General features: G+C 42.3%; 100 protein-coding genes, 1 tRNA gene and 3 pseudogenes (1 of these 104 running past the window's edge). 79 read left to right on the forward strand and 25 right to left on the reverse strand.

What is annotated here, in order from left to right:
• The first annotated feature begins 46 nt into the window (after positions 1 to 46).
• The 43 genes from I2I13_RS07135 (at position 47) to I2I13_RS07345 (ending at position 43,023) form a co-directional block, all read left to right on the forward strand.
• Entirely contained in the window at positions 47 to 295 is a 249-nt protein-coding gene (locus tag I2I13_RS07135; protein WP_007478433.1) for a hypothetical protein, read from the forward strand.
• A 122-nt stretch (positions 296 to 417) separates the two neighbouring features.
• Complete coding sequence (locus I2I13_RS07140; protein ID WP_007478432.1) at positions 418 to 696, forward strand: hypothetical protein; 279 nt, start codon at positions 418 to 420, stop codon at positions 694 to 696.
• Positions 697 to 714: 18 nt separating this feature from the next.
• Entirely contained in the window at positions 715 to 972 is a 258-nt protein-coding gene (locus tag I2I13_RS07145; protein ID WP_004303404.1) for a hypothetical protein, read from the forward strand.
• A 17-nt stretch (positions 973 to 989) separates the two neighbouring features.
• Positions 990 to 1,256, forward strand: coding sequence for a hypothetical protein (locus I2I13_RS07150; protein ID WP_007478431.1), 267 nt, complete (start codon positions 990 to 992; stop codon positions 1,254 to 1,256).
• 198 nt (positions 1,257 to 1,454) lie between these two features.
• Positions 1,455 to 1,637 carry a hypothetical protein gene (locus tag I2I13_RS07155; protein WP_007478430.1) on the forward strand — a complete coding sequence of 61 codons (183 nt, stop codon included), beginning with the start codon at positions 1,455 to 1,457 and terminating at the stop codon, positions 1,635 to 1,637.
• Between the two features lie 22 nt (positions 1,638 to 1,659).
• On the forward strand, positions 1,660 to 4,563 hold the full coding sequence (locus tag I2I13_RS07160) for a hypothetical protein (RefSeq protein WP_055172937.1): 2,904 nt from the start codon (positions 1,660 to 1,662) through the stop codon (positions 4,561 to 4,563).
• Entirely contained in the window at positions 4,560 to 4,874 is a 315-nt protein-coding gene (locus tag I2I13_RS07165) for a hypothetical protein (protein WP_022042330.1), read from the forward strand. Before I2I13_RS07160 ends, I2I13_RS07165 begins: the two co-directional genes overlap by 4 nt.
• A 594-nt stretch (positions 4,875 to 5,468) precedes the next feature.
• Positions 5,469 to 5,957, forward strand: coding sequence for a hypothetical protein (locus I2I13_RS07170; RefSeq protein WP_007478427.1), 489 nt, complete (start codon positions 5,469 to 5,471; stop codon positions 5,955 to 5,957).
• Between the two features lie 87 nt (positions 5,958 to 6,044).
• On the forward strand, positions 6,045 to 6,479 hold the full coding sequence (locus I2I13_RS07175; RefSeq protein WP_195649242.1) for a hypothetical protein: 435 nt from the start codon (positions 6,045 to 6,047) through the stop codon (positions 6,477 to 6,479).
• 61 nt (positions 6,480 to 6,540) lie between these two features.
• The gene (locus I2I13_RS24705; RefSeq protein ID WP_007478425.1) at positions 6,541 to 7,407 is read left to right on the forward strand and encodes a S49 family peptidase; all 867 of its coding nucleotides are present in this window, start codon (positions 6,541 to 6,543) and stop codon (positions 7,405 to 7,407) included.
• 24 nt (positions 7,408 to 7,431) lie between these two features.
• On the forward strand, positions 7,432 to 9,639 hold the full coding sequence (locus I2I13_RS07185; protein ID WP_195392731.1) for a hypothetical protein: 2,208 nt from the start codon (positions 7,432 to 7,434) through the stop codon (positions 9,637 to 9,639).
• A gap of 59 nt (positions 9,640 to 9,698) precedes the next feature.
• The gene (locus I2I13_RS07190; protein ID WP_007478423.1) at positions 9,699 to 10,505 is read left to right on the forward strand and encodes a hypothetical protein; all 807 of its coding nucleotides are present in this window, start codon (positions 9,699 to 9,701) and stop codon (positions 10,503 to 10,505) included.
• Positions 10,506 to 10,620: 115 nt separating this feature from the next.
• Positions 10,621 to 11,568, forward strand: a complete 948-nt coding sequence (locus tag I2I13_RS07195) for a hypothetical protein (protein ID WP_007478422.1) — start codon at positions 10,621 to 10,623, stop codon at positions 11,566 to 11,568.
• Positions 11,569 to 11,724: 156 nt separating this feature from the next.
• Positions 11,725 to 12,399: a site-specific DNA-methyltransferase gene (locus tag I2I13_RS07200; RefSeq protein WP_007478421.1), complete on the forward strand. Its 675-nt coding sequence runs from the start codon at positions 11,725 to 11,727 to the stop codon at positions 12,397 to 12,399.
• Positions 12,374 to 12,718, forward strand: coding sequence for a hypothetical protein (locus I2I13_RS07205; RefSeq protein ID WP_007478420.1), 345 nt, complete (start codon positions 12,374 to 12,376; stop codon positions 12,716 to 12,718). The genes I2I13_RS07200 and I2I13_RS07205 overlap by 26 nt, the downstream gene beginning before the upstream one ends.
• The gene (locus tag I2I13_RS07210; protein ID WP_118418906.1) at positions 12,699 to 13,379 is read left to right on the forward strand and encodes a hypothetical protein; all 681 of its coding nucleotides are present in this window, start codon (positions 12,699 to 12,701) and stop codon (positions 13,377 to 13,379) included. The genes I2I13_RS07205 and I2I13_RS07210 overlap by 20 nt, the downstream gene beginning before the upstream one ends.
• Complete coding sequence (locus I2I13_RS07215; RefSeq protein ID WP_055172940.1) at positions 13,339 to 15,060, forward strand: hypothetical protein; 1,722 nt, start codon at positions 13,339 to 13,341, stop codon at positions 15,058 to 15,060. Before I2I13_RS07210 ends, I2I13_RS07215 begins: the two co-directional genes overlap by 41 nt.
• A 445-nt stretch (positions 15,061 to 15,505) precedes the next feature.
• Complete coding sequence (locus tag I2I13_RS07220; RefSeq protein ID WP_008640077.1) at positions 15,506 to 16,024, forward strand: hypothetical protein; 519 nt, start codon at positions 15,506 to 15,508, stop codon at positions 16,022 to 16,024.
• A gap of 364 nt (positions 16,025 to 16,388) precedes the next feature.
• Positions 16,389 to 16,640, forward strand: a complete 252-nt coding sequence (locus I2I13_RS07225; RefSeq protein ID WP_195588097.1) for a hypothetical protein — start codon at positions 16,389 to 16,391, stop codon at positions 16,638 to 16,640.
• Positions 16,637 to 16,987, forward strand: a complete 351-nt coding sequence (locus tag I2I13_RS07230) for a hypothetical protein (RefSeq protein WP_044657408.1) — start codon at positions 16,637 to 16,639, stop codon at positions 16,985 to 16,987. Before I2I13_RS07225 ends, I2I13_RS07230 begins: the two co-directional genes overlap by 4 nt.
• Positions 16,984 to 17,340: a hypothetical protein gene (locus I2I13_RS07235; protein ID WP_195588092.1), complete on the forward strand. Its 357-nt coding sequence runs from the start codon at positions 16,984 to 16,986 to the stop codon at positions 17,338 to 17,340. Before I2I13_RS07230 ends, I2I13_RS07235 begins: the two co-directional genes overlap by 4 nt.
• Positions 17,337 to 17,711 (forward strand): hypothetical protein, encoded by a 375-nt coding sequence (locus tag I2I13_RS07240; protein WP_007478412.1) that lies wholly within the window; start codon positions 17,337 to 17,339, stop codon positions 17,709 to 17,711. The genes I2I13_RS07235 and I2I13_RS07240 overlap by 4 nt, the downstream gene beginning before the upstream one ends.
• 13 nt (positions 17,712 to 17,724) lie before the next feature.
• Entirely contained in the window at positions 17,725 to 17,958 is a 234-nt protein-coding gene (locus I2I13_RS07245; RefSeq protein WP_004303384.1) for a hypothetical protein, read from the forward strand.
• Positions 17,959 to 18,114: 156 nt separating this feature from the next.
• A complete protein-coding gene (locus tag I2I13_RS07250; protein ID WP_007478411.1) occupies positions 18,115 to 18,342 on the forward strand; it encodes a hypothetical protein in 228 nt (75 codons plus the stop codon).
• A 19-nt stretch (positions 18,343 to 18,361) separates the two neighbouring features.
• Positions 18,362 to 18,730 carry a hypothetical protein gene (locus tag I2I13_RS07255; protein WP_007478410.1) on the forward strand — a complete coding sequence of 123 codons (369 nt, stop codon included), beginning with the start codon at positions 18,362 to 18,364 and terminating at the stop codon, positions 18,728 to 18,730.
• Between the two features lie 13 nt (positions 18,731 to 18,743).
• The gene (locus tag I2I13_RS07260) at positions 18,744 to 19,265 is read left to right on the forward strand and encodes a hypothetical protein (RefSeq protein ID WP_195588088.1); all 522 of its coding nucleotides are present in this window, start codon (positions 18,744 to 18,746) and stop codon (positions 19,263 to 19,265) included.
• The gene (locus tag I2I13_RS07265) at positions 19,253 to 19,531 is read left to right on the forward strand and encodes a hypothetical protein (protein WP_004318191.1); all 279 of its coding nucleotides are present in this window, start codon (positions 19,253 to 19,255) and stop codon (positions 19,529 to 19,531) included. Before I2I13_RS07260 ends, I2I13_RS07265 begins: the two co-directional genes overlap by 13 nt.
• Before the next feature lie 4 nt (positions 19,532 to 19,535).
• Positions 19,536 to 20,900: a hypothetical protein gene (locus I2I13_RS07270; protein ID WP_007478408.1), complete on the forward strand. Its 1,365-nt coding sequence runs from the start codon at positions 19,536 to 19,538 to the stop codon at positions 20,898 to 20,900.
• Entirely contained in the window at positions 20,893 to 21,594 is a 702-nt protein-coding gene (locus I2I13_RS07275; protein WP_007478407.1) for a hypothetical protein, read from the forward strand. Before I2I13_RS07270 ends, I2I13_RS07275 begins: the two co-directional genes overlap by 8 nt.
• The gene (locus I2I13_RS07280; RefSeq protein WP_007478406.1) at positions 21,578 to 22,528 is read left to right on the forward strand and encodes a DUF6712 family protein; all 951 of its coding nucleotides are present in this window, start codon (positions 21,578 to 21,580) and stop codon (positions 22,526 to 22,528) included. Before I2I13_RS07275 ends, I2I13_RS07280 begins: the two co-directional genes overlap by 17 nt.
• A 9-nt stretch (positions 22,529 to 22,537) precedes the next feature.
• The gene (locus I2I13_RS07285) at positions 22,538 to 23,350 is read left to right on the forward strand and encodes a hypothetical protein (protein ID WP_195588082.1); all 813 of its coding nucleotides are present in this window, start codon (positions 22,538 to 22,540) and stop codon (positions 23,348 to 23,350) included.
• A complete protein-coding gene (locus I2I13_RS07290) occupies positions 23,347 to 23,781 on the forward strand; it encodes a lysozyme (RefSeq protein ID WP_007478404.1) in 435 nt (144 codons plus the stop codon). Before I2I13_RS07285 ends, I2I13_RS07290 begins: the two co-directional genes overlap by 4 nt.
• On the forward strand, positions 23,778 to 24,224 hold the full coding sequence (locus tag I2I13_RS07295) for a hypothetical protein (protein ID WP_007478403.1): 447 nt from the start codon (positions 23,778 to 23,780) through the stop codon (positions 24,222 to 24,224). The genes I2I13_RS07290 and I2I13_RS07295 overlap by 4 nt, the downstream gene beginning before the upstream one ends.
• 180 nt (positions 24,225 to 24,404) lie before the next feature.
• Positions 24,405 to 24,815, forward strand: coding sequence for a hypothetical protein (locus tag I2I13_RS07300; RefSeq protein WP_007478401.1), 411 nt, complete (start codon positions 24,405 to 24,407; stop codon positions 24,813 to 24,815).
• 140 nt (positions 24,816 to 24,955) lie between these two features.
• Complete coding sequence (locus I2I13_RS07305; RefSeq protein WP_007478400.1) at positions 24,956 to 25,138, forward strand: type II toxin-antitoxin system HicA family toxin; 183 nt, start codon at positions 24,956 to 24,958, stop codon at positions 25,136 to 25,138.
• A gap of 87 nt (positions 25,139 to 25,225) precedes the next feature.
• Complete coding sequence (locus I2I13_RS07310) at positions 25,226 to 25,621, forward strand: hypothetical protein (protein ID WP_007478399.1); 396 nt, start codon at positions 25,226 to 25,228, stop codon at positions 25,619 to 25,621.
• A gap of 504 nt (positions 25,622 to 26,125) precedes the next feature.
• On the forward strand, positions 26,126 to 30,427 hold the full coding sequence (locus I2I13_RS07315) for a phage tail tape measure protein (protein WP_195588080.1): 4,302 nt from the start codon (positions 26,126 to 26,128) through the stop codon (positions 30,425 to 30,427).
• Between the two features lie 9 nt (positions 30,428 to 30,436).
• Complete coding sequence (locus I2I13_RS07320) at positions 30,437 to 32,590, forward strand: hypothetical protein (RefSeq protein WP_008640107.1); 2,154 nt, start codon at positions 30,437 to 30,439, stop codon at positions 32,588 to 32,590.
• A gap of 43 nt (positions 32,591 to 32,633) precedes the next feature.
• Positions 32,634 to 32,846 carry a hypothetical protein gene (locus I2I13_RS07325; RefSeq protein WP_055172961.1) on the forward strand — a complete coding sequence of 71 codons (213 nt, stop codon included), beginning with the start codon at positions 32,634 to 32,636 and terminating at the stop codon, positions 32,844 to 32,846.
• Positions 32,843 to 34,000: a hypothetical protein gene (locus tag I2I13_RS07330; protein WP_055172963.1), complete on the forward strand. Its 1,158-nt coding sequence runs from the start codon at positions 32,843 to 32,845 to the stop codon at positions 33,998 to 34,000. Before I2I13_RS07325 ends, I2I13_RS07330 begins: the two co-directional genes overlap by 4 nt.
• 9 nt (positions 34,001 to 34,009) lie before the next feature.
• Complete coding sequence (locus I2I13_RS07335; protein ID WP_195649192.1) at positions 34,010 to 40,798, forward strand: CotH kinase family protein; 6,789 nt, start codon at positions 34,010 to 34,012, stop codon at positions 40,796 to 40,798.
• 433 nt (positions 40,799 to 41,231) lie between these two features.
• Positions 41,232 to 42,527 (forward strand): reverse transcriptase domain-containing protein, encoded by a 1,296-nt coding sequence (locus tag I2I13_RS07340; protein WP_055172996.1) that lies wholly within the window; start codon positions 41,232 to 41,234, stop codon positions 42,525 to 42,527.
• 1 nt (position 42,528) lies between these two features.
• Positions 42,529 to 43,023, forward strand: a complete 495-nt coding sequence (locus I2I13_RS07345) for a hypothetical protein (RefSeq protein ID WP_004325876.1) — start codon at positions 42,529 to 42,531, stop codon at positions 43,021 to 43,023.
• A 40-nt stretch (positions 43,024 to 43,063) separates the two neighbouring features.
• Here I2I13_RS07345 and I2I13_RS07350 read toward each other — a convergent pair whose 3' ends face one another.
• From I2I13_RS07350 to I2I13_RS07365, 4 genes are all read right to left on the reverse strand, one after another.
• The gene (locus tag I2I13_RS07350; RefSeq protein WP_007478391.1) at positions 43,064 to 44,230 is read right to left on the reverse strand and encodes a site-specific integrase; all 1,167 of its coding nucleotides are present in this window, start codon (positions 44,228 to 44,230) and stop codon (positions 43,064 to 43,066) included.
• Positions 44,231 to 44,360: 130 nt separating this feature from the next.
• Positions 44,361 to 44,433: transfer RNA gene (locus I2I13_RS07355), tRNA-Trp, on the reverse strand.
• Positions 44,434 to 44,498: 65 nt separating this feature from the next.
• Positions 44,499 to 44,852, reverse strand: coding sequence for an arsenate reductase family protein (locus I2I13_RS07360; protein ID WP_195649193.1), 354 nt, complete (start codon positions 44,850 to 44,852; stop codon positions 44,499 to 44,501).
• A 48-nt stretch (positions 44,853 to 44,900) separates the two neighbouring features.
• Positions 44,901 to 45,479, reverse strand: coding sequence for a uracil-DNA glycosylase family protein (locus I2I13_RS07365; RefSeq protein ID WP_117932454.1), 579 nt, complete (start codon positions 45,477 to 45,479; stop codon positions 44,901 to 44,903).
• Between the two features lie 108 nt (positions 45,480 to 45,587).
• On the opposite strand from I2I13_RS07365, the gene I2I13_RS07370 reads away from it, so the two are divergent.
• The 4 genes from I2I13_RS07370 to I2I13_RS07385 all read left to right on the forward strand — a co-directional run bounded on the left by I2I13_RS07370 (position 45,588) and on the right by I2I13_RS07385 (position 52,495).
• Positions 45,588 to 48,716 carry a TonB-dependent receptor gene (locus tag I2I13_RS07370; RefSeq protein WP_195649194.1) on the forward strand — a complete coding sequence of 1,043 codons (3,129 nt, stop codon included), beginning with the start codon at positions 45,588 to 45,590 and terminating at the stop codon, positions 48,714 to 48,716.
• A gap of 15 nt (positions 48,717 to 48,731) precedes the next feature.
• Positions 48,732 to 50,327, forward strand: a complete 1,596-nt coding sequence (locus I2I13_RS07375; RefSeq protein ID WP_195649195.1) for a SusD/RagB family nutrient-binding outer membrane lipoprotein — start codon at positions 48,732 to 48,734, stop codon at positions 50,325 to 50,327.
• A 73-nt stretch (positions 50,328 to 50,400) separates the two neighbouring features.
• On the forward strand, positions 50,401 to 51,108 hold the full coding sequence (locus I2I13_RS07380; RefSeq protein ID WP_148364467.1) for a DUF5020 family protein: 708 nt from the start codon (positions 50,401 to 50,403) through the stop codon (positions 51,106 to 51,108).
• 73 nt (positions 51,109 to 51,181) lie between these two features.
• The gene (locus I2I13_RS07385) at positions 51,182 to 52,495 is read left to right on the forward strand and encodes a nucleobase:cation symporter-2 family protein (protein ID WP_148364468.1); all 1,314 of its coding nucleotides are present in this window, start codon (positions 51,182 to 51,184) and stop codon (positions 52,493 to 52,495) included.
• A 92-nt stretch (positions 52,496 to 52,587) separates the two neighbouring features.
• Here the strand turns inward: I2I13_RS07385 and I2I13_RS07390 are convergent, their stop codons facing one another.
• From I2I13_RS07390 to I2I13_RS07405, 4 genes are all read right to left on the reverse strand, one after another.
• Positions 52,588 to 54,723, reverse strand: a complete 2,136-nt coding sequence (locus I2I13_RS07390; RefSeq protein WP_195649196.1) for a KamA family radical SAM protein — start codon at positions 54,721 to 54,723, stop codon at positions 52,588 to 52,590.
• Positions 54,724 to 54,969: 246 nt separating this feature from the next.
• On the reverse strand, positions 54,970 to 55,599 hold the full coding sequence (locus I2I13_RS07395) for a hypothetical protein (protein WP_148364470.1): 630 nt from the start codon (positions 55,597 to 55,599) through the stop codon (positions 54,970 to 54,972).
• Positions 55,600 to 55,710: 111 nt separating this feature from the next.
• Positions 55,711 to 57,099 (reverse strand): sodium:alanine symporter family protein, encoded by a 1,389-nt coding sequence (locus tag I2I13_RS07400; RefSeq protein ID WP_195649197.1) that lies wholly within the window; start codon positions 57,097 to 57,099, stop codon positions 55,711 to 55,713.
• Positions 57,100 to 57,138: 39 nt separating this feature from the next.
• The gene (locus tag I2I13_RS07405; protein WP_195649198.1) at positions 57,139 to 57,786 is read right to left on the reverse strand and encodes a helix-turn-helix domain-containing protein; all 648 of its coding nucleotides are present in this window, start codon (positions 57,784 to 57,786) and stop codon (positions 57,139 to 57,141) included.
• A gap of 147 nt (positions 57,787 to 57,933) precedes the next feature.
• Between I2I13_RS07405 and I2I13_RS07410 the strand changes: the two genes are divergently transcribed.
• The 3 genes from I2I13_RS07410 to I2I13_RS07420 all read left to right on the forward strand — a co-directional run bounded on the left by I2I13_RS07410 (position 57,934) and on the right by I2I13_RS07420 (position 60,583).
• The gene (locus tag I2I13_RS07410) at positions 57,934 to 58,110 is read left to right on the forward strand and encodes a histone H1 (protein WP_004301965.1); all 177 of its coding nucleotides are present in this window, start codon (positions 57,934 to 57,936) and stop codon (positions 58,108 to 58,110) included.
• A 270-nt stretch (positions 58,111 to 58,380) separates the two neighbouring features.
• Complete coding sequence (locus tag I2I13_RS07415) at positions 58,381 to 59,649, forward strand: putative DNA modification/repair radical SAM protein (protein ID WP_004304808.1); 1,269 nt, start codon at positions 58,381 to 58,383, stop codon at positions 59,647 to 59,649.
• Between the two features lie 157 nt (positions 59,650 to 59,806).
• Entirely contained in the window at positions 59,807 to 60,583 is a 777-nt protein-coding gene (locus tag I2I13_RS07420; RefSeq protein ID WP_148364579.1) for a TIGR03915 family putative DNA repair protein, read from the forward strand.
• A gap of 32 nt (positions 60,584 to 60,615) precedes the next feature.
• On the opposite strand, the gene I2I13_RS07425 is transcribed toward I2I13_RS07420, so the two are convergent.
• The gene (locus I2I13_RS07425) at positions 60,616 to 61,284 is read right to left on the reverse strand and encodes an MgtC/SapB family protein (protein WP_195649199.1); all 669 of its coding nucleotides are present in this window, start codon (positions 61,282 to 61,284) and stop codon (positions 60,616 to 60,618) included.
• A gap of 174 nt (positions 61,285 to 61,458) precedes the next feature.
• Between I2I13_RS07425 and I2I13_RS07430 the strand changes: the two genes are divergently transcribed.
• Positions 61,459 to 61,827, forward strand: a complete 369-nt coding sequence (locus I2I13_RS07430) for a DUF2809 domain-containing protein (protein WP_074637904.1) — start codon at positions 61,459 to 61,461, stop codon at positions 61,825 to 61,827.
• 5 nt (positions 61,828 to 61,832) lie between these two features.
• Here I2I13_RS07430 and I2I13_RS07435 read toward each other — a convergent pair whose 3' ends face one another.
• On the reverse strand, positions 61,833 to 62,702 hold the full coding sequence (locus I2I13_RS07435; protein ID WP_074557882.1) for an ion transporter: 870 nt from the start codon (positions 62,700 to 62,702) through the stop codon (positions 61,833 to 61,835).
• Between the two features lie 38 nt (positions 62,703 to 62,740).
• On the reverse strand, positions 62,741 to 63,721 hold the full coding sequence (locus tag I2I13_RS07440) for a lytic transglycosylase domain-containing protein (protein ID WP_195649200.1): 981 nt from the start codon (positions 63,719 to 63,721) through the stop codon (positions 62,741 to 62,743).
• A 130-nt stretch (positions 63,722 to 63,851) separates the two neighbouring features.
• Between I2I13_RS07440 and I2I13_RS07445 the strand changes: the two genes are divergently transcribed.
• The 4 genes from I2I13_RS07445 (at position 63,852) to I2I13_RS07460 (ending at position 66,063) form a co-directional block, all read left to right on the forward strand.
• Positions 63,852 to 65,165, forward strand: a complete 1,314-nt coding sequence (locus I2I13_RS07445; RefSeq protein WP_195649201.1) for a TIGR01777 family oxidoreductase — start codon at positions 63,852 to 63,854, stop codon at positions 65,163 to 65,165.
• A gap of 82 nt (positions 65,166 to 65,247) precedes the next feature.
• Positions 65,248 to 65,514: a GNAT family N-acetyltransferase gene (locus I2I13_RS07450; protein ID WP_004301973.1), complete on the forward strand. Its 267-nt coding sequence runs from the start codon at positions 65,248 to 65,250 to the stop codon at positions 65,512 to 65,514.
• Between the two features lie 58 nt (positions 65,515 to 65,572).
• Positions 65,573 to 65,791 (forward strand): hypothetical protein, encoded by a 219-nt coding sequence (locus tag I2I13_RS07455; RefSeq protein WP_004301974.1) that lies wholly within the window; start codon positions 65,573 to 65,575, stop codon positions 65,789 to 65,791.
• Positions 65,779 to 66,063, forward strand: coding sequence for a virulence protein (locus I2I13_RS07460; RefSeq protein WP_004301975.1), 285 nt, complete (start codon positions 65,779 to 65,781; stop codon positions 66,061 to 66,063). Before I2I13_RS07455 ends, I2I13_RS07460 begins: the two co-directional genes overlap by 13 nt.
• A 56-nt stretch (positions 66,064 to 66,119) precedes the next feature.
• On the opposite strand, the gene I2I13_RS07465 is transcribed toward I2I13_RS07460, so the two are convergent.
• The 3 genes from I2I13_RS07465 to I2I13_RS07475 are packed head-to-tail and all read right to left on the reverse strand — an operon-like array spanning position 66,120 to position 67,455.
• Entirely contained in the window at positions 66,120 to 66,389 is a 270-nt protein-coding gene (locus I2I13_RS07465; RefSeq protein WP_074557890.1) for a zinc ribbon domain-containing protein, read from the reverse strand.
• Positions 66,390 to 66,409: 20 nt separating this feature from the next.
• Entirely contained in the window at positions 66,410 to 67,135 is a 726-nt protein-coding gene (locus tag I2I13_RS07470) for an SDR family NAD(P)-dependent oxidoreductase (protein ID WP_074557892.1), read from the reverse strand.
• 20 nt (positions 67,136 to 67,155) lie between these two features.
• Complete coding sequence (locus I2I13_RS07475) at positions 67,156 to 67,455, reverse strand: nitrous oxide-stimulated promoter family protein (protein WP_074557894.1); 300 nt, start codon at positions 67,453 to 67,455, stop codon at positions 67,156 to 67,158.
• Between the two features lie 249 nt (positions 67,456 to 67,704).
• Between I2I13_RS07475 and I2I13_RS07480 the strand changes: the two genes are divergently transcribed.
• The 3 genes from I2I13_RS07480 (at position 67,705) to I2I13_RS07490 (ending at position 70,979) form a co-directional block, all read left to right on the forward strand.
• Positions 67,705 to 69,210 (forward strand): TrkH family potassium uptake protein, encoded by a 1,506-nt coding sequence (locus I2I13_RS07480; RefSeq protein WP_195649202.1) that lies wholly within the window; start codon positions 67,705 to 67,707, stop codon positions 69,208 to 69,210.
• Positions 69,211 to 69,288: 78 nt separating this feature from the next.
• Positions 69,289 to 69,495, forward strand: a complete 207-nt coding sequence (locus I2I13_RS07485) for a hypothetical protein (RefSeq protein ID WP_148364480.1) — start codon at positions 69,289 to 69,291, stop codon at positions 69,493 to 69,495.
• Between the two features lie 122 nt (positions 69,496 to 69,617).
• Positions 69,618 to 70,979: an MATE family efflux transporter gene (locus tag I2I13_RS07490; RefSeq protein ID WP_148364481.1), complete on the forward strand. Its 1,362-nt coding sequence runs from the start codon at positions 69,618 to 69,620 to the stop codon at positions 70,977 to 70,979.
• Here I2I13_RS07490 and I2I13_RS07495 read toward each other — a convergent pair.
• Positions 70,976 to 72,679: an RluA family pseudouridine synthase gene (locus I2I13_RS07495; protein WP_195649203.1), complete on the reverse strand. Its 1,704-nt coding sequence runs from the start codon at positions 72,677 to 72,679 to the stop codon at positions 70,976 to 70,978. The two genes, I2I13_RS07490 and I2I13_RS07495, sit on opposite strands and share 4 nt — an antisense overlap.
• A gap of 75 nt (positions 72,680 to 72,754) precedes the next feature.
• Here I2I13_RS07495 and I2I13_RS07500 point away from each other — a divergent pair, with 75 nt between their 5' ends.
• Complete coding sequence (locus I2I13_RS07500; protein ID WP_195649204.1) at positions 72,755 to 73,282, forward strand: GDSL-type esterase/lipase family protein; 528 nt, start codon at positions 72,755 to 72,757, stop codon at positions 73,280 to 73,282.
• Positions 73,283 to 73,402: 120 nt separating this feature from the next.
• Positions 73,403 to 73,867 carry a MaoC family dehydratase gene (locus tag I2I13_RS07505; protein WP_004301986.1) on the forward strand — a complete coding sequence of 155 codons (465 nt, stop codon included), beginning with the start codon at positions 73,403 to 73,405 and terminating at the stop codon, positions 73,865 to 73,867.
• A 115-nt stretch (positions 73,868 to 73,982) separates the two neighbouring features.
• Here I2I13_RS07505 and I2I13_RS07510 read toward each other — a convergent pair whose 3' ends face one another.
• On the reverse strand, positions 73,983 to 74,963 hold the full coding sequence (locus tag I2I13_RS07510; protein WP_004304821.1) for a linear amide C-N hydrolase: 981 nt from the start codon (positions 74,961 to 74,963) through the stop codon (positions 73,983 to 73,985).
• Positions 74,964 to 75,121: 158 nt separating this feature from the next.
• Between I2I13_RS07510 and I2I13_RS07515 the strand changes: the two genes are divergently transcribed.
• Complete coding sequence (locus I2I13_RS07515) at positions 75,122 to 75,796, forward strand: MarC family protein (RefSeq protein WP_148364485.1); 675 nt, start codon at positions 75,122 to 75,124, stop codon at positions 75,794 to 75,796.
• A 32-nt stretch (positions 75,797 to 75,828) separates the two neighbouring features.
• On the opposite strand, the gene I2I13_RS07520 is transcribed toward I2I13_RS07515, so the two are convergent.
• From I2I13_RS07520 to bla, 3 genes are all read right to left on the reverse strand, one after another.
• Complete coding sequence (locus I2I13_RS07520) at positions 75,829 to 76,353, reverse strand: hypothetical protein (RefSeq protein ID WP_148364486.1); 525 nt, start codon at positions 76,351 to 76,353, stop codon at positions 75,829 to 75,831.
• Between the two features lie 22 nt (positions 76,354 to 76,375).
• Positions 76,376 to 77,806 (reverse strand): GNAT family N-acetyltransferase, encoded by a 1,431-nt coding sequence (locus I2I13_RS07525; protein WP_195649205.1) that lies wholly within the window; start codon positions 77,804 to 77,806, stop codon positions 76,376 to 76,378.
• Between the two features lie 71 nt (positions 77,807 to 77,877).
• Positions 77,878 to 78,759: a class A beta-lactamase, subclass A2 gene (gene bla / locus I2I13_RS07530; RefSeq protein WP_195649206.1), complete on the reverse strand. Its 882-nt coding sequence runs from the start codon at positions 78,757 to 78,759 to the stop codon at positions 77,878 to 77,880.
• A gap of 285 nt (positions 78,760 to 79,044) precedes the next feature.
• Here bla and I2I13_RS07535 point away from each other — a divergent pair, with 285 nt between their 5' ends.
• From I2I13_RS07535 to I2I13_RS07560, 6 genes and pseudogenes are all read left to right on the forward strand, one after another.
• On the forward strand, positions 79,045 to 80,241 hold the full coding sequence (locus I2I13_RS07535) for a hypothetical protein (protein ID WP_004314780.1): 1,197 nt from the start codon (positions 79,045 to 79,047) through the stop codon (positions 80,239 to 80,241).
• A gap of 29 nt (positions 80,242 to 80,270) precedes the next feature.
• Entirely contained in the window at positions 80,271 to 80,822 is a 552-nt protein-coding gene (locus I2I13_RS07540; protein ID WP_004308256.1) for a hypothetical protein, read from the forward strand.
• Entirely contained in the window at positions 80,806 to 84,471 is a 3,666-nt protein-coding gene (locus I2I13_RS07545; protein ID WP_195649207.1) for an ATP-binding protein, read from the forward strand. Before I2I13_RS07540 ends, I2I13_RS07545 begins: the two co-directional genes overlap by 17 nt.
• Complete coding sequence (locus tag I2I13_RS07550; protein ID WP_195649208.1) at positions 84,468 to 85,328, forward strand: hypothetical protein; 861 nt, start codon at positions 84,468 to 84,470, stop codon at positions 85,326 to 85,328. The genes I2I13_RS07545 and I2I13_RS07550 overlap by 4 nt, the downstream gene beginning before the upstream one ends.
• A 9-nt stretch (positions 85,329 to 85,337) precedes the next feature.
• A pseudogene (locus tag I2I13_RS07555) lies at positions 85,338 to 86,160 on the forward strand (SWIM zinc finger domain-containing protein); the annotation flags it as partial.
• Between the two features lie 340 nt (positions 86,161 to 86,500).
• Positions 86,501 to 87,611 (forward strand): annotated as a pseudogene (locus tag I2I13_RS07560) (transposase).
• An 82-nt stretch (positions 87,612 to 87,693) separates the two neighbouring features.
• On the opposite strand, the gene I2I13_RS07565 reads toward I2I13_RS07560, so the two are convergent.
• Entirely contained in the window at positions 87,694 to 90,759 is a 3,066-nt protein-coding gene (locus I2I13_RS07565) for an ATP-binding protein (RefSeq protein WP_195649209.1), read from the reverse strand.
• A 385-nt stretch (positions 90,760 to 91,144) separates the two neighbouring features.
• On the opposite strand from I2I13_RS07565, the gene I2I13_RS07570 reads away from it, so the two are divergent.
• From I2I13_RS07570 to I2I13_RS07615, 10 genes are all read left to right on the forward strand, one after another.
• Entirely contained in the window at positions 91,145 to 93,481 is a 2,337-nt protein-coding gene (locus tag I2I13_RS07570) for an AAA family ATPase (protein WP_195649210.1), read from the forward strand.
• Entirely contained in the window at positions 93,478 to 94,524 is a 1,047-nt protein-coding gene (gene mcrC / locus I2I13_RS07575; protein ID WP_195649211.1) for a 5-methylcytosine-specific restriction endonuclease system specificity protein McrC, read from the forward strand. The genes I2I13_RS07570 and mcrC overlap by 4 nt, the downstream gene beginning before the upstream one ends.
• 162 nt (positions 94,525 to 94,686) lie before the next feature.
• Positions 94,687 to 95,229: an RNA polymerase sigma-70 factor gene (locus I2I13_RS07580; protein ID WP_195649212.1), complete on the forward strand. Its 543-nt coding sequence runs from the start codon at positions 94,687 to 94,689 to the stop codon at positions 95,227 to 95,229.
• Positions 95,230 to 95,287: 58 nt separating this feature from the next.
• Positions 95,288 to 96,283 carry a FecR family protein gene (locus I2I13_RS07585; protein WP_195649213.1) on the forward strand — a complete coding sequence of 332 codons (996 nt, stop codon included), beginning with the start codon at positions 95,288 to 95,290 and terminating at the stop codon, positions 96,281 to 96,283.
• Between the two features lie 127 nt (positions 96,284 to 96,410).
• A complete protein-coding gene (locus I2I13_RS07590) occupies positions 96,411 to 97,358 on the forward strand; it encodes a glycosyl hydrolase family 18 protein (protein ID WP_195649214.1) in 948 nt (315 codons plus the stop codon).
• Positions 97,359 to 97,622: 264 nt separating this feature from the next.
• The gene (locus I2I13_RS07595) at positions 97,623 to 100,964 is read left to right on the forward strand and encodes a TonB-dependent receptor (RefSeq protein WP_195649215.1); all 3,342 of its coding nucleotides are present in this window, start codon (positions 97,623 to 97,625) and stop codon (positions 100,962 to 100,964) included.
• Positions 100,965 to 100,983: 19 nt separating this feature from the next.
• The gene (locus I2I13_RS07600; RefSeq protein ID WP_195649216.1) at positions 100,984 to 102,591 is read left to right on the forward strand and encodes a RagB/SusD family nutrient uptake outer membrane protein; all 1,608 of its coding nucleotides are present in this window, start codon (positions 100,984 to 100,986) and stop codon (positions 102,589 to 102,591) included.
• A 43-nt stretch (positions 102,592 to 102,634) separates the two neighbouring features.
• Positions 102,635 to 103,585, forward strand: a complete 951-nt coding sequence (locus I2I13_RS07605) for a glycoside hydrolase family 18 (RefSeq protein ID WP_195649217.1) — start codon at positions 102,635 to 102,637, stop codon at positions 103,583 to 103,585.
• Between the two features lie 11 nt (positions 103,586 to 103,596).
• A complete protein-coding gene (locus tag I2I13_RS07610) occupies positions 103,597 to 105,258 on the forward strand; it encodes a BT_3987 domain-containing protein (RefSeq protein WP_195649218.1) in 1,662 nt (553 codons plus the stop codon).
• A gap of 31 nt (positions 105,259 to 105,289) precedes the next feature.
• Entirely contained in the window at positions 105,290 to 106,540 is a 1,251-nt protein-coding gene (locus I2I13_RS07615; RefSeq protein ID WP_195649219.1) for a DUF1735 and LamG domain-containing protein, read from the forward strand.
• A 755-nt stretch (positions 106,541 to 107,295) separates the two neighbouring features.
• On the opposite strand, the pseudogene I2I13_RS07620 reads toward I2I13_RS07615, so the two are convergent.
• The 3 genes and pseudogenes from I2I13_RS07620 to I2I13_RS07630 form a co-directional block, all read right to left on the reverse strand.
• Positions 107,296 to 107,523, reverse strand: a pseudogene (locus tag I2I13_RS07620) (type I restriction enzyme endonuclease domain-containing protein); the annotation flags it as partial.
• A 1-nt stretch (position 107,524) separates the two neighbouring features.
• Positions 107,525 to 108,565 (reverse strand): YhcG family protein, encoded by a 1,041-nt coding sequence (locus I2I13_RS07625; RefSeq protein WP_195649220.1) that lies wholly within the window; start codon positions 108,563 to 108,565, stop codon positions 107,525 to 107,527.
• A 467-nt stretch (positions 108,566 to 109,032) separates the two neighbouring features.
• Positions 109,033 to 111,810 (reverse strand): AAA domain-containing protein, encoded by a 2,778-nt coding sequence (locus tag I2I13_RS07630; RefSeq protein WP_195649221.1) that lies wholly within the window; start codon positions 111,808 to 111,810, stop codon positions 109,033 to 109,035.
• 249 nt (positions 111,811 to 112,059) lie between these two features.
• Between I2I13_RS07630 and I2I13_RS07635 the strand changes: the two genes are divergently transcribed.
• On the forward strand, positions 112,060 to 113,100 hold the full coding sequence (locus I2I13_RS07635) for an alcohol dehydrogenase (RefSeq protein WP_229128591.1): 1,041 nt from the start codon (positions 112,060 to 112,062) through the stop codon (positions 113,098 to 113,100).
• Between the two features lie 15 nt (positions 113,101 to 113,115).
• Positions 113,116 to 113,592 carry a low molecular weight phosphatase family protein gene (locus I2I13_RS07640; protein ID WP_004302014.1) on the forward strand — a complete coding sequence of 159 codons (477 nt, stop codon included), beginning with the start codon at positions 113,116 to 113,118 and terminating at the stop codon, positions 113,590 to 113,592.
• A 14-nt stretch (positions 113,593 to 113,606) separates the two neighbouring features.
• Here I2I13_RS07640 and I2I13_RS07645 read toward each other — a convergent pair whose 3' ends face one another.
• Positions 113,607 to 114,449, reverse strand: a complete 843-nt coding sequence (locus I2I13_RS07645; protein ID WP_148364508.1) for an RNA methyltransferase — start codon at positions 114,447 to 114,449, stop codon at positions 113,607 to 113,609.
• A gap of 54 nt (positions 114,450 to 114,503) precedes the next feature.
• On the reverse strand, positions 114,504 to 115,343 hold the 3' portion of the coding sequence (gene mnmE / locus I2I13_RS07650) for a tRNA uridine-5-carboxymethylaminomethyl(34) synthesis GTPase MnmE (protein ID WP_195649223.1). The gene runs 558 nt beyond the window's last position; only the last 840 of its 1,398 coding nucleotides appear in the window; the start codon falls outside the window, past its right edge; it ends in the stop codon at positions 114,504 to 114,506.

Below are 115,343 nucleotides of genomic sequence, written 5' to 3' on the forward strand. Positions count from 1 at the left end.
TTTGTGGTATAAATATAGAAATAAATAATAGATTTAATGTGATGCTATGGCAAAAAAAACTTTAAAAAGAAATCAAGACGGTGAGAAACTAAGAATGTATCTTTTGACTTTACCACTGAAAGATTCTTCTAAAATGGTGGTAAAATTGGCGGAAGCATGTAAGGTTCCACTACATACCGTTCATAATTGGCGGGGTGGATTGTGTCGTATTCCTGAACTTGCAAAGGATAAGATCGAGGAAGTAACAGGTGTAAAAATCTTCCATAGTGAAAATCTTCCTCCAAAAAGTGAATAAATACCCGGGGCGGCTTTTGCCGCTCCATATAATAAACGCCGGAGTGTGGAGATAACCCCGAAGGGCGAAAGCGGGTGTTATTGGTAGTTCGATGCTATCCTCCGGCACAGCTATAAACAACAATGAGCAAAATTTACATAGTAACTAAAAGGGAATCCGGAATATACGAAGAAGACGGCGTTTGGTTTTCTATCCTTGCCGCATTTGATACGAGAAATAAAGCAGAAGAATATTTAAAGAAATATGTAAAAACGGCTCCTAAAGAAGCTTACTACACTTTCTATCGAATAGAATCTGTTCCGTTGTTTCTTTCTTCTCATAAAGTGAAAATAAACAGACCGAAACATACGACCTATCCTATTGGTGAATTGGTAAAATTAAAAATAAGTGGTGAAAAATAATTCAAATCAAGAACAGAAATGAGCAAAAAAATCTCCATAAAAGTAACTGAAGCACAACCGCTTCCTTGCCCTTATTGCAATGGTTTTTACGGTTATCAGTATAGTGATCTGTTTAGAATGAGTTACACGAGTGTGCATAATTCTGACGGCACATATTCCGGTGGGGAATATTCCGATGGAGTTTCCTTAAACAAGAGTAAAACAGCTTATTGTGTGAATTGTGGTACCAAACTACCTTTTACCCTAATACGTGAAGGTGAGGAACAAGTCGAATAATTAAAAATAAATAAGAAATGAAATCAACAATTACCACCCCTGATGAATTAACCACGCTACGAATAGAAGGCAGTAGTGGAACCTATAAAATATTCAGTAGCTTCCGCCCCATGGAATCCCCTGCGTTCGTGGATGCGGTAGACAGGAAGTATAATCTGGCGGAGATTAAGAATCTTTCCGGCGGAAAAGGTTATTTCCTGGTACACTTGAACAGAGAGCAGCAGGAAACCATACAGGAGGATTTAAACGCTATCCTTTGCGATAGTGTGCCATGTCTTCTATAAACTAAGACGATCTTAACGAAATGCCATGAAAGAAGACAGACGCCTAAGAAACCTACGTTATCAGATGCGGAAGAAAGGTTATCAGTTCGATACAAAGAACCTGGTGGCCATTATGCCTTCACATGACAAACGTTCCCTTCTCCAGGAAAGGAGATTAAGCAAATTCGGTTTTTCAATTCAATATAACATGTTTGAACAATGAAAGATAAAAATTTAAAATACATCGCCCACGCTATTATCGTGGTTGCCTTTATGGGACTGATTGCCTTTGTCATTTATTATACGGGTAAAACCGCTTTTCTTTGGCTGTTATTATTCGTTTTCCTGTATCAACCTTGGGGAGACTTGAAAACAAAACAGGAGAAAAACAACGAAGAATAAGTAACTATGTAACTTTATAACGATGATAAAGGCAGAAGACATCTACAAAGTAACCAACAACGGGCTGGATATAATTCTACATTATTATCCGCAAGCCCGGGATTGTGTCGGAACCAACCGCCATTTCAAACGCCGGCCGTCAGAAGACGATGCGTCGGCCTGTATCAAATTGTTCGGTAAGGAAGGTTCCCAGCAGGTTTATAAGGTAACGGATTTCGGCGATACCGGAACGGCTCAAAGCCCTGTCGATATCTGCATGTATGAGGAAGGCCTCCGGTTTAACGAGGCTATCCTTAAACTTGCATCCATGTACAACGTAACCGATGAACTCAACCGTAACGTAAACAAACCGGATATCCGTAAGGTTCCGGCCTCCCAAGATCAGAAAGACGGTACTAAAATTTTCGAGCTTGCCGATCATCTCACCCCGGATCAGTTACGCATACTCGGCCCCCGTGTCACCCAAGAGAACGCCGAGGCCCTGCACTGGTATTCAGCCAAATATATAGGGTATGTAAAAAATCGCGAGGTAACCTATAAATACGCGACTGCGACATACCCTATCTTTATGCGCGAATGTCTGGTAAAACCGGCCGAAGGCGACACGCCCGAAGTGAAGTTCTATAAAATATACGAGCCCCTGAATCCGGACAAGCAGTGGCGTTTTTCCTACACCCCGGAAGGTGTCAAGCCGAAGGATTATATAAACGGTCTTTCCGAACTGAAAGCCTTATACCGGGAGTTTAATTCCAGGGAAGAAGCCGCCTTTAAAAAGAATCCGGCCAATGCGGAAAAGCCCTATAAGGAACAGAAGCTGCAGGAGGCGTTTATATGTTCCGGAGAGCGCGACGCCCTGTGCGTTAAATCGCTGGGCTTTTCCCCGATCTGGTTTAATTCGGAAACATATAAACTTTCCGAACAGGACTACAAGGAGATCATGAAATACGTTGAAGTCCTGTATAACATACCCGATATCGACACGACGGGCAGGGTGAAGGGTACGGAACTTGCACTGCGTTTTATCGATATCCACACGATCTGGCTACCGGCCTGGCTTACCACTTACCGGGACCAGCGGGGCAAACCGCGTAAGGACTTCCGGGACTTCATGGAATTACGAAGCAAGAACGAAGATTTCCGTAACCTTATGACGCTTGCCATGCCGGCCAAATTCTGGTATTCCAAGTTTAACGAGAAATCCCGGCAATGGGATCACAATATAGACGCGGACTGCCTTCACTACTTTTTACGTCTTAACGGTTTCTATTCGCTTCATGATGAAAATTCCAGTTCAACGAAATACATCCGTATTACCGGCAATATCGTAAAACTGATAAAGGCAAAGGATATCCGGAAGTTTATCCGCGGTTGGGCCCAGGATAGTTTTTTATCCCGCGATATAAGAAACCTTATTCTGAACAGCCCCAAACTGTCAGATACTGCCCTGGACAATTTGCAAGAAATAGAACTGGACTTTACCAATTATACCCATAATACGCAAATGTTTTTCTTTCCCGGTTGCAGCATGGAGGTAAGCGGTACCGGTATAAAGGAACATCCGGCCAACGGCAGCACATTGTCCCACTACGTTTGGGAAGAAAACGTACTGAAACACAAAGTTCGTCTTATGGAAGACATGTTTACCATTTCCCGTAAAAAAGACATAGAGGGCAACGATGTGTTTGATATCCGGATAAATGCCGTACCGTCTAACTTTTTCGGCTATGTAATCAATTCGAGCCGCGTTTACTGGCGTAAGGAACTAGAATACAATTTCGACGACAAGAGCGTGGGGGAAGCGGAAGCCTACCGGGAAAAACATAAATTCGATATCGAGGGGGAAGGACTTACGGCGGAAGAAGTCGCCGAACAGAAAAGAAATCTTATCAATAAGATATTTACTATCGGTTATATGCTGCATCGTTATAAATCCCCTTCGCGTGCCTGGGCACCACAGGCCATGGATAACAAGATCGGTGAAGACGGTGAATGTAACGGACGTTCGGGTAAATCATTCATGTTCAAGGCCCTTTCCTACTTTATGAAGACCGTCAAGCTTTCCGGCCGTAATCCCAAGTTAATGGATAACCCGCATGTGTTCGACCAGGTAAACCAGCATACTGACTTTATCCTGGTGGATGATTGCGACCGATATCTTAATACGGGCCTGTTTTACGATATCATCACGTCAGATATGACCGTGAACCCGAAAAATAACCAGTCATTTACTATACCTTTCGAGGAATCGGCCAAGCTGGGATTTACAACTAATTACGTACCTATTGATTTTGATCCGTCTACGGAAGCCCGTTTGCTGTATCTGGTATTCTCCGACTACTACCACCAACGTACGGAAGATAACGACTACCGGGAAACGCGTTCTATCCGGGACGATTTCGGTAAGGATTTGTTTTCCAAGACGTATTCCGAGAACGAGTGGAACGCCGATATAAATTTCTTCTTGCAGTGCTGCCGTTTTTACCTTTCCCTTTGCGAGGAATCTATAAAATTGCTTCCGCCCATGGAAAACATTATCAGGCGTAAATACAAGGCTGATATGGGCAATAATTTTGAGGATTGGGCGAACTCTTATTTCTCTCCGGACAGCGAACACCTGGATAGCTTTATCGTCCGTGAAAAGGCTTTTGCTGATTACAAAAGCTTTTCCGGTGTGAATAAAATCACGATGCAGCGTTTTACAAAGGCCCTCAAAGGCTTTGTGGCTCTTTGCCCTTACATTGACGAACTCAACCCGAAGGACCTTTGTAACTCCCAGGGGCGTATTGTACGTAAGGATAACGACGGAAAGGCCGCCGATATGATCTATCTACGTTCATACGGTACGGCGGAAACGGCTGCCGGTGGTGGAACGGAACCGGCCGATCCGACACTCATGTTTGTACCTGATGAACGACCGGGGGAATGAATAATGCACATTTGATATTAAACAACATGTCCGAGTTTACCGCGCTCTGGAACAGCGGCGAGAGGTTCCGGAAATTCGCCGGACAGGTATACCGCTATTTGGAGCGTATGAAACCCGGTACTGTCCTGATGCTGGAACGCTATTCGGGCGAGCAACTCGAATGGATCATCAAAACGGCCTGTGTTTTTATCCTGGAAGGCGACAACTCCCTGGAGTATGAATTTAATGAGGACTATACGGCCGTCGTGCACCGCTATGTACCCCCGGACGTAAAGAAATGGATTTTAAGCAGGTGCAAACATCGCGTATAAGACGGATCGGAGCCGGTATAAAATACGAAAAGAGGGATCAGATACGAAAGTGTCGGTCCCTCTTTTCGTATGGAAACAGATGCGTCCTGCCTGGCTTCCCTCCCCATACCCCACCTCTATTTCATACAAAATTTTAGTAACCTTGTAACCTTTGTTTGCTTGAAAGAAAAAAGTCTGAAAATCAAATAAATAAATAGGAAATAAAGGTTACGAAGTTGCAGTTACAAAACGGTTACGAATTTTTCCGGTTTGTAACACCGGCCTTTTTATCTTCTACCGGTAAGCCCGGTTACAAACTGTTTTCCTGCCATTTTTTTGTAACGGAAATTAGTAACGTTGCTAAGTTGCTAAGATACAGGATTTTATCTTTATCGGTTGCCCGGTTACGAAATTACAGAAATTTAGTACCGGATTATATCAGCACAGCCTGGCGGAGAAAATACCGGCCGTGTGGCAGCAGGAAAAAGTGCATTATAATTATTCTCCCGGAGTATATTTATCAAAATGGCGGTCGAAAGCCTACATTTTCCCGTAAATGGCAGAACAACAGCCGATAAAGGAATATCTTTGCCCTTAAAAAGGAATATTATTGCTATGATTACCACCCGAATACAAATCGAATCCTACCTGGCCGAGTATGTCCGGGGCAAATATTACGACGAAACGATCGGTACCGTCCGTTTTCCTTCTTCGTCCGATATCTATGTGACTATTTACGATCTCATGGAGAAACGGCCGGTTAATTGTCCGGCTGACCGCGGCAACCTGGAGTTTATGCTGCCTGACCGCCGGGAGGCCAATTTTGCCGGCGGCAAGTCTCCGGAACAGTTCAATTATATTTCCGTACGTGGTACCGCTATTCTTGAAAAGCGTTTGCGTGCCCTGATGTGGGCCGAGCTTCACGAACTCATGGACGAAAACAAGCATCTGCACGGTATCGAATTTAAGGAAACCGTTTTTACCTTCCTGAAAAAGTATAATATCTCTTCCATTCAGGAAGACGGGTTGCTGAAAAACTACCAGCGGTGGCGGGACAGTTTCAGGCGTAAGAAGAAAAGGGCCTATAATCGAAAAAAAGTGTAAAAAAGCAAGTTATTTTTTACCTACCAACTGTATCTGTTTGTCCTTTTTTGTCCGGTTTTTGGCTGAAAAACGTCCGAAAAATGCTGAATATTTGATTATCAATACTTTATATCTGTAATTATGTCAAGAAAGTTAATATCCGCCGCCCATAGTCTGCAACTGGTTCCCGTTTACAACATTATTCATTTTGGCATCGTGCATTCGAAAGTCGTTATCCACTCTATCGGAAAACCTGATATTCTTATGATCGTACCGGGAACCTTAAAACCGGGTGACAGCAAAAATGAAGACGTCTATACTAAAAAACATACCTTCAAGCTTGCCGACGTGTCGCAAAATAAGACGCTTTACCTGGAAAACCTGAAAGTGACGCCCTTTGTCGCCCTCTATACTGACGAAACGGGTAACACCCGTGTTTCCGGTTCTCCTGATTACCCGCTTACCTTTTCTTTTGAGATTGGTGGGGGCCTGTATAACTGCACCCTGTCCGGTACGGGTCCGGGCGTTGATGCGTTCCTGTAGGTTCCTTTCAGTCCTTCTCTACCTATGATATAGGCGTTTTCTTTGTCGTAAAAAAGAGAACGTGGACAAAATACAGGAGATTTTTACAGCACCTTGGGCAATCGCTGATAATGATTATTACCGGTTGCTTTCTTTACTTGTGCCGTGTGTTGCAGCCGGCAACCTGGATGCGATCGAAAAACGGCTCGACAATAATAAAATAACCGCCTACGCTACTACGCCTTACCTTGCCAACCGGTGGGAACTGGACGATGACACCCTGCCGGCTGACAGTGTGGCCGTCATTATCCTGGAAGGTACTTTGTATTCCTGGGAGACTTACCGCCTGGAAAAGCAGCTCCGGGATGTTTTCGATAATCCTAAGATTTGCGGCGCGGTCCTGTGGATCAATGGTCCGGGCGGCATGGTTGCGCATGTGGACCTGGCGGCTAAAATGATCGCCGAATCTTCCAAACCTATAGCTACCTACGTGGCCGGTACCATGGGAAGTGCCCATTTTTGGCTGGGAACCGCCGCCGGCAGAACCTTTATCGCTTCCCCTATGTGTGAAGTCGGTTCCGTCGGTATTATGCTTACTTACCAATCCTTTAAGAACTATTTCAAGAAACAGGGCATTGATTACCGGGAAATCTATCCGGATAGTGCCGATCTGAAAAACTATGAAACCCGCGCGATTGAAGATGACAACAACGAAGAGCCTATAAAGCAACGTCTGGCCGTCATGCACCGCATTTTCTGCGATGCGATCAGTCGGAATCTGGGTATTGCCTACGATCCGGAACTTCCCCTTTTCCGGGGACAGATATTCACCGGCGACGTAGCCGTGGCAAACGGCTATATCGATCAGTTCGGTACGTTGGAAGACGCGGTAAAATGGGTACTGGCACAGGCTACCGTCAGAAAAGTAAACGAGATGTATAACATATAGTATTAACTTTAAAATTTTGTATATATGAAATTGGATTTTAAGAGTTTATCCGCTGTCATTCTGGGCGTGTTGGGCCTGTCGGAATGGAGCAAGGTAGAGGATAAGAACTCTATCACGGCCGAGGAAATGACAAAACTGAAAAATTACGGTTTTTCTGATAAGTTCCTCACGGCGTTTAAAGCGTCCCTCGAGAACGACTTCCAGGACGAAGCCGGAACCGGGAATGAGGGAGAGGGAAACGAAGAACCTACCACTACCGCTTTTCTTCGCGGTTTGTTGGGTGATACTGCGGCCCGTCTGGCACAGGCACAGGAACAGCTTGAAGCTTTGCAGACGCAACAGCGTGACGAAAACCGGAACAACACCTCGCTGATTGCCAAGAAGGATGCCGAGATAACGAAGCTATCCGGTATTATCGCCCAACTTTCAGCCGCTGCGGAAGATGATCCGGGCAAAGGGAAGCAGCACAACGCCCAGGCGGACGGTAAAGGGGCTTTCAATCTCCGGGATGAAAAACAGCTGGGGGGCTTGCAGGGTGAAATGTTCTCACTGGACCGCCCGTATAACCTTCGCGCCAAAGCTGCGTTAATGGAGGCTGCCGGTTTTGAAATGATCGCTCTTCCGAAAGCCAGTTCCCTTGACTACAGCCGTTTGAAGGAAGACCTCGGAGCTTTTTACCGTATTCCCTGGCAACAGCGTTTGCAGTCTTTTTTAATGGAACTTCCTTCCATTGAAAGTATTTTCCCGCTTGAATCCGGTTATCAGGATTTGGCTACGCTGGTTAATATCTGGCTGGGTGAGTTCTCACAGGCCGGCAATGAGGAATCCGACTTCGATAAGGTGACTAAAGGTTCCTACGAGTTCGACGATGAAACCTTGCGCATGTTCAACGTGATGTTTGCACACCGTTTCAAAAATTTAAAAGCCCTGGAGAAAACCTGGATCGGCACTTTGAACAAGGAAGGTTCAAACCCTATCAAATGGTCTTTTATTGAGTACATCCTGGCCGAAACCGCCAAGAAGTTGCATAACGAGCGCGAACAACGCCGTATTAACGGAATCCGTAAGGACCCGAATCTGAACGAACCGGGCAAAGCACTTGCTGCAGCTGACGGTCTGTATGAGTTCCTGAACAAGAAGGTGAACGGACATACCGATATCAATAACGGAAAGTTCGTTTACCAGATCAAGCCGTTCGAGCTGGGAGAACTTACCGAAGCAAACATCGGTGAAAAGGTGTACAAGGGTACTTCCATGATCCCGGCGGTTCTTCGTGACAGCGGTAATCTGGCCCTTTATATGCCTTCGCACTTTATTGTATTGTATCATAAATACAATGAACTGCATTACGGACAGAACCAGGATTACAAGGCTAATATTATGTATGTAAAGGAATATCCGGCGGTGAAAATTATCCCGGTTCCTAATGCTGACAACCACCACCGTATCTTCTGGACGTTTGAAGGCAACATTAAAACCTACGAGGACAAGCCGGGTGAAATGACGGCTTTCAACCTGGAGCAGGAAGACTGGAGCCTGAAAGTATGGAGTAACTGGCGTGAAAGTATCTGGGCTATTGCCGTGGGCTTCAAGTACACCAAGAAAGAAGATATGGACTATAACCGTCAGATGATCTTCTGTAATGAGTATGACCGCCCGGCGTCTTACTTTGTGGACGCTGACAAGGACAAGAACCCGTCGGCCAAGCTTCATACCTCCATTGTTACCATAGCCAATACAGCCGAATTTGCTATTACCGATATTGAAGATGCGCCGGTAGGTACGGTTATTTCCCTAAAATGCGGAAGCGTGGATAAAGGCGTTAAGATTGAGAAAAGCGGAAACTTTGAACTTATTTCCGAGGCCTGGCATCCCGACAAGGGGGATGTTATTAAACTGATGAAACGTGCCGACGGTAAATTTATCGAGATCGGCCGCGAAAATGCTTCTTCCGATGCGTTGCAGTTTGCGCCGGATGAAACAGCACCTTCCTTGCTTGACGGTGAAGTATTCGTTACCGGCGAGAATACAAAGGCAACGGCAATCACTAACTTTACCGATGCGGAAGCCGGTGTCGTTTACACGATCTACGGAAGCGGTTCTGAATATGCTTCCACCATTGCGACCGGTGGAAACTTTGTCTTAACCGAAGCTATGACACTTTCCGAAGGTAAGTTTATCAAGCTGGCAAAAGCCGCCGACGGTAAATTCTACGAAGTGGCAAGAGGCTAATTTTTAACGGAAGGGGTACTTTATCCCTTCCTTTTTATAACCTTATAAATCATTAAGTTATGACATACGTAAAAGCAAGCGTAAGAAGGCCGGCCGGTAATCCCGGTAACGGTATTCAGCCCAAGGATCAGCTCGTAATTTACGACGTTGACGATATTCTTTCCTTTCCGCCGAGAAACGATGCCGGCGTGGTTATCGAAGAGGATATCGTAATGAAGGCGGGACGTTATGCGATCGGTATTTATCTGACACCCGGTACCGCTGAAATCAGTTCCAACAGTGACGGAGAAACGGACGCCGAAGGCTATACGCCTTCCATTAAGTTCAATCATCCCGGTAACGAACAGGAAATTCGCGAGTTTAAGACAAACTGGCTGTCTAAGAAATGTATCGTTGTGCTCCGTTATTGTAGCGGAAAGCCTGCCGATCTGATCGGAACGCCCTGTAACCCGTGTAAGTTATCCGTATCTTATACCGGTTCCAATGAATCGAATACGAACGAGCTTACTTTCACCCAGATCAGCAAAGGGGATGATATCGCCATTTACCGGGGTACCGATACCCTGGAAGAGCCGGTGGCCGTAGTGGAAGCCGGGGCTACAGATATAGATTACCAGACAGACGGGCAGTACCAGCTTTCTGCAGGTGCGGCCAAAATAGCCGGTGTTACCGGTGGAAGTCATGGATCGGTAATTACCCTTATGGGGTGTTCGGGCGTTGCGCCAACAGTGGAAAAAGGCGGTAATTTCCTTCTGAAAGGCGGTAAGACGTTTACCGCTTCCGAAGGTTCCCAACTGACATTGCGGGCGTTTAACGACGGTTCGGAGGCTATGAAATGGATTGAACAAAGCCGTTATGAGGCGTAAGTAAACGGTTTTCATGTAATTCAAAGGGTGACCGGCAGCACATGCCCGGCCACCCTTTGTCCTTTTTGGGGTAATTGCCCCCTTTTTTCTTTGTATCATCAAATTTTTATATAGTATGAAACAGGAAATTATTACCTATCTGGCCGGTCCGCGTAATTTTATCCAGGGCGTGGAACTATACGAGAAATACGGTATCAACCGTATGTTAAAGAAGTCATTTCGCCGGCAGGGAGAAACGGAAACGATGAAGGCCATTCTTTTAGAGGAACTACGGAAGCTGGCCGGGCTTTCCGAACGTGAATTTAAGACAATCCGGCGCAACTCCAAACAGCCGACCGCGGTAAAAATGGAACCCGCCAGGGATGAAACATCTAAAACGTCGGTAAAATACAGCGATGATTTGCTGCTGGAACTTGCCGAATCTTTCGGTGTCAGCGTGGAAGAACTCGTTTCGTCTGATTTCCGGGATAAGGTTCTTTCCATGGATGAAAATGCCGACCGTGTGGAAGAACTGGAAGAGGAACTGGATCAGGCGGAGAAACGATACAAGGCAGCTCCGGAAACCGTAACCAAAATGATACGTTTCCGCGAGAAATTTACCTTCCTGAACTCTCCGGATTGTCCCGACATTCTGAAAATACTTGTTTCCGACATGTTTACCGCATACGGGAAGTATAAGGAAGCTTTCGCCCGCCTGGAAGCTACGCCGGATGATGTCAGTTCACTTTCTACAGCACAGGAAGCGCAGGCGGTCGTGGAAAACTTCATCGCTAACCGCGATATGTGGGACGAACTGGAATATTACCGGGAAAACGGAAAGATTCTGGGTAAATGTGAGAAGGTAAAAAGTTTGTCCGTCCGTAAGGGCGTCGAGAACCTTTCGGATATCGACATACAAAAGGCCCTGAATAACGCCCGCGCCAACCTTTCAAAAAATAAGGCGAAACTGGAACAGGCCGGGGATGATGAGAAGAAGAAAGCGAGTGCCCTTGCATTGATCCAGAAGTGGGAGACTACCCAGAAAGCCATAGAGGAAGAAATCGAGGCACGAAAAAAAAAGTAATTGAACTTATTGCCAGTCTGACAGGGAAACGGCAACGGATCACAAAGAACCTGGGTCGTTTCTCTCATCCTTGCGACCGCTCGGAGCTGGGGCACCAGCTCAAAACATTAACCCTCCGGATAGAAAAAGAAGAAAGCCGGCTTAAACAACTTTTCAATGATTACAAACCAAATATATAACGAGGATTGCCTGGAGGCGTTGAAACGTGTTCCGGACAATTCCGTAGATTGTATAATAACCGATCCGCCTTATTTCCTGGGAATGACACACAACGGGCAGAAAGGCAGCTTTAAAGATTTGTCTATCTGTAAACCCTTTTACCGGGATTTGTTCCTGGAGTTTAACCGGGTGAAGAAACCCAGTGCTTGCGTGTATTTTTTTACGGACTGGCGCGGGTATGCTTTTTATTATCCGTTGTTTGACTTGTATTTAGGCGCGTCAAACATGATCGTTTGGAACAAACAGTCGGGGCCGGGTAATCATTACGCTTTTATACATGAGCTTATTTTGTTTCATTGTGGAAATGGTGTTTCTATCGGTGCCACAAACGTAATAGATAATATCCGATCTTTTTCGTCCGGTGCCAAAAAGATAGAAGGTGAAAAGGTTCATCCCACACAAAAACCGGTGGCGTTGATCCGTAAACTGATTGAAGACAGTACAAAGCCCGGCGATCTGATACTGGACACTTTCGGCGGTTCTGGTACTACAGCCGTGGCAGCCATTGAAAGCGGCCGGAACTTTGTATTAATGGAACAGGACGAAATTTATTATTTCACGGCACAGAAACGAATAAAAGATGCGTATGAACGATTTAACGGTGGTGGATAGTATTTACCTGGATGCGCAGCAAAAGGAGGATGTACGGCGTTTGTCTTCTTTAGGATATTCCCCGAAAGATATAACTGTTTCCCTGGGGCTTTCTCTGGAGGATGCCGGGCTTTTTGTCCGGGATGCGGAAACGGTAGGAACTTCCGTTAACTTCCTGATCCGGGAAGGGATTCTGGTAGCACGTGCCGCCCCTGAAATAAAACTCCATGAAGCGGCGGAAGGTGGAAACGTGGAAGCTATAAAACAGCTGGAGGCCGTACGGAAAAGACATACTTTCGAACGTTTAATCGAACAAATGGATGACGACGAATTTAATTAAGCCCTCACGAATAGACTTTGACAAGGTGGATATCAACCAGATTCAAAGGATTCTTTCTACCGGTACGCTGGAAGCCCTCGCGCCCGATGAAAGGGAATATTACAGCCTTATGGAAATGGTACGGGGACTTCGTGCCCGTATGCGTATAAATGGTAAGTTGGTGACAAAGGCCGGCATCATCCGCCTTTTGAAGTCGGAACCTTACGGGCTTTCGGACTGGATGGCCCGCCAGGTGTACGCTGACAGTCTCAATTTCTTTTATACGCAGGATAACGTACGCCCGCAGGCTTTCGCTAATCTGTATGCTGAAAAGGCCGAAAACTGGGCGAATACCGTCTTTCTTATGGGAAATGTGAAGGAGGCTAAGAACCTGCTGAAATTGGCGGCGGAACTTCGCGGATGTTACAAGGATCAACAGGCCGAAATACCGGAGGAACTGCTTGCACAGAAAAGTACGGTTATTTATACTACCAGCCGTAAGGATCTGGGTGTTCCTGAAATCGACCGTAAAGAACTGGAAGAGTTTATCGATGCGATTCCGGAAATTCCTGTTATTGTACGTGATAATATAAAAGAGGATGCGCGTATTAAAGCTTTTGACCTGAAAAAACGTATGTTGTATGATATCAAAGAGTTCGGGGAAGACAACGAAGGTGAGTAACGCCGATGATGTGGAGATAAAATACGGCCATATAATCCAGGTTCTGACAGACTGGATCGATACTACTATCCTTGTATCTGTTGACGGGCGCGGTATGGCCAAATCCACCGTTATACAAGCCAGACGTTCCGCCCGTTGTGTGGAAGAAATGCCCGGCGGTGCGTTCGCTTTTGTTGCCAATACCTACAGTAACCTGGAAGATAATATAATGCCGGCCGTTCAGAAGGGCTGGCAGCTCATGGGCCTGATCGAAGGGGTACACTATGTAAAAGATACCCGCCCGCCTGAATCCTGGCGGCGTAAATGTTCGGTTATCGTGGATGATTACAAGCATGTTTATAGCTTCTGGAATGGATGTGTTATTTTCATGGGATCACTGGATAACCCTTCGCTGCTTGCCGGAAAGTCTGTAATACATCTGTTTTATGATGAAGCGAAGTACGACAAGGAAATGAAAGTAAACCGCGCTATGCCTATTCTTCGCGGTGATGCGATCACTTATGGACATTCCCATTTGTTCCTTGGGATAACCATTACTACCGACATGCCGGATATCGATGAAAACGAGTACGACTGGTTTTTCCGGTATGTCAAGCAAATGGACCCGGAACGGATCATTAAAATAGTACAGGCGGCAAGCGTACGTAATGACTTGATAATTTCCCTTTTACGGGAACAAAGAAAGAACAAACCTTCCCCCTTGAAACTGAAACGTTTGAAACGGGATATTGAATATTACGACCGGGCTTTGTTGAAGTTGAGAAAAGGACAAACGTTCTTTCTTAACGCTTCTTCATTCGCTAATGTTGAGATACTTACGATTGATTATTTAAAGCGGTTGTATAATGGTACGCTGGAGCTTCACGAATTTAAAAAGTCGGTGGTGGGTATGCGTCCCGGTCTTCGCAGGGATTTACGTTTCTATGTGTTGTTTGGTGAAGGACATAAGTATTATAACGGTACCGCGTCTGGGGAAGCCGCTTACAGCTCGCGGGAACTCCGGTACCTGCACCATGATAAAACGATTGAAGGCGGTATGGACTTCGGTAATATGCTTTCTTTGGTGATCGGTCAGGCGGACGGTGCTTATTACCGGGTACATAAGAACTTTTTTGAGATACCGCCGGGCTGGTTCCGGGAGATCGCCGACCAGTTCCTCACCTTCTTCCAGAACCACGAATACAAAGAACTGGATTTGTACTATGACCGTGCAGGTAATAACTTTGAGAAACAGAAGGAGGATTACGCGGGTAAGATCAAAGACGCCATAGAAAAAGACGGCAGCGGGAACCGTACCGGCTGGATCGTAAACCTAAAGAGCCGTAAACAGGCAGTTATCCGGCAGGATGCGGAATACGACTTCATGCAGGAGATTATGGGCGGTACCAACAATAACCTGCCTATCCTGTTGGTTGATGCGGTGAACTGTAAAGAAATGGTTAGTTCCGTAGAAAAGGCAAAGGCTGAAATCAAATACCGGGGTAACTCTAAAGTAGTGTTCAAAGTGAAGAAGTCCGAAAAGCTGGCACCGAAAAAACTACCGATGTTATCCACCAATTTCTCCGACGCTTTCAAATACTTACTGATGCGCCCCGGCTGGATAGCTTTAGTACGAGGTAAGCGGACGCTGCAGGCCGACTCGTTTGTGGATCAATGGATAGAGAACAGGCATAAAAGGTAATTGCCTTGTAACGCTGGAAAATCGGTTTTCCGGCGTTTTTTTGTGTTACCAGGTTACGGGTACCCCTCCCCAGAGGTCATATTTCACCTTTTAGGGGGAGGGCAACTGCTTTCCGACTTCTGAGCGGCTCGGTCTTCGGAAGGTGTCATTTTTTTAGTTTTTGAAATTTTCTCCGGTTTTTGACTGTTTTTCAGTCGTTTATCTGCATTTAGACCAAAATTTTACGCGAAAAAGCATGTTTTTTATGCGTTTTTACTTCATTTTTTGGGGCGTTTTTCATGAATTACCGTGTATTTTGGGGCGGTTGCCTTTCATTTTTGGGGATGATATTCTTTATAATTGTACATATTAAGTATTTTTGCAGCCGTCAAAATTACATTGCATATAACCGTCAGAACTTACGGGTGGTACAGACGAAAGTATACACTAATTTTAAGTTACTGATATGAAGAAATTATTATTAATTACCGTGTTGGCTATTTTAGTAGTAGCAGCTACAGCACAAGAAACTCGAAAAACGTTTTGTGAAATTGTTGGTACAGGGAAAGTCTTAAGTTCTAAAGTCAAAATACAAATAGACTTCGGGCAAAAAACATCTTATTTCGGAAAATACAAAACGTTTATGGTAGATGAATCCGGGAAGAAAATTGAATTTAATTCTATGGTAGACGCCATGAATTATTTAGCAAAATTTCGGTGGAAATTTGAGCAGGCGTATGTTGTTACAAATGAGAGCACGAATCAAAATGTATATCATTGGTTATTAAGTAAAGATATAGTTTCTGATGATGAAATACGAGAAGGAATTATAACACAAAAAGATTTTGAAGACATGGAGAAAGCGGCCATGGAAGATAAAGAGAATAAAAATGAAGAGGTTGAAAAGAAAGTTCCTTTATTTATGCGAAATATGAAAAAGGAAAGTGATGAAGAGGGTGAAACTCAAAAGAGATATGAACCATGAGAATAGATTAACGCTCGCCAATTCTGGCGGGCGTTTTTGTTACGAAGTAACGAATTATAGAGTCGATAAATTTTCTTTTTCCGATAAACTTTTATTAACGTTTTTTTTTTTTTGTTCAGATTTTAATACCGACATTTGCCCCTGTCAAAATTACACCGCTGGTGCGGTCCGGTGAGTCTCGGTTATTGGCTCGAATAAACAACGGGCATTTTTTATGCTCGGTATTTATCTATTTTGGATATATAAGGCGGTTGCCTTTCCCTAACTTATAACCCGATCTTCGGACGGTTTGCGGTGTAATTTTGACGAATTAGGGGAAATGGTAACCGCCTTTCCCATGTAAAATAGTCAAAATTACACCGTTATGAAAAAAGAACTTCAATCCGGCACAAGCTACGTGCCTTCGTTCCGTATTGGTAGCACGGACGTAAACACGATCCAACATCGTTATTTTCAGGAATTGGAAAAAGATTGTTCCGTAAACTCGGCTTCCGATGCTTATTATTTATCTGCTATTGCCTGGTTCTGTCTAACCTTTATCTTTCCGCCGGCTGTTATCGGTGCAGTTGTTTGTGTGTACCGGGCAAAGAAGGTACAGAAAGGAGGCCGAAAATGACATCTTATTTTATAGAGCTTAACGAATATAAGCCACAGAATCGAAAATGTGCTGAAATGGCAGAGTTTGCAAACCAGTTTGGTAATACGCTTTGCCCTGATAAAATTTCCTTCGATGCTTTTAAAACTGAACTGGAAGCAAAGGTAAAGGAGCTGAACGAGAAATACCCTAAAACAATGCCGCTGAAGATATCTTCCGGTAGCGGGTTTATTCATATAGACCAGGACACTAAAACACATAATAACGGCTGTGACAAGCCGGTAGCCTATTTTTTTATTTACCGGGTTAAAAGAATATATAGGTTTTCAGAGCGTCCCCAGATAGAAAAGAAAGGAGGTGCCGAATGATATATACTGAATATCAGCAAGTGTTACTTACCCAATTACAAAACAATGATAAAAGAATTGAGGAAATAAAGAAGGAACAGGAAGAAATACAGGGGATGTTTCTACAAGAAAGTAAATTTAAATCGGGTGATCTGGTACAGGTTGATTATAAAATAAGTAATGCTACTTTTAAAGTTCGTGGCTGGATTTTCCGGATTACATTCTGGAGGAATCGCCCGTATTATCACCTGAATTTACCCAAGAAAGACGGTTCCCGCGGATTAAGGGTTAAAAGTATATGCGACGGGGTACTGGAAAGTATAACAAGTATTTCACATATTAAATTAGAAGACTTAAAAGGAGGTACCAAATGAATACAAATAATCCTGATATCTTATTTTTCGTTAGACGTGAATACGGTGCGCCTTCCATTGAATTAAGAGCATACAAGGTGGGGAAGGTTAACAATGAGTTTGCTTTTCTCGAACTTGAACGTTTACGGTTGGTTGTTTACTCCGGTGATTTTCAGTCTGTATTACTTCATCACGAGTACGGCAAAAACAACTGTATGTATAATAGTGCTAATAATATACCGGATTTGATGAAAGACATGAAGAAGTGGCAGTTATCGCCCATTGACAGACGTAATTATGAACGGTTTAGAAAAGTCGCCCTCGGGATATACCGGCAGGCCGGAATAATTGATTTCACTACCTTAGAGACTACACCGATTAAAAACGTTTAAAGAAAGATTTGTTATGAAAGACATAGAAGTAAACGGCGCACATATAACAGATGAAAGTGCCGAAATATTGAAGCAGTGGCAAGTTAAGACGGAGCCGGTTTCCGCTTGTTACATACGAGTAATAGAGGAAACGATCGACGATTTGACCGATGAAGGGGGCGAACCTCTTTCCGCTGAAAAAATAGTAGAAAGAATCAGAACTTTACGTATGATGAAAAAAGACATCGAAAAGCTGTCTAATCCTTAATATTAATAATTTAGCATACCGGCTGAAAAGGCAGCCGTTGGGTTTAAGTCCCAGGTTAGGGTTTGTTTGTGCCGGGGTGGTTCCCGGCACTCTTTTTTATGTCCTTTTTGTCCGTGTCCGTTCTTCCCACCTTTGCAGTAACCAATCATTCAAATTATGAAAATAGGAACGGACAAATGGAAGCATTTCGGGATTAATTACGCTATATGTGCCCTGTTGGGTGATTATGGTGTTCCCTTTGCCCTGGGTGCTTCATTGGGTAAGGAATACGGGGATAAAATGTCACCCGGTAATAAATGGGACTGGAAGGATATTCTGGCAGACCTGGCCGGGATCGTGGCGGGCTATTTGACGCATGTATGTACCGTCTGGACCATAATGTAAAATTTTCAACTCTATCAATATGACGGAAACGATAATTACAGCGATTATTACGGCTCTTTGCACGGGTGGACTGACCTGGTTATTCACTCTCCGATATACCCGTAAACAGGCGGAAGCTGATGCCATGAAGTCAGTACAAGAGGTTTACCAGGAACTAATCGAGGATATGAAGAATGACCGTAAGGAGCTAAAGAACGCGTACCAGGAACAGAAAAAACGGTTTGACGAAGTGGACAACAAGTACAAGGAAGTCCTGCAGAAATGTAACGAAATGGAAAAGGCAATCAAGCAGAACGCCCGTGTAATGGACACTATGAAGCCGTTTCTTTGCGGTGTGAAGAATTGCCCGAACCGTAAATCTATCACTTTTGACACTAATAATAATTAACGACTTAATAAACATGAGACATGGAATCGTACACCTACTTATTTTTATTTGTTTTGCAGCTTGTTTTTACGGTTGTCGTTCTTCTCGCTCTGTTACACGAAAAACGGTTACAGAAGCAACTGGAGAAGAAAAACAAACAACTACTGACGGAGTTATTGAACTTGCGCGGAGAGATTCAAGCAATGAGGAGCACGTACTTGACGTTTACCGGGAAGATAGTACGCATATCCGTATCAACTACGACAGCCTCGGAAGAATTAAAGAAATTGATTTCAGCAACCGAAAAACTGAAAAAAGAACTGGAAAGAATCAAAGCAGTTCCTTCCAGGATCATAAGGAAACTACCAGTCAAGCGGAAACAGTTGTTACCCGTAAATCCGACGTTAAGCAACAAAGCCAGGAAAAAGAAAAGGTTACAAACGGGTGTAGCTTATGGACGTTCCTAAAATTCATGTTTTTCTTTCTATCCTTTTGCCTGGTCCATGATAACTGGGGCAGGATTAATAGTTTTATCCGCCGGCTATGGAAAAAATAAACCTTTATGTAGCGGTAGAACAGATGAAACGGATTACCATTTCCGGGGGAACCTTTTCTATCAAGTTCCGGAAATGGAACCGGCAGACACGGGACGGCGGCGACATGGTGATACTCACGGCCGCCCGTTTGAGGAAAAAGGCGACGGATGAAAGCATCGAAAATTCAAGCTATAAACTATTCCTGACGGACACCACAACGGGCCGGCCGCTGAATTGCTGGGAATGTTTGGTAATGGAGTTCAACGGGAAAAGAATAACGATTTAAGATTATGGAAATAAGACGAAGTGGTAACTTTGGAATTATAGATACCGGCAGTGACAAGGGCTTGATCTCTTTTTCTATCGGTGGCCGCGGTAAAGGTTGGGAACCTTCCAGCATCCAGTTAAACCGGCGGGGGGCTTTCTTTTCGCGGAAGATCAGCGTAAACGGTACTTTTATCGTTCCCATGGGTGATAATAACGACATGCCGGGCGAGGTCATGCGTTTACTGGATAAATTCTACGCCGGTGAAGGTATTATGGGTAAAATAGCCGGTTTACAGTGGGGAGAAGGCCCGCGGCTGTATGAGGATGCAATCGACGAAGACAATAACCGTTTTTACCGGCGTTGGAAACTCGATCCGGAAATAACTACCGACCTGGAGTCGTGGGATTACACGACGGTTCTTCATCGCTCACTCGTAGACTTAACACACATGCAGGGCTTTTTTATAAAGTTTGTCCGGAACCGTGCGCCGCGTGTGGGCAATCCCGGGCGTTTGGTACGGCTGGAACATATTCCCTATCAGAAGGCCCGCCTGGTATATCCCCCCGACGGCGAGGATGAACCGCAGGAAGTACTTGTGGGCGACTTTCCTTATCCTGATCCGGCTTATACTTACCGTTACCCGGTCTTTGATCCGGCCCACCCGTTCAAATATCCGGTTTCTGTGAAATACTATAATATCTATTCCTTTTGCAAGGATTTCATGAGTACGCCGCGTTTTCTGGGTGCGCTTGACTGGCTGGAGCTTGCCGGCGGTCTGGCCGCTATCCTAATCGCTTATAACGAAAACGCTTCGGCTATTTCCCTACATATCGAATCGCCGCAGTCTTACTGGGACCGCGCGGAAGCACGTATAAAACAAGTTTGCGAACGTACGGGCGAAAAATACACGGCCCAAATGCTGGAAGATTTTAAGGACGAAGCTATGGAGAAATTCGCCTCCAACATTACCGGAAGGCAGAACGCCGGGAAATACATGCACACGACTAAATTCTGGAATCCGGAAGCGAATAACTTTGAGGGCTGGACGGTGGAGCCGCTGGATAAGAAGATAAAGGATTATGTGGACGCCCAAATTAAGATATCAAATAAGGCGGACGCTGCCGCTACTTCCGGCTTCGGTCTTGATCCGGTACTTTCAAATCTGATTATAGAAAACAAGCTCTCTTCTGGATCGGAGAAATTATATAGTCTGAAAGTGTATAACGCTTCCGAAACGGCTATTCCGGACATGATCCTTTGTAAACCGTTACAGCAGTATATTAATGCCAATTTTCCGGGTACCACTACGAAAGTAGGGCTTTATCGTACCATAGTAGAAGCGGAACAGAACGTTTCACCCTCTAACCGTATGAAAGAAAATGCGTAGTCTGTTTTTCACACCAAAACCGGAAGATGTGCCGGAAGAACCGGTAAACGACCGGCAACCGGAAGAGAACCGGGCCAATGATAGCCCGGACAAGCATATAAAGGCCCGCCGGACGAAAAACGTTCATTTTGACCGGCGAGTAAAATCGGAGCTGCACCTGGAAGAGTGTTTGCCCTGGCATTTTGAGAAAGGGGCAGCTTATCACTGTATCAGTCATGGGGACGTTGACAGCCTTACTTATCTTCGTGTGATCGTGAAGCAACAACCGGTAGAATATGTTCTAATTTCTACCTGGTGTATGGCAATTACCGATGTTAAGGAGGTGGAGAAATGGCTGGAGAGAAAAGACATAGGGCACGCGGATTTTTATGTAGGTGAAATCTTTCAAGGTTCCTATGCGGATGTTTATTTATACTTAAAGAAGGTGGCGGAACGTTTTGGATCACGTGTCTGTATCTTCCGTAACCATGCTAAAGTAATGGCCGGTTTTGGTAATGCTTTTGATTTTGTAATAGAAAGCTCGGCCAATATAAACACCAATCCGCGCACGGAGCAGACCTGTATAACGATAGATACCGGGCTGGCCCGCTTTTATAAGGAGTTCTACGATGAAATAAATAATTTCACGAAAGATTTTGATAATTGGAAACCATATACACTAAAAAGAGATCGAGCAAATGACGAGGTTATTTAATAAAGGCGGTGACGGGGCCGGTGAAATAGTCCGTGTTCTGGGATTAATCGATAATGATCTTGATTTTACCAAGTGGGAACCTATCTTACCGCTGGGGATTCGGGATTTACAGGCTATCATCGGAACGGAACCCATAGACGCGGTAGATAAGTATTACCGTGAAGATCATGCGGATGTTAGGGAAACGGACAGCATGGCGGAAACTTTGCGGCTGATGCAGCAGGCGGTGGCGATGTTTACCTGGTTAAAGGTCATTCCCACTTTGGACGCACAACACGGAACGGCCGGACGTGGAAAACATCTTGGAGAGAATGAAACGGGTATGACTGCCTTACAGGAGTTCAAGGATGAAGAGAATATCCGGAACCTGGCTTATGAAGCCGTAGACGCGTTGGTGGAGCTACTGGATCGCGAAAAGTTTGATTTCTGGATAAACGGCATTAAGAAAAAGGCTATAAACCGGCTTCTTATTCAGAATAAGGAAACGTTCGATGAATATTATAATATCGGAAGTCATCGGCTTTTCCTGGTGCTTATTCCTATGATCCGGGAAGTCCAGGACGGGCAGATAATACCTGTTATCACCCGGAGCCGTTATAACAAACTGATTGAAGGCGATACCGTTTTAATGGAGAAATTGCTGGAGTATGTACGCCGCCCGCTTGCACTTCTCACCATAAAAAAGGCCGTTGAACGTTTACCGGTGGAAGTTCTGCCTAATGGAATCGTACAGGTACAGCAGAGCACAACCGTACGGGATAAATTGCGGGCGGAAAAAGAGGCCCGGCAATCGGTTGCTAACAGTCTGGAGCAGGACGCGGCGGCTTACCTGGATGTATTGCAGGATATCATTAGGGAACTGGATGCGCAGTCGGAAACGGTGGATTATTATATACCGGGTGTTACCGTACAATCCAGGGGAATAACTTTTTAATGTCCGGACATGGAGAAGTTTACATATAATAGTAAGACGGTGGAGGTCCCTTCCTGTCTGGATGAAGTCAGCGGTGAGCAGTACCGACAGTTTCTTATATTGGCGGTACTGATGAACCGCGGTACGATCAGCCCCGGACAGTTCCGCGTAAAATGGCTTTCTTACCTTCTGGGTATGAAAGCAGATTACACCATGTACCGGCGTGAGATCATCCGGGAGCTGGACGGGCAACTGGAAAAGCTGGACGGCTTTTTCTCTTATACAACCGGTAAGGAGGGCGAGCGGATCGTTACGCCCATTCTGAAAACCGGTCGTAATCTGATGCAGGATTTCGGGGGCTGGCATGGTGTCGGTGACATGCTGAACGGTCTTACTTTCGGTAACTTTTGTGATTGCCTGGATTTGTTGCAGCAAAGCAAGCAGGCAGCGGCAGAAAAGGACGAATCGACTATAAATGAAATCTTCCAGGATATCACGTTAAAGCTTTACCGGTATAAGGACCCGGAGAAGATACCGGCCGTTCCTTCCTTGCTTGCCATTCATGCGGTAAACTTCTTTTCCGCTGTTTGGGAAATGGTTCTTTCCGGACCGGTTTATATCGGTGGTGAAGCTATCGACTTTCGGATATTGTTTCAGAAGCTGGCATCCGAGGACCGGAAGGCGGACGATAAAACCGGCTGGACCGGGATAGTCTTTGAGGTGGCGGCTTCCGGTGTATTCGGTAATAAAAAGGAGGTGGACGATACGCCCTTCTGGGATGTATTGCTTTATCTGTATAAATGTAAATTTGAGTATTTGTACCAAAAACGTAACAAGAAATGAGAACGACAACAAGAACAAAAAACAAGATCAAGAAATTTGAAGGGTTACGCCTGAAAGCGTATGTATGTGCCGCGGGAGTATGTACGATCGGTTACGGTCATACGGCCGGTGTAAAACCGGGTGATGTTATCACCGAGGCCCAGGCCGATGCTTTCTTTGAATCGGATATCAGGGCGGTAGAAAACCAGGTAAACGCGCTTCCCCTTGATTTGGGACAGTACCAGTTTGACGCGGTAGTAAGCTTTTGCTTTAATGTAGGTATCGGAAAATTAAAGAAATCAACGCTTTATAAGAAGATCAGAGCAGATGCGTATGATTCATCCATACCGGCAGAGTTTAAAAAGTGGATATACGGAGGCGGTAAGATTCTTCCGGGGCTTGTTACCCGCCGTGAATGGGAGGCAAAACGTTATCAGGGATTGACAATATGATAGATATAAAGGTTTACCGTGAATACTGGGAAGGCGTGCAAAAACGTATTCCTGAAATAAAGAAGGTGCTACCCGTTACCATTGACGAGGAAATGAGTAAGACGATACAGGGGCTATCAAAAGAAGAATGTCCGGTGCTCTTTATTCTGATCCCGTCGGGAACGGGTGCCAGCCTTTCGGCTGATAATGTGAGGGAAAATAATTTATGCGTTATTTTCCTTATGAGCAAGTACGATCCCCAACGTAAAGGGGCTTATGAGACTATCGAAGAGGTGCAGCCGGTTATGGAGCGTATCAAACAAATGCTGATAGAAGATTCTGCCACTGGTTGCCCTGTCACTAAGGAACTGGATTTAACCAGCCTTTCCACTCTTCCGGAATCCGGCTTTTACAGGACGTTTGCAGGGTGGAGCCTGGCTTTCTCATTTAAAACAAGATGCTAATGGATGCTTTTGCGTGGTTCTGGTTAGCTGTTATAATATGTATTATTACAATAGGTGTAAATGGTACATTATGTACCTATTGGAGATATAAATATACCTCTAACAAGAAAAATGAAACTGTTAAGGACGAACCCGGGGAAAGGCACATTATTACCGGATTTTCAAAAAATGAATAACTGAATGGCCGAGAATTTTAAAACGGATTTCTTTACCGACCGGATCGGGCGTGGAATACAGGACATATTTCAAGCCCAACTGGATATCGCTACCAAACGGATTTACCAGAAAGGCCGTGAGCGTAGGAAAGTACAGGGAACCGGGGAGATCATACAAGGGCGATCCGGTGCATTAATGGCCGCACTACAGAACCCGAATTATTCGGTCATTCCGGACGGCGAAGGAGTAATCGCACATTCTAACCTTCCATTATATACCCGCTTCCTGGATATGAAGAAACACGGTAATTACCAGATTTATAACCGGCAGATATACGGGATTCTATATCATGACACACTCGGGAAGATTAAATATGAATATCAGGATTATGTAAGGGAAAGGGTAAAGGAAATGTTTGTCAGTTCGCTAAAGTAAGTGTGTTGTTATCTTCCAAAGTTCATTCTTTATATTACGATGTTAAAATATAGCAAATTCGCAATAAATGTATTTGTATTATTTGCATGGTTATTGCAAATTTGCTATATTTGCACTGTATTTAAAAGTTCTTTTATTTTATGAAGTACAATCAACTTTACGCCGAATTAAAGGCGGCAGGTTGTTACGTTGTGAGACATGGCGGAGAACACGATGTTTGGTTCAGTCCCAAGACTGGCAAAAAGTTTTCGATACCCCGTCACGGGTCTAAAGAGGTTTCTCTTCACATAGAACGTAACGCAAGAAAAGTGCTGGGGATTTAATCCCCGCACTTCTTTACTTCATAATTTAAGACTTTTAGGTGCGATAGTGGCAGGTAATATTGCCTGCCACATTTAAAAATAAATAGTATGAAAGTGAATGTTTTGTTTGAACGTGCGAAAGACGGTTATTATTCCTGTTTTATGGAAGAAGAGTTACCGGATTTTGGATTGGCCGGCTACGGAGATACAGCGGAAGCGGCTAAGGCTGATTTTCTGAAATCATACGAGGAAATAAAAGAGATGTTAGCGGAAGAAGGCAAGGAGGTTCCAGTATTGGAATTTTCTTATAAATATGATCTACAATCATTCTTTAATTATTTTTCATTTCTCAATATTTCAAAGATAGCAGAGGTTGCTGGTATAAATCCGTCTCTTATGCGTCAGTATGCGTCCGGAGTGGCGAATGTCGGTGAAAAACAGTATGATAAAATAAGGATAGCAATAAAGAAAATAGGAAATGAATTAGTTTCCGCTCAATTTTGATAATACAACCTGTTATAAGGTTTCTATTATACTTCATAAAAAAGAACTTAATACACCCGATGTATTATTTCGTGAGAAATGATATATCAATTAAGCCCGGCCCAATTCGGGCGGGCTTATTTCCAATTATTTATTACTTGTATCTTATAGTAATTATATGACATATGAAGATATTTTATTTCTGATCGGCTTTTTCCTGGTAATAGCTTTTTTCGTAGGATGTAAGCATAAACCGGCTACTTTATCCGGGTGGCTTGCTTTTGCCTTTCTTTCCTTTATCGTGACGCCTCTTATATCAGTACCTTTAACTTGGTACGTTTGCCGGATGTTTGATCAGGCAACAATTAAGGATAAAGGATATTTTGATCCTTCGGATTTTACATTTAAGAGATAAAATACTTTCTTCTTAGTATAATAAGCCTGTAGAATGGTTCTACGGGCTTTTTTTATGTCCTTTTCCGCCACTTTACACCAGGATAATTTTGCCTTATAAAATTTACTCTTATGGCAAAATTAAAACCTGACTATATCGAATGGGTGTTAACCCTGAACGCCTCCGATGCGCAGAAGGAAATACATAATCTTTCAGAAAAGAACAAGGAGCTCCGGGATAGCAATAAGGAGATAAAAAAGGCTATGACCGATTTAATTGCCACCGGGAAAGCTGGCGGTAAACAATGGAAAAGGCTTGATGAGCAACTGAAAGAAAATAATAAGACGATCGGCGAGAATAACAAGAAGATTGCCGAATGTGAGAAACGGCTGGATAAAACCACCATGAGTGCCAACCAGCTGGCAAGGAAGGCAAACGCCTTGCGGAAAGAGCTTCGCGATACGGTGAAATCCTTGCAGCCGGAAAAATATGCCGCCCTGGAGAAGGAACTGAAAGAAGTTGAGAAAGCATACGGGCAGGCCACGAAAAAGGCGGAAGGTTTCGGCGGTTCCCTTCTTTCCCTGAATAAGATAAAAACGGTTCTGGCCGGTGTGTTTGTCACTATCGGCGCAATGATAACCGGACAGATTGTCGGCGGGCTAAGGGATGCGATCAGTACTATTATAGAGTTCGAGAAGAAAAACAGTACTTTGGCCGCTATTCTGGGAACCACGAAAAAGAGTATCAAGGATTTAACAGATGAAGCGCGCCGGCTGGGTGCTACTACTTCTTATACGGCCGCACAGGTAACGGAACTTCAGATAGAGCTTGCCAAGCTGGGATTTTTTAAAGAGGATATTAAAGCGATGACGCCTTCCGTGCTGAAATTCGCTAAGGCTGTGGACACTGATCTTGCCTCGGCTGCTACGCTTGCCGGTGCAACATTGCGTATTTTCAACCTTGATGCGGAAGATACGGAACGGGCACTTTCTACCATGGCAATAGGTACAACGTCTTCGGCCCTGAATTTTGAATACCTGAATAGTGCAATGTCTACCGTCGGCCCGGTTGCTAATTCTTTCGGATTCACAATCGAGGAAACGACCGCCCTTTTGGGAGCTTTGGCAAACAGCGGTTTCGACGCTTCATCGGCAGCGACGGCAACACGTAATATTTTGCTTAACCTGGCTGACAGTAGCGGCAAACTCGCGCTTGCTCTTGGCGGTCCGGTTAACAACCTGGATGATTTGGTAAAGGGACTTAAAAAACTAAACAGCGAAGGAATAGACTTGAACAAGGCCCTTGAACTGACCGATAAACGTTCCGTTGCAGCGTTTAACACTTTCCTTAACGGTACCGATACCGTGCTGGCACTTTGCGATGCGGTAACAGGTGCGGAAGACGCCTTTAATGCTATGTCCGAAGAAATGGGTGATAACGTTCAGGGTGCATTAAACCGGCTAAGTTCAACTATTGAAGGGGTAGTTTTACGTTTCTATGAATCAAAGGGTATTCTCCGGGATTTAATAGACCTTGTTACGCTTATGGTGGAAGGTGTGGGTGGTATGATCGACATGTTTAATAAATGGGGTGTTGTCACTTATACCGTTACCGCTTATTTGGTTTCTTACTATGGAGGACTGAAAATCGCTACCATATGGCACGCCCGTTTTAAAACGGCGACCTTTGCTTCGGTCGTTGCAGAGAAAGCGCACGCCGTACAGCTTTATATCAGCCGGGCGGCTACTCTGGCTTATGCGGCGGCCCAGGCATTGCTGCACCTGAATATTAAAAGATGTACCGCCGCCCTTCGGTTAATGAGGATCGAACTTTTGAAGAATCCATATACGGCCCTGCTCGCGTTACTCGTGGCAGCCGGTGTTGCTATCTACCAGCTTGCAAAGAAGACGGAACAGGCTTCGGCGGCGATGAAGGCCCACCAGGAAGTCGTAAAGAAAGTAAATGAAGAATATTCCAGCCAGGAAGCAAAAATAAAAACTCTTGTGGCTGCTATCAATGATGAGAACCTTTCCAACTACACCCGTAAACAAAGGCTCGCAGAATTAAAAGAACTGATACCGGATTATAATGCGGAATTGAATGAAGAAGGCAGGCTCATAAACAACAACAAGGAGGCCATAGATCAATATTTAGTTTCCTTGGAAAAACAAATCAAGTTGAAAGCTTACCAGGAGGAACTGGAAGAATTGTACAAGAAAAAAAGGAATCTTGAAAGCCAGGAATCAGAGCAAAGCGACGCTTACTGGGACACCCGCCAGCAAAATACATTGTCAGGATATAACCGGAACAGTCTTACCGCTAAAATAAGCCGTTTATTTGGTACGGAAAAAGAGGCTAACCAGTTGAAAACCCTACAGACAACACAGAAGGATTTGGCCAGTATAGAATCAGCAATCGCCCAGATCAATAATGATATTTTAAAAACAGAGGCGACAGCCACTTCATTAACCGGAACCAATAAAGAAAATATAAATACTGAAACATCCCTCATAAAGAAACTGGAGGCAGAAAAGAAAAAGGTTCAAGAACAGTGGGCAGAAGACAGCGAAGCGAATATCGCCAAGAAAAACAAGGAAATAGAACGTATCGACACCGAAATAAAACGTTTAAACGAACTGGGGAAGGTCAAAAAGAAGGCGGAAGCCGGGGAGTATAAAAATACGGAAACGGACGCCACGTTAAAACCTCTGGAGATCGAGCACGAAAAACGTATGCTTCTAATCAAACAGAACCGGGAGAAGGAAAATAAGACGGAAGCCCAGTATATTCTCGAAGGAACGGCGGAAAACCTTCGCTATTACCGGGAACGTATCGACGCACTCCAGAAGCTGGAAGCAAAGACACCGGCCCAGAAGAAGAAGTTACTCGATGAAATCCACAAGCTCGAAACAGAAGCACAGACGGCCATTTTTACGGAAACCGGCAAGCAGGAGGACGCCCGTATAAAACTGGTACAGGAGAAACGGGATGAACGGTTAAAGATTGAAACCGCCTATTACAATGTCCAGAAGGACACCATGGAAAAAGCGGTATTAAACCAAAGTATCACGCAGGAAGCCGCCGACGCCTATATGCTGGAAGTTGAAGCGGAGCACGCCGCAGAACTCCTGGAGATAAACCGTACTTATCTGGATGATGTAAACGCCTTGGAGATCACCAGTAAACAAAAACGTATAGATACCGTTACGGAAGCGGCCGACGCCGTGCGTGAAACCGAAATGCAGCTACTACGTGACCAGGCGGCCATTGCTCAAAAAGTACGTGAAATAACTTCCGTTCCGGTAGGAATAACCGGTATGCAGGAGGCACACCGGAAGCAGGTTCAGGATGTAGAAACGACTTATAATGCCATAATTGAGATAGCAAGACAGGCGGGGATTTCTACCGTTGGTTTGGAGAAGCAGAAACAACAGGAAATTAGCCAGCTTGAATTTGACTACCAGAATAGTTTATACCAGATTCAATCCCAGATCGGCGTATCATGGGCACAGGAATACCAGAATGAACTGGCCCTGTTAAAGAATCTGCACGATCAGGAATTAATAGATGAAAAGACATACCAGCGTAAAAAGCTGCAAATGCAGATGAATAACGCTAAAAAATACTTTGATTATTATTCTGGTCTTTCCTCTTCCATGGTGGAAGCCATTCAACAAGCCGAAATCGACCAGGTGGAAGCAAAATACGATGTTCTCATACAGGAAGCCGAGAACAACGGTGAAGATACTGCCGCCCTGGAAGAAGAGAAGGAAAATAAGAAACTGGAGATTCAAAAGAAGTACGCGGATGTAAACTTTGCTATCAAGTGTTCCCAGATCATAGCAGATACGGCCGTTTCGATTATGAAGGCGTACGCGGACCTCGGACCGATCGCCGGAACCGTTGCTGCAGTAATGCTTGCGGCTACCGGTGTGGCCCAGCTTGCATCGGCCAAAGCAGAACGGGACAGGATTAAAAACATGTCCTTGAAAAACACCACCGGCAGCAAGACTGCCACGGCTGAACGTGTTGTTTCCGGTTCTTCCGGTGGTGGATATTCGGAAGGCGGTTACACCGGTCCCGGCGGACGCTATGAAGTGGCCGGCGTAGTTCATAAGGGAGAATATGTGGTACCACAGCCGGAAATGAATAATCCTAAAGTAATTGACGCTGTTAGCACTATCGAAGCGATCAGGCGGCAGCGTACCAATGCGAACCCGTTGCCACAGAATCCGGGTGAATATGCGGAAGGCGGTTACGTTACCTCTTATGCAGGGGATTCTTCCTACTGGGAGTTCCTGGAAGCGGCAAAGGAGCTGCGCGCCTCCTGTGAGGCTATCAAATTGATAAAGGCCTATATCGTTTATCAGGATTTGGAGAAGGCCAAAGAAACTATAGATAACGCCCGCGACACCTTTACACGCGGAAAATAAGTAATCATTATGCTAAAGATAAAGACGAACAAAGGTTATCTGGATTTAGGGGGAGACTTTACCGTACAGATTGATGAAAAATCCCCTGTCATGAACGACCGGGGATCGCAAACCGTACCGGTTACGGTTCCATGTACCGGCAACAATGCTAAAATAACCGGTTTTGCTCACCGTCTCGACATGGGTATAAAGCCGATGAATGAAGATCAGGCATGTACGGTATTGGACGGAGCATATAAACGTACCGGGAAGATAAATATTGTTTCCGCCGGTAAAAAAGAAGGTATTACCCTTAACATCGGCTTTGACAATTCGGAAGCCTACAGCGCATGGAAAGCAAAAAAATTAAATGCTATTACATTACCAGTGAAGGAGTATAGCAGCGTTAATTCTCTTTGCGCACATTTGCAACAAGTTTTAGGAGGTTATCAGACTGATTATGCCGTATTTCAGATTATGACCGGTAACGATTCGAAAGATAATCAGTTTTACCCTAAATACTTGAACTATATCACACCTGTATCAGAAGGAAGCAAAGTTTATCGGTTACGTTATCAAGCAAGAACAGAAACTTTTTTAGTAAATGGAACTCCGACTGCAGTAACACTTCCGGAAGGTTACGGCGTGACAGCCTTTTTATATGTATGGCGTGTACTGGAACTTGTTTTTTCCGAATTTGGATATACAATAATGGAAAATCCTTTTAAAACAGATAAACAACTTTATAACTTGGTAATATTGAATAATGCGGCCGACTGTTGTGTTAAAGGAAAACTTTCTTACGCGGATTTGATGCCGGATTGTACGGTCGAGGACTTTTTAAACGCCCTTTATGTGCGTTTCGGACTGGTTTATAATGTTTCTTCCGATACGAAAACGGCCACTTTAAGACTGATCCGGGATATTGTGGATGATGTTCCGGACATTGATTTATCCCGTAGCCTGACAGACGAACCTTTAATAACTTATGAAACGGCCCGGCAAATGAAGTTATCGGCCAAAACTTCCTTTACCGGTGCGGCCCCCTCTGTTGAAAGACTTGAAGATTACTTGAAAGATCAGAAAGTCGCAAGGTTAACTAAAGTTGATGTATCTAAAAGGGTGATACATCTAAATTATGAGGAAACAACAGGACGGTGGTTTAAATGGGATGAAGATAATAACCGCCTTACTTATTCTTCATCGAGTTTCTTTTCCTGGGATCGGAAAACCGACAATATCGAAGATAACGAATTAACCAGCGACGACGAATGCGTTCCCATGGATTTTGCCCCGAATGATATTCTTTCCCCTCAATATCTTGCTGATTACGTGCACCGTTACACGTATCTTAAAACTTCCTCTAATAATAACGATGAAGACTCGGAGAAGGTGGAAACACCGTTATCCTTCGTGTTTGCGTTTACGTCTTCCCAAAATAGTAAATATCCTTTCGGTTCTGTGTTACCTTACACCTCTGACGCCGAAGAGGTTATATTAAGAGACGGAAGCAAGCATACAATGTCGCTATTTTTTCAATATGATAATGGCCTGTTTTTTAACTTCTGGAGGAAATACGACGCTATATTAAGACATTCATTCAATAAGATAGAGGCAAACGTTTTGTTACCGGTTCACCGGCTTACGGGTATGGATATCTTAACACCGGTAATACTTCGAGGACAATATTTACTTTTTGACGGGCTTTCTTATTCTCTTCCGGCAAATAAGATTGTACCCGTTGATCTGACATTAAGAACACTCCGGTTGATTGGTCCGTACGATTTGGATAAGGAACAGGAAACACCCGTTTTTGGTTCCAGGCTTTTTACGTGGGAATTTATAAGTTCAAATATAGAAACAGCCAAAGAAAATGAAAGGAACAGGATTTTACAACAGGCGAGGGATGAATGGAACAAAAGGCCGACCGCTGTGAACGAAATGAAATCAATAACTTACTCGCTTGACGGATATACAACTCGTAATGATGATAAATACTTGGTTGAAAACTATCCCCAGGAAGCGGGAATTACATTACAAAGGAACTATAAATGTAAAGCGACAGCAATAATAAGTATTTACTACGAGCCTGGAAGTTTTACTCCCGGTACATATCGGGATGTTACGTATGAATCCGAATTTGAATATACAGATACTTTTGTTTCTGTTGTCTATTCCGGTTAATCCCGTCCTTTATTCTTCCTTTGATAAACCCAACTTTTGCACCATGGAAAAGCAGAATAACATCGTACTTGCCCCGTGCGCCACACAGGTAACGGAGCTTTATAATTTATGGAGGGAAAACCATACGGGCCGGCTTACGGACTTTTATAAGTTTATGGTAAACCCTTCGGCTGCCAGGGATCGCTTTATATCCTCTCTGGAGGCGCAGCATGAGTTAATCGGAAGTTTTATCGTAACCAAAACAGCAATACAATGAGTGCCAGCGACGAAGCTTTAAAGGTGAACATATATCCGACGGGAAATGCCTTTACGCGTAATCCTATTTTTCTGTCTGTATCATCCTATTCTATGGCAACATACAGTATCAGAATGAATAATGAGGAAATTTTCAAAGGAAACGGAATCGGGGAATTTCGTGTTAATATAGCCGAGATTGTCGAAACCGGAATAGCAAGTACACCGATTTTACCGGATAATACGGAGCCTCTGCTTGCCGTTTCCGGTTTGTCGGCCAAAGTAACTATACATGTGGTTAATGAGGGGGAAGAAGAATATAACCTGTCTTTTACAGCCTGGAAAGGGGGAATTTCCAAGAAAGAGTTTAAACGTCTTCGAAATATGGGGACTGATATATTTTCTTTGAAGTTCTTGAATGAATCCTGCAATTTCTTTTTTACCACCCGGAGCAATGACTGGCGTATAACGATGCGCGAGACGGAACTTTACCCGCTCTGTTTCATCTATCCGGGACACGAACTGAAAATAACGGAACTTCTTACCGGTCAAAGCCTTGCAGTACCAGGTACGGCAGGGAATTTCTACGCCTTGAACCTGGAGGCCGTAAGACTTAAATTCTTTACCGATTACGGGGTACTGGCTAACCTTTTTGACGTGTATAGCGGTGATACGTTTGCTCTCCGGATCGGGATCGAACAAAGCCCGACGGTTCGCGAGCGTTACCGGCTCCGGTTCCTGAACAGTTACGGGACTTACGAAGTGTTTTCCCTGGAAGGCGAGGCAAGCGTAACTCCCGGCATGGATGAAGACGAAGACGCTGTTTTCCGGCGTTACGATGAAATTACCGATGATTATTATTCGGATCGCATACGGACGGAGATACAGGAAGCTGTAACGATTAAGACGGGATTCAAACGCCCGCAGGAAATACGTTTTCTTCTTGATCTGCTTTCCTCTGATGATGTTTACCTGGCAGGTTACGGCCGGGAAGAAATAAAAGTCATTCCTTCGGCGGAAGAGTTTTCTTACCGTGTCCGTCCGGACGCACCGCAGAACGTGACGTTAAAACTCATGTTTGCCGACAAAGAGTCCAACTGGACGGGAGAAATTACGGAAAGCGGCTACCGGAAACCGAGGGTTCATTCCAAAGAGTTTAGTAAACAATTTAATTAATGTATCTATATGGCAACACAGGAGTATATCGATGATCTTATTATAGTCATTGAAACCGCGGAGGACGCGGAAAGCGTTACTAACCAAATGGTGGCGGCGGTTCTTGGCTTCTTGAACGAACACCTGAAACTGGTTTCCCAGGGTAAGGAAGTCGAGGCGGAGGAAACCGCCCGCATTGCCGCCGATGCAGCATTACAGAAGGCTATAGACGCCGTTTCTTTACGTATCGACCGACTTGTCGGTAACAACGCTTCGCAGGCAATCGACAACTTTAACGAGATTCTTAATTTTCTGAACGGGCTTAAAGACAGTGATTCGCTTGCCGCATTGCTGGCTGATATTAACGCCCGTATCGGCAGTGAAGACGGTTCGGAGAGTGAAGACGGTTCCCTTTGGGGAAAACTGAAAAGTTTGTCCCAGGATATAACCAGTTGTTCCGATGACATAAGCACATTGCAGATAGACCGTGACAAAATGAAACAGGGGTTACAGGAAACGGACGGGCGTCTGTCTTCCACCTTTACCAATGTAAACAACCTTTTGAACGCCGGTACCGTTTATAGTGATCTGTCGGGGGTATTTGCAACATTGAAAACGGCGGGAAAGATTAACAATGTACGGAAAAACGGTGTAATCCTTTCTTTTCTTACTGCCGACGGCTGGGTGACGAAACAATTTAGAGGTAATCCGGACACGGATTTTGAAAATGTCGAAAAGTGGGAGGATTTCGGCAGCGGCGGTTCGGCCGGCGGGAATACTTATAACGTAACCGGTAACATACCACTTGCAGAAGGTTTCTATACTCTTGCTTCCGCCATTGCCGCGGTACCGGAAAAACAACGCGGCCAGGGACGTGTTATCACCTTTGAAACATCGCTCGGTAAATGGGAGACGTGGCAATTTACCGGAACCGATCCGGCTGTCTGGGATCAGGAGGCGAGCTGGGAAGAGTTCGGCGGCAAAGGAACGGTAAAGAGTGTAACGGTAAACGGCGAGAAGCAGACGCCGGACGCGGCCGGTAATGTGAATGTAAACGTGGATATCCTGGAAGTGGACGAAACTTTGTCCTTAGATTCCACCAATCCGGTAGAAAACAAGGTTGTAACCGCCCGTTTTAACGAGGTGGACGCTTCCACGCTGTTTAATGTAAATGCGGAAGTAAGCGAGGATGAAACATCCGTCCGTCTGTCTTTCCAGAACAAAAGCGGCGCGGAAATTACCGCCGTGGATATCCCGGCCGGTTCCGGTGGAGGTTCCGGCGAAACGGTGGCTACTAAAATTGCCTTAAATGCGGCTGTAGATAATGCGATCATAAAAGAAGGCGGAAACGCCCGTCTTACTTATACGTACGATCACCAATACACCACGGGGGACGAAAAGGGGGAATCTACCGGGCAAAAGGCAGATATCACCGTTACGATCAGGCGTGGAACGACTACCATGTATTCCCAGACGGTCAGCGATGTTTCTAAAGGCAGTTACGAACTGGACCTTTCAAGTTACTTGCTTGTTGGGAATACCGATATTTACGTAGTGGCAACCACAACCGATCCGACTACCGGCAAGAAACAAACCCGGCAGGCGTTTACATCCGTAAAGGTTGTTAGTCTTTCCCTTACCAGCTCTTACAATCTGGCCGGGGCTATAGCCACAGGCGGTTATACTCTGGCCGACACGATTAATATTCCTTATGCTGTCAACGGTGCCGGAACAAAGGTCGTCACACTTTATCTGAACGGTCAGCAACAGAACGCGCACACTATTACAAGATCAGGAACGACAAACGGTAGTTTCAGTTTGTCCCCCTCTTCGCTTGTGACCGGCCGGAATACCGTTCAAATGGTTGCCGAAATGGAGGCTTCCGCCGATCTCGTGTTAAAGTCTGAAAGTATCTACATTGATATCCTGAAATCCGGAGGATCGGCACCGTTCATCGGCACGATGATAAGTTTTCCGGACGGCCGTATTTTTACGGAGGATCATCTTGTTCCGCGCCTGGAAGCGGGGCAGTACGAACAGGTGAAATTTAACTTTGTGGCTTATGATCCCGCCGCGACGCCGGCCAAAGTGGACGTTTACCGGGACGGGGTGAAAACGCAGTCTGTCAGTGTGGCCCGTACTACGCAGACATATACCAACCGTTTTACGGAACAGGGTGAAATCAATATGAAATTTAAGACGGGAGCCACGGAATACCCGTTTTATATCGACGTGACGGAAAGCGGCATCGACTTGCAAGAAACTACTGCCGGGCTTGTACTGAAACTTTCGGCAGCCGGGCGGAGTAACAGTGAATCCGATCCGGGAGCCTGGGATTATGGCGACATACATACAACGTTTGCGGGTTTCGACTGGAACAGCAACGGCTGGACGGGTGACGCCCTGAAACTTACAGGAGGCGCGAAGATTGAAATCGGGTACCAGCCGTTCTCCACAGATGCAACCACTACCGGGGCTACCTATGAAATGGAGATTCTTTGTTCGTCGGTAACGGACCGGCAGGGGGTAATACTGGACTGTATGGCCGGCGATATCGGTTTCCAAATGACAACGGAGCAGGCCCTTATGCGTGTTTCTGGCGGTACGGAAGTAAGTACAAAGTTTGCAAGTGATATGAACCTGAAAATAGCCTTTATTGTCGGGTCCAAGGCTGGCAAACGGTTGCTGGAACTTTATGTAAACGGAATCCGTTGCGGGGCTGTACAGTATGGGGCTACCGAAGGACTACTGCAGGCGGAACCGGTGAACATCCGTTTATTCAGTGATACGGCGGATGTGGAGATCAGGAATTTCCGTATTTATAACCGTGCGCTTACGGATGATGAAGAACTGAACAATTACATGGTAGACCGGACTACGTCGGACGAAATGGTCCTGTTATTTGAAAAGAACGATGTTACGGGGGACAACGGTACGGATATCGACATAGACAAGCTACGCGCCCAAGGAAAGGCGGTTATGCGAATTGTCGGCGATGTGAACCTTGTCAACGCCACCAATAACAAGAAATTCGAGGTCCCGGTCGATATCTATTTTTATAGCCCGTACGGTAAGGAGTATGACTTTGTAGCAAGGAATGTCGGTCTAAGAATACAAGGTACATCATCCACCACTTATCCGCGTAAGAATTACCGTCTTTATTTCTTGCGCTTGGAGAAATACGGTACCACGCTGGAAGTTAACGGTGTGGATGTGCCGTCTCTTGAATACAGTTTCAAACCGGGAGCACGGCCGATCAGTATATTCTGTTTGAAAGCGGACTTTTCCGATTCTTCCGGTACACATAATACCGGTGCGGTGCGTATTGTGAATGACATTTGGAAGAAGTGCGGGTGGTTGACGCCGCCGCAGGCTGCATATAAGGGGGAATATGACGTACGTATAGGTGTAGACGGTTTCCCTATGGACCTGTTTTATGATAACGACGGCACCGGTACGAATACTTATCTGGGAAAATACAATTTCAATAATGAGAAGTCGGAAAGTGCGATCATTTACGGTTTTGAAGGAATTGAAGGATTCAACGACGAAGCGTCCCTGAACGGGCAGCGTAACAAATGTATCTGTCTGGAGTTCCTGAATAACTCCGAGGCCCTTTGTTTGTTCGGGACTACCGACATGTCTTCTTTTGATGATGCGCTGGAATTTCGTTTCAAAGCAGATACTACCTGGGCGGATGCACACGAGGACGACAAGGCGGCAGTTATAAGACTTTGGAACTGGGTAGATTCATGTAAAGGTAATCCCGCCAAATTCCTGGCGGAATATAACCAGTATTTCGGTAATGACAGCCCGTTTGCATGGTATCTGATTACCGATTACTTTATGGCCGTGGATAACCGGGCAAAAAATATGATGCTGGCGACCTGGGACGGCCTGATCTGGTATTTCCTTCCTTACGATATGGACACGTTGTTCGGTGTGCGTAATGATTCGGTACTGAAATACGAATATACCATTACCCACGCAAGTTTTGACGATAGTATCGGTAGTTATGCTTTTGCCGGCCATGATTCCGTTTTATGGGAACTGGTACGATCTTGTCCGGACAAATTGCGTGAAGTGGCAGAAACCTTGCGTAGTAATATGAGCCTTGAATATGTCCTGCAAGTATTTAACGAGGAGCAAATGGGTAACTGGTGCGAGCGGATTTATAACAAGGATTCGGAGTATAAATATATCCTTCCGCTTACCGAAGGGGTGACAACCAGCAGCGGAACCAGTTATTATAATTATCTGTATGCCTTGCAGGGCAGCCGTTACGCGCACCGTACTTATACCATTCAGAACCGTTTCGCCCTTTTGGATAGTCAGTACGTGGCCGGTACTTATCGTCGTGACAGCTTCGCGGCTTATTTCGGGTATAAGTTCGGAAACGATAACCGGAAAGTTCGGATTACAGCCTCCGAACGGTATTATTACGGGTACGGGTACACGTCCGGAACACCGCACCAAAGCGCGGTACTTGCAGAAACGACCGGTAGTGTGGTGGAACTGACAATGGACACGGATTTGATTGTAAACGATCCGCAATATTTCTACGGTGCAAGCCGTATTCGCGGGCTTGATCTGACGGATGTAAGCCACGCCATTGTCGGCACATTGAACCTGAATAACTGTACGGCCTTGCGTGATCTGAATATTAGTTGTGAGGCCGGACAAACGACACTTAACGCCCTTCTGGTGGGTAATTGCCGTAATCTTCGAAAACTCGACATATCCGGGCTTAAATCCTCTTCCTTTACCGGTATGGACCTTTCAAGCAATGCTAAACTTGAGACCTTCCTGGCCGGTGATACATCCCTTACCGGTGTGACATTCGCCGGCGGTGCGCCTCTGGCCGTTTGCGTCCTTCCCGCAACTTTGCAGACGCTGGAACTCCGGTACCTGAACAAACTAACCAATGCTGGGCTGCAGCTGGAAGGCACGGCAAATATCACGCGCCTTGTGATTGATAACTGTAGCCTGATCGACTGGAACACGTTGTTACAGCAATGCAGCGCGACCAGCTATCTACGAATTACCGGTATAGATATGGACGGGAACGGTAATTTGCTTCGCAGGCTTATGACAATGGGCGGCGTTGATGAAGACGGGGGAAACGTGCAGACGTGCCGCCTGGTAGGTACGTACCGGCTCACCCAGTCCATGTCGGATGAAGAGTACGCCGCCACCTGTGCACATTTCCCGGAACTGAATATCATTCAGCCGCAGTTTGTCGGTATAAAAATAGATCAGACGGTAGGAGACGGGGAAAAGATTACGAATCTGGATAACTCAACCGGATATGACTATAATACGGAATTTACCCCGTCTTCCCATATCCTGGAAGTGTTGGCGAAAAGGCCTTGCGTTCTGGCCAAAAAGACGGCGGAGGGTGAAATGACCTGTTATCCGCTTCATGATGAGAACCGGAACAAATACGCCGATAGTGAGAATGTGGAGAACGCCACGGATGCAGTATTAACCGGATCGGAAGGCGAAGTTTACGTATATGAACCTCATTACTGGTACAAGGGAGTAACGGACGTGCTGAATCAATGTCTTTACGGTTTTATTTCAAGTAATGAGGATGCGCCGGCAGCGGCAGGGTACACCAGTGTAAAATTTACCCGTGAAGAGCTGGACGTAACGGAAGGGATCGGGATTCGTAAGAATACGGATTACACGACCATTGAAGAGGCAAAGAACGAATACGAATCCGGATCGTTCGCCCTGGTGGATGTTCGGGATTACAAGCAGGTTCGTTTTCCCGGTCTGGCTTCCACTCTTTACGGGGCTGTATTTATAGATGATACGGGCAAAATAGTAAGTCGGGTCAGCGTTTCAAACGCGAACGGTTTTATCAATGGTATGTACTTGTTTTGTGCCGTTCCTGTAGGGGCAACGAAACTGGCCTTTACCTTCCTTAATTCGGCGACATTCGATTTCGTTTTACTCACAACGTCGGAAAGTGTAGAAGCGATCGAGCCGGACTGGGTAGAGCATACGGAATGCCTGGGCGGTGCTTATGAAGCCTACTTGATTGATGATGTGTTGCGTTCTGTCAGTGGTGTTTCAAGTGTAGGAACCATTTCACAAGCCCAGGCAATCAAATACGCCCAGAACCGAGGCAAAGGTTTCCAGCTGTTTGACTGGGAAATGCACAAGGACGTGGGTAATCTGCATTTCTTTAAATACGGTAATACCGATTCGCAGGGAGTTTGCGGATATGGAACAAACAATTACCAGAAAGTGACAGGCCTTACAAATGCGTTGGGAATACGTGATACGGTTTCTTATTATAAAGAAAAGGGCGGTTCCAATCCACAGGCGGAAGGTGCTTACCGGGACGGTGTAAATTATCAGTCCGTCAATGTACTGGGATATGAAAATTTCCAGGGAAACAAGGCGGAATGGTTGCAGTATGTCACGGTAAACAAGACAGCAGCGGACGGAAGGTGGTTTATTACCATGCCGGACGGAACGGAACGCGTTGTACAGGGAATTACTGTTTATAATGCGGATATTTATCCTACCCACATGGTTTGGGGCCGGTATATGGATTTGATTGCAGCCAAAGAAGGCGGTTCCACTTCTTCACATTGGTTCGACAGGTTCTATGTAGGTACCGGGCTTTCTCGTGTGGTGTATCGGTCGAGCTACTACGCGAGCGCGTTGGGCGGTGTTTCGTATGCGTACGCGCTTAACGATTCATCGAGCACGAATGCGCTCCTCGGCGTCCGGCTTGCCTTCAGGGGCATAATACGCTGGGCGGGTAGCGTCGCGGCCTTTAAAGCCATAAATCAGGCTGATTAAAATAAAAAAATAGCAACGTAAAACGTTGTGCGGGTAGCGCGGGCGTCCGGAAGTAAGACGGGTGCCGGTGCTTCCTGAAAATACAAAGGCGGATTTCCTCATATACACTCGTGTGGTGTATCGGTCGAACAACAACGCGAACGCGTTAGGCGGTGTTTCGTATGCGAACGCGAATAACGATTCATCGAACACGAATGCGAACATCGGCGTTCGGCTTGCAAACAATTAGAATAAAGAAAAAGCGCATAAGCCTTAAAAATTGGCGTACAACGGTGGGGACGTGTCCCCGATGTGGAGCCAAGAGGAATGAGCCTCGCCAACAGCAGCCGTTTACGGCTGGAAAGGGGAAAAATAAAGCGCAGGGCAATGGGGTTTGGTAGGAACTTTTTTCGAAGAAGCCCGGCCCGGGGAATTGAAGGCTAATTTAATTATCATGTGGAGAGAAGATAATATTATAGAAGAGATTGTCGAGGACTCCAATATAGAGGACGCCATAAAAACGGTATTGCGCAAAAGAAGACGAAAGCGCAGCTTTGCCGGGCGTAGAATACTGGCGGATGTCCCAAAGGCAGTAAAGAGGATCAGACAGCGGATAAAGGGCGGGCGGTTCAAGCTCGGAGGATATCGGGAAATGACCGTAGACGACGGGCCGAAGGTAAGGATCGTACAATCGGTTTCCCTGGAAGACAGGATCGTTCTTAACGCCGTTATGAATGTGGTGGACCGGCATTTGAAAGTACGTTTTATCCGGACTACTTCCGCATCCATTAAAAACAGGGGTACGCATGACCTTTTACAGTATATCGTTAAAGATATAAAGGCTGATCCCCAAGGAACCCTGTTCGGGTACCAGTTCGATATAACGAAATTCTATGAGAGCGTAGACCAAGACGTTTTGCTGGATGCAGTGAAAAAGATGTTCAAGGATAAAATATTGATCGGAATCCTGGAAGAGTGCATTCGCATGATGCCTAAAGGCGTGAGTATCGGACTAAGATCATCGCAGGGACTTTGTAATTTGCTTCTGTCTATTTATCTGGATCACCGGTTAAAGGATCAGGAGGCAGTAGCACACTATTACCGGTATTGTGACGACGGTCTGGTGCTTTCCGGTAGTAAGAAATACCTTTGGAAGGTTAGGGATATCATTCATGAACAGGCCCGTAAAGCCCGCCTGGAGATTAAAAGTAATGATACCGTTTTCCCGATTACCGAAGGTATCGACTTTCTGGGATATGTAACCCGCCCGGATCATGTGCGGTTAAGGAAGCGTAACAAACAAAAGTTCGCCCGCAAGATGCACAAGGTTAAAAGCAAGAAACGTAGGCAGGAGTTAACCGCTTCATTTTACGGGCTTACAAAACATGCTGATTGCAAGAACTTATTTTATAAACTAACAGGAAAGAAAATGAAAAAATTAAAAGATTTGGGCTACAAGTACAAGCCTAAAGACGGACGGAAACGATTTACCGGGGCAAGGATCAAGTCGCCCGAACTGATGAACAAGGATGTGATCGTACTTGATTATGAAAAGGATGTTCCGACGAAAAACGGAAACCGGACTGTTATAAAGCTGGAACTCGACGGCAAGGAGAGAAAGTATTTTACCAGCCTGGAGGAAACCCTTTTCATTTGTGAATCAGCGGCAAGAGACGGAGAACTGCCTTTTGAAGCACATTGCGAAGGTGAAGTAAGTGAAAAAGGATTGATAATTATACATTTTACTTGAAATGATACGAATTTATGCAGACAGCAAGGCGGAACCGGTAAGATGCACCAACCGCCGCCGGGGAATCTGGCGTATTACGTGGGATTACCAGGAAACAGAGACAGCAGAAGGAGTGCAACGCAGTTACATGGAAGAGACGTTCGATCATCTACCCGCACTGGCAGAAATCAAGGCGGTTATTAATGAATGGTATAACCGAAAGATAACTGACACGATCGAAAGCGGGTACGTATGGAACGGCCTGAAAGTCTGGCTTTCCATGGAGAACCAGATGAATTATAAGACGGCGTACGATCTTGCCTTGCAGACAGGCGGGGAAAACCTTCCTGTTACTTTCAAGCTCGGGGAAGAAGACAACCCGACGTTTTACGAGTTTGCAAGTATGCAGCAACTACAAGAGTTTTACACCGGTGCCGTGAAACATATACAGGAGACACAAAAGGAAGGCTGGGAACTTAAAAAGGCGATAGACTGGAGTGTTTATACGTTGGAGTAGAAAAGCGAAAGGGGGAAGCGGGAAACACGTTTCCCCTGATTTAAAAAAGTCCTTCAAAATGTTTTGTCTCTTCATGTACTGGCAACGCTTCTCCTTTTAGATATTTATTTGTGGTAGAAATATCCGAATGTCTTGCTTGATCGCGTGCAATAACAATCCCGGCTGAATTTGCCAAATCGCGAATACCGGTATCTTTTAGGGAATAAAACTGGTAGGAGTCAGGGAATTTAAGTAACGTACGTACTTTATTGAAATAAGTCCTGTAAGTGCGTGGTGTCGATTTCTCTTTTGAGGGTTTGAAATCTTTCCCGAATAAGTAACAATCATTGCTATAATTGAATATTTTAAGTTCGAGCATAGATTTTATTAAGATATCGTTTAATCCTACCATACCGTCTTTGCGGTTTTTAGATATACTTGAAGGGATAAATACTTTTTGATCCTTAATATAGATATCGGATAATTGAATATTTGACAGCTCATCTGGACGAATAAGGGTATAATATGCAAACTGGCAAAGTAGGAGAAAGTACGGATTATTTTTTTCTAAATATGTTCTAAGCTTCTGTAGATCATTGGCGGACAATGCGTCCCGTTTCTTTTTGTCTTCCGACAATGATTTGATATTCTCTACGGGGTTTTTGTCTATATACTGTTTTTCTAATAACCAGCTGCCAAAAGATGATAACCAGGTTCGATAATTATTCCTTGTGCGAGCTGATGAATCACGATCAATAAGAATATAATCCAAGAAATCACTTGCATAAGTCTTATCAAACTGATAAATATATATTATAGGATTGAAACGCTTTTTGTTGTATTCTGATAACACCCTAATTCTTTTTTTATAGTCTGCAAAGGTACTTTCTTTAAACACTTTGGACTTATGGAATTTAATTAGATATTTATTGTATAATTCCACAACATCATCGAACAATGTATATTGGCGGGAATTTGAAGTATCTGCCCATGGATTCCAACCAGATAAGAGTTGCCGACTTATATTTGCAATTAATTCCGTAGCCCTCTTTTTCCGGACACTAATTTTATCTATGCTATCCAGCATATATTTTTTTCGTTTCATTTTTTGTTCCAAAGGATCATAAGCTTTGAAATCAATATACCAATTTTTCCCGGTGTGAAGTTTGGGCAAAGTGTAGGGTATTATACTATTTAATGAGGCACCCCGTCTTTTAGTTGAACACATTTTTTTCTACGTTTTTGTAAACAGAAACGTAGTACAATTAAACATTCATATTAAATAAAGTGTCCGGTACTTGTCCGACCTATAAACGGAAAATAGCCGTAAGTTATTAACTTACAGCTATTTGACCTTGCACGGGAGGAGAGGCTCGAACTCCCGACACCCGGTTTTGGAGACCGGTGCTCTACCAACTGAGCTACTCCCGTGTTTGCGGCTGCAAAGGTAGTAGAAACTTCTGAATCTCCAAACATTCGGGTAAATAAGTTTTGAATTATTTTAATTTTTCCCACTCATCGGGCTTAAAACCGACCAGAACGAAGCTGTCTGTCACTACCAATGGGCGTTTCACCAATTTACCGTTAGTTGCCAATAGTGCTATCTGTTCTTCCTCACTCATTGTAGGTAGCTTCTCGCTTAGTTTCAGCTCTTTATATACTAATCCGCTCGTGTTGAAGAATTTCTTCACTGGCAGACTGCTGCGCGGAATCCATGCCTTTAATTCTTCCACCGTAGGATTTTCTTCTACGATTAAGCGGTTGGTAAACTCAATGTTATTTTCTGTTAACCATTTCTTGGCTTTTTGGCATGTGCTGCATGCCGGGTACTGCAAAAATAATGTTGCCATATTCATTTATAATTTAATATTTGATATTTTATACTTAATACTTGAACTTCACTTCAATATCTGTAAATCCTGAAACATAATCCGGTAAGCGGCCGCTTTCTTGTCCAATGCTAATGGATACGCCCTTGATGATGAGGGCATCCGGTAAAGCCGCATGGCACGTCCTTCGAAAACAAATTCGGAGTAATCACCTACTTTGGGCTCTTCTATGTCGAATTGCTGTCGAAGAGTGTCCGTTGCTTTTTGGCCTGTGGTGACGATTGCTTTGCATTCGGGAAGTTGCCGCAGTAATGCTGCAACATCGGTAGCTTCCACTACTTCAAGAAACTTGTCCGATGCATTATCCTGCAACCGGCGAATGGATGAAGCGGTATCAAATAGGGCAATCCCCTTTTCGTTCAAAAAGTCTATGATTTGCTCGCGACAGAACGATTTTAGTGTCGAATTTAGAAAGTGATTCTTATCATTAAAGAATAAAATCCCATATATACGCCACATGTCGTTGTTTAGGTTCGGGTAGTAAAACTCCATAGACCAACGTTTTTTCTGTGGCGGAAAACTTCCTAGCATCAGAAGTTTTGATTTCGCTGGGAGAAACGGTTCTAGCGGATGTGTTTCGATTTCCATAATTCCTTTCATTTTAATTTCGTACAAAAATAGTGATAATGTTTATTTCCCTCAAAATCAATGAGAAAAAATGCTAGATTTAAAATAATTAGTTATTTTTGCGGCGTGATGAACAAACAATATTTTATTATATCATTGAAAAAAGAAGTTTTTGTGAGTTGCTTCTTAATGGGCCTATTTTTCCTGGCGGGAGGAAATTGTTATGCTTCGGAGCAACAAGCGTTAAGAGGGACGATAGAAGTTCCTTCTGATCATAATACCGTGAGAGGGCGTGTAATTGATATCTATGGTGAACCACTGATCGGTGCTACAATACGCGAAAGGGGGGGAACCAATGGTACTGTGACCGATATTGATGGAAAGTTCTTTTTATCTGTGCCGGATAGTGCTGTCTTACAGGTTTCTTTTGTGGGTTACAAGACTGTAGATGTCAATGTGACAGGTCGGAATGTGCTTGAAATACGTCTTCAGGAAGATGCGGTGATGCTTGATCATGTCATTGTAACGGCCTTGGGACTTGAAAAGGATGAAGCTTCATTAGCTTATTCTGTGCAGAAAATCAAGGGAGAGGAACTGAATCGGGTGAAAGAAATAAATATGATTACTGCCTTAGCGGGAAAAGCTGCCGGTGTACAAATCAATAAGAATTCTTCCGGTATGGGTGGTTCCGCAAAAGTCAGTCTCCGGGGAATCCGTTCGGTATCCGGGGATAATCAACCGCTTTATGTAATAGATGGAGTACCGATGTCGAACACCTCTTCCGAACAGGCTTATTCGGCTATTGGGGGGACGGCAAATGCAGGAAATCGTGATGGGGGAGACGGAATCTCTAACCTGAATCCGGAAGATGTGGAAAGCATCAGTATTCTGAAAGGTGCTCCTGCTGCGGCTTTATATGGTAGCATGGCTGCTAACGGAGTGATTCTTATTACGACTAAAAAAGGAAACTCTGTCGGACAAAGGAATATTAATTTTTCTACGGGACTCACTTTCGAGAAAGCATTCAGTATGCCTAAAATGCAGAATCGTTATGGTGTCAGTGATGTGGTAGACAGTTGGGGCGAGAAAGAGAATCTGATGGCTTATGATAATCTGAATGACTTTTTCCGTACCGGATTGACTTCGATGACTTCCGTATCTATCAGTTATGGAAATGAAAACCTGCAAACTTATTTCTCCTATGCCAATACTACCGGAAAGGGGATTATCGACAAGAATAAACTGAAAAAGCATAATATAAACTTGCGTGAGACGGCTACCATGTTCGACAAACGTCTGAAACTGGATGGTAGTGTAAATGTCATGAAACAGACCGTCGAGAATAAGCCGGTATCGGGAGGTTTCTATATGAATCCATTGGTAGGGCTTTATCGTTTCCCTCGTGGGGAGGATCTGTCTTATTATAAAGATCATTTTGAAACCTATGACGAAGAACGGAAACTGGGTGTGCAGAATTGGCATACGTTTACCGAAGACTTCGAACAGAATCCATACTGGATAACGAACCGTATACAAAGTAAAGAAACACGTACGCGCGTTATCCTTTCTCTTTCAGCAAACTTTAAAGTTAATGACTGGCTGACGATTCAAGCCCGTGGCAACATGGATTACTGGGCGGATAAGTTGCGCCAAAAATTCTATGCGTCTACCGCCACCGCTCTGTGTGGAGCGAACGGACGATATGTTGAGATGGATTATCAGGAAACGCAGATGTATGGTGATGTCATGGCGATGGTGAAGAAAACCTGGGGGGATTTTACACTGGATGCGGCGATTGGTGGTAGTATAAATGACCGAATCAGAAATTCTACCCGTTATGATTCGAAGAATGCTTCTTTGAAATTTGCTAATGTGTTTAATATTGCCAATATCGTTATGAACAGTTCTGCCAGTATTGACCAGAAAATAGATGAGCATCGTCAGTTGCAATCTATATTCGGTACGGCACAGATCGGTTATAAGGAGAAATTGTTCCTTGATTTGACGGCCCGTAATGACTGGGCGTCAACCTTGTCTTATACCAGCCATGAAAAAACCGGATTTGCTTATCCTTCTGTAGGGCTCTCCATACTACTTGATAAATGGGTGAAGTTACCCGAATGGGTTTCTTTCGCTAAATTGCGTGGCGCTTACAGTAAAGTAGGAAATGATATTCCTCCGCATATCACTAATCCCTCTTCGCAGATTAATGCCGGTGGCGAGATACAGGCGAATGATGCCGCACCTTTCAAAGAAATGGAGCCGGAAATGACTCATGCAATGGAATTTGGAACAGAATGGAGATTCTTCCAACACCGTTTGGGTATTAATCTGACTTATTATCGTACCAATACTTACAATCAGTTTTTCAAACTGCCTGCACTTGCAGGGGATAAGTATGCTTATCGATATGTAAATGCAGGAAATATTCAGAATCGGGGATGGGAAGTGACGTTGAATGGGACTCCCATATTAACTCCTAGTTTTACTTGGAAAACTTCCGTAAACTTCTCTACCAACAAAAATAAGATAGTGAAATTGCACGATGAGCTGAAAGAATTAGTCTACGGACCTACGAGCTTTTCTTCCAGTTATGCTATGAAACTTATTAAAGGCGGTTCTATCGGTGATATTTATGGTAAGGCCTTTGTGCGTGATGATGCAGGCAATATTGTCTACGAAACAGAGGGTGATAATAAAGGACTTCCATTAGTGGAGGGCGATGGGAATACGGTGAAAGTGGGAAATGCCAACCCTGTCTTTATGATGGGATGGGATCATACGTTCTCTTACAAAGGTTTCACCCTTTATTTTCTGCTTGATTGGCGTTACGGAGGTAAAGTCCTTTCGCAGACGCAGGCGGAAATGGATCTTTATGGAGTATCTGAAATAACGGCTGATGCGCGTGACAGGGGATATGTAATGCTCGACGGTCAGCGTATAGACGATGTGAAAGGATTCTATAAAATAGTAGGCGGGCGTGCCGGGGTGACGGAGTATTATATGTATGATGCTACCAACTTGCGGTTGCGTGAAGTATCTTTGAGCTATAATTTCTCCAAGAAGTGGATACAGAAAACGAAGGTGCTGAAAGATGTTCAGCTTTCGTTTGTAGCCCGCAATCTATGTTTCTTGTATAAGGAAGCTCCTTTTGATCCGGATCTGGTACTTTCTACCGGAAATGATAATCAAGGAATTGAAGTGTTCGGAATGCCTACGACCCGTAGTCTGGGCTTTACTCTGAAATGTGAATTTTAAAGGTAAGAGAGAGAAATGAAGAGAAAATCTGTATATCTATATTTGTTGGGGTTATTGCTGTTTTCCGTAGCTTGTACCGGTAACTTCCGTGATTACAATACCGATTTGTCCGGTATCACGGATGATGACTTGATTATTGATGACAATGGCTATGGAATCCGTTTGGGAATTATTCAGCAAGGTATTTATTTTAATTACGACTACGGAAAAGGAAAGAACTGGCCTTTCCAGCTGATACAGAATCTGAACGCGGATATGTTCAGTGGGTATATGCATGACGGCAAACCGCTGAACGGGGGCTCGCATAACTCCGATTATAATATGCAGGACGGCTGGAATAGCGCCATGTGGACACACATGTATTCTTATATTTTCCCACAGATATATCAGTCGGAGAATGCTACCCGGAATACACATCCTGCTCTGTTCGGGATAACGAAAATATTAAAGGTGGAAGCGATGCACCGTGTGACGGATTATTATGGTCCTATCATTTATAAAAATTTTGCTAATGCCGAAAAACATTACCGTCCGGATAAACAAGAGGATGTCTATTATGAGTTTTTCAATGAACTCGATTCTGCTGTAGTTGCTCTCACCAACTATATAGATGAGAAACCGGAATCCAATGGATTTGCACGTTTTGATATTTTGTTGGACGGGAAATATCCTTCCTGGGTAAAGTTTGCCAATTCCCTGCGTCTGCGTCTGGCAATGCGCCTTGCTTCTGTTGCTCCTGATAAGGCGCGTTCTGAAATACAGAAAATAAAGGAAAATGGTTACGGCTTCTTTGAAGCGGAAACAGGAGGAGTGTTTGTTTCTACCAAATCCGGGTATACCAATCCATTGGGAGAACTTAACCGTGTGTGGAATGAAACTTACATGAGTGCTAACATGGAATCAATTTTGACCGGATATAACGATCCCCGTTTGGAAATTTATTTTGAACCCTGTACGGATGAGGCTCTTAAAGGACAGTATCGTGGAATTCGCCAGGGAACCTGCTTTGCTCATAGTCATTATTCGGGATTGTCAAAGCTGTTTGTCAAGCAGGATACCGATACACCTCTGATGACTGCTTCGGAAGTCTGGTTTCTGCGTGCCGAAGCTGCTTTGCGCGGATGGACGGATGAAGATGAAGAAGCTTGTTACCGGAACGGTGTAACTACCTCTTTTCATCAATGGGGAATTTATGGGGTGGAGGATTACCTGAAAAGTGAGCTGACAGCTTCCGACTTTATAGACACTTATGATGAAGAAAATAATATAGAGGCCCGTTGTAAAGTCACTCCCAAATGGAATCCGCAGGATGATAAGGAGACCAAACTGGAGAAGATTATCACGCAGAAATGGATTGCCATGTTCCCGGAAGGTTGCGAAGCCTGGACCGAACAAAGACGGACGGGATATCCCCGTTTATTTCCCGTTCGATTCAATCATAGTAGGAGCGGATGCATCGACACGGAGATCATGGTGCGCCGTCTTAATTTCCCAGGTACATTGCAGACAGAAGACTCGGAGCAATATTCTGCTCTTGTCGAGGCTTTAGGCGGAGATGACCATGGAGGTACAAGACTCTGGTGGGATACGGGAAATAATAACCTGGAATAAAAAAAGACAGAAGTAATGTGTTTATATGTGTAGCTTTAACTATTTTTGCATCTTCATTTAAACACATTTACTTATGAAACAAATTATCTCTGCTCTTTTCCTCTGTATGTTGCTCTCTGCCGTACCGGGATTGCAGGCGCAAAACATTCAGCTACATTATGATTTCGGACGTTCTTTGTACGATAAAGATTTGCAAGGTCGCCCGCTGCTCACCTCCACAGTGGAGAAGTTTCAGCCTGATACTTGGGGAAGCACTTATTTCTTTGTCGATATGGATTACACTTCCGAAGGTGTCGCTTCCGCTTATTGGGAAATAGCGCGTGAACTGAAATTCTGGAAAGGTCCTTTTTCTGCACATCTTGAATATAACGGTGGATTATCGAAAGGCATGTCTTATAAAAATGCTTATCTGGCAGGAGCTACCTACACTTTTAATAATGCTTCCTTTTCCAAAGGCTTCACGCTGACTGCTATGTATAAGTATATTCAGAAACACCAATCACCCAACAACTTCCAGCTGACAGGTACGTGGTACGTGAATTTCTGCCGCAATCTGCTCACTTTCTCCGGCTTTGCCGACTGGTGGCGTGAAGAAACCAACTACGGAAAGACTATCTTCCTCTCCGAACCACAATTCTGGGTGAACCTGAACAAAATCAAAGGAGTAAATAAAAAATTCAATCTTAGTGTTGGCTCCGAAGTCGAATTGAGTAATAACTTTGGCGGTCGTGATGGCTTTTATGTTATCCCGACACTCGCCCTCAAATGGACACTGAACTAAGAAAATCCAAATTCCGGAAGAATCTCTGTCTATCCCTCTGCGGAAGTTAAAAATATATAGAACAACCTGTTAAATGAAAACTGATTTAATCTACGGCGTAGAAGACCGTCCCCCCTTTAAAGACGCCCTGTTTGCGGCTTTACAACATCTCTTGGCTATTTTTGTAGCAATTATTACACCCCCGCTAATCATCGCGAGTGCCCTGAAACTGGATGTGGAAAAGACAAGCTTTCTGGTTTCCATGTCTCTTTTTGCTTCGGGAGTATCTACTTTCATACAATGCCGTCGTTTGGGTGCGATAGGAGCAAAGTTACTCTGCATTCAGGGAACCAGTTTTTCTTTTATCGGCCCTATCATCGCCACCGGATTGGTGGGTGGTTTGCCCTTGATATTCGGTTCCTGTATGGCTGCCGCACCTATCGAGATGATTGTCAGCCGCACATTCAAGTATCTGCGCAATATCATTACTCCGTTGGTATCCGGTATTGTTGTACTATTGATCGGATTAAGCCTGATAAAGGTCGGTATTGTATCTTGCGGAGGCGGATATGCGGCTATGGATAACGGTACATTTGCTACTTGGGAAAATCTGTCCATTGCAGCACTGGTGCTGCTTAGCGTCTTGTTTTTTAACCGTTGCCGGAATAAATACCTGCGTATGAGTTCCATTGTGCTCGGACTTTGTCTTGGTTATGCCTTGGCATTTGTCTTAGGAAAAGTGGATATGAGTTCGTTAAATATGGAAATGCTGATGAGCTTTAATATTCCCCAACCTTTCAAATACGGTGTTGATTTCAATGTATCTTCTTTCATAGCCATTGGCTTGGTTTATCTAATCACAGCCATCGAAGCAACAGGTGATGTAACTGCCAACTCTATGATTTCCGGACTTCCCATTGAAGGAGATTCCTATTTGAAACGAGTTTCCGGTGGAGTAATGGCGGATGGATTCAACTCCTTTCTCGCCGGTGTATTCAACTCTTTTCCAAACTCCATCTTTGCACAAAACAACGGTATTATTCAACTGACCGGAGTAGCCAGCCGCTATGTCGGCTATTATATTGCAGCAATGCTCGTTCTTTTAGGTTTATTCCCCATCGTCGGTGCCGTATTTTCTTTAATGCCCGATCCTGTATTAGGCGGTGCCACTTTATTGATGTTCGGTACAGTAGCCGCTGCAGGAATCCGTATTGTCTCCTCACAAGAAATAGGACGTAAAGAGACTTTAGTATTAGCAGTCAGCCTTTCTTTAGGCTTGGGTGTAGAATTAATGCCGGATGTATTACAACAAGCTCCGGAAGCAATTCGAAGTATCTTCTCTTCAGGAATCACCACCGGAGGCTTAACTGCAATTATTGCAAATATAGTAATACGGGTAAAAGAATGAAAAATAAGTATTAAGTATTAGGTATTAAGTATTACCACCGAAGCAGCTGGTTTACGCTTGATATTTGTCGATTAATACTTAATACTTATTTCTTATTCCTTAATACTTAAATTACTCATTCTATCTGTTGTGCGGAAGGGGAAATCAGGATACTCGTAAAGGCTGAAACGAGGTTCGGTTTCTCCTTTCGTATAATTCCAGATAGAAGCATAGTCTTCCGGATCTTCTCCCATCTTGGCTAACTGGCGCAGGTAAGCAGCTAGCGATTTATTCTCTACGATATAAATCTGCCCCATCTGATCGATAATCGGGCTATGATGACGAGTGCCGTCATGTTCGAAGCGTAGAATTCGTTTTCCTTCTTCTGTTAGTCCCACCAACTGGAAAGTCATGCTCTTACCGATAGCCGGTAAATTCAGTACACTGCGATCTGTAGCAAGGAAAGGCAAATGATGTTTTCTCATGAAGCGTCTTAATTGCTTGGCAACATCTTCTTTGGGCTCCTTTTCCGCTCCAACTTTCGTTTCTAATATCTTATATAATTCCTCTTCCTGTTCCTGTGTCATCCAGCCATAAATCTTTTCCTCCTGTTGTTCCTGCATCGAACGACTGTTGGGTGCAAATACCGCATAATTCTCATTGAATCCCTTTACCGAGAAAGTGTAATAACACACCACCCCCAATGAATTGAGCACCTGGCGAAGCCGGGTCGTATGCCCTCGACGTGAAGCAGCTACTGTATATACCAGTTGGTTTGTAATAATCCATCCTGCAGAAAGAATCTTCCGAATCGCTTCTTTAGCTTCAGGAGTAACCTCCAGCGGTGTCTGGAAATGAGTCTGAATAATAAACTGTTTCACACCGATGGCCGATGCTTTCTCCTTGAATTCTCGCAGAATATCAATCAGTCCGTCGTTGATACGCATCGGCAAGTAAGCCAACAGGCGTGACCCCAACCGTACCCGTTGCAATTCCGCATATTTCTCTCCATCCTTACGTTCAAGATTCGCCCTTTGTTTGCGTGCCGCCATCCGGTACACCGCATCCAGAATGTTCTGAAGTGTTTTATTCTGACTCATCAGCGCATCGCCCCCTGTAATCAGAATATCCCGCAACTGCGTATCCTCTTCAAAATAAGTCATCAACCGGCGCAACTTACGATCCCATGACTCTTTCGGACGTAAAGACTCAAACTCGAAATTCAACCGCTCGCTTTGGAAATCATACATACGTTGACAAGAAGCGCAAAGTCCTCCGCAAGCCCGTCCCATAGTATCAGGAATGAGGATAGCTACCTCCGGATACCGACGATGAATATTATGTCCGTCCGGCAAAAGCCATCCCGCAGCATTAGGCTTCCCGGCCTCTACAATATCCTCCTTTTCCCACGCACGAATATTTCCATACGTCTCCACCAAACGTGGAGAATACAGAATATAACTCCGGATAGCCTCGTCATTATACCCATATCCCGTTACATTAAGTAATGATAAATAATAAGGAGTCGCAAAAAACGGCATTCCTTTCTTCCGGGCACGATAAAGCAAATACATAGTCTCTGAAGAAAGTGAATTTCCCAAGAACCGATTCAACTCACTCGGACTTTTCACAGCCATCGCCAAATGAAAGCGGAAATCATTCCACCACTCACTTACCAACCTGTACTTTTCTTCATAACTCATTCCCTCCTCAAAATGAAAACGCACCGAAGGCTTCGATTTCCTGTTCTCAATCTTCTGAATCAGCAAGTGCAACATCCTTTCCTTATTCTCATCACGCATCTCACATACCTCTTCATCCAATCCCGTTTCCCACCGGTCATTCCGACTTTTGATACGTTGCGGCGATGGCAAAGGCACAACCTCTCCCTTTAACCGTTTAAACATCTGGAAAATTTCAATAAACAAATCCGTCGGCATCTCCATATTTTCCAACGTCCCCGTCAGAAACTCATAAAGTAGCCTGATAGTCTGTACTGGCATATCCTGTCCTGTAGACAGTTCATGGACATTCTGCCCATCATAATGGAGTAAGAGTCGAATTTGCTCCCTCGCCTCCTCCGCAGCCTCATTTTCTATCCCGCATGCTTCCAAAAACCGCAGCATCCCAGCCTTGAACTCTTCCACAGAAGAGCTCTTATCAGCCATCTCCACCACCTCCGGAATTTCTTGATTATAGATTTGTTTCAACTGTGAAAAAGTAAGTGTAAGCATTTTCTTTTGTTTCATAAGCAATCTCTCTATTTAAAAATTATTATCATACATTATTCACGCCGCACGGTCCCTTCGGCCTCGTCTGCATGGCGTCAAGTAGCCGGGCAGGCGCGGCCTTGATTTTTTCTTTTTGGTACTTTTTCTTTTGTATCAAGACAAAAGAAAAAAGTACATAAAGATAACAAAAAAAGCGGAGGTATAAAACCCCCGCTTTTTCTATCCTATTAATCTTTACGCTTTTCTAACATTTAAAGCGACTTGTTATTTCGTTTCCGTGTCATCATTCTTCCTTTTTGGTTCCTTCTTGGCAAGGAGAACAATATTATACACATAATCCGTCATCCACTGTTCCGAATATCCCAAACGCTCTTTGTATTGGCGGACAGCCGCAGCTGTTTTGTGCACATCATCAGCTTTCCACACGGTCTTGGTACAAACATCATGTACCGTTTTCTGTGTCATACCATACAAAGCCTTCTTGAAGATCGACGGCATACGGAACTTCCACTGCATCAGATTTCCCATCAACATCATCAGATCATTGGAAAATCCCTGATACATGAACAAATAAGATTGAATATCATTTTGAGTGCGGCAGTTCCGTTTCACGGAAGAGTCGATTTCCTTAAAGAAGTTCTCGTTCAACCCATAATCCTGCATCAGCATTTTGCGTGCAGCAGACTTTTCGGCCAATCCCAGTTTACCGTTTTGAGTAGGAACTTTAAACAAACGTTTGAAGTTAGCTACGTCCGGCAAGAAGCGGATATTAGTGATACCGAGGTTTGTGGCGATAACTGACTGGAAATATACCCGGGTCAGTGATATGAAATCTTCTACATTGCCGACTTTCGTTTCATCGGATTTTTTCTTGAATAAACCAAATAAGCCCATTGTTATCTCTACAATTTTATTATTTACAATTTACTATTTGAGCGTGTGGGAGGTATATAACATAACTACCATTTGTCAATTTGCGTGCAAAGGTACAAAAACAGTTGGTTTTCACCAACATTCCAAGTCCTTTTCGATGTCCGGCATTGTCTCTTTCTTAAAAACAGGGCTTTGGATGCCAACTTTCTTTTGCGCCCGGTAATCATTTAACAGACGGATAGCATATTTTCCGAGGAAAAGGATAGCGATCAGATTGCAGATAGCCATTAACGCCATCGTGACATCTGCCAGGCTCCATACCATATCCAATGTGGCAAGTGAACCGAAGAGCACCATACCACCCACCAATATCCTGTAACCATGAAGTACCCACTTCCGGTGAGTGATAAAGCGGATATTAGCCTCACCGTAATAATAATTTCCCAGAATACTGCTGAAAGCAAAAAAGAAAAGAGCAATGGCAACGAAGATACTGCCGGAAGAACCGATTTCGTTTGTCAACGCCTGTTGAGTCAGCTGCACTCCATTAGCCGAACCATCCAGAGGAGCACCACTAAAGAGGATGATAAAAGCCGTACAAGTACATATCAATAATGTATCTGTAAATACCGCCAAAGTCTGTATCAACCCTTGTTTTACGGGATGGCTGACATGAGCCGTAGCAGCCGCATTCGGAGCCGAACCCATACCGGCCTCATTACTGAAAAGTCCTCTCTTGATACCTTGCATTAATGCCATACCAACTCCTCCTGCCAATGCCTGCTCCCAACCGAAAGCATGGCTGACAATCAGTGCGATAACACCCGGTAAATGAGTGATATTGAGTACGACAATAACCAGTGCCAGCCCTACATATCCCAATGCCATAACAGGCACGATAATACTACTGACGCGGGCAATGCGTTGAATACCTCCAAAGATGATAAGCAATGTCAGCAAAGTCAGCACACCTCCCAATATAATATGATTGAATCCAAAGGCATGCTCTGCGGCGGCACAGATCGTATTACTCTGTACAGAATTGAAAGCAAACCCGAAAGTAATGCTTATTAATACGGCAAAAAGCATTCCCATCCACGGTTGTTTCAACCCTTTTTTCATATAATAAGCAGGTCCTCCAATGAATGAATCCTTTCCACGTATTTTGTATAATTGTCCCAAAGTAGACTCAATGAAAGCACTCGAAGCCCCTAACAGTGCGATGACCCACATCCAGAAAATAGCTCCGGGACCTCCGATGGCAATGGCAGTAGCCACTCCCGCAAGATTCCCCGTACCCACGCGACTGGCGATGGAAATAGCGAATGCCTGAAAAGAAGATACATGTTTCTCTCCCTGTTTTCCTTTGTCGGCGGATTCGCTTAACAGCACGATCATTTCCCGGATCATACGAAATTGCACAAAACGTGTCCGTATGCTGAACCAGACTGCACATCCTAATAACATGATAATTAGAATATACGTCCAAAGTATGTCGTTAATCTCGTTGATAAAAGTCATAGTTAAGTATTAAGTATAAAGTATTGGGGTTGTTTGTGGTTATTCGTCTTTTATTCGGAAGTAGAATTTATGATTTTCGAATACAGGTTCCACAATATCATAACGAACAAATTTGGCGAGCAGATGTTCAGCGGCACGTCGTGAAAGTCCGGTTTGGCGACAGTAACGGTTGAGTGAGAGTAAAGTTCCGTGTTCCAGTTGGTCGAGCAGGAGCTGTTCACGTTCGGTGTAGCGGATGAGTTCTCCACGGGGACTATCGCTCTGTTGCCATATGCGGAGATGTATGGGAGTTGCCAGAATATTTTCGTCCTTGATGCGGAGATAGGCTAGGGGCTTTCCGGCTTCGTCCTTGGCATAAACCGGTTTATGTGGAGTCTCTTCGATGGTTGCCACTAACACTTGCCGTCCTTCCACAATGTATGTTTGCAGAGAATATTCCACTTCCGGCACGCAATAAAGTTGTGCTGCGGCTTCAATCATATATTTTTCTTCTTCGGAGCGTACTCCTGCAATTTTACCATTGTCTTTAACGCCAATAAGTAATCGTCCTCCGTCCGTGTTGGCAAAAGCCGAAAGTGTTTTGGCAATTTTGCGTGCGTCGGAAATTTCGAATTTAAAATCCTGTTGCTGGTGCTCTCCTTCAGCAATCAGTGCATGTATATAATCGGTATCAGTAAGCGGTTTCATGGCTACAAAGGTAGGTAAAATTGATAAAAAGTCCTTTTTTTAGATATTTTTCGAAGATTATTTCAAAAAAAATATTGATTTTATGCTTTTATTTCGGGAAACAGTGTATTTTTGCGGCACATTATTAACGAAAAAAATAAAAGGATTATGAAAGAATTGGTAGAAAAGGTAGCAGCTCTTTATGCTGACTTCTCAAAAGATGCTAACGCACAGATCGAAAACGGTAACAAAGCAGCAGGAACTCGTGCTCGTAAGGCTTCTTTGGAAATCGAAAAAGCAATGAAAGAATTCCGTAAAGCATCTTTGGAAGCTTCTAAGAAATAATAGTTAGAAGACTACTAAGATATCAGAAAAAAGAGAGGGCATATCGTGAAGCGATATGCCCTCTTTTGGGTTTAATGTGGAATGAGTTTTAATTGTTTTAGTACAGATAGTGACAATTGTTTAAGTAGAAAGGGGGATCTTTGTATGTAGCAATTCATTGCATGACTCGTGAAGAAACGACTGATAAGGTTTTAATATAGTATTGATTCATATTGAATATCTATCTCAAATTAAATCGTATATTTGCGAAAAGAATCAAGATTGGGAATGATGAACGAAAACGTCTTAGCTAAACTGAAGATACTTGCAGAATCTGCCAAATACGATGTTTCCTGTTCTTCCAGTGGTACGGTGCGTTCCAATAAGCCGGGAACGCTGGGAAACACTGTGGGAGGATGGGGGATATGCCATAGTTTTGCCGAGGACGGACGGTGTATCTCGCTATTGAAAATCATGCTTACCAATTATTGCATTTACGATTGTGCCTATTGCGTCAACCGCCGTAGCAACGATCTTCCCCGCGCTACTTTTTCCGTTTCGGAGTTGGTGGAGCTGACGATGGAATTCTACCGTCGTAATTATATCGAAGGGTTGTTTCTTAGTTCCGGAGTGGTCCGTAATCCGGACTATACCATGGAGAGACTTGTGCGTGTAGCCAAAGATTTGCGGCAAGTGTACCGTTTTAACGGTTATATCCATCTCAAGAGTATTCCCGGAGCCAGTCGCGAATTGGTGAATGAAGCCGGGTTGTATGCCGATCGCCTTAGTGTCAACGTCGAAATTCCCAAAGAAGAAAACCTGAAACTTCTGGCGCCGGAGAAGGATCACAAAAGCGTATTTGCTCCGATGAAATACATTCAACAAGGCGTGTTGGAGAGCAAAGAAGAACGGCAGAAGTTTCGCCACGCACCCCGTTTCGCACCTGCAGGACAAAGTACCCAAGTGATTGTGGGAGCTACCTCCGAATCAGATAAAGATATTCTTTTTCTTTCGTCGGCACTTTACGGGCGCCCTACCATGAAACGTGTCTATTACTCGGGCTACGTCTCTGTGAATACGTATGATAAGCGCCTTCCGGCATTGAAACAGCCGCCTTTAGTACGTGAAAACCGCCTCTATCAGGCTGACTGGTTATTGCGTTTTTATCAATTCAAGGTAGATGAGATTGTGGATGATTCCTATCCGGATCTCGATCTCGAGATAGACCCGAAACTCTCGTGGGCTTTGCGCCATCCCGAACAGTTCCCTGTCGACATCAATAAGGCGGACTACGAAATGTTGCTCCGTGTGCCGGGAGTAGGGGTGAAGTCGGCGAAACTAATTGTTGCTTCCCGTCGTTTTTCGCGGCTGGGATTTTATGAACTGAAGAAGATAGGAGTAGTAATGAAGAAAGCGCAATATTTCATCACTTGCAAAGAACTGCCTCTCCAGATGCAGACGGTGAACGAACTTTCTCCGCAACGGGTACGCAGTCTGTTGTTGCCGAAACCGAAAAAGAAAGTGGATGAACGGCAGTTGTTGCTTGATTTTGGCGAATAAGAATAATTTACTATTAGACGATTTACTATTTACTATTTAAGTTAGCATTGTAAAATATCATGTATGCATCGGACGTTAATGATTTCAAAAGTGATACCAAGCGTAGATCGTCTAATAGTAACTTAAATAGTAAATTGTGAATTGTCTAATAGTAAATATGTTTAGTGTTTATATTTATGATAAAACCTTTGATGGGCTGCTGACGGCCGTATTTGACGCCTATTTCCGCAAGACCTTTCCCGATGCTTTGCTGTCGGAAGGAGATGCTTTGCCTTTATTTTGTGATGAGCTGCATACGGTAGTGACCGATGAAGAAAAGGCCGGGCGTGTGTGGCGGGGATTGCAGAAGAAAGTTTCCTCTTCTGCTTTGGGTTGCCTCACGCAAAGTTGGCTGTCGGAACTTCCGGAAATAGGAATACTTATTTTTCGATATATCCGTAAAGCAATTGATGCACCCCGCTCTATTGAAACCAACTTTGGTGATCCGGATGTTTTGCAATTAGCGCAAATATGGAAAAAAGTGGATGGCGAACGTGTGCACTTGATGCAGTTTGTCCGTTTTCAGAAAGCTGCCGACGGTACATTCTTTGCCGCTTTCGAACCGCAGTATAATGCGCTCCCGCTGACCGTTCACCATTTCAAAGATCGTTTTGCCGATCAGAAGTGGATTATTTACGACATGAAACGCCGTTACGGATTTTATTATGATTTGCAGGAGGTGACGACTATCTCGTTTGATGATGACAGCCGTGAATCCCATTTGATTACGGGGATGCTGGACGAAAGCCTGATGGACAAGGATGAGAAGCTTTTCCAACAACTTTGGAAGACATATTTCAAGGCCATTTGTATCAAAGAACGCATGAATCCGAGAAAGCACAGGCAGGATATGCCTGTACGTTATTGGAAGTATCTGACGGAAAAGCAGAAGTAGATTTCCATTTTGGGAGAGGAGCGAAAGTCTGACTATTCAATTCGCTGCACCGTTACATCCGGAAATTCCTGTATCAGCGAAAGCAGATGCCCTTCATCATTATTTCGTTTCGACTTGATAACCATGGTAACCTGATAAGATTCTGCTTCGCCCGTGTGTAGCGTTTCCATCTCGTAAGAGACTATCAGGTAGTCTTTAGAGTTGAATCTGTCCGCTATCTGTTTCAGTATGTCTTTGTTGGGAGTTGAGAAAGAAACCATTGAGCTTTTCATTCCGATGCTTTTAAATAGATAGCTAAGTAGTTCCAGTCCGACGAGGGTCAATATCGTGGCGGCAATGCTGATGGTGTACATTCCTGCACCTACCGCCAGGCCGATACCTGCTGTTGCCCAGATCCCTGCGGCGGTAGTCAGTCCGCGTACAATCTGTTTTTGAAAGATGATGGTTCCTGCACCGATAAACCCGATACCGCTGACAACCTGTGCCGCCACCCGACTGGGATCAAGTGTGACACTACTTTCTTTTATAATTTCTTGAAATCCGTATTGGGAAACGATCATAATCAAAGCACTACCTAGCGACACGAGAAAATGAGTGCGGTATCCGGCTTCTTTGGCACGGTATTCACGATCCAGTCCGATGATGGCTCCCAGTATTCCGGCAACCAATAAACGGATTACAAAATCCATATTCAACATCATGTGTTCAATCTCCTTTCTGTTTTTTATTGTTTGTGGAAAAATGCTTAGGACTATAAATATACAATTATTTCCCCTTTTTGTATCAATCATTTAGCAATATTTGAACGTATCCAATTCATTTTATCGTATATTCGCAGATTCAAATAAATGTTTAATCCCGCGACCGAGCAAATAATGAAGAAAAGATTTTTTTATATAATCAGCTTTCTGGTGATCTTCTGTATTGAGGTGTTGATAGCTTTGTATGTGCGCGACCGTTTCATACGTCCCTATGTCGGAGATATGCTGGTTGTAGTGCTGGTATATAGCTTTGTACGTATCTTTCTACCGACGGGGATTCCGCGGATGCCGTTTTATGTCTTTCTTTTTGCCTGTTTCGTAGAAGTGTTGCAATACTTCCAACTGGTGGAAACATTGGGCGTTACGAACCGTGTAGCCCGAATTGTGCTGGGTTCTACGTTCGATTGGGGAGATATTGCCTGCTATGCTGTGGGATGCGTTTTCATTGTCTTATTCGAGCATTTCGTCCGGCGTAGATCATAGAGGACTTATTTCTCTTCCGCTTTGGTTTCGGATGGGTCCAGGCTGTGGCCGCAATATTTGCAAAACTCTGCATTATCTTCGTGTCCGGAGCGATGGCAGTTGGGACATTCTTTGTCTCTCCTGCGTTTATACTCTTTCATCATGGAGGCAGATACGATACCTGTGGGTACGGCGATAATCGTGTAACCGATCAGCATGACACAGGCGGAAAGGAATTTTCCGAGGCCGGTGGCGGGAGTAATATCTCCATAACCTACGGTAGTCATGGTGACGATAGCCCAATAGATGCTGTTCGGGATATTGTTGAACTGGGAGTTGGGTTGCGTTCCTTCAATCATATACATTAGCGTTCCGATGGAAGTCACCAGAATGACGACAAACAAGAAGAACACTGCAATCTTCTTACTACTTTCACGCAAGGCAGTGAGCAGCCGTTCCCCCTCATTCAGAAAGTTGAAAAGCTTGAAGACGCGGAACACACGTATCAGGCGGAAGGCGCGGATGATGAGTAGATAGCGGGCGCCCGGAAAAAGCAGACCGATGTAAAGAGGCAGCGTGGCCAATAGGTCTACGATACCGAAAAAGCTGAATATGTATTTCCGGGGACGGGGTGAACAGTAAATCCTCGTCAGATATTCGAAAGTAAAAAAGCCGGTGAAAAGGAACTCCATAATGACGAACGGAGTCGTCAGATAGGTGGGAAGTCCTTTCAGGCTTTCGATGATAACGAGCAATACGCTGACCAGAATACAGCCGATAAGAATCACGTCGAACAATTTCCCGGCAGGGGTGTCCGATTCGAAGATGATGACGTACAACTTTCGTTTCAGTTTCTCGTCATGCAAAAAAAGATGGATTCTTTCTTTCAGTTTCATATCAATAGTGTTTGGCCGGAATTAAAGAAAAAGCCTTTTTAGTCGATGACCCACTGTTTATTATAGGCAACGGTTTTTTGCGGGTTGTAATACATTCCCTCTTGTGTAGGAATATAGAGAATGTATGTCTTTCCGGTCTTGTTTTTCAATGAAGTGTCGCGCAGCCAGGGATTGGCATCACGGAGTTGGGCATAGGTGATTCCCTGTGACTTTGCGTAGTCGTTCAGATCGTCGATAGAAGTGTTGACGGTTACCTCTTTATAAGGAATAGGCGGATACAGATGTTCCCGTTTCAAGAGGAATCCGTAACGTTGCGGGTTATTGAATATCTCTTTGGCTGCCAGCAGGCGGAACATATAGCGGGAAGTTTCCTCTACCAGCCATAAGTCCATGGCATGATTTGCCAACTGCTTTTCGAGTTGGGAGGAGATACGTCCCTGTCCGGCGTTATAGGCAGCGGAGACAGCCATCCAGTCGCCATATTTGGCATACGCTTGTTTGAAGTATTTGCAGGCGGCAACGGTTGCTTTTTCAATATGGTAACGCTCGTCTACGTTATCGTTCACTTCCAGCCCGAATTCCCGTCCGGTGGCAGGCATAAATTGCCACAGACCCGCTGCTCCTGCCGGAGAGCGTGCAATGTTGTTCAGGTTGCTTTCGATGACCATCAGGTATTTGAAGTCATCAGGAATGCCGTTTGCTTTCAGTATCGGTTCCACGATGGGGAAGTAACGGTTGGCACGCTTTATCAATAGCATGGTGGTGGAATGCATATAGGTGAAGGCCATCATCTCGCGGTCCATCCGTTCGCGGCGGTCGTAGCGCCGGAGATCAATCGTTTCCCCGTCGAAGGTGACTTGTGTGGGAACGGTAGGCGGAGTAACGCAATACGGCACTTCCGATTTAGCGGAATGTTGTTCGTTCACTTGGCTGCTGCCTGTCAATACAGGGATGGAAGCACCGATGCAAAATACTAATATAAGTGTAAGAATATAGTTGATTTTCATTCGTCTTTTCATTTTATAACCTTTTTGGATGCTTCAATGTTTAAGTCTACCTTGCAAAGATAACCTCATTTTGCCTTTTTCAAAGAACTTTTCTTGCATTTTATACGTTTTTCTAATAGAGTTAAATAAACAATGAATCAAGATGAATATAGCAATGACCGGAGCTACCGGATATATCGGTAAACATCTTTCTAATTATCTCACAGAAAAGGGCGGACACCGGATCATTCCTCTGGGAAGGTCGATGTTTCGCGAAGGTATGTCCGGTTATTTGATTCAGACATTGACCCATTGCGATGTTGTCATCAATCTGGCAGGTGCACCTATCAATAAGCGTTGGACACCGGAATATAAACAGGAGCTTTTCAATAGTCGTATTGTCGTAACCAATCGTATTATCCGCGCTTTGAACGCAGTCAAGACGAAACCGAAACTGATGATTTCGGCTTCCGCCGTAGGCTATTATCCTTCGGAAGCGGAGGTGGACGAATATACCCGTACCCGTGGAGAAGGCTTTCTGTCCGATCTTTGCTATGCGTGGGAAAAGGAAGCGAGACACTGTCCCGAACCTACCAGGCTCGTTATTACACGCTTCGGCGTAGTGCTTTCTCCGGATGGGGGAGCGATGCAGCAGATGCTTCGTCCTTTACAGGCCACAAAGATAGCCACCGCCATCGGTCCCGGTACGCAAGCTTTTCCATGGATATCGATACACGACCTTTGTCGTGCAATGGAATTCTTTATCACTCACGAAGAAACACGTGGTGTATATAACTTGGTTGCCCCGCAACAGATCTCGCAAAATGCTTTTACCCATGCGATGGGAAAGGCTTATCAGGCATGGACAACGATTGTGGTTCCTCAAAAAGTTTTCCGAATCTTATATGGTGAAGCTGCCTCTTTTCTGACTGCCGGTCAGAGAGTCCGCCCTACGCGTCTGACGGAAGCGGGATTTCATTTCTCCATTTCCAATGTCGAACGTCTTTTCAGAGGTACGGATCACAGTACGGTTACCTCTCTCGACTTGCACCGGTATATGGGACTCTGGTATGAAATAGCCCGTTATGAGAACCGTTTTGAACATGGACTTGTAGACGTCACGGCTACTTACACGCTTCGTCCCGACGGCATGATTCGTGTAGAGAACCGGGGATGCAAACGTAATTCTCCTTACGACATCTGCAAGACTGCCAACGGACACGCCAAGATACCCGATCCCGCACAGCCGGGTAAACTGAAAGTGTCTTTCTTCCTTAGCTTCTATTCTGACTATTACGTCTTGGAGCTGGATGAAGAGAATTACAACTATGCCCTGGTAGGCAGCAGTACCGATAAATATCTCTGGATACTAAGCCGTACACCCCAACTGCCGGAAGAAATCAAGAAGAAACTCGTCACTGCTGCCGAACGTCGTGGATACGATACGAGCCAGTTGAAGTGGATCGAGCAATTCTGATCGCAATCTGTGCCTGATAACCTAAGATTATTTTGCCGGAGTGCCTGACGAACAATGAGACAATTTTAAAACAACAGAAATTATGGATTACGAAATTATTCATCAACCCGAACAAAAATTGTTCAAGACAGAAGTAGACGGTCGCACCGCCTTTGTACAATATCGCCTGATAGGTGATTCTCTTGATATTATCCACACAATTGTGCCACAACCCATTGAAGGGCGGGGGATTGCCGCTGCTTTGGTGAAAGCTGCTTACGCCTATGCATTAGCTAACGGGATGAAGCCGAAAGCAACATGCTCTTATGCAGTGAAGTGGTTGGAAAGACACCCGGAAATAAATGGTTAAATACTCGCTTTTGATTCGTCGGAAAAGGAAATAATATTATCTTTGTAATTGGAAATCAATGAAGAAAAATAGTGTTATGATAAAAGAAGGTGAAAAGGTAAAAGTGGATCCTAGGTTAACGGGACTCGATGAATGGATAGAGGGTACAGTAATTGATATTGAACATAATCCGTTCAAAGGCTTAGTTATAGCGATTCGTGATAAATTTAACCGTATTTTCTTTGGTGAGCAGAAATATTTTATTCCTGTAAATGAGGATAATGTATGTATGCAATAGCCTTTGATATGGTCATTACAGACCTACGTGCCAATTATGGAGAGCCTTATAACAATGCCTATTTTGAAATAAATAAAGTGTTGCGTCAGTATGAGTTTTATAATACGCAGGGTAGTGTATATCTAACAGAGAAAACTGATATGGCAAATCTTTTTCGTGCAATTGATGCATTGAAACGTATTCCTTGGTTTCAGGCGTCAGTTCGTGATCTCCGTGCGTTTCGTGTAGAAGACTGGTCGAACTTTACGGATTTTATAAAAGAAAATAAGTAGATAAGCTTTCAGGTCTGAATATGTATTCATGCCTGAAAGCTCTTTTTATTTCTCAATTACTGTTTCCACCTCTTCAACTGTGGAAAGTACTCTTTCATCGCTTTCCGTGCTTCCTCCACCGTGTATTTTACTTTCGAATCTTTATTGAACTCGTTAAGAAAATTTAGATTATGTTCGATCATCTCGTCCATGGTGCACTCTTTCGTGAAATGTCCGTCCGCATAGCAATAGTGGCAATAATCTTCGTTCTTGCTACCATTTGCTTCTTTTCCAAAAGTTGAGTCGTCTATCGGCATACCGCAACTTTGACAAAATTTTTGTTCCATTTTTTAGTTAGATTATAAGTTTATGTTACAGGCAATCGTTTCCACATCCAGCGGGGAATCATTTTCCAGAAAAAGACCAGTATCCGGTAGCGCCAGTCGATCACCACTATCCGTTGTTTCCGCTCCAGTGACCAGGCAATGTGGCGTCCCACTTTGGCTGCGTCCATCAACATCGGATAATGTTTTCCGTCATTCAGCAAATCGGTGGCAACAAATCCGGGACGGATATCGGTAAAACGGATATTTAGTTTTTGTAAATATGAAAGTTGTTCGAGAGCATCTATGTAAGTGTTCTGGAAACGTTTGGTGGCAGAGTAGGCAGGAGCCACCCCAAGCCCTTTCGTTCCCGCGATGGAGCTGATGACTGCCAGGTGCCCGCCTCCGTTTTTCCTGAAATAGATGAAAGCGGTATCTACCATGCGGATAAATCCCTCAACATTGGTGTATGCCGTGTTCAGTTCCACCTCCATATTTAGCTCCGTATTTTGGAAACCGATGCCCGAACTAAGAAGAAACAAATCCATGCCGCCCACCTTGTCGATGAGCATATTCAATTTCTCGCCTGCATCTTCCTGTGTTACGTCCAACGCTTGAATCTGAATCTGATCCGGTGCTGCCCGTTGCAGGTTTTCGAGAGCGGATTGCCGTCTGCCGGCTACTCCGATTTGCCATCCATCCAGTAACAGACATTTTGCAACTTCTTGTCCGATGCCGGAGGTAGCGCCAATGATAATGGCTTTTTTCATTACTGATTTTTTTTAGTAAGTTATAGGTTCAATAAATGTCGTATGGCCTGCCAGGGTGCATAAAGCAACATCCTCGGTCCGGAGAAACGCATCACTTGCCGCATTCGTTCGCGCATGGCAGGCTTGTAGCAATGTACGGTGCATTCCTTGCACGCACCCTTTTTCTCTCCAAACGGACAATGGTCGAGACGGGCATGGGCATAGCGAAGCAACTCTTCACAGTCGGCACAAAGAACTGTATTTTTTTCTTTTTTCCGGCAATAGAGGCGGATCATCAATTCTACTGTTTTCTTTTCACGTTCAATGTGTGATGCTGTCATCTCTTTCTTTTTACACTTTGAAGTGACAAAGATAGCGAAGATTATGCAGAAATACAGGCGTATTCTGTTAAAATACACCTTCTACTTTTTTCTATTTTGAAAATCACCCTTTCATTTTGGTAGGGTATTTAGAGATTACTTTTTCATAATGAAAAAAATATTGCATTGATTATAAGTGAATTATCAGCATCCTTTTCATTTTGGCATACTCTTGGCTATGAGGGGAGCATACAAGATAATTCATGAGTTATGGAAGAGTACATTTCAGATAACAGTCTGTATATTCGGAGTAAGAATAATAGCATGATCAACCGGAAGATGATAGGGCGTGTGCTGGGTATGTTGCTATTCATCGAATTGGGGATGTTTTTACTTTGTGCCGGAGTGTCGGCCGGTTACGGGGAAAGTGATTATAAATACTTTCTTTATACCTGTGTCATCAATGCTGTGGTAGGCGGATTGTTACTGCTCTACGGACGGGGAGCGGAGAATAAGATGAGCCGGAGAGACGGATATTGTGTAGTCACTCTTTCATGGGTGTTTTTTACCTCTTTCGGCATGCTTCCTTTTTATTTCAGCGGAAGCATTGATACGATAACCAATGCCTTTTTCGAAACCATGTCCGGGTTTACCACCACAGGAGCCACCATTCTCAATGATATTGAATCCCTTTCCCACGGTATGCTTTTCTGGCGAAGCCTGACGCAATGGATCGGTGGTTTGGGGATTGTATTTTTTACGATTGCCATTCTTCCTATCTTTACCACCGGAGGAGTGCAACTCTTCTCTGCTGAATCTACGGGAGTGACACACGATCGTACCCATCCGAAAATCAATGTTATGGCCAAGTGGTTATGGACCATTTATCTGGTACTGACTATTTCGGAAACTGTCTTATTGATGTTTGGGGGCATGAGCTTGTTTGATGCCATTTGCCAGTCGTTTGCCACTACTGCTACGGGAGGATATTCTACGAAGCAGAACAGTATTTCTTACTGGAATTCTCCGTATATAGAATATGTGGTGGCTATCTTTATGATTGTTTCCAGTATCAACTTCTCTTTGTTTCTGATGTGTTTGAAAGGAAAAGTCAGTCGTTTGTTCAAAGATGAAGAGTTGCACTGGTTCCTGGCGTCGGTGGGTATTTTGACTTTCCTTATCACATTGGCACTTGTCTTTCAAAATCATTACGACTGGGAGCTGGCTTTCCGGAAAGCATTGTTCCAAGTGTCTACGGTGCATACTTCCTGCGGTTTTGCTACGGACGATTATAATATGTGGCCTCCTTTCACGTGGTTGTTATTGTTTATTGCGATGCTTTCGGGAGGATGTACGGGGTCTACCAGTGGAGGTATCAAGAATATGCGGTTGCTGATTGTGGCACGTGCCATCCGGAATGAGTTCAAGCATCTGCTCCATCCGAATGCCGTGCTTCCCGTTCGTATCAATAAGCAGACGGTGTCTTCTTCTATCGTAACTACCGTACTGATTTTCTTTGCTTTTTATTTGGTCCTGATCCTGATTGGGTGGACGGTTCTCTTGTTTTTGGGAGTTGGCTTTACCGAGTCCGTCAGTACGGTTATTTCGAGTATAGGCAATGTCGGTCCGGGATTGGGAACTTGCGGACCTGCATTTTCATGGAATTCTTTACCTGATCCGGCAAAGTGGATACTCTCTTTTCTGATGCTGGTGGGACGTCTGGAGCTGTTTAGCGTACTCCTGTTGTTTTATCCGGGATTCTGGAAGAATAGATAAACAGTAAATCATGAGCGGGCTTCTTAAACTTCTTAGAAAGAGCTTGTTGTTGACGGAAACAATCTGTATCTTTGCGGCATGAAAAAGTTATTGTGTCCGCAATGCAAGATTGCAGCTATGTATGTGAAGAATGGACAAGGTGAAAGGCTGCTGGTTTATGTGCTCGAAGATGGTGAAGTGGTTCCCAAATATCCGGAAGATTCGGTGGAGGGGTTCGATTTGACAGAAGTCTTCTGCTTGGGATGCTCGTGGCATGGTTCACCTAAACGGTTGGTGAAACGATAGACCGGGGTATTCATACTCTCATACTCATTTATTGATTTATGTCAACTAAAAGAGGAACGCAAATCGAGAACTAATTCCTTGAATTTTCCGTATCTTTGCGCCCAATTTTGGAACATAGACGTATGGCAACTTCTAAAGAAATGACGGCAGGGCCGGCATTACCTCTCATTTTAAAGTTCACATTGCCGCTTTTACTCGGCAATCTCTTACAACAAACGTATTCGCTTGTTGATGCTGCAATTGTAGGAAAGTTTTTGGGAATTAACGCGTTAGCTTCTGTGGGAGCCAGTACATCGGTTGTTTTCCTGATTCTCGGATTCTGTAATGGATGTTGCGGAGGTTTCGGGATTCCCGTTGCGCAGAAGTTTGGTGCACGAGATTACAGTACGATGCGCAGTTACGTTTCCGTCAGTTTGAAGCTGGCAGCAGGGATGTCTGTGGTCATTGCTCTTGTTACCAGTCTCTTTTGTGCGGACATACTCCGAATTATGCGCACACCGGAGAATATTTTCGAAGGAGCTTATGCTTATTTGCTTGTAACGTTTATCGGTGTTCCTTTCACTTTCTTCTATAATCTTCTTTCAAGCATCATCCGTGCGTTGGGAGACAGTAAGACGCCTTTCTGGTTTTTGCTGTTTGCTGCTGTTCTGAATATCATTCTTGACTTGTTCTGTATTCTGGTACTCGGCTGGGGAGTGGCGGGAGCTGCCATTGCTACTGTCTTTTCGCAGGGGCTGTCGGCTGTCCTTTGTTATATTTATATGTACCGGAAGTTTGAAATATTGCAGGGTAGTCCGAAAGAACGCCGGTTTCAGGCGAAACTGGCAAAGACATTGCTTTACATCGGTGTGCCTATGGGATTACAGTTCTCTATCACGGCTATCGGCAGTATCATGCTTCAGAGTGCGAATAATGCGTTGGGAACGGCGTGTGTGGCTGCTTTTACATCTGCCATGCGAATCAAAATGTTCTTTATCTGTACGTTCGAAAGTCTGGGAATTGCGATGGCTACATATAGCGGACAGAATTATGGGGCGGGGAAACCGGAACGTATCTGGTTGGGAATCAAGGCGAGTGCTTTGATGATGATCGTTTATGCGGCATTTACGTTCGTTCTTCTGATGGTGGGAGCCAGATATTTCGCGTTGATCTTTGTAGATCCGTCAGAAACGGAAATTCTGTTGGATACCGAGCTATTCCTGCATATCTCCTGTATGTTCTTCCCGATGCTTGGATTGTTGTGCATCCTGCGCTACACGATTCAGGGAGTGGGATATACCAATCTTGCCATGTTTTCGGGAGTGGCGGAGATGATTGCGCGTATTCTTGTCAGCATTTACGCTGTGCCTGCATTCGGCTTTGTTGCTGTCTGCTACGGTGATCCGATGGCTTGGATAGCGGCAGACTTGTTCCTCGTGCCGGCATTTATCTACGTTTATCGCAGGTTGAAAAAGCAGGTGTTCACAAGCACGGTTGCAGCTTAGAAGTCGGCCTCTTTCTGTATGCATAGAATCTTTCCGCTGATGGGATGACGGAATTCTATATATTCGGCGTGGAGGTATAACCTGTCCGCTTTCTTTCCATAAAGTTCATCCCCAAGAATGGGGCAACCCAATCCCTCCGGATGGGCGGCGTGTACCCGTAATTGGTGTGTTCGTCCGGTCAACGGATAGAAAGTAATCCGGGTATATTTTTCGGATTCACTGATGATTCGGTATTCTGTAATCGCTTCTTTCCCATGTTCTCTACTGACGATTTGCCGGGGGCGGTCGAGGGGATTCAAACAGAGAGGAAGGTTGATTCTTCCTGCTCTTCCAAATGGTAGTGTTGTCTTTTCCGTTGATACTGTCTTCTCTGTTCTTGCTGTTACCCCATCCAATACAGCGGTATAGCGTTTCTTGATACTTCTGTCAGCAAATTGTGCTTGTAAATGTTGATGTACCTCTTTCGTTTTCGCTACGAGCAATAATCCGGAAGTTGCCATATCGAGGCGATGTACAATCATAGGTCCGGTGGCATCGGGATACTTCTTTTTCAGGCGATGATAGACTGAATCTCTGTCCTCCGCCTTTCCCGGAACGGATAACATTCCTGCCGGTTTATTGACTACTACTAGCCATTCATCTTCATATACGATTTCCAGTTCTTCATCCTCATGGATGGAGTTTAGCAGCGGATTCTCGTCTACTTCCAGTCCTTGCAACATGTGCAGCAAAATAGGTTCACACTTTCCTTTGCAGGAAGGATAATAATATCCGTGATGCCGGATTTCGTTTTTAGGAGAGTCTCCCCACCAAAATTCGGCCATAGCCAATGGCTTTAATTGATGAAGATACGCATATTGCAACAATTTAGGCAAAGCACATTCACCCGCACCGGCAGGAGGAACTTTCTGAACTGTCTGTTCGAAGATAGTGTATAGGTCTTTCACTTCTCCTCTGGCATTCAGCATCCGGAACTGCTCGAACAACTTTCTTTGCAAGGCTGCCGAACGTTCCTTCCGTTCGGTTTTCAGTTGTTCTATTTCAGTCTCGAAGTGTCTTGTTTCCGTTTCGAGTTCTTCCAATCGTTTCTTCCATTCTTTTTCCAGTCGTTTGTATTCCGCTTTCTGGTATTGGCTTTCCCGGATCAGGGAGGCTTGTTCCTCTTCAGAAAGGGCGGAGGATGATTGGCGGCGAATCTCTCTCGCCTCCTTTGCTGCTTTGAGTGCTGCTTTAGCCTGATTCAATATAGCTTTAGCCTGTTCCGTTTCCGTCTTCCACTTTTCTTTTGAATCGAGATAAGAACGACTGTTTTCTAATTCACGAATACGGATATTGATGGAAGATATTTGTTCTTCTTCCATTTTGAAGAATCCTTCCGGTTGCAATAAGTCGTAGACAGGAGGGACAAAATAAGGATGCAGATTCTTCCCTGCCAGATTGCCGGAGAAAGCAGCGAGATAACCAATTTCATTGACCGCTTCTTTTTTTGTAGTCTCTTGCTTATTCTCTTTTTGTACAATCAACACCCCGAACATTTTTCCGAAAGCCAACTCTTCTTGCCATTCTTCTCGGCTCGCGATATATTCTTTCACTTCTTCCGCTGCCAACACGCACAATGGATGAGGCGTATAGTGGAAAGGATAAGTGAATTTATCCGGTAACTCAAGGTGAGAAATAGGTTGCTTGAAAAAATGTATCATCGGTTTATATATATGAATGAATGTGATTACCTTTGCAAAAGTAAAGTAAATCCGTGAATTATCGAATGAAGTAACATGAATAGAATGGGAGAGAAACCTAAATTTGCCTTTCTTGGCAACAGTCACATGGCATTTTGGGCATTGGATGTCTACTTTCCTTCATGGGAATGTCTGAACTATGGTGCTCCCGGTGAAGGACTGGTTTATGTGGAGTCTTTTACCGTAGACACTTCCGATTGCCAAGTCGTCATTCAATTCGGAACCAATGATATTTATCGGTTGAATGATGAAAATATGGACGATTATGTGGAACGTTATGTAAAAGCGGTTCTTGCCATCCCTTCACTGAAAACATATCTTTTCTGTATTTTTCCACGTAATGATTACGATGATTACAGTACGGCTGTGAATCAATTCATTCGTGTCCTTAACCAGAAGATATACGAGAAATTGCAGGGGACGGACATTGTCTATCTCGATGTTTTCGACCGTTTGTTGCTGGATGGCAGGCTGAATCCGGAGTTGACTCTCGACGATTTACATTTGAATGGCAAGGGTTACAGTATTTTGTCAGAAGCACTGAAACGGGCTTCCGGTTTGTAAAACATACCTAAATACTTCATTCCTTGCTTTTATTTATAAATTTGGTGGCATATCAGTTTATTTTTCCTATTTTTGTCCCCAATTTAATAGTAAATAACCCCCATAAAAACGATAAGACTTATGGAAAAAGTAATTATCAATTCGTATGAAGAATTTGAAAAACTAGTAGGCCAACAGATAGGTGTTTCCGATTATGTGGAACTCTCGCAGGAACGTATTAATCTTTTTGCTGATGCAACGCTGGATCATCAATGGATTCATGTAGATACGGAACGTGCGAAAGTAGACAGCCCTTATCATAGCACGATTGCTCATGGCTACCTGACATTGTCTATGCTTCCTTATCTGTGGAATCAGATTATACAGGTAAATAACCTGAAGATGATGATTAACTACGGTATGGATAAGATGAAATTCGGTCAGGCTGTATTGTCAGGACAGAGCGTGCGTCTGGTGACTACTTTGCACTCACTGACCAATCTGCGTGGTGTGGCAAAAGCAGAAATTAAGTTTGCTATCGAAATAAAAGACCAACCGAAGAAGGCGCTGGAAGGAATTGCTGTATTCCTTTATTATTTCAATTAATGGCAAGCTGTTAAAGAAACAGATTTTATCCCCGGAAATGATCGAAATACGTCTCAAGAGTTAGATACAAAAACTTTTTGGGTGTGCTTCAGACGGATCGTTTCCGGGGATAATTTTATCCTTTTACTCCCATAAATCTGAACGGCTGTGCCGGTTGAAACTCTTTCGTTGCATTTCCATGATAAGTTTCACCGTTGGCGATAGACAATTTGAGTACCGGAGCTCCTTCCGACAAGTCTGTTTCCCGCAGGTTTACCCAGAATGTATTAGGTGTCAGACTTGATTCGAAGAAGTAGAGCAGATTCTTACTATCCGATACCGTTCTCCATTGTGTGGTGGAAATTTCCGGAAATTCGGGAGTGGATATGCCATAAGGAACAGAAGTATTACGGATAACGCTGAATACACTTGCCACGGCTATCCTCACATCATCTGTTGGGGGCAGGGCATTGATATAAAAACTGGCTCTTGCAAAACGGTCGGACGGTCGGTTGGTTCCGGGCAGGAAGCTCAATCCTCCTATTGATTTCCAGTATTCGTTTAGTGCCAGTTGTTTGTTGTAGGTAGGGGAGTTGGTCATCACTTTGTACTCCTTGCTGTGGTAGACAGTCAGCTTTCCGCCCGTATATTCAAATATCGCACAATCACTTGTTGCATCGGAAATTGATAAATGCAAGGTTGCCAGGCGGGAACCATCCGGCATCATGTCCGATACCACTTGGAAAGTATTCTCATCGATGAAAGCGACGGCCTCTTCTACGTTGGCGAAGTTATCCAGCATATATTGTACCCATGCGGTAATGGCAAGTCCCGGTTTAGTTTGATCTCTGACCGGATACTCCGTTTCGGGCAGCCACAGCAGATTGGCAACCAGCCCTTTCTCATTCATTCCGTCCGTACTAGCAATCTCGAAAGCTGAAGTCACCACACTGCCATACTTGGAAGTCCATTTCAGGGAGTTGGCTCCCGTTTCTCCATTTCTTTCCATACCTTTGGGAAATACCCAAAGATTACTATGCATTTCTGTTTTCCAATCCATAGACCGGCCGGTTGCCACCATTCCATTTTTTCCCGAATAAACGACTCTTGTACACATAATTTTAATTTCTAGTTAAAGGTTTATTATAAGCTGCTTTCACGAGGAATTCAACCGATGCGGATTCCTTTCGCAAAAGCATATTCTCAAAACAATAACGTTCCATTTATGTTTTAGATACATATCAGATATTAATAAAGTATCAAAAAACAGGTATTATGTCATTAAGCAATCTTCTAATCATATTTTCGTCATCGTTTATGGCACTGTTTCCGGTGATAAATCCTTTGGGGAATGGTTTTGTCGTTAATGGATTCTTTACAGACCTCGATCCTCAACAACGGAAAGCAGCTATTCAGAAACTGACACTCAATTTTATAATGATCGGTGTAGGGACATTGGTGATAGGGCATTTGTTTCTGTTGATTTTCGGTCTGGCTATTCCTGTTATTCAGTTGGGAGGTGGAATACTGATTTGCAAGACGGCAATGGAGCTGTTGGGGGATTCGGGTTCGTCTGATAAAGAAGAAGCCAGCAAGAATGTAGACGGTTTCAGATGGAAAAACATCGAGCAGAAGATATTTTATCCCATCACGTTTCCTATCAGTATCGGGCCGGGCAGTATATCGGTTATCTTTACTTTGATGGCGTCTGCAAGTGTTAAAGGCAAGTTGCTGCAAACCGGAATTAATTATTTGGTCATTGCACTTGTTATTATTTGTATGGCAGCCATCTTTTACGTTTTCCTTTCACAGGGACAGAGGTTTATTCAGAGGTTGGGACCGGTGGGAAATCAAATCATTAATAAGCTTGTTGCTTTTTTCACTTTCTGCATCGGTATTCAGATTTCGGTGACGGGTATATCCCAGATCTTCCATCTGGATATACTCTGATCAAACGATGAAAAAAAAGGCGATGAAAACAATCAGCTTTTCTTTGCTTGTATGGCTTTCAGCGTGTTTCTTCGCACAGCGCGGATAGCGGGGACCAATAAGTCGGGTTCCATGATTTCCAACATGGTGCGTAGTTCCTGTTGCAGTTCCGGTATGGAGCGTGTCAGTTGATAAGCCAGTTTCATACAGAGCGACTGTACGCCCGGTGGTTCCTCACGGGAGATCATACGTTCCATGCAGAAATCGAGGAAATCCACTCGTGGCGGATCGGCGGCAGGTTGCTGGCATATCAGGTTCAGAATCATTCTCCGTTTTCCAGAGTGTGGGCAGGTCATGGCAGCGTCAATCAATACGTCTTGTTTCCCGCTTAACCATTCTACATCTGCCTTTGAGAAATGAGTACATACCCACAATGCCTGATAGGAGACGATAGCATCTTCGTCGAATATCAGTTGGTAGATTTCTTCTCTAAGCCGTTCATCATCCTGTATAAAGTGGAGTACCTCTCTGATGTCTTCAATGTGTACTCGTTCGGATAATCTTGCACGTAGGTTCATGTAACTTTCGTGTTTTGGGGAATTAATCTCTATTATCGGAATCAGCTTCCGGCAGTTGTAAATGAAGAATGGGGAAAGGTTTGCCCATGCTGTCCGTTTCATCTCTGCCGATGACTTGGAATCCTAAATGGAGATAGAATTGGAGTGCCTTTTCATTCTGCTCGTTTACATCTACTTTATCCATATATTTTTTATCTTTTGCGTATTCTATTAATCGTTTGCCATATCCTTTTCCTTGTTCGTCGGGATGTACGAACAACATTTCGATCAGTTCATCGCTCAGTCCCATAAAGGCGGCAATCTTTCCGCTGACATTCCGGATCACGAAAAGTTCAACGGCAGGTAAATAATGATCCCGCACCAGTGGTTTATAAAACTGGATATGTTCTTCCGTCAGGAAATCATGTGTGTGGCGAACGGACATTTCCCATACATCGAGGATTTCATCATAATCTTCCGGGGTAGGTTGGGAGATGCCGGGCAGATAGTAACACTGGTGGTCGTAGATGTTTCCGTTGTAAGTCAGTTCTGCCTGATGAAGTGTACCTTCGTAGATGAAACCGTTCTTTTTCAGTACTTTCTGCGAACGTTTATTGTGCGGGTAACAAGTAGCTGTGATGAGGCTAAGCCGCAATTCTTCAAAGCCATAGTTGAGAACGGCTTGCACTGCTTCGGTCATATATCCTTTGCCCCAATAAGTCTCGCCGAGCCAGTAACCCAACATTCTCACTTGTGGATTTTCCCGTTTGGGGTCGGGAATAATACCAACGGAACCGATCAGTTGTTTCGTGTCTTTTAGCATCACCGCCCATATACCCTCCTGATTGATAAATGTGGAATGAAGGATCTGGCGGGATTCATCCAATGTACGGTGAGGCGGCCATCCGGCGTTGTTCCCCAGATTCGGGTTCTGGCAACAAGCGAAAAACGCTTCTGCATCTCTCTCTTCGAAGGGGCGGAGAAATAAACGTTCTGTATGGAGCGTTACGGGGGGAATACTTTCAATTTCAGTTTTCGGCTCAATTTCAGTCTCCTCTCCAGCTTTAGTTTCCGGTTCGATTGCTGTTTTCCGGTATACACATTCGATCCGGTTTCCATCAGGATCGAGGACTACACTTTCAAAGTATCCGTCTCCCGAAGTACGCGGTTCGCCGGCGATGGTATATCCTTCCGAACGCATTTGTTCGGTGAAGCGTAATACTTCTTCCCGGCTGGGGAAGGTGAAAGCGAAATGTGTCAGTCCAACCCTGTTTTCTTCAATGGGAGTGTTCTGTACATCTGTACGACTCATCAGTTCCAAGTCTGTTCCCTCTCCAAAGGAGATAAAATAGGACTCGAATCCTTTCTTGGGATTGATATATTTTTCGTTGCTTTTTCCTCCGAAGAAGCGGACATAGAACTCTTTTAATTCTTCCAGACGAAAAGTCCAGATAGCGATATGATGTAGTTTCATATAAATGAATTTTCTAATTTCTATTACTTTGTTTCAATCTTCATTCGTACCGAACGTACTTTGTCTCCATTTTAATGCTGCATTACATATTCGTAAACGATACGGGAAATATCTGCGATAATCTTACTGTTCACCTGATTGTTTTCTTCAGAATCCTTCACGAAGACAGCTATGCTGTAACTACGTCCACCGGGCAAAAGAACGAAACCGATGTCATTACAGCCGATTTGTTGTCCTTTCGCATTAAGATCTCCCGTTCCGGTTTTATGGCCTACGGTTACTTTTTTGTCGAGCAACGGAGCGACCAGACGGTCTTGTCCGGTTTGACATTCCACCATTGTTTGAAATATGAAGTCTTTGTACACTTTGGGAAACAATGGTTTCTTACGGAATATCTCCACTAATTCGGCTGCTGCTAACGGAGTAGTCCAGTTTTCATAACATAGGTTCAAGTCTTCGTGCATGGCAGTTTCCGTTCCGATAATGACACATTCCCGGATTCCTAGTGAATGGATATACTTGTTTACGGCATCCGGACCTCCTTGATAATCAAAAAGAATATCGCAGGCATTGTTGTCGCTCTGTTGAAGTGTATATTTTAGCAGGTCGGCAATACTCATTTCAATTCCTCCCTGCGGATATTTATCCCGTAGCGGACTGTAAGTATCCGGCTTTAAATCCGATTTTTTAATGGGTAACCGGGTTTCCAGCGATTGCTTCTGTTTTCCCATATAATCTGCCAATGCTAATGCCTGATGAAACTTGAATACGCTCATCAGTGGATAGTGAATATCATTATTGACAGTTACCGTATCTTTCCCGTCAATGATGACAGCTATTCCTATTTCGGCCTTCTTTCCCTTGATGGCTTCTTTCAACTGTGTCTCCAGTTGAGTTTGTCGGGCAAACAGGAGGGTGGGGACTAAACAAAGAAATAGGATGAATGAACGCATAATCAATTTCTCTTTTAACGGGTTACTAATTCTCTAGTGAAATCATATTCTCTATTGAAGTCACAAAGGTATAAATAGTAATTGCCTTTGCAAATTCTTACTTGAAATTTATAGTTGTATAATGAATATGTAGAGTTAGTTTCTCAATTTTTGTAGTAATGAAAATATTGATACAGAAATTAGGTTTACTATTTCATTTATGTTATTTTTGTGATATCTTATTACTGAAATATATACTATGTAAATATTTGGAAGTAGTAAACATCATTAAAAGACAAAACTAATATGAGCACTTTTCGTTCTATAGAAGAACTTGTCAAAAGTCTGGACAGGGAGAAAGAACTTCTGAAAGAAATGTTTGCCAAACGGAAGTCTCTTTCGTTCCGCTACGATTATGCGCTTGAAATGACAGAGTACAAAGAAGAGCGTATCCGTTATCTGATTGACTATGGGGTTATCCGGGATACTGGTGACTTTCTGGAAATGGAAGATATCTATCTGAAATTCTTTGAAGATGTGCTCGAAGTAAATGAAGAAATCAATGTTTCTTTCGTGCAGGATTACCTGACGCGACTGAATGAAAATATTGACTATTATCTGAAAGAGAATAACGAGCAACGTAAATACAACTACCAGCGTGAAGTGAAACGCTGTCTAAAAAACATCGCTCTGACTACAGTCCGCAATGTGATGGACTTGAAAAGGAACATGGATAATACTTATAAGAACGAACCGAATTATAAGATAAAGAAAACCAAACTCGTCCGGCTTGATGAGAAACGGAACAATATTGCTCTGCTGATCCGTAAAAGTGAGGAATTGATAGACTACGGACAGCCTATTTTCTTCCGAGTGGCGATGGACGTACAGATGCGGAATGTAGTAAGTGATGTAAAACTTCAGCTAAATGACTCGTACCATAACCTGATTGAAATCCAGAAACAAATCATCCATTATCTGAATCTGATAGATTATCAGAACCGCATCTTTGAGAAAGTAAAGAAGTTGAAGTACCTGAAAGACCAGTTCTTGTTGGAAGAACATACAAGTATCCGTTCTGTTGCCGCACAAAAAAATCCTGTCTGGATGGAGCCGCAGGTCGGTTATCGCATCAAGCTTTCCATTGATAATCTACGGACTTCCGATGAGGCTTTTCAGATTTTGAAGAAACTTGTCGCGCGGCAGAGAAATTCTCCGAAAGGAATGAAACAACTGGCAGATGCCATTCCAGAAGGATACCTGGATGGGCAGTCGCAAATGATAGATACCGTAAACTTGCAGGAAGTGCATAATTCATTTATGGCGTCCAGCACCCACCTGTTCTCTTTTGTGATGAACTATCGCTACCGGAAAGAGGTGACACGTGGAGAGAAATTAATCTTTTTCTGCCAACTGGCATCACAGTATGCCGACGAACTTCGCTTTACGGATACTTATGAAATCTCCGATGAAGTGGAATACCCTTTAATATATGCCAAATGATGTATGCTGAATGCTAAAAACAGATGACCATGAAATACACTGAAGAAATATTTAATATACTTAGCAAAGGGGGATTCATTTCTTCCAATAGTGTCTCTACCCAAGTGAAACGCTTGTATGATGCCATTGAGGAAGATTTGCCCGATTATTATGATTACTATAAAGGTATCGGTTTCTATTTGGAAGGCGGTGACGGTTATTACTACTTTACTCGCAAGGAATCGAAAGTCGATTTGGAACGTAAACTGGAAGCGATTCAGAAGTGGATTGATTACCTGAGTTTTCTAAAAACCTATCATTCGGCATTCGGCCCGGGCTTTCTGTTCCGTGCTGCTGATATTGAAATTCAGATAGGATGCGATATCGAATTGAAAGAAAAGGCAACCAAACTGTTTTCGGATAAGAAGAAATATGATGAAGTTGTCGGCAAACTGTTGAAAGAACTGGAGAGTATAGGACTGATAGAGAAAGAAAACGAACTCGATGGGACATATAAAGTATTGTCGGCTTTCCATTATATGGAGGACTTGGTTGATTGTATCACAATTTCAGAGGAGGTGCAAGATGAGATACCTGAATAAGATTATTTTTCTGAACAGTGCCCATATTCCATATGCGGAAGTGAAGTTGGATGGGAACGTACATTTTATAGGTACGCAAGGTGTTGGTAAGAGTACACTGCTCCGTGCCATCCTATTCTTTTATAATGCTGACAAACTAAGACTGGGCATTCCGAAAGAGAAGAAAAGCTTCGATGCTTTTTACTTTCCTTATGCCAATTCTTACATTATCTATGAGGTGATGCGGGAGAATGGGGCGTATTGTGTGGTAGCTGCCAAATCCCAGGGACGGGTGTTTTTCCGTTTTATTGATGCGCCATTCCAACAGGACTGGTTCATTGACGAACACAATGTGGTACATTCCGAGTGGGGACGCATCCGCGAACATATCGGTTCGAAGATTCAGATTACTGCACAAGTGACTAGCTATGAAATGTATCGGGACATTATTTTCGGTAATAACCGCAAGCATGAAATGATACCTTACCGCAAGTTTGCCATTGTGGAAAGTGCAAAATATCAGAATATTCCCCGTACGATACAGAACGTCTTTTTAAATTCCAAACTGGATGCTGACTTTATAAAAGATACCATTATCCGTTCGATGAGTGATGAGGATATCTCTGTCGATTTGGACTTCTATCGTAGCCAGATAAAGGAATTCGAGCAGGAATACAGGGACGTGATGCTTTGGTTTAAGAACAAGAATGGAGAAGTGCCTGTCCGGAAGATGGCGGAGAAAGTAATGAACGCCTATCGTGACTTGATTTATACCCAAAAGCAGATTGGTGAAGGGCGTGCGGAGCTTAACTTTGCGGAGAAACAGGCTTTGCATGAGATTCCGTTAGTGAAGGAAGAACAGGCTAAAGCGGAGACGGAACGTGAACGGTTGCTGCGGCTTATGGGTGAACTGCAACAAAAGTACACCAATGAGCGTGATGGCTTGATTAGGGATATAGGTATAATAAGCGATTTGCTCAAAAAGATACGTGAGAAACGTCTGCATTACGAGCAGATGCAGATTGAAGAAATCATCAAACGGGTATCTTGCGAAGAACTACTGATTCAGGAACTTGAACAAGTCCGGAATATGAAATCGGAACTGACAAGGGCTTATGAGGATGTATTGAGTAAGTACCGATTGCTGTTTGAGAAACTGGAAGCTGATTTCCGTACTTTTGAGAATAGCCAGCAAGCACGGATAAATGCTCGGAATGCGGAGATTGCCGGCAAGCAGGAGGAATTGATGCAACAGCTTCGTGTGGAAGAAGAAAAAATAAGGGCAACGCAAGAAGAGAAAGTGCAGACTGTGGATAATCGTATCCGGCAGTTGCGCGATGAACAGGCAAAGTGTAACCTGAAACTTCAAAAGGTGAAATACGAACATCCCCATCAAAAGGAAATGTCCGATTGTGAAGACGGGATTAACGAACTGCGCAAAAAGGACAAGGAGTTGGAGCTTAATATTCGTCAGCAACAAGGAGAAATAAAGCAGTTGAGACAGGAGTGTGAATGGAAAGTGAAAGAATTGAAATGGAAATTTCAGGCAAAGATGGAGATCGTTCGCAAAGAGCGGAGTGCGATTGAAGAACAGTTACAAACATTGGACGCCTTGATTGAGAAACGAAAAGGTTCTTTGTGTGAATGGTTGGAGAAGAACAAACCGGATTGGCAGGAGACGATAGGCAAGGTGGCGGATGAGGAACTGGTGTTGTACAACAATGAACTGCAACCTCAATTAGTGAATAAGGAAGCGACTTTGTTCGGCGTTTCACTCAATCTGGCAGCAATCGAGCGTTCTGTCCGCACTCCCGAGGAAATGAAGCAGGAGCGCGGCAGGCAACAAGCAGCCCGGCAACTCTGTACCGACCGTCTCACCCGACTGGCAGAAGAAGAGGGGGAAGTTGTTTCTTCTTTGGAGAAGAAGTATTCGAAGCAAATACATAGTATTTTGGAAGAACAACATCTGATGGAAGCTGAGCGAATGCAGATTCCAGCAAAATTGAAGAATTTGCAGGCCGATTACGCCTCATGGAAGACGAAGGAAGAGGAATGGAAAAGAGGATGTACAGAAGAATTGCAGGCGCAACTGAATGAAATCGGCCATCGTCTTTATGTGGCGGAAGGAGAGAAGGAGAAGCATTTGGCGGAACGGGAAAAACTGTTGAAAGCCTGCCGGAAAGTGTATAATGACGGCAGGACTGAATTCCGGAAGGAACTGGAGGAGTGTGTTGCCGGCATTCAGCAAGAGATAGAGCGGATGAAACAGCAAATTGTAGAGCGGAAAAAGGAATTGAAGCAGGCGCAGGAGAATGAATTGAATGGGAAGGGTGCTGATACGGTCACTATCCGCAAGTATGATGACAGGCTTGCCGAAATAAATAAAGAATTGGATTATATAGGTAGATCCCGCCCGCAAGTTCTTTATTATGAAAGAGACAAGGAGGAACTGTTTGATAAAGAACCTGCTACGCGAAGGCGGAAGAAAGAACAGGATGCGAAGCTAGTTGCATTGGACGAACGTTTCGCTCTGAAAAAGGAGAAGTTGCAGATTCAGAAAAAAGGGGCGGACGAGCATCTTGAGCGGATTAGCAAAGAATTGCACTTATTGGAGGACGGGTTGAATAAAGTGGATATGTTCCGGAAAGATGAAACTTTTTGTCCGCCTTCTGTGACAGAAATAGGAGAGAAGCCTACCCGGAAAAATTGCGATGTTATTGTGGAAGAGTTGAAGTCGCTCATCGTATCCACTATCAGAAAAACAGAAGAATTCAAGAAAGCGGTGACGCAGTTCAATGGAAACTTCTCGTCAAAAAACACGTTTCATTTCCGTACGGAACTGGTTGGAGAACAGGATTACTACGATTTCGCTTCCAATCTGTGCGAGTTTGTGGATAATGATAAGATTTCCGACTATCAGAAACATATCAGTGAACGGTATACGGATATAATCCGCCGGATTTCGCAGGAAGTGGGAGGACTGACCCGTAATGAAAGCGAGATACACAGAACAATAAAGGATATAAACGACGATTTTGTCAAGCGGAATTTTGCCGGAGTAATAAAGGAAATAGCTCTTCGCCCGCTTCAGAGCAGCGATAAACTGATGCAGCTATTGCTGGAGATTAAACGGTTTAGTGATGAGAACCAATATAATATGGGAAAGGTTGACTTGTTCTCGCAGGATTCCCGTGAAGATGTCAATGCGGTGGTTGTCCAGCATTTGTTGTCGTTTATGAAATTCCTGCTTGACGAGCCGGGACGCAGACGGTTGGCGCTTGCCGATACATTCAAACTGGAGTTCCGCGTGAAAGAGAATGATAACGATACGGGATGGGTGGAGAAGATTGCCAATGTAGGTTCTGACGGCACGGACATTTTGGTAAAAGCAATGGTCAATATCATGCTGATTAATGTGTTCAAAGAAAAGGCGTCACGTAAGTTTGGTGACTTTAAAATCCATTGTATGATGGATGAAATAGGCAAGTTACACCCCAACAATGTGAAAGGTATTTTGGACTTTGCCAATTGCCGGAATATTTTGTTGGTAAACAGTTCTCCCACTACTTACAATGTGGAAGACTATCGTTATACCTATTTATTGAGTAAAGACGGGCGGTCAAATACCCTGGTTGTCCCATTGTTAACCTATAATAAGATAGAAAAATGAGTGGCAGTTTATTTACATTGGCGATGGCGAGGCTGGTTCTGAAAATGCTGGGCGGCGAGCTCATACCTTACACAAAGTTTGATGGACTGATAGCAAATAGATTAATGGATGAGGGAATCATCACTATTGTTCCCCGAGGGAGTAAGCGTAGTTTTCGTATGATTGACCCGGAAGGATGCCGTATCTACATCTCCCAGAATTATACTTCCGGCATGGAGCTGGAAGATTGGATTGAGATGAAGAACTGTCCGGATGAAGTGTCACGTTCGGAGCAAGTGGCGAAGGCGGGGGACTCTAAATTGAGATATACCCGTACGTTCAAAGGTTTTCTCCTCAATTGTTATACGCCTATAGAAGCTACTTTTCATGGCAAACCATGTGTTCTTTCTCCCTTGCAAGGCACTTCCATCTTCATGCAGGATTACGAATATTTCCGTATTCCTGAAGATGTTGTAGTAGTAGGTATAGAGAATGGAGAGAATTTTCAGCATATCCGTGCCCAAAAGTACTTGTTTGAAGGAATGAAAGTTCTTTTCGTGTCCCGTTATCCGCAATCGAAGGATTTGTGTAACTGGCTAAAGATAATTCCCAATCGCTATATTCATTTCGGAGACATTGATTTGGCGGGAGTCTTCATCTTTCTGAATGAATTTTATGCTAAATTGGGTAATCGTGCGGAGTTTTTCATTCCTGCGGATGTGGAGAAGCGTCTCAAGACCGGAAACCGTCAGCTTTATGATAACCAGTATTTGCGTTATAGAGGTATGCTTGTTTCTGATGAGCGTATAAGACCATTGGTGACAATGATTCATAAATATGGGAAAGCGTATGAACAAGAAGGATATATAAAGTATTAAATTAGTCATATGATTACACTGGATAATTTTGAGGACTTTGTCCCCTATAAGATATTGATACGCGGGGAAGAGTATTATGATACAGATGTCGTTTCCGAACTGGAAGAAACCTCACCCGGTGAATGGACTGCAATCGTAGAGGGAACGGACGATTATAATGTAGAAATATCTATGAACGGAAAGGAAGTAGAATCCTGGTACTGTGATTGTCCGTATGATGGAGAAATCTGCAAGCATGTCGTGGCAGTACTTTTGGCAATTCGTGATAATAATAAACGGGTGAGTCGTAGTGCATTTTCAAAAATGAGAATAGTTACAAAGGAAGAAGAGGTTGTACAACCCGATGTGGACATCAAACAATTGCTGTCATTCATTAATCCGCAGGAACTTTCTAAATTTATCAGTGAGTATGCCTCAATGAATCCGGAATTTAAAATAGCGCTTTTGAATTATTTTAATAGTTAAGGAATGGTCTTCTACATCAAAGGGAAAAGATTATAGAACGGAAATTCAAAAGATTTTTAATAGTTCCGGTGACAGTAAAAAGTCTCGTTATCATAATCGTTATAATGATCACAGTTGTGATTGGGAAACTATTTTCAATCGAATGGATATTTATCTGAAGAAAGCAGACTTCTTTTTGAGTCTGGGAGATATGGATAGTACTATTGCCATAGCTCTTCAAACACTTCGTTCTATTGGTGAGAATTATGAGGATGAATTACTATATGTTGACGATGATGATGACTTTGGCACTTCCCTTTATTGTGAGCACGCAGGAGGTTTACTCATGAAAGTGGTTGGGCGTCCTAAAACAACTCAGAAACAAAAGAGATTACTGAAATATCTACTTATCGTTATTATATAATATTTTTCTATCCTCCAACCGAGATGCACTGAAATCCCAACGACTGGCTAAGTTGAGAATTATCTTACAGCTGGAAGAGTATGGCTTGAAATACAAATTCAGGCAATCATAGCCTAAATTCACTGAAATTGGATGAATTTATAGTCCGAATTTAGTTAATTTACAAATAGGTTGTTGGAGAAATTTAGTAGCTTTCAGATTTCATGAATTGGGACTATCCATCTGATTGTGTAAATAGAAAACTACGAGAGAAATCCCCGTAGTTTTTTTTATTTATATATTAACTTTGTAAAAAGGATATTTTATGGACATTCCCAAAGACTTTTTAAGCAAAGAGTTTCTGTCCAAGTTTAAGACTGGCGAAGATGTAACCGCTTTCATGAAAGAGCTTCATACTCGTGTCTATGAGCAAATGCTGGAAGCTGAGATGGATAATCATTTAGGTTATGAGAAACACTCCAATCAAGGAGATCATAGTGGCAACTCCCGCAATGGTAGTTATAGGAAGCAGATTCAAACTGAGATGGGCGAATCTGTTATTCAGGTTCCCCGTGATAGGAAAGGTGAATTTGTGCCTGTTGTAGTTCCTAAGCATCACTCCCGCGGTTTATCTATTGAACGTCTTGTTATCTCTCTTTATGCCAAAGGTATGAGTGTATCTGACATTGAATCGGAAATGCAGGAAATATACGGCATAAATCTCTCTACTTCTGCCATTTCTATTATTACTAATAAGGTTAGCCAGGCTGTTTCAGAGTGGCAGAATCGTCCTCTTGAGAGCTTATACATGATTGTTTGGATGGCATTGTATTCAAGGTTAGGGAAAATGGCAAGGTAATCAACAAGACTGTTTATCTATGTGTAGGTCTGAATAAGGAAGGCTTGAAAGAAGTATTGGGCATGCGGGTTGGTAAAATGAGAGTGCCGCTTTCTGGATGGGTGTTTTCCCGGCCTCTACCACTCAAATATGTGTGGTACATCAAATCAGAAATTCCTGTCGGTATGTGGTTTGGAAAGAAAAAAAGGAGTTCACCTCTGATTTAAAGAACATCTACAATGCACCTACTAAAGAAGCCGCAAAGATGGAATTGGATAACTTTGAGCAAAAATGGGGTGGGAAATATCCTTATGCAATACGCTCATGGAGAAATAATTGGGAAGAACTCACCCTATTCTTTGATTCCCCCGTTGAGATTAGAAAGATTATATATACTACTAATCTCATTGAAAACCTGAATGGAAAAATCAGAAAGTACACTAAAAATAAGCTGTCATTCCCCAATGATGATGCCCTGAAAAAGTCTGTGTATATGGTTATTAACGAAATCGAAAAGAAATGGTATCAACCTATTTGGAATTGGGCATTGATTTTTAATCAATTTATAACTATATTTGAAAACAGGATTCAAGTATAAAACCTGAATCCTGAAGTTTTCTATTTACACAATCAGATGGACAGTGCCCATGAATTGTAATGAAGTCTGAGAATCATTTTATTTACCAAGACTGATCACTCCATGGTAAGTTATCCGTGTTTCTGTACCACTTAGATGCGTCATACATTTTAAATTCCGACCTCTCGCAAGCGTCTATCAACTTTTCTTTTGAAATTTTGCTAAATGCAAATTCATGATATTGAGGATTTGTTCTTCTATCAAAAACCTTTTCAATCTGTTGTTGCCAATCAGCTTTACGTATTTTATTGGTTAAGGCCAACTCAATTAAATAGCATATATCTGAAAGAACAGCAAGATCGTCCTCATTATTTGTATTCAATGCATGAATTGATTCCACTACAAATTTAGTAATAGGAGAATTATTAAGTAAAATAATTCCATATATACATTTAATCCCATCATATTCTATATGAGAATTAAAGTCCAAACTTCTTAATTGCACAAAACATGATTCTGAATCATTATGCATATCCCTTCGCTTAGGAAATCTCATCCATTTTTTTTCTGTTGAAATTTTATCCCAACAAATATCTAATCTACGCTGTTCGGGTACAATCTTAATGTCTGAAATCTGAAACTCGGTTAAAAGAATTTCGTCAATTAGATTGTAAAAAACTTTTTTATTTAACAGAACATCTACATTGTCAAGATTCGCCGAATTTGTTCCATATAGATCGCTCAAAATTGAAACAACAGATCGTGTTGATTTAATCTCTTTGAGCAACCTGTTTGCTGAATTAAATGCTTCACTTTCGATTGTCCAAAAGTGACCGCCTTTCTTAAGTTCGGCAATGGAGATAAATTGACGTACTCCCTCTTTTTCGATTAATATCGTAGGTATCTCACATAGTTTTCTAATGAGTATCTCTTTATTCGAAAAATCTACATTAAACCTAGGATTTCGACGAGTCAAAAAAATTGAGAGAAGCCAGTCGGATTCTTCTGCAGCCCAAGTTATTGAAAAGTCATTGCAAAGTTTTTCCCTCTCATCTGATATGTTTTTAAGATATAAGGAATAAATAACTTCTAATGTTTTCTCTAAATTTCCCGAATTGATATTGGAACGAGCCACGTTAGTTTTGGGAGCCTTTTCGCCAGTCATATTGGCAAACGCGATAAAACGTTTGCTTGAAAAGCCTGGAGTATTAGAATCTATCCTAATGCCCTCTATGCTTATCCCCGTTGGTGTGATAGGACAATGACTTAAATCAACCCAATTATAAACATCTACCATAGACCATTCTCTAAAGTATGAATTATACTTTAGTAAAATACACAAATCAATTCCTTCGTCATTGTATTCCATCACCTTATAGTGAAGCCTCTCTGCATTCGGTATAACAGAATCTATGAGATGATGAAGAAGGGCATTAGGAGAATCATATCCTATTCTTTGTTCTACACCATTACATGAGAAAATGAATTCACACTGAGGTATAATAATCCAATGACGAAGGATTTTCTCAGGGTCAAAGTTTTTAATATCTGGGCGAACTTTAAGCTTTATAGATGTTCCAATTTCTTCCAACAATAAGAGATTTGAGCCTTTCTCAACTCCATGTTTTAGAAGATACTTCCCATGCACATTTCTAATTTTAAGTAACAAAGGTTTATCTTCAGGATTCATGGTAGTGAGAATGTCAACATCATCTGCAATCAAGAAGCATGTTAATAGACCGATACCAAATCTACTGATTGAATTATACCCGGGATGTTTCTTTTGAAAATCAGGATCTTGATATCTCGAAGATCCCACTTTTAACAAGTGATTTTCTATTATATCAAGATTCATACCAGTCCCATTGTCCATTATAATAAGTTCTCTCGTACTTTCATCCCAGATAACTTTTATTTTAGGTATATAAGTCTCCTGTCCTGTTGAATCAAGAGTGGAGTGCAATTCATAATTTCTAACTTTTACTGCATCGATTGCGTTTTGAGACAATTCTCGTAATGAAACAGATAAGTTATTATACAATGTTTCCCCAACCAAAAGACTTAACACCTTATTTTGATCTATTGTAAATGATAGTTGCTTCCTTTCAAAATTTTTTGTCTGAATAGAAGAGTCATCAATATCTTTCCAAGGAAAATCATATAATGATGCGTGTCTTTTCTTCGCAATCTCATTCAGCCGAAAACTATTTTTCAACTGAACCTTTACATAATTAAGATATTCTATGAGAGAAAAAAAACCTCGTTCATTCTCAAAATAAGCATTTACTTCCAAAGTATCACTTGGAAGATTCGGACATTTATTTCCTTCGTCATCTAATGGAATTTTTGGAGTAATGCTTGCTACAGCTCTTTGTTTGGCCCATTCCTCTTGGCTAATTGGGTTTGTTGGTGCAATTATTTGATATTCAACAAGTGGAGTTCTATCTTGAGTAATATGCAAGAGATCTGCTGACCTAAGGATTAATGCCGCATAAAATACATTAGCTCTCTCTTGAGGAGTATTACCGTACGATTGAGAAACTTTATACTTGTCAAAGTCATCAAGATCGTCTAATGAATGGCTGGCACAAACCTTAGCCAAATCAACCTTAAACAATGGAGGCAGACAGCTTACTAAATCCGAAACAACTTCGGTCACATTGGAATCATAGGAAACAAATGGACTAGATTCGTCTAAAATCCAATTAGATATTCTTTCCCCATGATGTTTTCTTACATATTCTTGAAATATGAAACGTTCTTGTTGATCAGCATCCAAAGAGGCCAAAGATGATTGATTATAGACATTCTCAATATATTTTCCTCTAAACTTTTGGAATTCTCTTGATTGATTTCTATTTGTATACTCCTGTTTTGTAACCAACATGCCTAAGTCATGAAAATAAAAAGACAATACGATCAGCAACCAATCCGCTCCAGTCAATTGTCCTTTTACTTTTTCTGGAATAATAAAATCCAACGATGCAAGCATGCCGTCGATATGACTTATATCGTGTTTGGTATATTCATCGAATACACCATCACGGCCAATCAAGCTTAATAATGATTTAACCTTATGTTTTATGTCAACGATATTAATTGCCGAAAAAGCAGATAAAGATACCGCTTTCATTGCCATATTCTCCGCACTACTATATTGTTCGCTCATGATAACTTTATGAATTTCATAATACATCGTTACTATTTATGGAGCAGATAATTCCGCTTACCTACTCATAATGGTACTTATGTGGTTTTAAAGTAATAAACAAAAGTGGTTTATTGCATGACTATTATTAATAGCGACAATATTATTTTGTGTAATATAGATAGTAGGTATATTTCGATAAAAAACACAGGTGTTTACTATATTAAAATAACTATTCTGTATCTTTGTGACTTAAAAAGTAATTCATGGGCAGGTGATTTTGTTTTTATAAAGGTGTTTGTTCTGTTGTAGGGTGATTTTGATTACATTGTTGAAAGAATTGGACATGATAAAATAAGGCATTGGAAGGTGAATTAATGAAGAAAAGTTCTAATACTATTTGAGTATGATTGACAGAAGACAGATATATCAAGATTTTCAAGCTGCTTTTCCGAAAGAGCATCTTGTAGAAATGACACTTACGCAATATACAAATCTCGAAAGACAGAATTCATTTTGTTATTGGGTTGAATCTAAAACATATGATTTAGGTTCTATTTGGGGTGGCTCTTCTTATAAGTTTGGTATTTATGAATATAGAAACAAACCCAATAAGAATGATTCTCGTATTGTTAGCAATGATAAGTATGCTTGGTATAACAAATATGATAAACAGACTGCTGATGAAGCATTTGCTATTGTCAGAAGTACTATATTTAAAATAGCAGAACATGCAGGCAAAGGTGAATTGGAAGCAATAGAAAAAATAGATGAGTTGGGTGATGCTTACAAATGGAAAATAGCGTTCTTATATTCAGATGAGACTCTAATACCAGTATATAAGCGTGATATGTTGGTTAAGTTGGCTCGTTATTTGGGGATGTCTGTCACAAATAAAACTAAAATCTCTGATTTGCAAAGGTTCCTGATAGAACAGAAAGGCGAAAAAGACCTTTTCGAATTTTATGATGAGTTACTAAATATTGTAAATGAATTAGATAGTTCAAATATGGGACATAAGATTTGGTTATATGCTCCGGGAGAAAATGCATCTAAGTGGGATGTGTGTTTATCTCAAAACATAATGTGTATTGGTTGGGATGATATGGGTAACCTTTTGGAATACTCTTCTAAGAAAGAAATGGCAGCTAAATTGCAGGATATATATGGCAAGCCGGGGGCTTCGTTTAAAAATGATAGTTTGGCATTATGGGAGTTTGCTCATGAGATGCAAGTGGGCGATATTATTATAGTCAAGAAAGGTCAGAATCAAATAATAGGGCGGGGTACTGTGGAAAGTGACTATGCTTTTGATGGTTCTTTTCCTGATTTTAAGAATGTTCGTAAAATGCAATGGACGAATGTCGGAGAATGGGAGACAGTAGGTAAGAATGTCCAAAAAACTTTGACCGATATAACCAAGCAGCCGGATTATGTGAAATCTTTGGAGAAGCTATTTGAAAATAAATCTCAAAAACAATATTGGTGGCTTGTGGCTAGTCCTAAGATATGGAGCTTTTCGAAAACTCCGGTTGGCGAAATACAAGACTATACTCTTTATAATGATAGTGGAAACCAACGAAGGGTATTTCAAAATTTTATTGATGCAAAAGAAGGAGATGTTGTTATTGGCTATGAAGCTACTCCTGTTAAACAGGTGGTAGCTATTGCAGAAATAGCCAAATCTGCTGATGGACAAAAAATATATTTCAAAAAGACTGAAAGTTTATTGAATCCTGTTGATTATTCAGTTATAAAGGATATACCGGAATTAAGTGGTATGGAATTCCTAAAGAATAAGAACGGCTCGTTTTTCAAACTGACAAAAGACGAGTATAACATATTGATGAAATTAATACGTGGCGGAAATCCTATGCATAATCCTCAATATTCCGAAACAAATTTTTTGGATAATGTATTTATAAAATCAGAAGAGTATAACAAATTGAGAAGCCTGTTGTTGGCAAAGAAAAATGTCATATTACAAGGCGCTCCGGGTGTTGGTAAAACGTATTCGGCAAAACGCTTAGCTTACTCTATTATAGGAGAAGAAGATAGAACTAAAATAGAGTTCATTCAATTTCATCAGAATTATTCCTACGAGGATTTTGTGATGGGGTATAAGCCAAAAGAAGATGGTGGTTTTGAGCTTAGACGAGGGGTATTCTATAATTTTTGCCGGAAAGCCCAAAGTGATCCGGATAAGAAGTATTTCTTTATTATTGATGAAATTAATAGAGGAAATATGAGTAAGATTTTTGGTGAGTTACTGATGCTTATTGAAAACGATTATCGGGGCGAAAAACATCAAATCCGTCTTGCATATAATGATGAGTATTTTTCTGTTCCAGAGAATCTTTATATCATAGGTATGATGAATACGGCAGACCGTAGCCTAGCTATGATTGACTATGCTTTACGTCGTCGGTTCAGTTTCTTTGATATGGTGCCGGGATTTGATTCGGATGGTTTCAAAAAGTATCAGGAGAATCTTGCTTGTGAAGCCTTTAATAGGGTAATTGATGCCATCAAAGCTCTGAATGTTGAGATTGCTAAAGATGATTCACTCGGAAAAGGCTTTTGTATCGGTCATAGTTATTTTTGTAATCAGGAATCTATTGATAATATGTGGCTTGGAAATGTGATTGAATATGATATTGCCCCTATGTTACGCGAATATTGGTTTGACAATGATAAGAAATTCAAAGAAGAAACAGACAAATTATTGAGCCTGATAAAATGACAATAGACAAAGGTATATTCATTCGCAATATCTATTATATGTTGACTTATGCTTTTCAAGAGCTTAAGCAGAACAACTATGAAGAAATAGCAGGTGAAGAATTTGACGAGATTCATGATTTATTTGCTGAAATTCTAGTTCGTGGTATTTCGTATCAACTTAAGCAGGGGTTACATAAAGAATATATTTCCTGTCATGGTTCATTATCTACGTTGAAGGGTAAGCTTGATATAAATGGTACTATCAATAATTTGATGCGAAAACAACAGAAAATAGATTGTGAGTATGATGAATTATCAGAGAATAACAAGTTTAATCAGATATTAAAGACGACTGTTCAATTCTTGCTGAAACATCCGAAAGTCAAATCGGACAGGAAAGCTTCGTTGAAGCGTCTTATGCTTTTCTTTAGCAATGTAGAAGTTATTGATATTCTGACAATAAACTGGACTATTATGCGCTTTGATAGAAATTGCAAGACTTATCAGATGCTTCTATATGTTTGTTATTTCATTCTCGACGGGATGTTGATGACTACGGAAAGGGGTACGTATAAAATGAGGGATTTTTCCGATGAACATATGTGTAGACTTTATGAGAAGTTTGTTTTGGAATATTACCGAAAGCATTATCCGGAATTAAAAGCAAAAGCTACTCAAATAGACTGGAATATTGATAAAGAACAGTCTACTTCCAACATTCTTCCTATAATGCGGACGGATATAACGTTGACATTTAAAGAGAGAACATTGATTATTGATACCAAATATTATAGTAAATCAATGCAATGTCAATTTGACAAGAGAACTATTCATTCTAATAACCTGTATCAAATCCATTCTTATATAATGAATTATGATGTTAATCATACTGGGAATGTGGATGGAATGTTGCTGTATGCCAAGACAGAAGAAGATATAACACCTGATGGACAGACGACATTTAGGGATGGGAATATCATATATTACCGGACACTTGATCTGAATCAGGATTTCGAGAATATCAAGAAACAATTGGATGGATTTCTAGTACATGGTCTATAACTATTATTGGTATAATACTTCGCTTACTATGATATAACAAAGAAATCATACTCTATCTAATTGTATGGTAATATTTTATTAAAAATAAAATCATTATTACTTTTAATTCTAGATAAGTTATTCTATCTTTGTAAGGTAACACAAACAAAAGTGTAACCTTATATGAATCAAGACCATTGTTTAGTAGAACAGTTTGAAATGATATTTAGAGCTCATTTCTCTTCAGTGAAATTTTTTATCAATATGTTTCTTAAATCGGAAGCAGATGCGGAAGATTTGGCTCAAGATGTATTTACCAAATTATGGACTAATTTTGAGACGTGGCAAAATAATGATGGAAAAGAAGGGTATATATACGCTATGGCAAAAAATGTAGCATTTGATTTTATCAAACACAAAAGACTGGAAAATGATTATCGGGAGGAACAAATAAAGAAAAGTACAATTAAGGATTTGTTAGGCCTTTCAGATCCGTTAAATTCGCTTTATTATAAAGAAATACAACTAATAATAAGAATGGCTCTTGAAAACTTTCCTGAACGTCGCAGAAAGATTTTTGAGATGAGCCGTTTCAATAATATGAGCAATCAGGAGATTGCATTATCCTTACATCTTTCTGTTCGTACAATAGAGCATCAGATATATTTGTCGCTTCAAGTTTTAAAGAGAATCATTTTAATTTTATTTTTCCTGTATTTTCTTTAAGTAGCTGGAATGTTTCAATCGTTATATATGAAATTCCGAAATCTAATATAACGATAACATGAAGAACTATTTTCAGAAAATATTATCCCTTTTTGCCCGACATAATTATTCGGAACAAACAAATCAAATGTTTTACAGGTGGTTGGTTAATGATGAATATGAAAAAGAAAAGGATGAAGTATTACAGGAGTTCTATTCAGAAGCAAGAAAAAAAGGAAAAATCTTCGATGTGGAAGAATCACTGGAGCGTTGGAGATCGGATAACAATCTTGCTCATGTAAAACCTCAACAAAAGTCTGATAACAACCTGTTTATGCGATTGTGGCAATCTGTAGCAATTGTATTATTAATAGTATCTATTTCTTTAGGATATCTGCTTTGTAAGTCAGAAAAAGGTGACTCAGGAATAATTCAGCAATGCATATCGGGCACTCAGATGAAGGCATTTTTTTTGCCTGACGGAAGTCGGGTAAGTATGAATTCAAGTAGTATGCTATTATATCCCGAACATTTTACTGGAAAGTATCGTAGTGTTTTTCTAATTGGAGAAGCCAATTTTAAGGTAAAAGCTAATAAAGAGAAACCATTTATTGTCAAAACCAATGATTTTCAAGTAACAGCTTTAGGAACCGAATTTAATGTTTCTGCATATACCTCAGACGAGAATATTTTTACAACTCTGATAACAGGAAGTGTTCTTGTGGAATTCGCTGATTTGACTAAAAAGATATTGCTTAAACCAAATGAACAATTGGGGTATAATAGGAAGAGCCGTCAAGATACTCTGACTTATCCTGATATGAAGGATGTGACAGCATGGCAAAAAGGTGGGTTGGTATTTAATCGGAAAACTATAACGGAGATTATAACGATATTGGAACGTAAGTACGATTGTAAGTTCTTTTATAATCAGCATAGCTTAAAGAATGATCGTTATAGTTTCAGGTTTAAGGATAATCCACCTTTGTCTGAAGTTATGGATGTCATTGTTGATGTAGCAGGAGATTTATATTTTAAGATAGAACATGATAAATGCTATATTATGCAGAAATAATTTTGATATTAGAAAGTTAAAGCGGTGGAAGGTATGTCGAATAACTAAAACGGAGAAAGGAGGAATTATTAAACTTTTAGAACGCATTACCTAAGCGAAATAGTAACCATATAAAAAGTAATACTATATGAAAAATTTGAAATACTTCTTGTTGCTCGTTGTAGCAATGGTGACAGGAACTTTGATCACAAGTTGTAGTAATGATGACTACATGGCAGAAACACAACAACAAGGTATTTCGCCAGCTACTCGCAGCGTCAGCGACAAGATGCCGAAGTTGACTACTTATATTGAAACTAATGATGTAAATCCTCTAAATGCAGGAGAGTACTATTTTACAGGTACGGATCCGCAAGAGCAGGTGATTGATAATGTGATTCTGTTTGCTTCTAATATTCGGGGTACGGCTAGTACTGTTCAATTGTATCATAACAATAATCAGTCTCATATATTGACCAATGCCGGTACGCTTATCGCTCCTTTACAACAGAAAGGTATCAGAGTCTCTTTAGGGCTGTTGGGTGATCACACCGGAGTGGGTTTCTGTAACTTGACACCGGCCATGATTGAACGTTTTGCACAACAGATTGCCGCTTGTGTTAAGCAATACAATTTAGATGGTGTGGATTTTGACGATGAATATGCAGACTATTGGAAGGCACCTTCTAATTTGCCTTCACCAAGTACTACGATTTTTGGAAATCTTGTAAAAAGAGTGCGTCAGTTGTTGCCTGATAAACTGATTACAGTATTCAGTTTTGGTGGTTATACAAATTTTGATGCGACTACAATGAATGCCATTAGTTACATGTGGCCTGATTTCGGGGCGGATTGGAGTACTCCGGCCGGATTAGGGAATAGCAAATGGGCAAAGATGTCAATACACTGTACGGATGGTAGACCAAGTGCAGGTGTGATACAAAGTAGCGCTGCAAATTATAGTGGCTATGGCGCCATTATGATGTTCAATCTACGCGAGTCCGGTCAAACAAGCTTAATGAATAACTTTGCTTCAAGAGTTTGGGGAGGCAAGACCGTATCTCGTACGACGACTATCTATGCGAAGAATTATTAAGATATCAGGACGCTCCATGTGAATGAATTGAAGACTGGAAGTGATAGACTTTCAGAGAAGGACACTTCCGGTCTTTTATAAATTAACCTGAATATACAAACTGTAGATGCCTTTCATTTGTTGATAGGCACTGCTTAATAATAAAGATATATGTGAAAAAGTATCTATGCCAGGAATCTTTCTGCCTTGGATATGAAATCGAAAATTAAAACAGATAGACATGTGTTGCGAATAAAAAAGTTGGCAAACTAATACTTAAAATTCATGTTACACAGTTATACATTGAAAAATGATAAGAAGGCAAAAAGGATAAGATTTGTGTTGTTTTTATTTATGGTTGTAATACAAGCTACAGCTTTTGCCCAAAGTGGTATGAAAATTACTATTCAAAAAGAAAATATAACTGTTATTGAAGCACTGAAAGAAGTGGAAAAGCAATCAAAGCTTTCGGTAGGATATAACGATTCGCAATTAATTGATAAACCGGCTATCAATCTCAATTTGAAAAATATTGATTTGGAAAAAGCCCTCTCGATTATCCTTAAAGGAACAGGATTTTCTTATGGAATTAAAAGAAATTATATTAATATTATTCCTCAGCCAAAGACTGGAACTGTGGTTATCAAACAGATTACAGGTAGGGTTGTTGATGAGAATAATGAACCGCTGATAGGAGTAAATATACGGGTAGAAGGGACTGATGATGGAACTGTCACAGATTTGGATGGTAAGTACGTCATAAAAGCTTCTATAGGTAGTATACTAAGTTTTACTTATATTGGTTATATTTCGTCTTATGTAAAAATAGCAGATAAGAATGTATACAATATACAAATGTCTGCTAATGTAGAGTCGCTAAATGAAGTCGTTGTGACTGCCTTGGGTATCAAGAGGGAACAAAAGGCTCTGAGTTACAATGTGCAACAGGTAAAATCTGACCAGTTGACAAATGTCAAGGATGCAAATTTTATTAATAGCCTGAATGGTAAAGTCGCAGGAGTTAATATCAACAGTAGTTCTTCAGGAGTAGGTGGGGCTAGTAAGGTGGTGATGCGTGGTACAAAGTCGATTGAACAAAGTAGTAATGCATTGTATGTTATCGATGGTATTCCCATGTTTAATTTCGGAGGTGGCGGTAGTATGGAGAATGGCTCACAGGGAGTGACTGAAAGCATTGCCGACATCAACCCGGATGACATTGAAAGCATCTCTGTGTTGACCGGAGCGGCCGCAGCTGCCCTTTATGGAAGTAATGCGGCAAATGGAGCCATTGTTATTAATACGAAACGTGGCAAGGTTGGTAAATTGCAGGTTTCTGTATCCAGTAATACAGAATTCGCTAAGCCATTCGTACTTCCACGTTTTCAAAATCGCTATGGTACAGGCAGTTCGGGAAAAACTGGTAATTCTACTACGTTGAGTTGGGGGACTTTATTAAATGACGCCTCTCGTAGAAACTATGAACCACGTGATTTCTTTGATACGGGGATAACTTATACCAATTCCGTTACATTATCAACGGGAACAGATAAGAATCAGACTTTCTTTTCTGCTGCTGCGGTCAATTCGGAAGGGATTGTACCAAACAACCGTTACAACCGTTTTAATTTTACCTTCCGTAACACTACAAACTTTCTGAATGACAGGATGAAGCTTGATGTAGGTGCAAGTTATATTATTCAGAATGACCGCAATATGACTAATCAAGGTGCTTACTCAAATCCGATAGTTCCTGTTTATTTGTTTCCACGTGGCGACGACTTTAATTTGATAAAAGTGTTCGAACGTTGGGATCCGGCCCGTAAGATTAAAACCATGTTTTGGCCTCAAGGGGAAGGAGACTTGCGGATGCAGAATCCTTATTGGATCGCTTATCGCAATTTACGGACGAATGACAAGAAGCGTTATATGCTGTCTGCCTCTTTAAGTTATGATATTACAGACTGGCTGAATATTTCAGGGCGTGTTCGGGTTGATAATTCCAGTACCAAATATGAACAAAAATTATATGCAAGTTCCAATACTACTCTTACTGAAGGTAGTGCACAGGGATTTTATGCTATATCTAAACCTGACGAAACACAAGTGTATGCTGATGCGTTGGCAAATATAAATAAACGTTTGGGTGATTATTCTATTGTGGTCAATATCGGGGCGAGCATCGTAGATAATAAGTATGACGAATTGAGTTATCGTGGACCGATACGCGCCAATGGTATTCCCAATGTTTTTAATGTGTTTGATCTTGACAATACGCAGAAGAAAGCACGTCAGGATGAATGGGAAGAGCAGACGCAGTCTATATTTGCCAGTGCTGAAGTAGGGTGGAAGAGTATGCTTTATCTTACGCTGACCGGACGTAATGACTGGGCGTCACAGTTGGCAAACTCATCTTCTACTTGTTTCTTTTACCCGTCAATTGGATTTTCGGCTGTCATCTCTGAGATGGTGAAACTACCTTCTTTCGTGGATTATCTGAAGGTACGTGGTTCGTTTAGTTCGGTAGGTATGCCTTATCCTCGTAACTTGACATCGCCTACTTTTGAGTATGACGAAACTACTCAAACGTGGAAGCCGAAAACACATTATCCTATTGGTGACCTTAAACCTGAACGGACCGATTCGTGGGAATTAGGCTTGGATATGCGGCTTTTCAAGGACTTTAATCTTAGTTTGTCATGGTATTTGGCTAATACATTTAATCAGACGTTCGATCCGAAAATTTCCGTATCATCCGGATATACTACCATTTACCTTCAAACAGGATATGTACGTAACCAAGGAGTGGAGCTTTCGCTTGGTTATGGACATACATGGAAGAAAGATTTTCGTTGGCAAAGTAATTTTACATTAAGTCATAACAAGAACAAAATTATAGAATTGGTAAAGGACTATATACATCCGGAGACTGGTGAGCCTATAAATAAAGATCGGCTGGATGTAGGCGGACTCGGAAAAGCCAGATTCATCTTGAAAACAGGAGGTTCGCTGGGTGACCTTTACACACAGTCTGATTTGAAGCGGGATGACAATGGAATGGTAGAAATTTCTCCTGCGGGTACATTAGTAACAGTGAATAATCGACCTGATATTAAATTAGGAAGTGTTTTCCCTAAATGTAATTTGGCATGGAACAATCAGTTTTCATGGAAAGGGTTTAATATCAGTGCTTTAGTTACTGCGCGTATAGGCGGTATTGTTTATTCGGCTACTGCAGCAGCTATGGATCAATATGGGGTGTCTGAAAGTTCGGCGGTTGCCCGTGATAATGGTGGGGTATTAGTGAATGGACGTAATAGGGTGGATGCGCAGACATGGTTCACGGCTATCGGTTCACAAAGTGGTTTGCCACAGTATTATACTTATAGTGCTACCAATATTCGATTGCAGGAGGCGGCTATCGGTTACACGCTTCCACGTAAATGGTTGCATGATGTATGCAATATTCAGTTGTCTGTTGTGGGACGCAATCTCTGTATGATTTATAATAAAGCTCCTTTTGATCCGGAAGCCGTTGCAACGACAGGCAACTATTATCAAGGGATCGACTTTTTCATGTTGCCGAGTACCCGTAATGTCGGTTTGAATGTGAAAATCAACTTTTAACAGATAAAAAGTAGTTACTATGAAATATATAACATCTATCATAAAATTGTTTTCACTAGCACTATTGTCTATTGTCGGTTACGCTTGTACGAATAATTTCGATAAAATCAACCGGAAGGATTATCAGGTTGATAAAGAAGAGTTGGGTCGTGAAAGTTATAACGTAGGCGCCAGTCTTAAAGGATTACAAGGGTTGGTGATTCCTACGGAAGAACATCTCTATCAGTTTGTTGAAGCACTTGGCGCAGGTGCGTTTGCCGGTTACATTGGTTGTACTGTAGAATGGACGGCTAAGTTTGAAACCTATAATCCGCCAATAGATTGGCAAGAAGCTCCTTTTTCAGATTTAGTCACCCGCACTTATCCGTTTTATCGGGACTTGTTGGATAAAACAGACGATCCTGTGGCGTTGGCACTGGGAAAACTGTTTCGTGTAGTCATCATGCAGCGTGTGACAGATATGTACGGTCCGATTCCTTATTCAAAAATCATTTCTAAAACAGGTAAGGTTTCTCTTACCGTACCTTATGATTCGCAGGAAGAGGTATATAAGCAAATGTTTAGTGAATTAGACGAAGTGAGTGATGTCCTTAGGGATAATCTCAATTTGAGTGCGGAAGCTTTTCGTAAATTTGATGATGTATATCAAGGCGATCTTTCCAAATGGCTCAAATTTACTAATTCACTCAAATTGCGTATGGCCATGCGCTTGACTTATGTACCGGAAATGCAGGCGGAAATACAACGAATAGCCGAAGAAGCTGTAACGGCAGGCGTAATGACGGAAATAATTGATAACGCTTTCTTGAAAGTGGAAGAAAATAGGGTAGCCATGATTTTTAATGACTGGAATGACCAGCGTGCGGGGGCTGATATTATCTCATATATGAATGGTTATAAAGATCCGCGTCGGGAAAAGATGTTCACTACAGTGAAAATGACTGTATATGATGAAAACTTCCAACCGCAAGAGGTTGATGGATATGCGGGTATTCGTATTGGCATTGATGTGACTACCAAGGATGAGATGGTAAATGCATACAGCATACCGATTATCAGCAGTACCAGTCCTTTTTTATGGATGAATGCCGCAGAAATCACTTTCTTACGTGCCGAAGGTGCCTTGCGAGGTTGGAATATGGGTGGGGAAGCTAAAGATTTATATAATATGGCGATAGCCCTTTCTTTTGAACAATATGGTCTGTCGGGCTCTGAAACCTATGCGGAGAATTCGACTGACACTCCGGAAGCGTACAATGATCCGACATTTGCCTATACTGATTGGGAGGGTCCGAGAAGTACTATTACTATTGCTTGGGAAGATGGTGCGGATAATTTTGAACGTAATCTTGAACGTATCATCACTCAAAAATGGATTGCTAATTTTCCTTTGGGTGTTGAGTCATGGAGCGAACTCCGCCGTACAGGATATCCTCATCTTATGCCGGTTATAGAAAACAAAAGTGGTGGTAGCATCAGTTCTGAGCATATGATCCGTCGTTTGTGGTATCCGCCTACAGAATATACTGAAAATCTTTCGAATATCAATTTGGCGATAGGTATGTTGGGAGGTCCTGACAATGGGGGAACGAGATTGTGGTGGGATAAGAAATCTTATCTCAATTGATGAGAGAGTTTGAATACGAATAAAAGAATGAAAAAGAATTTATATGAAAACAATAATATATAAACAATTCATTTATGGTTTTCTGTTTTTAACGGCTTTTTTATTGCCTGTTGCTTGTGATGACTGGAATGAACCTGAAATTGTAGATATTGATATTAATAGTGCGAAAGAACAGAATCCGGAACTATGGGCGCGTTATATGCAGGCATTACGTACTTACAAACAAAGTGAACATTACTTATCATATGCCCACTTTGATAATTCTCCGGAAAAATCGCTAAATGAAGGTAGTTATCTTCGGTCATTGCCGGATTCGTTGGATATTGTGACCTTGGGTAATTCTCATCAAATCTCTGATTATGATCGGGAGGATATCCCTCTATTGCAGGAAAAGAGTATCCGTGTGCTTTATTTGATAGATTATGTAGCTCACGCCTCTTCCTTAACGGATATGACGGCATTAAACAGTTGGTTGGATAAAGAAATTGCTACGTCGGCCGAACTCAATCTGGACGGATTTGCTTTTACCGGTCTTCCGCTCTATAATGGAACTGATGCTGAATTGGCATCGTATAAAGAGAAATCACGACTGATTGTTTCTAAATTATCTACTGCTACGGGACAGGATAAATTATTGGTATTGGAAGGAAACCCGGCTTTCGTTGATGAAGCAGACTTTGACAAATTGAATTATATTGTGTTGAATACTGCAGAGTTGACTAATGTTACCGATTTGAAATTGCAGGTGACGGGGATTCTTGCCAATAGTTTATTGTTTAAAGATAAATTATTGTTATCTGTTCAAATGGGCGGACAAGTAATTGATGAGACTGGTGTAAAACAAGAGGCTGTAACTTTAATGACTGACCGTGTGATTGCTCTTGGTCCATTAGCTGGATTGGGTATTTATGCTATAGGTAATGATTATTATAGTCCGATAAGGAATTACGGGATTACACGAACGGCTATTCAATTAATGAACCCATCGAAGTAAAAAAAATCAATATGAAAAAGAATCTTATCATACATTTTATATTAGTATTGTTACTGAAAATAGGAGTAACAGGATGTACTGAAGATACTATCTCAATGAATGCGGACAGAATGCCTGACAAGGCGGCTATGGATAATATAGCAGGTGCCCTGCGTAACACAACTACATTGACTAATAAAGCATTTATTGAGTTGGCGGAAGGGGACGAATCTGTCACAGAGGAAATATTCTATTCACTGTCACAATCAGCCAGAAGCAGGTTGACTGCGACAGCCGTTGTAAGCGAAAAGCTTGTAGAAGATTATAATAAGGAAAACGATTCCAAATTGAATACATTGCCGGTTGAGAATGTGCGGTTCGAAAATAGTGGAGTTCTTTCAATAGATGCTGGAGAACAAAAATCTGCCAAAATCAAATTTACTATATCCACAGCCGGACTGAATACTGATACTCCATATCTTTTGCCATTAACTATGGAAGAAATACCTGCAGGAGTAAAAGTGGATACTAAGAAACAGGTGCTTTATTATATTGTAAATATTCGAAAAAGAATAACGACTTGTTATCCTAATAACCAGTATGAACAAATAGATATGCCGTCAATGTTACCTGATGCATTTGTTGTTTTCTATGTGAATACTTCAACTTATCAACCGTTGATAGCTGACGTTTATGGAATTCAAAAAATTAATCAGATGGATTATACTCAAACTTTACATAATATAGGTAGTATCGTGAATCTGCGAATTGTGACAATGGACTATGAGCCTGCAACAGGACGTGCACTGCTCAATTTGAGTAGTGACATACGTGATGTGTTGGAAAAGGCGGATAAGTTTATTCGTCCGCTTCAGGAACACGGACGTAAAGTATGTCTTAGCATTGAAAATGGTAATAAAGGATTTGGCTTTTGTAATTTAACCGATATGCAGCTTGCAGATTTTGTTCAACAGGTGAAAAATGTGGTAGAACTTTATCGTTTGGATGGAATAAATCTTTGGGATAAGGTGAGTACTTATAGCAAGGAAGGTATGTTTGCTATGAATACAGCCTCTTATCCTAAACTCATTAAAGCATTACGGGATGCACTTCCTGAAAAGTTGCTGACAGTTGTTGATAAAGGAGAAGCTACTGAATATTTTTATGATGTAAATCGATGTGGCGGCATTGAGGTAGGTAAGTATATAGACTATGCGTGGCATGCGTATGATAGTGGAAAAGAAGTGATACAGATTATAGAACCATGGGACGCAGAGCATCCTTATAGTGAATATACTCGTAAACCTATTATAGGGTTGGCACCGGAATGTTATGGAAGTCTGGTTATTCCATTATATGAAAAAGGAGAAAATCCTTTGAGAGATAAATCGCAATATAGGATGGTGGATTGGAAAATGAATAAGCGTAAGAAAAATAATATTGTTGTATATGCGTTTGATCTTACAGCCAATGAGCAAAATATGTATGAAGGAATGGTGAACGATATCGCGATAGGAGATGGCATTAACGCTATGATGGATGATGGTGCTTATTGGGGGCAATCCATCTATCCTCCTTATGATTGGGGATTTATTTCCGGTGAGTATTCTTATACTTATAAACCGTTGGACTGGCTTTTGCGCCAGATGTATAATGTGTATTCAAAAGGATGGGTACGTCCGTCCGGAATGTGAGAAATAAAATGAATCTTAAAACTAAGATATAATGAGTCTGATAATTCAAAACAAGAATATAATGAAAATAAGTAATAATTGTTTGGTCATGGTTTTCCTGTTATTAATAACAGGTTGTGACAACAAAGATTATACTAAGGAATCTCCTTTTGGTAATAGTGTATATATTGATGTGGCGAAAGTGAAGGATATAGCTAATTTTACATTTAATAATCTTAAACAGGATGGACAGCAACAGATTTCTGCTGTACTGGCATATCCTGCCGAGCAGGATATAGATGTCAGCTTTCGGACAGATCCTTCATTGATAAGTTATTATAATGCACGTTTAGGGAATAATTATGCAATGTTGGATGCTAAGTATTATAAGTTTTCTACCCAGCACGTTGTCATTCCTAAAGGAAATGTAGATTCAGAAATGGTCACTATTGAATTTTCCAACTTGATAGATTTGGATATTGACACTAGCTTTCTATTACCTGTTACTATTGGAGAAGCATCAGGAGGGATGAGTATACTGGACGGATCTAAAAATATCTGTTACATAGTGCGTCGTTCCAGTGCAATAACTACTGCGGTCAGTCTTGCTAACAATTATTTTGAGATACCGGGATTTGTTGCTGGTAGTCCTACTGCTAATGTAGTAAACGGATTGAAGCAACTTACTTTCGAAGCTGTTGTTCGAGTGAATAGATTTGATCCTCTTACTGAAATCTCATCCATTATGGGTATTGAGCAATATTGTTTGTTACGTTTTGGTGATTCTGGCTTTCCTAGACAGCAATTGCAATTCGCGGCTAATGAAATGAAATTCCCAAATGCCAATGACAGTAAACTGTTGCAACCTGGTGAGTGGTATCATGTTGCCGTTACTTATGACACGGAGACAAAAGCTGCTATTATGTATGTAGATGGTAAAGAGCAGAGCCGCATTGACGATTACGGAAATGGGGAAGCCATAAATCTTGGAAAACAGAAGAAAGGAGACTTTATGTTTAAGATAGGACACTCTTATGGCGAACCCGACGATATGAGTCGGCAATTAAATGGTGAGATTTGCGAAGTACGTATATGGAATGTGATTCGTTCACAGGAAGAAATTTACAGGAATATGTATGATGTTGATCCCCAAACTACTGGTTTGAAAGCTTACTGGAAGTTCAACGAAGGTAAAGGAAATAACATTGCAAGAGACTTGACCGGTAATGGAAATGATGCTGTGGCTTATACAACTGCTGTATGGCCGGAGGGGATTGAAGTGTCGCAGAAAAATAAAGAATAGCTTTCGGGAATAATATCTTGAAATGAAATTGGTGCAAAAATCACCTTTGTTACATTGTGTTTCAAAGGTGATTTTTTTGTTTAGATTCAATTCTTCAAAATGTCAGGTCATTTTATTTTAGGCGGTATATAATGTGCATTTGCTATAAGAATAATGCTTGGTGTTTTGGTTTTCTCGGATTTTATGTTCACCTTTGTATTGCATTACAATATTTAAGTCGTTTATATGTCTTAGGAGATCCTTAGTTGTCGTCAGTTGCAGGTATATATACTTTGCAATTAATGATAGTACGGCTCTGTGTTCCTCGTGTGGTAGGTTAATTACCCCACTCATATCCTAGGCTGCGGCTAATAGATTTGTAATGCGGCGGGGAATCAGGGTCGTATCTTTTTATTGAGATTTTTATATACCATTCTGCATTATTTTATAATAAAACATTGATTTTATTGGCTTTATAAGGAATTTGTCTTATCTTTGTAGGGCATTACATGTCTATTTTGCCGACTGGAAGCCAAGGAGCCTTTAGTCGTAAACGACTACGAACATATTAAAAATGTGTTCGTAGTTTCGCGATATTACGGTTCTGTTCCCGTGTGGAGGGTTAATGCCCCCACTGTATCCTAGGCTTCGGCATAGATATGTAATGCAACGGGTCAGCAGGACCTATTTTTTATAATTGATTTAGAAAGCTTGACTCTGTAAATACCTTGTAAATGGGAAAATTTAGTAATACAAATATTATTGTATTTGCTGTTTGGTTCAGCAGCTATGGTGTATGAACTGCTTTCAGGAAACTCATATTTCTTCGGGGCTTTCTGATAAAGAGGTTCTGAATCATCATTATCCGTCCATTGTTCGCATTGACGAATGACTGTTTCCAAAGCATTAGCAGCTTCCTCGGGTGGATATTTATATTTCTTCAGCAACCGCTTTATCATTTTGCGCATTCCGGCTCTGGCAGATTCTTTTTTCTGCCAGTCAATGTTAGTTATCTCTTAATTTAGCTTCTATCTCTTCAATGGTAGGCATGGTACCTTCCACTTTTTCGGGATAGAACTTCTCCAGATCATATTCGGAAATACCCAAAGGTTGGCTGCTCGACTCCAAAGCATACTGAGCTTGTATGCGGTCTTTCTCTTTGCAAATCAGTAAGCCGATGGTGGGGTTATCTCGTCCTTCCTTACGCAGCAAATGATTGCAAGCTACCACATATCCACCTAATTGACCGATGTCGGCAAAAGCAAATTTACCGATCTTTACCTCTACCACTACATAGCAGGAAAGCGAAAGATTATAAAAGAGCAAGTCGATAAAGTTTTCCGTTTCGCCTATTTCTAAACGATATTCTTTGCCCACATAAGCGAAACCTGTACCCAGTTCAATCAGGAATCGGGTAATGTTATTCAGTAGAGCATCTTTGAGCAATCGTTCATTGTAACGCCCAGTTATACCCGTGAAAGCAAAATTGTAGGGGTCTTTGGTCAACTCCTGTGCAAGGTCGCTCATCGCATCAGGCAATGTTTTTGTAAAGTTAGTCAGTGCCTTGCCCTGCCGCTCATAAAGGTCGGTGCTAATGAAATTGAGCAGCATACTACGACTCCAGCCATTCTCCACCGTCTGGTGAACATAGAACAGAGCTTTGTCTATATCGTCTTTCACTTTATCCATTATCAAGCAATGGTGTCTCCATGGGACTTCAAATATTCCACCAAGTTGGTGGAAAGTTTTCAGAGCATCCTTGTATAACAAATAAAACTTCCTACAATAGTAAATATTGCTCTTTGATAAACCAGCCGCATTGGGTATGGCTTCACGTAAATCTTTGCTTAATTGAGTGATAACACTTTCGCCCCAGCGTTCTTCTACGTGCAATTCAACAATGTCACGACCTAAAAGCCAGTTGAATTTCAACTGTTCCACATTTACTTTCACCGCTGCCTTTATTTGGCTTTGACGATAGCGACCGCAAAGGTTTTTCACCCATTGCAGATATTCTTTATCAAGTATGTTTATTGACTTGTTCATCGTAATCTATAATACTTCAGTTGCGTTAATTTTTAGTTCTCCTGACATCAGCTTCGGGAGAAGTGTGTCGCGTAGAATTGTTAACCTAATACTTTCCTGTTCATTTCTTAGTATTTGGTCGAAATACGATTTATTTATCTGTCTATTTTTGTAAAACAGATGATTCTTATTGTTATATGTATTGTATCTTATCCGCATTTTAATTAATGTATTTACGATGAGATAGTTTTTTGTCATTGTGATTAATGTTTATTTATGTACTCACTTTAAGTTCTTAGAAACTTTTAATGAGGTTGATGCAAAAGTAGAAAATAATTTCCATAGTGTTTTCGTACTTTAAATGAGAAGTAAATGTAGGCATTATTATTGATGTAATTGTTATAGTTGGAGTAAAATTTATTCTTTTGGTCGTTAGAATATGCAGAAACTCCTATTCTAACAAAAAAATATGATTTGCAATGAGCATTCTAATGCAAGTTTAATACTTCGCTTAACTTATCTCCAATAATTTTTTTCTCATTACTACCAATAGTAGACAATCTCACCAACGGGATTCCGTACAACTCTAAAATACGATCCTTTTTAATATCACGTTCTGACTGACTCGTCCCCGATTTGTGGAATGTATAACCATCTGTCTCAATAGCCAATACCGGTTGTTTACTCACACGATTATAAATTAGAAAATCGATATGAGTATTTATATTTGCAGCATATTTGCTTTCCTCTTCATTCAATAGAGAATAATCCTGAATCAACATATAGAGTGGTAAATGGCAAATGATATTCAAATGACGCATATTGATATTCTCTTTCAGAATATCTTCAAGTAAGGCAAATGTAAGATTCTCGGAATCGTATTCGGATATTTTCTTGTGTTTCTTCAAATAGGCAATTCGGGCATCTGTATATTGCTCATATAGATAATCGAATATGGAATGAATCTTACTGGTGGAAACAGTGCCATTGTTATATTCGATATAAGCAATCAAATCGCTGATATTGCAGTCTTTGGGTTGTTCATTTCCCGATACGACTAAGTAGAATTGTGACTTAGCCCGCGAAACAGCAACATTGAGCAGGTTTGGATCGTCGGAAAAGGAAGTGATGACATCGTCGACAGTGGTCATGATGATAGCATCCTTTTCTCTTCCCTGAAATTTATGGACTGTTGCGACATCAATATCCTCTTCAAGTGCGGATTTTACTGCATCTACTTGTTTGTTATATGGAGCTATGACGCCAATTTCATCTGTTTCATAAGATAGATTCGGTAGTACTTCCTCTTTGATAACATCTATTTCCCGTTGATTCATGTGACTGCGGGAGTGATTACCTTTGGCTGTCCGTATGGCACAAATGACATTCTCTTCTCCTTTATCACGTGTCATGATGACGAGATCTCCACCATAAAATTTCTGATTACAGAAGTTGATGATTCGAGGATGGCATCGATAATGTTCCCGTAGCAAGGTCTGCGGTACATTTGGAATAACTTTGCAGATGGATTGCAAAAAACTCATATTGGCACAATCATATTCCGGCTTAATCAGGCAGGCATTAGCGATAAAGTTTAGCTTTTCCTTATCTTCTTCTGTGACTACATTGGGGAGTTGCATGGTGTCACCGACAATGATTGCATTTTTAGCACATGACAAGGCTAAAGCTCCGGTCTCAACGGAAACCTGCGATGCTTCGTCCATAATGATATAATCATATACGGCATCTCGTTGCAGACTGCTTAATGATGAAAAGGTCGTACTTAATATAATAGGGTATTCTTTTTGTACCTCTCGCCAATTATTTCTTAGATCAGGGAGCGTAAAGATGGGCTTGTCATGATTATTGCCATAGGTATGAAATAACTGATTCTTTAGATATTTCATTGATGTATCAGCCATTTGTCTGGCCATTTCTGCTGCATCTTTGTTGGCAAGTTCCTTTTCTAATGTGTCTATTTCAACTTCCAGTTCTGCATACTTTGTTTGGTAGAATAAGATTTGGAAGTCAGCGATAATCAAACTCATCTCCCGTTTATAGAAACCTTTATCGGGGATTTTACAAATCGCTTTGCTCCTGAATTTAAAGAATAACCATTTCAACCGTTGAATAAAAGCTGCTATTCCCCGAAGACTTGATGATTGTTCTTTTTCTGCAAATTGCTGACATTCATTCCATAAATTCAGAAGGTCTGCCGAACTGGAACTCTTTCGTTGTTTGAGAGTAATTTCTTTTGTTCCGAACTCTTGCAGATAATGTTGCCACTCTATTTTTAAAGCTTGTATTTCCTGTCTTGCCATGGCAAGGCGTTCCTGTTTGGAAAATATGCTTTTGAGTTCTTCTGTCTGATGATGTATCTGATTGAGAAATTGAGGTTGGTCGGCATCCGCATCATGCCATGACTCAAAGTTCTCCGGATATTGTTTTTCCTCTTCTTGAGTCTCGATGAATTTCTCTTTGTTAGCTGTGCTGCCAAGCAATGCAACAATGAAACCCATATCGTATTTGGATAACTTCTCAAGTACATTGACGATGGCGGAGTTATTATTAGATACTACCTGAACAGTCTTACCACGCACAAGGATATTGGCAATGATGTTCAGAATCGTTTGTGTCTTTCCGGTTCCCGGAGGTCCTTGCACAACACTGATTTGATTCTCAAAAGCTGCCTGGACTGCTTTTTGTTGGCTTGCATTACAACCGAAAGGAAAAATCAAGGTTGAGGCAGTCTGGGTCTGCATTTTATATTTTTGAGGATTCAGATATACAGCAATAGCTCTGTTGTTTGCGATGAAATGAATCTTTTCATATTGTTTTGCTAATAGCTTCGTTCCGTCATCAGCTTTCAATTCATTCGCATCGGCAACTTTCTTCAAATATTCGAATATGCTTTTCGAACGACTCTCTCCCAAGCATGATTCGATAATTTCTAAGTCCTTTTCTCTGTAATCATACTCTTTGCCATTCTGAAAACGAATGTGCCAATAGCAGCGTGAACCGGCTTTAAAAATAGATAAGGCTTTAATGTTTGATAAAATTCTCCCTTTACTGATTATTTGATAATTATTGGGGTCCGGTTTCTCCGGATCAGTCAGCCAAAGGACATTTTCTTCTTTGTAAGTATACGCACTGGGAATATTCCGGAATATTATCTTATAGTTGCCATTATGATTCTGGCAGCTTTCTATTTCAGGAGTCTTGATTTGACCTTTTATAATAATCAGATTTTCGGAGGTATCTATCATAGGCTTGTGTGTAAATATAATAAGTCGTGCTGCTGTTCTTATTTATTATTTTGGATATAAAAGTAAGAATATTTTCCAGAATATCAAAACCAAAGTAGAAAAAACAGTGAATGACTTTATTCAGTTTTGTATTGTTATAAATATAGAGTGAGATTTGGTTTGGGGGTATTGAACGTGATAAAAGAGATTTGTTTTGCCAATGAAATCATTATCTTTGCAAGGTATATATTAATGAATGAGGAGGATATTATGCTTGCATACACATATATTGAACACGGAAAGTTTGAATTGCAGGAGAAGGCGAGACCGGAAATAAAGGATTCACGGGATGCAATCGTACGTGTAACACTTGGTAGCATCTGCACCAGTGATCTTCATATTAAACATGGCAGTGTGCCACGTGCTGTGCCCGGAATAACTGTCGGGCATGAGATGGTAGGTGTGGTAGAACAAGTGGGGGCTGATGTCACTTCGGTGAAGCCTGGTGACAGGGTGACTGTGAATGTCGAAACTTTCTGCGGTGAGTGTTTTTTCTGTAAGCATGGATATGTGAATAACTGTACTGACCCTAATGGCGGTTGGGCTTTAGGTTGTCGAATTGATGGCGGTCAGGCGGAATATGTTAGAGTTCCTTATGCGGATCAAGGTTTGAACCGTATTCCGGATACAGTGAGTGATGAACAAGCTTTGTTTGTCGGTGATGTGCTTGCAACAGGTTTTTGGGCAGCACGCATCTCGGAAATTACCGAGGAAGATACTGTTCTTATCATCGGTGCCGGACCTACCGGGATTTGTACTTTGCTGTGTGTGATGCTGAAGAAGCCAAAACGCATTATTATCTGTGAGAAGTCTCCTGAAAGAATTCGGTTTGTCCGCGAGCATTATCCTGATGTGTTGGTGACTGAACCGGAAAACTGCAAGGATTTTGTTTTCAAGAACAGTGACCATGGTGGTGCAGATGTTGTTTTGGAAGTGGCAGGGAGTGACGATTCTTTTTATTTGGCTTGGGATTGCGCCCGTCCTAATGCTATTGTCACGATTGTAGCCCTCTATGATAAACCACAGCTTCTTCCTTTACCTGATATGTATGGCAAGAATTTGATTTTCAAAACAGGGGGAGTGGATGGCTGCGACTGTGCCGAAATCCTTGCACTGATTGAGGAAGGTAAAATTGATACTACTCCTCTTATTACGCACCGGTTTTCGTTGAATGAGATTGAGGAAGCTTACCGTATTTTCGAGAACAAGTTGGATGGGGTTATTAAAGTAGCTATATCAGGAAGGAAGTAAAAATAGAATTTGTGTATGAAGAATATACTGATAGTAAGTAATAATGATATGTGCCGCAGTCGTATGGCACAGGAAATTTTGAACTCCTTCGGTAGAGGGATGAAGATTAGTACTGCCGGTATTTTGGCTGGAAATTCTGTCCCTGACGTTGTTTGCCAAGTGATGGAACAAAATGGATATGACTTTTCGCGTAGAAAGCCCTGTGATGTTGCGACGTATGCTCAACAGACGTGGGATTATGTCATTACCCTTTGTCCGGAAGCGGAGGAAGTGCAAAAGGAAATGCAGGGTGTAGTGAGAAAATACGTTTCTTTCAACTTTACAGATCCCTTTCAGGGAGGAATTCATGTAGAAGATGAGCAGGAAGAACGGGTTAGGGCACTATATGACATCATGCATAAAGAACTGTATGAGTTCTTTCGAAGTGAATTGATGGAAAAATTATTGCCTCGCTGTTCCTGTGGCGCAAATACGTATTGTAGGTGTGAGTAGGAATATAAGTAAAATCATATATGTACATCATCCGGTGATGGTGGCAGATCTGTGTCATTTTGAACGCGAAGTTGCCAGAAAGCAATAGCGGATGCGGCGGCTACATTGAGAGAGTCGACACCGTTTGCCATAGGAATGCGGACTACATAGTCCGCTTCATTAATTGTTTCGTTTTGAAGACCGTCTCCCTCTGTTCCCATTACGATGGCTAACTTGGGTTCGGTTGCTAAGATAGGATTATCGATGGAGATTGATTTCTCCGTGAGTGCCATAGCGACTGTACGAAAACCCAGTTTGCGCAACTCATTGGGAGAACCGTCCAACCAAGTCCATGGTATCAGGAAGACAGAACCCATCGAAACTCTGACTGCACGTCGGTTCAACGGATCGCAGGAATTACGCGTCAATAATATAGCATCTATTCCCAAGGCGGCTGCGGAACGGAAGATGGCTCCGATATTAGTAGTGTCCACCACACCCTCAATGACTACGATCCGCCGGGCTTTCCGGCATACTTCTTCTACACTTGGTAGTGCCCGACGACGCATGGCACAGAGGACACCGCGCGTCAGTGTATATCCGGTCAATGTGGCAAGTAACTTTCTTTCACCAGTATAGACTGGTATATCACCACAACGTTCAATAATGCCAGCGGCATCACCAGTGATATGTTTCTGTTCACACAAGAGGGCTAAAGGCTCATAACCAGCATTCAGAGCTACATGGATAACTTTGGGACTTTCTGCAATAAACAATCCCTTATCAGGCTCGATACGATTGCGTAATTGAGCTTCGGTGAGGGTACTGAATATTTCTACTCCGGAGTCTGTTAAGGATGATATTTCTATAATAGGCATAGTGACTTCTTGAAATGATCTATTTTATTGCAGCGATGATAGCATGCACTTCTCTTACTTACCGATGCAAAAATGTTGAAAGATATTTTGAAGTACCATGTCATTCGTAACCTCACCCGCTATGTCCGAAATAAAGAAAATGCATTCACGTATATCTTGCGAAAGAAAATCCCCGGAAATCTGCGAATCAAGTCCGTTTTGTACTCTATGGATAGCTTCCAAAGCTTTATTTAAAGCTTCGTAATGTCTTACATTTGTTACAATAATATCATTCTGTGTCACTGTAGGCAAGTGTGCTGCATCAATAAGCATTTTTTGTAGCTCACTTGTATTCTCCCGTTGTTTGGCCGAGATGAAAATAGATTCCGTAGATTCTTTGGGGAAGTCTTTTAGTAAAGATAATAAATCCTCTTTCTGTTTGCCTTCAATCAAATCAGCCTTATTGAATACAACAATCAAATGTTTTCCTTCGCAACGTGGAATTATCTTCTCTGATAACTGTTCAATTTGAGAGGCGGCATTCACAGCATCTACCATCCAAAGGACAATCTCCGCCTGATCCAACTTCTGAAAAGTACGTTCAATACCCAAACTTTCAATCGTGTCATTGGTTTCCCGGATTCCGGCGGTATCAATGAACCGGAAAGTGATTCCTCCGATATTGACAGTATCTTCGATTACATCACGTGTTGTCCCGTGAATATCACTGACAATGGCTTTATCCTCATTCAATAATACATTCAGTAAAGTCGATTTTCCGGCATTTGTTTCACCGATGATAGCTACGGGAACACCATTCTTAATGGCGTTGCCGACACTAAATGAATGAGCCAACCGCGAAATGACCTGTTCAATTTCATCGGCCAGTTTCCTTAATGCCGAACGATCGGCAAA

The sequence above is a fragment of the Bacteroides sp. D55t1_190419_B8 genome (assembly GCF_015558905.1).
Taxonomy (GTDB): Bacteria; Bacteroidota; Bacteroidia; order Bacteroidales; family Bacteroidaceae; genus Bacteroides; species Bacteroides vicugnae.

What these genes read in the sequence shown, in the direction of transcription:
- I2I13_RS07335 (WP_195649192.1), top strand. Translation starts at nt 34,010, where the DNA reads ATGGCAACACAGGAGTATATCGATGATCTTATTATAGTCATTGAAACC.
- I2I13_RS07430 (WP_074637904.1), top strand. Translation starts at nt 61,459, where the DNA reads ATGAAGAAAAGATTTTTTTATATAATCAGCTTTCTGGTGATCTTCTGT.
- I2I13_RS07165 (WP_022042330.1), top strand. Translation starts at nt 4,560, where the DNA reads ATGAATAATGCACATTTGATATTAAACAACATGTCCGAGTTTACCGCG.
- I2I13_RS07330 (WP_055172963.1), top strand. Translation starts at nt 32,843, where the DNA reads ATGAGTGCCAGCGACGAAGCTTTAAAGGTGAACATATATCCGACGGGA.
- I2I13_RS07225 (WP_195588097.1), top strand. Translation starts at nt 16,389, where the DNA reads ATGAAAAAAGAACTTCAATCCGGCACAAGCTACGTGCCTTCGTTCCGT.
- I2I13_RS07515 (WP_148364485.1), top strand. Translation starts at nt 75,122, where the DNA reads ATGTCATTAAGCAATCTTCTAATCATATTTTCGTCATCGTTTATGGCA.
- I2I13_RS07190 (WP_007478423.1), top strand. Translation starts at nt 9,699, where the DNA reads ATGACATACGTAAAAGCAAGCGTAAGAAGGCCGGCCGGTAATCCCGGT.
- I2I13_RS07445 (WP_195649201.1), top strand. Translation starts at nt 63,852, where the DNA reads ATGAATATAGCAATGACCGGAGCTACCGGATATATCGGTAAACATCTT.
- I2I13_RS07325 (WP_055172961.1), top strand. Translation starts at nt 32,634, where the DNA reads ATGGAAAAGCAGAATAACATCGTACTTGCCCCGTGCGCCACACAGGTA.
- I2I13_RS07550 (WP_195649208.1), top strand. Translation starts at nt 84,468, where the DNA reads ATGAGTGGCAGTTTATTTACATTGGCGATGGCGAGGCTGGTTCTGAAA.
- I2I13_RS07580 (WP_195649212.1), top strand. Translation starts at nt 94,687, where the DNA reads ATGAATCAAGACCATTGTTTAGTAGAACAGTTTGAAATGATATTTAGA.
- I2I13_RS07645 (WP_148364508.1), bottom strand. Translation starts at nt 114,449, where the DNA reads ATGCCTATTATAGAAATATCATCCTTAACAGACTCCGGAGTAGAAATA.
- I2I13_RS07270 (WP_007478408.1), top strand. Translation starts at nt 19,536, where the DNA reads ATGGAAATAAGACGAAGTGGTAACTTTGGAATTATAGATACCGGCAGT.
- I2I13_RS07470 (WP_074557892.1), bottom strand. Translation starts at nt 67,135, where the DNA reads ATGAAAAAAGCCATTATCATTGGCGCTACCTCCGGCATCGGACAAGAA.
- I2I13_RS07360 (WP_195649193.1), bottom strand. Translation starts at nt 44,852, where the DNA reads ATGGCAACATTATTTTTGCAGTACCCGGCATGCAGCACATGCCAAAAA.
- I2I13_RS07485 (WP_148364480.1), top strand. Translation starts at nt 69,289, where the DNA reads ATGAAAAAGTTATTGTGTCCGCAATGCAAGATTGCAGCTATGTATGTG.
- I2I13_RS07400 (WP_195649197.1), bottom strand. Translation starts at nt 57,099, where the DNA reads ATGACTTTTATCAACGAGATTAACGACATACTTTGGACGTATATTCTA.
- I2I13_RS07585 (WP_195649213.1), top strand. Translation starts at nt 95,288, where the DNA reads ATGAAGAACTATTTTCAGAAAATATTATCCCTTTTTGCCCGACATAAT.
- I2I13_RS07140 (WP_007478432.1), top strand. Translation starts at nt 418, where the DNA reads ATGAGCAAAATTTACATAGTAACTAAAAGGGAATCCGGAATATACGAA.
- I2I13_RS07465 (WP_074557890.1), bottom strand. Translation starts at nt 66,389, where the DNA reads ATGGAACAAAAATTTTGTCAAAGTTGCGGTATGCCGATAGACGACTCA.
- I2I13_RS07625 (WP_195649220.1), bottom strand. Translation starts at nt 108,565, where the DNA reads ATGAACAAGTCAATAAACATACTTGATAAAGAATATCTGCAATGGGTG.
- I2I13_RS07290 (WP_007478404.1), top strand. Translation starts at nt 23,347, where the DNA reads ATGAGAACGACAACAAGAACAAAAAACAAGATCAAGAAATTTGAAGGG.
- I2I13_RS07210 (WP_118418906.1), top strand. Translation starts at nt 12,699, where the DNA reads ATGACGACGAATTTAATTAAGCCCTCACGAATAGACTTTGACAAGGTG.
- I2I13_RS07475 (WP_074557894.1), bottom strand. Translation starts at nt 67,455, where the DNA reads ATGACAGCATCACACATTGAACGTGAAAAGAAAACAGTAGAATTGATG.
- I2I13_RS07410 (WP_004301965.1), top strand. Translation starts at nt 57,934, where the DNA reads ATGAAAGAATTGGTAGAAAAGGTAGCAGCTCTTTATGCTGACTTCTCA.
- I2I13_RS07440 (WP_195649200.1), bottom strand. Translation starts at nt 63,721, where the DNA reads ATGAAAAGACGAATGAAAATCAACTATATTCTTACACTTATATTAGTA.
- I2I13_RS07160 (WP_055172937.1), top strand. Translation starts at nt 1,660, where the DNA reads ATGATAAAGGCAGAAGACATCTACAAAGTAACCAACAACGGGCTGGAT.
- I2I13_RS07600 (WP_195649216.1), top strand. Translation starts at nt 100,984, where the DNA reads ATGAAATATATAACATCTATCATAAAATTGTTTTCACTAGCACTATTG.
- I2I13_RS07385 (WP_148364468.1), top strand. Translation starts at nt 51,182, where the DNA reads ATGAAAACTGATTTAATCTACGGCGTAGAAGACCGTCCCCCCTTTAAA.
- I2I13_RS07255 (WP_007478410.1), top strand. Translation starts at nt 18,362, where the DNA reads ATGACGGAAACGATAATTACAGCGATTATTACGGCTCTTTGCACGGGT.
- I2I13_RS07135 (WP_007478433.1), top strand. Translation starts at nt 47, where the DNA reads ATGGCAAAAAAAACTTTAAAAAGAAATCAAGACGGTGAGAAACTAAGA.
- I2I13_RS07525 (WP_195649205.1), bottom strand. Translation starts at nt 77,806, where the DNA reads ATGAAACTACATCATATCGCTATCTGGACTTTTCGTCTGGAAGAATTA.
- I2I13_RS07195 (WP_007478422.1), top strand. Translation starts at nt 10,621, where the DNA reads ATGAAACAGGAAATTATTACCTATCTGGCCGGTCCGCGTAATTTTATC.
- mcrC (WP_195649211.1), top strand. Translation starts at nt 93,478, where the DNA reads ATGACAATAGACAAAGGTATATTCATTCGCAATATCTATTATATGTTG.
- I2I13_RS07455 (WP_004301974.1), top strand. Translation starts at nt 65,573, where the DNA reads ATGAAGAAAAATAGTGTTATGATAAAAGAAGGTGAAAAGGTAAAAGTG.
- I2I13_RS07280 (WP_007478406.1), top strand. Translation starts at nt 21,578, where the DNA reads ATGACGAGGTTATTTAATAAAGGCGGTGACGGGGCCGGTGAAATAGTC.
- I2I13_RS07200 (WP_007478421.1), top strand. Translation starts at nt 11,725, where the DNA reads ATGATTACAAACCAAATATATAACGAGGATTGCCTGGAGGCGTTGAAA.
- I2I13_RS07505 (WP_004301986.1), top strand. Translation starts at nt 73,403, where the DNA reads ATGGAAAAAGTAATTATCAATTCGTATGAAGAATTTGAAAAACTAGTA.
- I2I13_RS07245 (WP_004303384.1), top strand. Translation starts at nt 17,725, where the DNA reads ATGAAAGACATAGAAGTAAACGGCGCACATATAACAGATGAAAGTGCC.
- I2I13_RS07630 (WP_195649221.1), bottom strand. Translation starts at nt 111,810, where the DNA reads ATGATAGATACCTCCGAAAATCTGATTATTATAAAAGGTCAAATCAAG.
- I2I13_RS07345 (WP_004325876.1), top strand. Translation starts at nt 42,529, where the DNA reads ATGATACGAATTTATGCAGACAGCAAGGCGGAACCGGTAAGATGCACC.
- I2I13_RS07490 (WP_148364481.1), top strand. Translation starts at nt 69,618, where the DNA reads ATGGCAACTTCTAAAGAAATGACGGCAGGGCCGGCATTACCTCTCATT.
- I2I13_RS07295 (WP_007478403.1), top strand. Translation starts at nt 23,778, where the DNA reads ATGATAGATATAAAGGTTTACCGTGAATACTGGGAAGGCGTGCAAAAA.
- I2I13_RS07230 (WP_044657408.1), top strand. Translation starts at nt 16,637, where the DNA reads ATGACATCTTATTTTATAGAGCTTAACGAATATAAGCCACAGAATCGA.
- I2I13_RS07305 (WP_007478400.1), top strand. Translation starts at nt 24,956, where the DNA reads ATGAAGTACAATCAACTTTACGCCGAATTAAAGGCGGCAGGTTGTTAC.
- I2I13_RS07285 (WP_195588082.1), top strand. Translation starts at nt 22,538, where the DNA reads ATGGAGAAGTTTACATATAATAGTAAGACGGTGGAGGTCCCTTCCTGT.
- I2I13_RS07185 (WP_195392731.1), top strand. Translation starts at nt 7,432, where the DNA reads ATGAAATTGGATTTTAAGAGTTTATCCGCTGTCATTCTGGGCGTGTTG.
- I2I13_RS07170 (WP_007478427.1), top strand. Translation starts at nt 5,469, where the DNA reads ATGATTACCACCCGAATACAAATCGAATCCTACCTGGCCGAGTATGTC.
- I2I13_RS07145 (WP_004303404.1), top strand. Translation starts at nt 715, where the DNA reads ATGAGCAAAAAAATCTCCATAAAAGTAACTGAAGCACAACCGCTTCCT.
- I2I13_RS07635 (WP_229128591.1), top strand. Translation starts at nt 112,060, where the DNA reads ATGCTTGCATACACATATATTGAACACGGAAAGTTTGAATTGCAGGAG.
- I2I13_RS07615 (WP_195649219.1), top strand. Translation starts at nt 105,290, where the DNA reads ATGAGTCTGATAATTCAAAACAAGAATATAATGAAAATAAGTAATAAT.
- I2I13_RS07265 (WP_004318191.1), top strand. Translation starts at nt 19,253, where the DNA reads ATGGAAAAAATAAACCTTTATGTAGCGGTAGAACAGATGAAACGGATT.
- I2I13_RS07275 (WP_007478407.1), top strand. Translation starts at nt 20,893, where the DNA reads ATGCGTAGTCTGTTTTTCACACCAAAACCGGAAGATGTGCCGGAAGAA.
- I2I13_RS07150 (WP_007478431.1), top strand. Translation starts at nt 990, where the DNA reads ATGAAATCAACAATTACCACCCCTGATGAATTAACCACGCTACGAATA.
- I2I13_RS07155 (WP_007478430.1), top strand. Translation starts at nt 1,455, where the DNA reads ATGAAAGATAAAAATTTAAAATACATCGCCCACGCTATTATCGTGGTT.
- I2I13_RS07500 (WP_195649204.1), top strand. Translation starts at nt 72,755, where the DNA reads ATGAATAGAATGGGAGAGAAACCTAAATTTGCCTTTCTTGGCAACAGT.
- I2I13_RS07370 (WP_195649194.1), top strand. Translation starts at nt 45,588, where the DNA reads ATGAACAAACAATATTTTATTATATCATTGAAAAAAGAAGTTTTTGTG.
- I2I13_RS07595 (WP_195649215.1), top strand. Translation starts at nt 97,623, where the DNA reads ATGTTACACAGTTATACATTGAAAAATGATAAGAAGGCAAAAAGGATA.
- I2I13_RS07435 (WP_074557882.1), bottom strand. Translation starts at nt 62,702, where the DNA reads ATGAAACTGAAAGAAAGAATCCATCTTTTTTTGCATGACGAGAAACTG.
- I2I13_RS07365 (WP_117932454.1), bottom strand. Translation starts at nt 45,479, where the DNA reads ATGGAAATCGAAACACATCCGCTAGAACCGTTTCTCCCAGCGAAATCA.
- I2I13_RS07450 (WP_004301973.1), top strand. Translation starts at nt 65,248, where the DNA reads ATGGATTACGAAATTATTCATCAACCCGAACAAAAATTGTTCAAGACA.
- I2I13_RS07320 (WP_008640107.1), top strand. Translation starts at nt 30,437, where the DNA reads ATGCTAAAGATAAAGACGAACAAAGGTTATCTGGATTTAGGGGGAGAC.
- I2I13_RS07395 (WP_148364470.1), bottom strand. Translation starts at nt 55,599, where the DNA reads ATGGGCTTATTTGGTTTATTCAAGAAAAAATCCGATGAAACGAAAGTC.
- I2I13_RS07480 (WP_195649202.1), top strand. Translation starts at nt 67,705, where the DNA reads ATGGAAGAGTACATTTCAGATAACAGTCTGTATATTCGGAGTAAGAAT.
- I2I13_RS07420 (WP_148364579.1), top strand. Translation starts at nt 59,807, where the DNA reads ATGTTTAGTGTTTATATTTATGATAAAACCTTTGATGGGCTGCTGACG.
- I2I13_RS07415 (WP_004304808.1), top strand. Translation starts at nt 58,381, where the DNA reads ATGAACGAAAACGTCTTAGCTAAACTGAAGATACTTGCAGAATCTGCC.
- I2I13_RS07590 (WP_195649214.1), top strand. Translation starts at nt 96,411, where the DNA reads ATGAAAAATTTGAAATACTTCTTGTTGCTCGTTGTAGCAATGGTGACA.
- I2I13_RS07520 (WP_148364486.1), bottom strand. Translation starts at nt 76,353, where the DNA reads ATGAACCTACGTGCAAGATTATCCGAACGAGTACACATTGAAGACATC.
- I2I13_RS07380 (WP_148364467.1), top strand. Translation starts at nt 50,401, where the DNA reads ATGAAACAAATTATCTCTGCTCTTTTCCTCTGTATGTTGCTCTCTGCC.
- I2I13_RS07640 (WP_004302014.1), top strand. Translation starts at nt 113,116, where the DNA reads ATGAAGAATATACTGATAGTAAGTAATAATGATATGTGCCGCAGTCGT.
- I2I13_RS07510 (WP_004304821.1), bottom strand. Translation starts at nt 74,963, where the DNA reads ATGTGTACAAGAGTCGTTTATTCGGGAAAAAATGGAATGGTGGCAACC.
- I2I13_RS07540 (WP_004308256.1), top strand. Translation starts at nt 80,271, where the DNA reads ATGAAATACACTGAAGAAATATTTAATATACTTAGCAAAGGGGGATTC.
- I2I13_RS07250 (WP_007478411.1), top strand. Translation starts at nt 18,115, where the DNA reads ATGAAAATAGGAACGGACAAATGGAAGCATTTCGGGATTAATTACGCT.
- I2I13_RS07340 (WP_055172996.1), top strand. Translation starts at nt 41,232, where the DNA reads ATGTGGAGAGAAGATAATATTATAGAAGAGATTGTCGAGGACTCCAAT.
- I2I13_RS07300 (WP_007478401.1), top strand. Translation starts at nt 24,405, where the DNA reads ATGGCCGAGAATTTTAAAACGGATTTCTTTACCGACCGGATCGGGCGT.
- I2I13_RS07570 (WP_195649210.1), top strand. Translation starts at nt 91,145, where the DNA reads ATGATTGACAGAAGACAGATATATCAAGATTTTCAAGCTGCTTTTCCG.
- I2I13_RS07260 (WP_195588088.1), top strand. Translation starts at nt 18,744, where the DNA reads ATGAGACATGGAATCGTACACCTACTTATTTTTATTTGTTTTGCAGCT.
- I2I13_RS07495 (WP_195649203.1), bottom strand. Translation starts at nt 72,679, where the DNA reads ATGATACATTTTTTCAAGCAACCTATTTCTCACCTTGAGTTACCGGAT.
- I2I13_RS07215 (WP_055172940.1), top strand. Translation starts at nt 13,339, where the DNA reads ATGATATCAAAGAGTTCGGGGAAGACAACGAAGGTGAGTAACGCCGAT.
- I2I13_RS07610 (WP_195649218.1), top strand. Translation starts at nt 103,597, where the DNA reads ATGAAAAAGAATCTTATCATACATTTTATATTAGTATTGTTACTGAAA.
- I2I13_RS07460 (WP_004301975.1), top strand. Translation starts at nt 65,779, where the DNA reads ATGTATGCAATAGCCTTTGATATGGTCATTACAGACCTACGTGCCAAT.
- I2I13_RS07240 (WP_007478412.1), top strand. Translation starts at nt 17,337, where the DNA reads ATGAATACAAATAATCCTGATATCTTATTTTTCGTTAGACGTGAATAC.
- I2I13_RS07565 (WP_195649209.1), bottom strand. Translation starts at nt 90,759, where the DNA reads ATGAGCGAACAATATAGTAGTGCGGAGAATATGGCAATGAAAGCGGTA.
- I2I13_RS07535 (WP_004314780.1), top strand. Translation starts at nt 79,045, where the DNA reads ATGAGCACTTTTCGTTCTATAGAAGAACTTGTCAAAAGTCTGGACAGG.
- I2I13_RS07605 (WP_195649217.1), top strand. Translation starts at nt 102,635, where the DNA reads ATGAAAACAATAATATATAAACAATTCATTTATGGTTTTCTGTTTTTA.
- I2I13_RS07405 (WP_195649198.1), bottom strand. Translation starts at nt 57,786, where the DNA reads ATGAAACCGCTTACTGATACCGATTATATACATGCACTGATTGCTGAA.
- I2I13_RS07235 (WP_195588092.1), top strand. Translation starts at nt 16,984, where the DNA reads ATGATATATACTGAATATCAGCAAGTGTTACTTACCCAATTACAAAAC.
- I2I13_RS07425 (WP_195649199.1), bottom strand. Translation starts at nt 61,284, where the DNA reads ATGATGTTGAATATGGATTTTGTAATCCGTTTATTGGTTGCCGGAATA.
- I2I13_RS07310 (WP_007478399.1), top strand. Translation starts at nt 25,226, where the DNA reads ATGAAAGTGAATGTTTTGTTTGAACGTGCGAAAGACGGTTATTATTCC.
- I2I13_RS07375 (WP_195649195.1), top strand. Translation starts at nt 48,732, where the DNA reads ATGAAGAGAAAATCTGTATATCTATATTTGTTGGGGTTATTGCTGTTT.
- I2I13_RS07315 (WP_195588080.1), top strand. Translation starts at nt 26,126, where the DNA reads ATGGCAAAATTAAAACCTGACTATATCGAATGGGTGTTAACCCTGAAC.
- I2I13_RS07545 (WP_195649207.1), top strand. Translation starts at nt 80,806, where the DNA reads ATGAGATACCTGAATAAGATTATTTTTCTGAACAGTGCCCATATTCCA.
- I2I13_RS07350 (WP_007478391.1), bottom strand. Translation starts at nt 44,230, where the DNA reads ATGTGTTCAACTAAAAGACGGGGTGCCTCATTAAATAGTATAATACCC.
- I2I13_RS07390 (WP_195649196.1), bottom strand. Translation starts at nt 54,723, where the DNA reads ATGAAACAAAAGAAAATGCTTACACTTACTTTTTCACAGTTGAAACAA.
- I2I13_RS07220 (WP_008640077.1), top strand. Translation starts at nt 15,506, where the DNA reads ATGAAGAAATTATTATTAATTACCGTGTTGGCTATTTTAGTAGTAGCA.
- I2I13_RS07205 (WP_007478420.1), top strand. Translation starts at nt 12,374, where the DNA reads ATGAACGATTTAACGGTGGTGGATAGTATTTACCTGGATGCGCAGCAA.
- bla (WP_195649206.1), bottom strand. Translation starts at nt 78,759, where the DNA reads ATGCGTTCATTCATCCTATTTCTTTGTTTAGTCCCCACCCTCCTGTTT.